We start from the raw sequence: 100,603 nt of genomic DNA on the forward strand, positions 1-100,603 counted from the left end.
CCGCGCTAGGCCGAATTGAGCGCCTCCTCCTCCGACCGTTCCGGTCGGCATCGTCGCCGCGCTAGGTTAACCGCATGCTGGCCGAGACCCAGATCACCAACCTCCTGTACCGCTATGCCGAATGCATCGACGCCGGTGACCTGGCGGGCGCGGCCACGCTGTTCGAACACGCCCGCATCAGGATCGGCGGCTCGGACGCCGAACCGGACACCGTCGACGCGGCCCGGCTGTTGGGGATCTGGAAATCGCTGATCGTGCTTCATCCGGACGGGACGCCGCGCACCAAGCACGTCACGACCAATCCGATCATCGAGATCGATGACGGGGCCGGCACCGCGAGTTGCCGCAGCTACTACACGGTGCTGCAGCAGACCGACGAGCTACCGCTGCAGACCATCGTCACCGGCCGCTACCACGACCGATTCGAACGCGTCGACGGCCGATGGCGGTTTTGTTACCGCGATCTCACGCTCATCGACATGGTCGGCGACGTCAGCCGGCACCTTGCCCACCCCATCGCGCCGGCCCAAGGGGCCTGAGCGCTGTTGTGAATAGCTATCTGCATTACGGTTATACACATCGAGTCGCGTTACCCAGACCGGGAGGCTGGGCCAAATTCTGGTTCTTACTGCGTCGCAGGAGGTGACGGTATGAGCAAATGGCACCACCGCTCCGTCTGGTGGTCATGGCTGGTCAGCGTGCTGGCCGTGGTGGGGCTGGGCCTGGCCATGGCCGCGGCGCCGGCGTCCGCGTCACCGACCCACGACCGGCCCCTCGCGCCGTTGGACCCGTCGGGCATCGTCGGCAGGGTCGGGCCCCAGGTCGTCGACATCAGCACCAAATTCGGCTACAACAACGCCGTCGGAGCCGGGACCGGCATCGTTATCGATCCGGGCGGCGTCATTCTCACCAACAACCACGTGATCTCGGGGGCCACCGACATCAACGCGTTCGCCGTCGGCAACGGCCAGACCTACGCCGTCGACGTCATCGGCTACGACCGGACCGCGGACGTCGCGGTCCTGCAGCTCCGTGGTGGCGGCGGCCTGCCCGCCGCCAACATCGGCGGCGGGGTCGCGATCGGCGAGCCCGTCGTCGCGCTGGGCAACGCGGGCGGTCAGGGCGGCACGCCGAGCGCGGTGGCCGGTAAGGTCGTCGGGCTCAACCAGAGCGTGTCCGCGACCGACACCCTCACCGGCGCGGAGGAGAACCTGGGCGGGTTGATCCAGGCCGACGCGGCGATCAGGCCGGGTGACTCGGGCGGCCCGATGGTCAACGAGGCCGGCCAGGTGATCGGGATGAACACCGCGGCCACCGACAGCTACAAGATGTCCGGCGGCCAGGGTTTCGCCATCCCGATCGGCACCGCGATGGCGGTCGCCGGACAGATCCGGTCCGGCGCCGCGTCGAACACGGTGCACATCGGGCCGACGGCCTTCCTGGGCCTGGGCGTGACGGACAACGGTGGCAACGGCGCCCGGGTCGAACGCGTCGTGGGCAGCGGTCCCGCGGCGGCGGCCGGAATCTCGGCCGGCGACGTCATCACTGGGTTCGACAACATCCCGATCACCGGTGCCACCTCGATGACGGATGTGCTCGTCCCGCATCATCCCGGCGACACCGTCACCCTGCACTGGCGCGCCAAGGGGGACGGCGATCGCAGCGGACCGGTGACGCTGGCGGACGGGCCGCCGGCCTGATACCGCGCGGATAATGACCGCCTCCCGCCGGATTCGCTTGCGGCACATCGGGATTGGTCGCCCGTTTGCGGTCGTGATTCCCGAGTTGCCGTGTCGGGTACACGTGGCATCGTGGAATTGATGAACGACGCAAGAGACGCAGTCGAGCACGATCCCGCGGGGGGCAGTCACGTCGAGGGCGGCGTGGTCGAGCATCCGAACGCCGAAGATTTCGACAATGCTGCCGCGCTGCCCGCCGATCCGACCTGGTTCAAGCACGCGGTCTTCTACGAGGTGCTGGTCCGGGCGTTCTTCGACGCCAACGCCGACGGGTCGGGTGACCTGCGGGGGCTGATGGAACGCCTGGACTACCTGCAGTGGCTCGGCATCGACTGCATCTGGCTGCCCCCTTTTTACGATTCCCCGCTGCGGGACGGCGGCTACGACATCCGGGACTTCTACAAGGTGCTGCCCGAGTTCGGGACGGTCGACGACTTCGTTGCGCTGCTGGATGCCGCCCACGAGCGAGGCATCCGGGTGATCACCGACCTGGTGATGAACCACACCTCGGAATCGCACCCGTGGTTTCAGGAGTCCCGGCACGACCCCGACGGACCATACGGCGATTACTACGTGTGGAGCGACACCAGCGAGAAGTACACCGACGCCCGCATCATCTTCGTCGACACCGAGGAATCGAACTGGACGTTCGACCCGGTCCGCCGCCAGTTCTACTGGCACCGGTTCTTCTCCCACCAGCCCGACCTGAACTACGAGAACCCGGCCGTGCAGGAGGCGATGATCGACGTCCTGCGCTTCTGGCTTGGCCTGGGCATCGACGGGTTTCGCCTGGACGCGGTGCCCTACCTGTTCGAACGCGAGGGCACCAACTGCGAGAACCTGCCCGAGACGCACGCCTTCCTCAAGCGGGTCCGCAAGGTGGTCGACGACGAGTTCCCGGGCCGGGTGCTGCTGGCCGAGGCCAACCAGTGGCCGGCCGACGTCGTCGAGTACTTCGGCGACGCCACCACCGGCGGGGACGAGTGCCACATGGCGTTCCACTTCCCGCTGATGCCGCGCATCTTCATGGCGGTCCGGCGCGAATCGCGGTTCCCGATCTCCGAGATCCTGGCGCAGACGCCGGAGATCCCGGACATGGCCCAATGGGGGATCTTCCTGCGCAATCACGACGAGCTGACGCTGGAGATGGTCACCGACGAAGAGCGCGACTACATGTACGCGGAGTACGCCAAGGACCCGCGGATGAAGGCCAACGTCGGGATCCGCCGGCGCCTCGCACCGCTGCTGGACAACGACCGCAACCAGATCGAGCTGTTCACCGCGCTGCTGATGTCGCTGCCCGGCTCGCCGGTCCTCTACTACGGTGACGAGATCGGCATGGGCGACGTGATCTGGTTGGGGGACCGCGACGGGGTGCGCACGCCGATGCAGTGGACACCGGACCGCAACGCCGGCTTCTCGAAGGCCAACCCGGGGCGGCTGTACCTCCCGCCCAGCCAGGACTCGGTGTACGGGTATCAGGCGGTCAACGTGGAGGCGCAACGCGACACCTCGACGTCGCTGCTCAACTTCACCCGGGTGATGCTCGCGGTGCGAGGGCGGCACAAGGCTTTTGCGATCGGAAGATTCGAGGAACTGGGCGGGTCGAACCCGTCGGTCCTGGCGTTCGTGCGCCACGCGGCGGACGACGGGGACACCGTGCTGTGCGTGAACAACCTGTCCCGGTTCCCCCAGCCGATCGAACTGAACCTCCAGCAATGGAGCGGCTGCACACCAGTGGAGCTGACGGGGCATGTGGAGTTTCCGCGCATCGGTCACCTGCCCTACCTGCTGACACTGCCGGGACACGGGTTCTACTGGTTCCAGCTGACCGGATGTGAGGAGAACGCATGACGACTCAGCCAGTCAAGCTGCCCTGGTCTGAGTGGCTTCCGCAGCAACGGTGGTACGCCGGACGCAACCGCGAGCTGTCGAGCGCCGAGCCCGGCGTCGTCGTGCCGCTGCGCGAGGACCTCGACCTGGTCCTCGTCGACGTCCGGTACACCGACGGCTCCTCGGAGCGTTACCAGGTGATCGTTCGTTGGGACTTCGCGCCGGTGTCCGAGTACAGCACCGTCGCCACCATCGGCGCCGCCGACGACCGCACCGGTTTCGACGCCCTGTACGACACCGACGCGCCGCGGTTTCTGCTCTCGCTCATCGACTCGGCCGCCGTGCGCGGCTCGTCCGATGGCCAGGTGGCGTTCACCAAAGAGCCCGACGTCGAGCTGCCGCTGGAGGCGCTGCCGCACGTCTCCGACGCCGAGCAGAGCAATACCAGCGTGATCTTCGATCGAGACGCCATGTTCAAGGTCTTTCGGCGGGTCAGCAGCGGCATCAATCCCGACATCGAGCTCAACCGGGTGCTCGCCCGCGCCGGCAACCCGCACGTGGCGCGATTGCTCGGCACCTACGAGATGGTCCCGCCGGACGGTGACCCGTGGCCCCTGGGCATGGTGACCGAATTCGCGTCGAACGCCGCCGAGGGCTGGGCCATGGCCACCGCCAGCGTGCGCGACCTGTTCGCGGAGGGCGACCTGTACGCCTACGAGGTCGGCGGCGACTTCGCCGCCGAATCCAACCGGCTGGGTGAAGCCGTGGCGTCCGTGCACGCCACCCTGGCGGAATGCCTCGGCACGGCCGACGCCACGTTCCCGGTCGACACCGTGCTGGCGCGGCTGTCGTCAACCGTCGCGAAGGTGCCCGAACTCGAGGAATACGCGGCGACGATCGAGGAGCGATTCCAAAAGCTCGCGGGCGAGACGATCACCATCCAGCGGGTGCACGGCGACCTGCACCTGGGGCAGGTGCTGCGCACACCGGAGAGCTGGCTGCTGATCGACTTCGAAGGCGAACCGGGACAGCCGCTCGACGAGCGGCGCGCGCCGGATTCGCCGTTGCGCGACGTGGCCGGGGTGTTGCGGTCGTTCGAGTACGCCGCCTACGGGCCGCTGATCGACCAGGGTGCGGACAAGCAACTGGCCGCGCGCGCCCGCGAATGGGTCGAGCGCAACTGCGCCGCGTTCTGCGACGGCTACGCGGCGGTGTCCGGCACCGACCCGCGCGATTCGGCGCAGCTGCTGGCCGCCTACGAGCTCGACAAGGCGGTGTACGAGGCAGGTTACGAGGCGCGACACCGCCCGGGCTGGCTGCCGATCCCGCTGCGATCCATCGCCCGGCTGACCGCGGCGTAGTGCAAACATAGGTATTACCTATGTGCCGCCTGCGATTTGGGTGTGCGTCTGACAGCATGTTTGTGTGGCGCGTGAAACTTTCAACAGCGAGGCGAGGTTGTCGTGGCTGCTGGCCGGGCTGGCCGGCGTGCTCGGAGCGACGGCATTCACCCATTCGGCGGGATATTTCGTCACCTTCATGACCGGCAATGCCCAGCGCGCCGCGCTGGGCTTTTTCCGCGGGGACGTGGTGCTCTCGGTGTCGGCGGCACTGCTGATCGTGTGCTTCGTGGCCGGCGTGGTGATCGCGTCGGTGTGTCGCCGGCATTTCTGGGTCGCGCATCCGCACGGCCCCACCGTCCTGACGACCTTCAGCCTGCTGGCCGCCACCGTGGTGGACGTGCTCGACGAGGGCTGGGAGGAAAACCTTCTCGATTTCGCGCCAATCATGTTGGTCGCCTTTGCTATTGGCGCGCTGAACACGTCGTTCGTTAAGGACGGCGAGGTGTCCGTGCCGCTGAGCTACGTGACCGGGACTCTGGTCAAGATGGGCCAGGGCATCGAACGCCACATCGCCGGCGGAACCGCGGCGGATTGGCTCGGTTACTTCCTGCTGTTCAGCAGCTTCGCCCTGGGCGCCGTGGTGGGCGGCTGCATCAGCCTCGTCGTCAACGGCACGTGGATGCTGGTGGTCGCCACCTCCGTGTGCGCGCTGACGACCGGATACACCTACTTCCACCAGGATCGTCAGGCGCTGTTGAATGACCGGTCAGAAAAACAGCATCGGCAGCAGCGCTGACCGGTGCGCTACTGCCGATGCCGGCTTTGGGGGTGTCAGGCGGCTGGTTGTGCTGGCTGTGCCGGTTGTGCCGGTTGCGCAGTCGTGTTGACCGCGTTGAGCACCTGGATGATGTCCGGCTTCATGGCAACCAACTGCTGGTTCCAGTAGGGCCACGAGTGCGTCCCGTTGGCCGGGAAGTTGAACACCCCGTTGCGTCCGCCCGCGGCCACGTAGTTGTTCTGGAAGGTTTCGTTGGTGCGCAGCGTGAGGCCTTCCAGAAACTTCGCCGGCATGTTGTCGCCGCCGAGGTCGCTGGGGGTGCCGTTACCGCAGTACACCCAGACCCGCGTGTTGTTGGCGACCAGCCGCGGAATCTGGACCATCGGGTCGTTGCGCTTCCACGCCGGGTCGCTGGACGGACCCCACATGCTGTTGGCGTTGTAGCCACCGGAGTCGTTCATCGCCAGACCGATCAGGGTGGGCCACCAGCCCTCGGACGGGTTGAGGAAGCCGGATAGCGAAGCGGCATAGGGGAATTGCTGCGGGTAGTAGGCGGCCATGATCAGGGCCGAACCGCCCGACATCGACAGACCCACCGCGGCGTTGCCGAACGGCGACACCTGCTTGTTGGCCTGCAGCCACCCGGGCATCTCCTGGGTCAGGAACGTCTCCCACTTGTAGGTGTAGTTCTGGCCGTTGCCGGACGACGGCTGGTACCAGTTGCTGTAGAAGCTGGACTGCCCGCCGACGGGCATGATCACCGACAACCCGGACTGGTAGAACTCCTCGAAGGCCGGGGTGTTGATGTCCCAGCCGTTGTAATCGTCCTGTGCCCGAAGGCCGTCGAGCAAGTACACCGCGTGCTGTCCACCCGGCTGGAACTGCACCTTGATGTTGCGGCCCATCGACGGCGATGGGATTTGCAGGTATTCCACCGGGAGCCCCGGCTTCGAGAACGCCCCCGCGGTAGCCGCGCCGCCGGCGGCGCCGACCAGACCCGACAACAGGGCAGCCCCCACGGCCGCGACGGCCAGCCGGCGCGGCATCCTCGCCGCTGCGCCACGCACCTTCCGCACCTCTTCGATGAACGACATAGCTCCCTACCCATCCCAACTTTCATCGTTTGTTCGATGCCGCACGACTACGGTCGAATCTGTTCGCCTGCGCAGTGAAACACAGGGGGAGGGCGTAATTCGTCTGTCGCGGCCGCGATGGGAGATCGCGGTTGGCTAACGATTGGGAGTCGGCCGGGAATCGTCACATTCGGGTCACGAATGGCTCACGAAACCGTGCCGGTGGCGCCCCTACGCGACGAGCCGGCGCAAAAGCGTTGAAGCCGTGGCGATTCCGATCAGCGCCGCCACCACCAGCACGATGAAGTCGGCCGGGTTGTACGCGGTGCCGATCAACAGCGCCCGCAGCGCGTCCACCTCGTAGCTGAGCGGGTTGACCTTGCTCAGCGCGTGCAACCAGGCGGGCATCACGTCGACGGGGTAGAGCGCGTTGGACGCGAAGAACAACGGCATCGTGATGGCCTGGCCGATTCCCATCAGGCGGTCGCGGGACAGGACCAGGCCGGCCAGCGTCATCGACAGGCAGGCGAAGAACGCCGCGCCGAGCATCACCACGGCCATCGCCGCCAGGATCCGCAACGGATTGATGGTCAGGCCGATGTTCATCAGGTAGGCCAGCGCCATCACCCCGACCACCTGGGCGACCGACCGCACTCCGGCCGCGAACGCCTTGCCGGTGATCAGCGCCGACGCGGGGGCCGGCGTCACCATCAGCTTGGCCAGCACGCCGGCGTCGCGGTCCCAAATGATCTGTATGCCATAGAAGATCGAGATGAACAGCGCCGACTGCGCGATGATCCCGGGCGCCAGGAATGCGAGGTAGGACACCGACCCGGTGTGGATGACGTGCAACTTGGAAAACGTCGTGCCGAAGATCAGCAGCCACAGCGCGGGCTGCACCATCCGGGTGACGAGCTCGGTCCGGTCGTGCTGCAGCTTCTGCAGTTCCACGATCGCGAACGCCCCGACCCGCGCCAGCGTTGCCTGGACCCGTTGCCACCCGCGCGGAGCGCGAACCAGGGTGGTCGCCGGGGCTTTGGGTGCGATGTCAACTGGCACGGCTGGCAACCTTTCTGCTGGAACGGATCTCCCGGAAGGAGCCGGACGATTCCGTCTGGCCGGACAGGTCCTCCGCCGCGTAATGGCGGAACACGTCCTCGAGCGTGGCGCCGGGCGACACGGTGGCCTTCAGCTTCGCGGGCGTGCCCACGGCTCGCAGCCGGCCGCGGTGCATCAGTGCGACCCGATCGCACAGCGCGTCGGCCTCCTCCATGTAGTGGGTGGTGAGCAGCACCGTCATGCCGAACTGGGCCTGCATGCTCCGCACCTGCTGCCAGACACCGTCGCGGGCGATCGGGTCCAGCCCTACCGTCGGCTCGTCGAGCACCAGCAGCGACGGGCGGTTGACCAGCGCCTGCGCCACCTCCAGGCGGCGCACCATGCCGCCGGAGTACGCCCCGGCCCGCCGGTCGGCCACGTCGAGCAGTTCCATGGCGGCCAGCGCCTGTTCCACCCGTTCGGCCCGGCAGGCGCGCGGCACCCCGTAGAGCCGCGCGAACCACTGCACGTTCTGCCGCCCGGTCAACGCGGGCTCGACCGAAAGCTGTTGGGGCACATAGCCGATGTTGCTGCGAATGTCGATGGTCTGGCGGCGGGCGTCCATGCCGAAGATGCGCAATTCGCCGCGCTGCACCGGCGTCAACGTGGTGAGCATGCGGGCCAGCGTCGTCTTTCCGGCGCCGTTGGGTCCCAGCAGGCCCATCGTCTCGCCCGGGCGCACCTGCAACGTCACGTCATCGACAGCGGTGAACTGGCCGTACCGGTAGGTCAGGTTGCGGCCGTCGATCGCCATCGGCAGTCGTTCGCTCATGATCGCCGCTCCTGCAGTAGTCGGGTCATGGTGTCAAGAACCTCCAATCCCTTTGTCAGGGACTCGATTTGATCGTCGTCTAGCTCGCCGAGCACCTCGGCGACCAGTGCCCGGCGCGCGGCCCGAGACGCGTCGACGAGCTGCTGGGTGGGTTCGGCGAGCCGCAGCTGGCCGACGCGGCGGTCCGATTCGCCGACGGTCCGGATCAGCAGTCCGTTGCCGGCCAGCTTGGAGACCAAGGTCGACGCGGTGTTGGGCACCAGGCCGAGCTCGGCCGCGGCGGCGCTGACCGAGATCCCCGGTCGCCGTCCGACCAGCCACAGCAGCTCCGCCTGGGACTCGGACAGCCGCGCGGAGTCGAACCCCCGGCCGGCCGACCGGCGAAGTTGCCGGCGAAACCTGCCGACGACGCCGAACAGCTCGGCGACCACATCGGACTTCACTGCCCCCATATACCTCTGTTTACGAGCTAAATATGAGTGCGAGCTGTGTGGGGGCTAGCTCCCAGCTACTTTTCGAGCGAATGCAGGACCACGTCGGTCAACGTCCCGTTGTCGACGCCGGCGGTCATGTAGCTGCAGAACGGTTGGCGGCGACGATCCGTGGGTGAACCCGGATTGAGCAGGCGCAGTCCGGTGTGCGTCGTGGTATCCCACGGGATGTGGCTATGGCCGAACACCAGCACGTCGCGGTCGGGGTAGAGCCGCGACATCCGCGCGTCCCTGCCGCTCGCGGCACCGGTCTCGTGGACCACGGTCAGGCGCAGCCCGTCCAGCGTGGCGTCGGCGCGCTCGGGCAGCCGGTCCCGCAACGCCGGCCCGTCGTTGTTGCCCCAGCACGCGACCAGCCGCGCGGCCCGGGCTTCCAGGGCGTCGAGCAAGTCGGTCGATACCCAGTCGCCGGCGTGTACCACCACATCGGCCGCGGCGACCTCGTCCCATACCCGCGCCGGCAGGTCGCGGGCGCGCCGCGGGACGTGGGTGTCGGCAATCAGCAGCAGCCTCACGCCGCCATCTTGCGCTACCGCTGGCCGTCCTGGCTGCGCGCCTCGGCGCCCGTCTCGCCCGCGTCGAAAGTGTCGTCGGAACCGGCCGCGCCCACGTACGACCCGTCGTCGCCTTCGGCGGCCCGTGATCGAGCCTCGTGCACTTCGGGCTCGACGTCTTCCTCGGCCCTGTGGCCCTTGTTTTCCGGCATAGGGCCCAGGTTTCCCGCGCAGCGGCGCGCGAAACGGCGATGATCGGCTCCGATAGGGTGCATGCGGGCATCGACAGCATCCCGAGGAGGACCAATGCGCACCTTCGAATCAGTAGCGGACCTCGCCGCGGCGGCGGGCGAGACGATCGGGCAGAGCGACTGGGTGACCATCACCCAGGAAGACGTCAACCTGTTCGCCGACGCGACCGGCGATCACCAGTGGATCCACGTCGACCCGGAACGGGCGGCGGCCGGTCCGTTCGGCAAGACCATCGCCCACGGTTTCATGACCCTTTCGCTGCTGCCGCGGCTGCAGCACGAGATGTACACCGTGAAAGGGATCAAGCTCGCAATCAACTACGGCCTCAACAAGGTTCGCTTCCCCGCCCCGGTGCCGGTCGGCTCGCGCGTTCGCGCGCAGAGCTCGCTGGTCAGCGTCGACGACCTGGGTGACGGCGCCGTGCAGGCGACGGTGTCGACGACCATCGAGATCGAGGGCGCGCCCAAGCCGGCGTGCGTGGCCGAAAGCATCGTCCGCTACATTTCCTGAAAGTGGCGAGCAGACGCAGAATCGCACCAAAACCAGTGGGCGAGTGCGATTCTGCGTCTGCTCGCGGTTAAAACTCGGCGATCGAGTGTTCCAGGCGCTCCGCCAGCCTGGCCTCGGCCTCGGCCCGCCGGGTCGGTATGTGCGCAGACGGGAAAGGCGTTGTCACGGGCTGGTATTCGCGCAACGTCCGACGGGCGACCGTCATCTTGTGCAGCTCGGTGGCGCCGTCGGCGATGCCCAGCGACTCGGCCGCAACCAGCATCTTGACGAACGGCATCTCGTCGGAGACGCCGAGCGCGCCGTGCAGGTGCATCGCCCGCTGCGCGACGTCGTGCAACACCTGCGGCATGGCGACCTTCACCGCCGCGATGTCGCGGCGCACCTTCTGGTAGTCGTGGTGCTTGTCGATCAACCACGCGGTGCGCAGCACCAGCAGCCGGAACTGCTCGATCTGGATCCAGCTGTCGGCGATCTTCTCCTGCGTCATCTGGAAGTCGGACAGGTGGCCGTGCCGGGTCTTGCGTGACACCGCCCGCTCGCACATCATGTCGAATGCCTTGCGGGCCAAGGCGATCGTGCGCATCGCGTGGTGGATGCGGCCACCGCCGAGTCGCGTTTGCGCGATCATGAACGCCTGGCCCTCGCCACCCAGCACGTGATCGGCCGGCACCCGCACGTCGTTGTAGCGGACGTAGCCGTGCGAGCCGTGTCTTCCCGACTCGCCGCCGACCCCGACGTTGCGGATGATCTCGATGCCGGGCGTCTCGCCCGGCACGATGAACAGCGACATCTTGTCGTACGTGCGGGCGTCGGGTTTGGTGACCGCCATCACGATGAAGAACGACGCGTGTTTGGCGTTGCTGGAGAACCACTTCTCCCCGTTGATGACCCAGTCGTCACCGTCCTGGGTTGCAGTCGTCACGAACATCCCCGGATCCGAACCGCCCTGCGGCTCGGTCATCGAGTAGCACGAGGTGATCTCGCCGTCGAGCAGCGGCTGCAGGTAGCGGGCCTTCTGTTCGTCGGTGCCGAACAGCGCGAGGATCTCGGCGTTGCCCGAGTCGGGCGCCTGGCAGCCGAAGACCGAAGGTGCCCACCGGGAGCGTCCGAGGATCTCGTTGAGCAGCGCCAGCTTGACCTGACCGAAGCCCTGACCGCCGAGCTCGGGCCGCAGATGCGCGGCCCACAGGCCCTGGTCCTTGACCTGCTGCTGCAGCGGCCTCAGGATCGCCATCATCTCGGCGTTCTTCTTGTCATACGGGTCGAGCGCGACCAGATCGAGCGGTTCCAGCTCGTCGACCATGAACTTTTCCACCCAGTCCAGCTTCGCCTGGTATTCCGGGTCAGTTTCGAAGTCCCACACCGTGGCCAACCGTTCCCCGGCGCAGCGCCGCACCGGACTCGTTGATGAAGCCACACCATCCTAGATGGCGGTGGCGGGGGATCAGTGGTCGCGGCGGGTCTCGATGACACGCTGCGCGATGTCGACGAGCTTCTCCTGGCTCTCCTGGGAAAGCGCCCGCAGCATCTCGAAGGCGCGCACGTCGTCCACGCCGTAGCGTTCCATGATGATGCCCTTGGCCTGACCGATGCGGTCTCGGCTCGACAGCGCCGATTCCATGTGCTCACCGTGGCGCCCGGCCATTATCGCCGCGGCCGCGTGCGCGGCGAACACCGATCCGATGGTCTCGGCTTCGGTGTCCCACACGCCGGCGCCGAAGCTGAACAAGTTCAGCGCGCCGGCCGTGCGGTCGGCGGTGTACAGCTTGAACGACAGGCTGCCGAGCACACCGTGCGCCACCGCCGCCGGCGCGTACCGGGGCCACCGCGGCTCGTTGCGCATATCGTCGGCCCGAACCACCGTTTGTTTGAGGGCGGCGTCGGCACACGGCCCCTCGCCGAAGTCGTGCTGCAGCTTGTCGAGCTGGGCGACCAGGCTGTCGGTGTCCGCGAGAGACGCGAAATCCCCGCCCTTTTGCACCAGTAAGACGCCGGCGATGTCCGCCGCCGGTATCAACTGCACCGCCGCCGCTGTCACATCGGCGAGTACGTGCTCGAGCGCTCGAGGCGCGGCCATCTCGCGGGACAGCTGCGCCATGCGCTCGGCCAGCTCGTGTTTGGCGCCCAGGTTCGAAACATTCATTGGTCGGGTCCTACCTTCGCCCGCAGGTCGCGGCCATGGTCGGTTACGAGATTTGCCTTCGCCAGCGTTTCGTCACATAGCCCAGGGGTACCCGGCGTCGACCAGGACTATCGCAAGTTCCCCAGGAGGCCCAATGTTCGTGCATAACAAAGATCTTCAATTCGAGGTGCGGGTCAGCGAGCCGGATCCCCGGTTTGCCACGCTTTTACAGGAGCAATTCGGCGGCGCCAATGGCGAGCTCAAAGCCGCAATGCAGTACTTCACCCAGGCCTTTGCCCTCCGGGGCAAAAACCCCAAGATGTACGACCTGTTCATGGACATCGCCACGGAGGAACTCAGCCACCTGGAGATGGTCGGCTCGATGATCACGATGCTGCTCGACGGGCTCAACGACAACTTGAAAATCGCCAACGAGAAATGCGATTGGATGCCCGCGGTGGCCAGCGGCGACGGCCGCGACCAGATCATCCACCAGGTGGCGGTCAACCCGCTGTATTTCGCGCTGAACGGTGGCACGCCCGACGTGAGCAACTCGCAGGGAGTGCCCTGGATGGGCTCCTACGTCAACGCCAACGGCGATCCGACGGTGGACCTGCGCAGTAACCTGGCCGCGGAGTCCCGGGCAAAGATCGTCTACGAGTACCTCAAGCAGTTCACCGACGATCCCGGCGTGCAAGACACCCTGACGTTCTTGATGACCCGCGAGGTCACCCACTATCAGCAGTTCACCGCGGCGCTCAACGAGCTACCGGTGAACTTCCCACCGGGACAACTGCCGGCAGATCCCCGCTTCCAGAACGTGGCATTCAACATGTCCAACGGTGGGGGCGAGTCGATCCGCGGGCCGTGGAACCAGGGGCAGGGACCGTGGCCCGAGGGCATGGAATGGGAGTACGTGGAAAAGCCCGAACAGCAATGGCTGGGGGGTACCGGCCGGCAAAACAAGGGCGCCGAGCAGAATCCGTCGGGGTCACCGGCCGTGAATGCCGAGAAGCCGTTCACCCACGAACAGCGCACTCCGACAAGCTAATTGAAACCAACGAAGGCCGGGCGCCGATCCATTCGACGCCCGGCCTTCGAATGCGTGGCCTAATGAACCTGCGGATCGGGCGGGTTGTCCTCGCCGCGACCGGTGACGACATCGCGCACGTGGTCGACGACCGCCGCGCCCATGCCGACCGTCTTCAACACGGCAGGGTTGGGCGGAGTGTCCGGATGCGGGCGGGTGGGCGCCATTTTCTTTGCGGCCTCTAGCTTTTCGCCGATCTTCTCCAACTCTTCCCGGCTGATCGCCACCTCGACCTGCGGCCAGACCTGCTCTTGCTCATAAGCGATGTGTTCACGGCCGGCTTTGACGAATTCCTGCAGCGCCTCGTGGTAGTCGGCGTCTCCCGGCTTGCCGTCCTCCAGTCGCTGCAGCAGTTTCTTTCCGGCCTGCTCCTGCTCGATTGCCTTGTCCGCGAGCGAGTCACCGATCGCGCGACGCACCGCCGGCCAGAAGAACTGTTCCTCGATCGCTTCGTGCTGCGACTCGGCGATGATGAGGTTGTTCACCATTGTCTCGAGGCCGCTGCTCTGGGCACCCGAGCCCGAGGGTGCGCCGTCCAGCGTTTCCAACAACCCGAGCACGCTCTGGTGGTCCTGACGGAGAAAAGTGATCGCGTCCATGCCTTGCCTGATACCCGGGCCAGGGGCGACCAAACGACTAGCAACGACTAGCGCAGTCTGGGCAAGACGTTGCCGCCGTAGAAGTTGATCGCCGCGACGGGGTCGTCCTGGGGGAAATGCAGAAAGGGAACCGCCCCGGCGTCGAGAACCCTTTGTACGGCGCCGATGTGGGCCGCAGCATCGGTGCCGACCGCCCAGTTCGCCAGCACCTTGTCGATGGGATTGGCCTCGGCGGCGCGTTGGATCTCGACGGGATTCGGTTGGTCGACGGCGCCGGCGGTGAAGCGCCACAGCGTCGCGGCGCGGGCGGCCACGTCGTTGTCGCCGACGACCGCGAAAAGTTCGCCGCGCTTACCCAAATTGGCGGCGTCCCGCCCGGAGGCCTGCGCACCCGCGCCGAATGCGGCAAGCAACGTCGGGTTCGTCACGTCGTGGGCCTGCGTGATCCAGCCGTCGCCGTACTGACCGGCCAGCTTCGCGCTCTTGGGCCCGCCGGCGGCGACGAAGATCGGTGGCGGCGTCGGTGGGGTGTCGTAGAGCTTCAAAGCGTTCGTCTGAAAGTAGCGGCCGGCAAAGGAGATTCGCGAACCGCTCCACAGCTGGCGGATCAGTCCGATCGCCTCGATGAGTCGGTCGTGACGCTCGGCGTAGTTGCCAAACGCATTTGTGGTGGCCTGTTCGTTGAGCCGTTCGCCGGTGCCCAATCCCAGGAACACCCGTCCCGGGTTGAGGATCGCCAGCGAGCCGAACGCCTGGGCCACGGTGGCGGGGTGATAGCGATAGGTCGGGCAGGTCACCCCGCTGCCGAACGAGATTCGGCTGGTGGCGCTGCCTACCAGGGCCAGGGTCAACCAGGGAAACATCGAGTGGCCCTCGTCGTCCTGCCACGGCTGGATGTGGTCGCTGGTCCACGCGTACTGAAAGCCGGCTTGCTCGGCCGCGCGGGCCTGCGCGACCAGTTGGTCGGTGCGGAACTGCTCGTGCGAGAGCACCACCCCCACGCCCTTGCCCGCCGCCGGCGGCGGCGCGGTCGGTTTGCCGCGGTCGGACTCCGGCTTCCCGCAGGCCTGGGCTAGTCCGACAGCGCCGAGCGCGCCCACGCCGGCGGCCATCCGCCCGAGCCTTCGCCGCGAGATGCCGGTCACCGGACCGGCATACCCCTCAAGCTGCTCGCCACACCCACTAACGTGGCGTGGGTGGCCCCGCAGGCGCGCCCGGCGCGCAAAGCCGACATCCGCGAACTGTCACGCACCCTGGCTCGTGCGTTCTACGACGACCCCGTCACCACCTGGATGCTGCCCGACGACGACGCGCGGCCCGCGCAGCTGATCCGGGTGTTCGGGACGTTGACGCGCCGCCATCATCTGGCTGGAGGCGGTGTGGAGGTGGCTAGCGACGGGCCGGGCGTCGGCGCGGCGTCCCTGTGGGATCCGCCGGGTCGGTGGCGGCAGTCGCGCTGGGAAGAGCTGACGATGCTGCCGAGCTTTATCCGGGTGTTCGGGTCGGATTCGGCGAGGGCGCGCACCGTGCAGGAAGTCATGAAGCGGGAACATCCCGAGGAACCGCACTGGTACCTCGCCGTGATCGGGAGCGACCCGGCCGTCCGCGGACGGGGTTTCGGCCAGGCCCTGATGCGGTCCCGGCTGGACCGCTGCGATGCCGAATACTGCCCGGCCTATCTCGAGTCGAGCAAGCCCGAAAATGTGCCGTACTACGAGCGTTTCGGGTTCACCGTCACCCGCGAGATCGAGTTGCCCGACGGCGGCCCGACGCTGTGGGCGATGTGGCGGAACCCGCGGTAGAACGGTGCCTAAGAAATCGGCTAGGAAATCGGCACGTTTGTCGGCCCACTGGCCATGTATTGGTACTGCGGGCAGTAGGCGGTGATGGCCGACGCGGTGAATGACGCGCTGTCGGCGTTGGACCAGTTGGTATAACCGGCCACGCCGGCTACGACGTCGTTCATCGGTTCGCCCGGGTTGGCGGCGAGCTGGTCGCACACGTAAGCCCTGGCCACGAACATCGCGTTGTCGACGCTGCCGTACTGGATGCCGTTGCCATCGAGGGCCTGGAGGAAGGAGTCGTCTGCGGCGTCGGCCAGGGCCGGCGCGGCAAGCCCGATTCCGCCGATCACCGCACCAGCCCCCAAAATGGCCGCTGCGACCGGAGTTGCACCAAAGAACATGTGCCGCGACTCTCTCGCTCAATGAAATTGCCCGGAAGATCGCAGCGTATGCGTCTGCGGGGTCGGTCACATCGGGAATTGCGAAAGTTTAATCGCCGGGGCCAGGGGCAACCGATCCGTATGGCTATCGACAACGGCGACTTTCCCGAGGAGGGCGGTCCCGGCGACACCCTCAACCCGAGCGAAGGCACCGACTCCGACGAGCTGCGCAACGACGACGGCGACATCGTCGTCGATCCGCCCGAGGGCTGGAGCGAAGCCGACCGGTTCGGGATGACGGCCCGTGAAGAGCGGGAGGGCGAATCCCTCGACCAGCGGCTGGCCGAAGAGGAGCCGGACGTATTAACCGGCGCGCCCGCGGCGGTCGACCCGACCGACGACGGTGGCCCCGGGCGGGCCCACCGGGCCCAAATCGACGGCACTCCCGAGGACGGCGAATCGCTGTACGAGGTCGTCGACGAACAGACCGATGTTTAGTGCTCGGTTGTTCACTCCGTTGACGAAGTGACCGTCGCTAAGGAGCGCTTCGCCAGCCGGCTATGCCGATGGTGATCATCCGCAACTGCTTGACGGCGAGCCGCCGGATGTCTTCCAGTGCCTCGGTGGTCTGAGCATCCTCGATCGCCTCGGCGATGACGATCATCGCGTTCACGAACAGGGTCGCGAGGACGTTGAGGTCCTCGGTGCTCCACTCGTTGAGCCTGTTGAAGCGGGCCAGGTCGGTGGCCAGTTCGGAGGTGATCAGCCGCAGCTCGGTGCGGATGGCGTAGCGCAGCACGGTGACCCCGCCCGAGCGTTCCCGGTAGATGAACCGCCAGTGCTCGCGGCGATCGGTGATGCTGGCGATGACGGTGTCGACCGAGGACTCGATCACCCGGTTCGGATCCAGCCGGCCGGTCCGCGCACCGCGCAGGGTGTCGCGCAGGGTGCGAAACGACTCGTCGATCAGCACCAGCCCAAGAGCCTCCATCGACTCGAAATGGCGGTAGAAGGCCGCGGGCACGATCCCGACCTCGCGGGTCACCTCGCGCAGGCTCAGGCTGGAAAAGCTGCGGTCCTGCAGCAGCTTGAGGGCCGCGGCGATGATGGCGCGGCGCGTGGCCTCCTTGCGCTCCTCGCGCGACGGGTTCTCGCGTGAGCGCTCGCGACCCGACCGATGCGGGCGTGAGCTAGGAGTACGGCTGTTCACTATGTGAACCCTACCACAAACGGGCACTAAACCCTTGACTACCTGCGGGAGCCGGACGCACGGTGTACATATGTTCACTCAGACTTCGACCCGGAACCTCGCGCAAACCCTGCGCAAGCGCGTCCTGGGCTCAGACCTGTTAGACCTCCTCACCGGTCCGCACGGTGTGGACCGCTACACCGAGCTGGTGGCGCCGACCTGGACGCTGGGCGAGGCCCGCGCGAAGGTCGTCGACGTGCGCCGCACCACGCCGCGCAGCGTCACCCTCACGCTCGCTCCCAACGAGGCCTTCGCATCGATCCACACCCTCAAGGCGGGCCAGTACGTCAACCTCGCCGTCGACATCGACGGCCGGCGCCACACCCGCTGCTACTCGCCGGCCAACGCCGAAGGCAGCGCCAACCTCGAGCTGACGATCGGTCACCACGACGGCGGGGTGGTGTCGAGCTATCTGTACGAACGGGCCCGCCGCGGCATGGTGGTCGGCCTGGCCGGCATCGGCGGTGACTTTGTCCTGCCCGAGGCGCGCCCGCACCGGATCCTGTTCGTCTCCGGCGGGAGCGGCATCACGCCGGTGATGGCGATGCTGCGCACGCTGATCGCCGAGCACCATCGGGGCGAGGTCGCGTTCGTGCACTACGCCCGCACCCCCGCGGAGGCGTGCTACCGCGAGGAACTCGCCGCCCACAACGATCGGCCCGGTGTGCGCGTTCTGCACGGCTACACCCGCTCGGGCGCCGGCGACCTCGCCGGGCGCTTCGGGCCGGAGCACCTGACCGCCGCGATGCCCAACCCCGATGTGGTGTTCGTCTGCGGGCCAACGGCTTTGGTCGAGGCGGTGCGGGGGCACTGTGACAACGTGTACACCGAGAGCTTCGTGCCGCCCGTCCTCGACGCACCGGCGAACCCGTCGGGCGGGCGAATCACGTTCGCGGACAGCGGGATCGACGTCGTCGACGACGGTCGCTCGCTTCTGGAGCAGGCCGAATCGGCCGGCCTGACGCCGCAGAACGGCTGCCGGATGGGCATCTGCCACACCTGCACGCGGCGCAAGACCGGCGGAACGGTGCGCAACCTGATCACCGGCGCGGTGTCGACCCAACCCGACGAGGACGTGCAGATCTGCGTGTCCGTGCCCGTCGGTGACGTCGACCTGTCTCTCTAGGTTCCGAGCCTTGAAAGGAAGAGCCATGACACAGAACACGATCACCCTGACACCCGAGCAGGCCGAGGCATTCGGCCGCGAACTCGACGCCATCAAGGAACGCGTGATGGCGGACCTGGGCGAAGCGGACGCCGACTACATCCGCCGCGTCATCAAGACCCAGCGCGCGCTGGAGGTCGGCGGACGCGCGCTGCTGTTCCTGCCGCCGGCGTGGCCGCTGGGCACCGCGATGCTGGGCGTGTCGAAAATCCTCGACAACATGGAAATCGGGCACAACATCATGCACGGCCAGTACGACTGGATGCGCGACCCCACGATCTCGGGCCGCACGTTCGAGTGGGACACGGCCTGCCCCGCCGATCAGTGGCGGCACTCGCACAACTACATGCACCACACCCACACCAACATCGTGGGGATGGACCGCGACATCGGCTACGGCATCCTGCGGATGAGCGAAGACCAGCGGTGGCACCCTTACTACCTGGGCAACCCGGTCTACGCGTTCCTGCTGATGGTGCTGTTCCAGTACGGCGTCGCGCTGCACGAGCTGGAAACCGAACGCATCCGCTCCGGTGAGATCCGGCTGCGCGACAAGCGTGAGGTGCTGCAGGAGATCTGGAAGAAGACCCGGCGCCAGACGCTCAAGGACTACGTCGCCTTCCCGCTGCTCGCCGGGCCGTTCGCACCGTTCGTCTTCGCGGGTAACCTGTCGGCCAACCTGATGCGCAACGTGTGGTCGTACATGATTATCTTCTGCGGCCACTTCCCGGACGGCACCCAGGAATTCACCGTCGAGGAGACCAAGGACGAATCCCGCGGCATGTGGTACTTCCGCCAGGTCCTGGGATCGGCAAACCTCACCGGAGGCAAGCTCTTTCACCTGCTGTCCGGCAACCTGTCGCACCAGATCGAGCACCACCTGTTCCCGGACATGCCGGCTCGCCGGTACGCCGAGATCGCACCCGAGGTGCAGGAGATCTGCCGGCGCTACGGCATCCCCTACAACCGCGGCCCGCTGGCGCGGCAGTTCGGCACCGTCGTCCGCAAGATCGTCAAGCTGACCTTCCCGGACTCTTGGGTGTGGAAACCCAGTGGCGACCACCCCGCCGATCGGCTTCCGGTCGCCGCATAACGTATGAGTCCCGTTCGGTCCCGAGGCATTGCCTCGGGACCGTTCGGGGGGACAATGAGGTCCGTGGAATGGACCGGCGCACGCTACGCGGATACCCCCACCGTGGAAGCCTCGACGTGGATCGACGCCGACCCGGAGCGGGTGTGGGATCTGGTCTCCGACATCGAGCTGATGCCGACGTTCAGCAGCGAGCTGAAGGCGGTGGAGTGGGCCGACGGCTCGGACCGGCCACGAATCGGCGCCCGCTTCGTCGGACACAACGAGCACGACGCGTTCGGCCAGTGGAGCACCACCTCGCAGATCGTCGCGTGCGATGCGCCACGCGTATTCGCCTGGGCCGTGGGCGAACCCGACAATCCCTCCGCGACCTGGCGATTCCGGTTGACGCCCCGCGACGGCGGCACCCTGCTGAGCTTTTGGATGCAGATGGGACCGGGGCGGTCCGGGCTGTCGGTGGCCATCGACTCGATGCCGGACAAAGAGGAAAAGATCGTCTTCGTGCGCATGCGGGAGTTCGAGGGGGCGATCGGCAAGACGCTCGCCGCGCTCAAGAGGCTCGCCGAGCACGGGGTGCGTTGATGCGCACCGCGACAACGGTCGAATTGTCCCGCGCCGCAGCCGAAGTCGTCGAGTTTGCCGTCGAGGCGGAAGGGCTGGGCCTCGACGTGTGCTGGGTGGCCGAGGCCTGGGGCGCCGACGCGCCCTCGGCGCTGGGCTACCTCGCGGCGCGGACCGAGAGGATGCTGCTCGGTTCGGGCGTCCTGCAGCTCGGCGTCCGGTCGCCCGTCATGGTCGCCCAGACCGCGATCACGCTGTCGAACCTGTCGAACGGGCGGTTCCTGCTCGGCCTGGGGGCGTCGGGCCCGCAGGTGATCGAGGGCCTGCACGGCGTGCCGTTCGACCGACCGCTGGCGCGGATGGCCGAAACCGTCGACATCGTGCGGCAGGTGTTCGCGGGGGACAAGATCTCGCACTCCGGCAAGGAGTTTCAGATTCCCCGGCCCGGCGGTGAGGGGGTGCCGATGCGACTGTCGACCCGGGCCGAGCACGCGATTCCGATCTATCTGGCGGCGCTGTCACCGGCGATGCTGAGGCTGACCGGGCGCATCGCCGACGGATGGCTGGGCACCAGCTTCGTTCCGGAGGGGTCCGGCGACGCGTATTTCTCCCACCTCGACGACGGGCTGGCCGCCGCGGGCCGAACGCGCGCCGATATCGACATCTGCCAGGGAGCCGAGGTCGCCTTCGCCGCCGACGAGGACGAGCTGCGCGGCATGATCGCGGGCCGCAAGAAGGACCTCGCCTTCAGCCTCGGCGGCATGGGCTCGTCGAGTACGAATTTCTACAACCAGGCCTACAGCCGGCAAGGCTGGGCCGAGATCGCGGCCGAGGTTCGGGAGCGGTGGCAGCGGGGCGACCGTGACGGCGCGGCCGGGTTGGTGACCGATGAGATGGTGCTGGCCACCACGCTGATCGGAACCGAGGAGATGGTCCGCGCGCGTCTCGCCGTCTGGCGCGACGCCGGCGTCGACACCGTGCGGCTGTATCCCGCCGGGGAAACGCTAGAGGCCAAGCTGGGCACTCTGGGCCGAGCCATCGAGCTGGTCCGCGAGGTCGGCTGATATCTCGACCGTGGGGGGTATGGACGAATTCGAGGCGGTTTTCGTACTTAGGCCACACACTCGGCGGCCGGCAACCTAGTACGGCTGCGTCGGTGCCTCGGCTGCCTTCACCAGTTTCACCTCGGGCCGCGCCGGCACGCCGTCGGCCAGGAACCACCGAAACGCGAGGTTGCCGCGCGGATAATCCAGCGTGGTCAGCGAATTCGGGTGGGTCGTCATGCCCCGGGACAACACGATCGTCACCGAGCCGTCGCCGTTGAGCACGGCGCTGCTGCCGTTGACCGAGCACCGGGCATCGGCCGCGCCATAGGTGGCCATGAACTGGTTCCACACCACCATGTTCCAGAACCGGCAGGCCGGCGGTCGGTGCGTGATGACCAGCGCCTCGTCGTCGTCGAGCACGAAACTGCCGTAGGAATAGCACGCGTCACGCGCCGACCAGCCGAAGTTGGCGTCCGGCACCTGGTAGGGATCGGCGAATTCGTTTGCCGCATGGGCGGTCTCGTGCCCGAGCGCGTGCTCCTTGTCCGCTCGAGTGCCGACGGCCAGCGGCACGATGGCGAACATCGTGCGCAGCCAAGTGGCCGCCGCCCGGAGGCTCGCCGCGGTCTCGGCGTCGCCGTGCCGGATCGGGTCCGGCTCGTCGAGCGCCTCGATGTTCCACACGACCGGGCGGCCGGTCAGCGGGTCGGCCTGGTAGTCGCGGGTCATCAGCACGGCCGCGTCCGGTGTCGGAGGGAATTCGAAGCTGAAGTTGCCGTCGGCGTCGACATCGAGGTCGCTGTCGCGGACGATCGCGACGACCCGGTCCGACCACGCACCGGGCGAGGGTTCGTTGTAGGCCGTCACCGAAAAGTACACGCTGTCACCGCGATTGCCGCTGATGCGGTAGCGCCGCTTCGGGTCGACCGGGCACAAAAAGTAGTAGGCGTCGGTGTTGTCGCCTCCCCACCGACGGTCGCGCCGAAACGGCGTGTTCACCGCGACGAACTGCGGGCGGCCGGGCTCGGGGAACAGGTAGGCGTCGAAGGCCACGCCCAGTGTGGCGGCAAGCATGCGGTAGCCGTCGGCGATGTGGCGATCGTCGGTGACGGCGCGGTCGCCCTCGAGGAAGGAGCGGTCGAGGGTGCCGAGCGTGGCGAGCAGCTCCTGCCACGCGGCCGTCGAGTCGTGCGTCATGTGCTGATTCCCTTCAGTAGCAGCGTGGTGGTGCGGTCGACCCACGCGTCGTCGAGTTCCTTGGCGCGGGTGAGCAGGGCAACCAGAATCAGGCCCGCGACGGCCTCGGCGAGTTCGGCGGCGCTGACGTCGGCCCGCACCTCGCCCCGCGCGGCCGCGGCCTGCAGCCACTCGGCCAGGCCACCGGCGATGACGTCGGCGAACCGCTCCAGCAGCGCCGAATGCAGGGTCGGGTCGGCGGCCATCTCGCCGACCAGCCCCGGCAGTGCCGCGCGGGCTGCCGGCGTCGTCAGGAAAGCCATTGCGCGGCGGACCATTTCGCGCAGGTCGTCGGGCAGCGATCCGGTGTCGGGAATCGCGGTCGCAGCACCGATCGGGAACACCGCCTCGTGCACCAGGTGCGCCTTGCTCGGCCAGCGCCGGTAGATCGCGGGCTTGCTGGTGCCGGCCCGTTCGGCGATCGCCGAGACCAACAGGCCCGAGTAACCGGTTTCCGCCAGAAGTTCGACGGTCGCGCGCAGCACGGCGGCGTCGATACGCGGGTCACGGGGTCGGCCAAAGTCTATCGTCATTACGAAACTCAGAGTAACATAAGTCGCCGTGACCGAAGCCGTTCGCTCAGTTCCCCTCGACGACCTGGCCCTGCCCCGATTCAGTGCCGAGGCCCAACAGATCCTCGACATGATGGCCACCATGGCCGCGGACTGTCCGCTCGATGCCGACGCCCTGCACTTGCACGCCAGTGCCGATACCGGCCTGAACGATTTCGGCGCGGACGACTACCGAGAACGACTCGACGTCTACCTCGCCGACCTGAGGTCCATCGACGGGCTGCATCCGGCCGGGGCGGTCAACTTCTTCGCGCAGTTGGTGCAGCTGCTGAAGAACCGGCTGCTGTTCACCGACCTGCTGCGCCGGCATCCCGAGATCGACGACATCGACCTGCAACCACCGATCGTGATCGCCGGGTTGCCCCGCACCGGCACCACCCACCTGCACAACCTGCTCGCCGCGGCGCCCACGTTTCGCACCATGCCGTACTGGGAAAGCGTCGAACCGTTTCCCTTGCCGGCTGAGGCGGGAATCGAGCCGGATCCACGGCGCACCCGGATGGACGTCGGGGTCTCGGTCATCAACACGGTAATGCCCCATTTCCCGCTGATGCACGAGATGACCACGGACCACGTGCACGAGGAAATCCAGCTGCTCGCCAACGACTTCTCGACGATGCTCTTCGAGACCCTCGCCGAGGCGCCGCGCTGGCGCGGCTACTACCAGGCGCACGATCAGACGCCGCACTACCGCTACCTGGCCAGGCAGCTCAAGGCCATGCAGTTCCTGCGCGGCGGGCGGCGCTGGCTGCTCAAGTCGCCGCAGCATCTCGAGCAGGTGCCGGTGCTGGACCGGGTTTTTCCGGGCAGCATCGTGGTGTTCACCCATCGCGATCCGGTCCCGGTGGCGCTGTCGATGATCGCGATGATCACCTACTCCGCGCGCATGCACCGCTCGCCCGTGCCGGTTGGGCAGATCGCGGAGCAGTGGGTCGACCGCCTGGATCGCATGCTGAGCGCGCTGGTCCGCGACCGCGACACGATCGGCCCCGAACGCTCGGTCGACGTCCGCTTCGATGACTTCATGGCCGATGAGCTCGGTGTGGCGGAGCGGGTCTACGGGCTGGCCGGCGAACCGTTCACCGACCCGGCGCGCACGGCGGTCGCCGGCTACCTGGCGGGGCATCAGCGCGGCCGGCTGGGCAACGTCGAGACGTCGTACGAGATGTTCGGGTTGACGGAGGACGCCCTGCGGGAGCGCTTCGCGCCATACGTCGACCGGTTCCTGAGCTGAGGCGGCGGTCGGCTACGTTTCAACGCATGGTCGCTATGCCCGCGTTGAACGGTGTCGAACACAGGTACGTGGAACTCGGCGACGGGGTGACGATCCACGTAGCCGACGCGGGCCCGGCAAACGGGCCGGCGGTGATGCTGGTGCACGGCTTCCCCCAAAACTGGTGGGAATGGCACGATTTGATTCCTCCGCTCGCCGCCGACGGCTACCGGGTGCTGTGTCCCGACCTGCGCGGCGCGGGCTGGAGCTCGGCGCCCCGGTCGGACTACCGCAAGAACGACATGGCGGACGACCTCGCCGCGGTGCTGGACCGGCTGGGGGTGGCCACGGTGACGCTCGCCGCCCACGACTGGGGTGGGCCGATCGCGTTCATCATGATGCTGCGCCACCCGGAAAAGGTCACCGGCTTTTTCGGCATGAACACCGCTGCGTCGTACCTGAAGCGCGACATTACGATGCTCCGCAACATCTGGCGGTTCTGGTACCAGGTCCCGATCATGCTGCCGGTGATCGGTCCGCGTTTGATCGGCGATCCCAAGGCGAGGTTCTACCGGCTGCTGGCGTCCTGGGTCGGCGGTGGTTACCTGGTGCCCGAGGACGACGTCCGCTTCTACATCGAGTGCATGCGCCAGCCGGGGCACGCGGTGGCCGGTTCGAAGTGGTATCGCACTTTTCAGACGAAGGAGCTGCTGGGCTGGATGCGCGGCGAATACGACGACGCCCGCGTTGACGTGCCGGTCCGCTGGCTGTGTGGAACGAAAGACCCGGTGCTCACACCGGACCTGGTGGACGGGTACGGCGACCGGATAAGCGATTTCAAGGTCGAGCTGGTCGACGGCGTCGGGCACTGGATCGTCGAGCAGCGACCGGAGCTGGTGCTCGACCGGCTGCGCGCCTTCCTTCGCGGCGAAACGTAAACCGCTGCAGCGCTATTCGACGCCGATAGTGACTTCGGTGGACTTGATGAACACCGTCGCGGGCTGACCGACGGCCAGTCCGAGGTCGACCGCCGCGTCCTTGGTGACCGAGGACGTGACGATCTGATCGCCGCCGTCGAGCTTCACCTTCACGATCGCCATCACGGCGCCGAGATCGACCTCGGTGATGGTTCCTTTGAGTTGGTTCCGGGTCGATAGCCGCATCGCGTCCTCCGTCTGTGGGTTCTGCGAAGAGCCTAGGCCGGCGACGATGCCCGCCGCGGAGTGGCGGCAGGAGGAGGCGGGCAATCGAGCCTAGGCACGCGGCCCGAGCAGGGCGATGGACGCGTCCACCGCGGGCTCGACGATTTCGCGCACCGGCCTGCCATCCTCGACCGCCAGCGCGGTCAGCTCGCGCAGGCCACCCAACAGGATCACCGCCAGCGGCGCGGTCAACGGCGGCAGCTCCGCGCGCCGGAATCCCGGGCTGGCGCTGAGGTCGATCAGCAGGTTGGACAGCAGCTGCAACCCGCGGCGCTGGACCGGGCGGGCGACCGCACCCAGCGACGGAAGCTCCCGAATCCAGCTGAGGGTGATGGCCGGGCGCGCCTCGATGTGCCCGACATAGGCCTCGACGGCCTGACGAATCTGCCGGTGCCAGTCCGCCTCCGGGTCCACGGCCGCGGCGATGCTCTCGCCCAGCCTCTCGATGTCGGCCCGCAGCAACTCCAGGAAACACTCCTCCTTGCTCGCGAACTGGTCGTAAAAGGTGCGCTTGGACGTGCGGGCGTGGCGAACGATGTCGGCGACCGTGCTGGTCCGGTAGCCGCGCTCCCCGATCGCGGTGGCGAGGCCGTCGAGCAGCCGGAGTCGAAAGGGATCCGACGAAGGGTCGGCCACGACCGCGTCGTCAACCGCTGATGTCACGGACGCCCCCTTCGGTGAATACGGCACCCTTGTCAGGCCTGGTACCACAGAGTACCGTATCGGGAAAGGTTTGGTACACCGCGGTACCGCCCGAATCCGGGCGATGGATATGGGGAGCAACAACGCAATGAGCGACGTCGTCATCGCCCCGTCGGGGCCCCCCGCCGTCCGAATGCCGCCGACGGCCCGAATCCCAAAGCCGCTGTCCGGCATCGGCTTCGCGATCTCGCGGCGCGGGATGATCAAGCGGTTGGCGAAGCGCTACGGCAACGTCTTCACCCTTACCATCCCGATTTTCGGTCGCGCCGTGATCGTGTGTGACCCGCAGCTGGCGAAGCAGGTGTTCACCACCAGTCCCGAGGAGCTCGGCAACATTCAGCCCAACCTGAGCCGGATGTTCGGCTCGGGCTCGGTGTTCGCGTTGGACCGCGACGAGCACCGGCAGCGGCGACGGCTGTTGGCACCGCCGTTCCACGGCAAGAGCATGAAGAACTACGAGGCCATCATCGAAGAGGAGACCCTGCGCGAGACGGCCAATTGGCCGGAGGGCCGGCCCTTCCCGACGCTCCCGTCGATGATGCGCATCACGCTCAACGCCATCCTGCGCGCGGTCTTCGGCGCCGACGGCGCCGAACTGGACGAGCTGCGCCGTCTCATCCCGCCGTGGGTCACCTTGGGCTCACGCTTAGCTGTATTGCCGAAACCCGAACGGACATATGGCCGGTTCACCCCGTGGGGCCGCCTGGACTGGTGGCGGCGCCAATACGACGTCATCATCGACAAGCTCATCGCCGACGAGCGGGCCGATCCGAACTTCGCCGAACGCACCGACGTGCTCGCGCTCATGCTGCGCAGCACCTACGACGACGGATCTGCGATGTCGCACAAGGACATTGGTGACGAACTGCTCGCGCTCCTGGCCGCCGGGCACGAAACGACGGCGGCCACGCTGGCGTGGGCGTTCGAGCGGGTGACCCGCCACCCCGACGTGCTGGCCGCCCTGGTGGAGGAAGCCGACAACGGCGGGAGCGAGCTTCGCCAGGCGACGATCCTGGAGGTCCAGCGGGCCCGGACGGTCATCCTCTTCTGCGCCCGCCGCGTATTTCCGCAAACCTTCCAGCTCGGCGAATGGGTCCTCCCCCAAGGTGATTCGATCATCGTGAGCATCTCGCAGATCCACGACGATCCCGACGTCTATCCGGACCCGGAGCGCTTCGACCCGCAGCGCTACATCGGGGGCAAGCCGTCGACGTTCGCGTGGATCCCGTTCGGTGGGGGCACCCGCCGCTGCGTGGGGGCCGCGTTCGCCAACATGGAGATGGACGTGGTGTTACGAACGGTGCTGCGCGACTTCACAATCGAGACCACGACGGCGCCGGGCGAGCGTTGGCACTCTCGCGGGGTCGCCTATACCCCCAAGAACGGCGGGCGCATCGTCGTCCACCGGCGGCAGGCCGCAGAGGGCTGAATCAACTGCCGGCGGCCGCTCGGCGCGGCAGCTTCCAGCCGGGACGCACGAAGTGGCAGGTGTACCCGTTGGGGTAGTGCTGCAGGTAGTCCTGATGCTCGGGCTCGGCTTCCCAGAAGTCGCCCGCGGGGCTGACCTCGGTCACGACCTTGCCTGGCCACAGGCCCGACGCCTCGACGTCGGCGATGGTGTCCAGCGCGACCCGCTTCTGCTCGTCGTCGACGTAGAAGATGGCCGAGCGGTAGCTGGTCCCAATGTCGTTGCCCTGGCGGTTCTTCGTGGTCGGATCGTGGACCTGGAAGAAGAACTCCAGCAGCGTGCGGTAATCGGTGACAGCAGGGTCGTAGACGATTTCGATGGCTTCGGCGTGCGTGCCGTGATTGCGGTAGGTCGCGTTGGGGACGTCGCCGCCCGTGTAGCCGACCCGGGTCGAGATGACGCCGGGTTGCTTGCGGATCAGGTCCTGCATGCCCCAGAAGCAGCCGCCGGCGAGAATCGCCTTTTGAGGATCGGTCATGATTGCCCCTCCTTGCCGTCTCGCTACCCGTAGTCGCGTGCAACCCGAAGCGATCCTCCGATTATTCCGCATCGCCGCCGTCGCTGGCGACGGCGGGCAATGCTCGACAAACGTCAATAGAACGTGTTCTAGTTTTGGCATGACTACCGCCACGTTTTCGCACAGCGAACTCGCCGCCGCCTTCGAGAAATTCGAGGAAACGGTCGCCCGGGCCGCCGAGACCCGGGACTGGGACGCCTGGGTCGAGCAGTACACGCCGGACGTCGAATACATCGAGCACGCGGCGGGCACCATGCACGGTCGCGACGAGGTGCGCGAGTGGATCAAGCAGACGATGACCACCTTCCCAGGCAGTCACATGGTCGCGTTCCCCACGCTGTGGTCGGTCATCGACGCGCCCACCGGCCGGGTCATCCTCGAACTGGACAACCCGATGCGCGACCCCGGCGACGGCAGCGTCATCAGCGCCACCAACATCACGATCATCACGTATGCCGGCGACGGTCTGTGGAGTCGTGAAGAAGACATCTACAACCCGCTGCGTTTCCTGCGCGCGGCGCTGAAGTGGTGCCGCAAGGCGCAGCAGCTGGGCACCCTCGACGATGACGCCGCGCGTTGGATGGAACAGAACGGTGGGCAACAGTGAGCGCGAAACCCAAGCTCGTCATCGGCGCCAACGGATTTCTGGGTTCGCATGTGACCCGCCAACTGGTCGCCGACGGCGCCGATGTGCGGGTCATGGTGCGCCCGAACGCCAACACCCGCAGCATCGACGACCTGCAGGTCACCCGCTTTCAGGGCGACGTCTTCGACACCGACACAGTGCGCGAGGCGATGGACGGCGTCGACGACGTCTACTACTGCGTCGTCGACGCGCGCGCCTGGCTGCGCGACCCGTCGCCGTTGTTCCGCACCAACGTGGACGGCCTGCGCAACGTCCTCGACGTCGCCGTCAAGGAACCCGGCCTGCGCCGGTTCGTCTTCACCAGCACCTACGCGACGGTGGGCCGCCGACACGGGCACGTGGCGACCGAACAGGACGTGATCGACCCACGCGGCCTGACTCCGTATGTCCAATCCCGGGTCCAGGCCGAAGATTTGGTGATGCGCTACGTCGCCGAGGCCGGCCTGCCCGCCGTCGCGATGTGCGTCTCGACGACGTACGGGAGCGGGGACTGGGGCGGCACCCCGCACGGCGCGTTCATCGCCGGCGCGGTCTTCGGCAAGCTGCCCTTCCTGATGAACGGCATCCAGCTGGAGGTCGTCGGCGTCGACGACGCCGCCCGGGCCATGATCCTGGCCGCCGAGCGCGGCCGCATCGGGGAGCGATACCTGATCTCCGAGCGGATGTTCGCGCTGAATGACGTCGTGCGAATCGCGGCCGACGAGGCGGGCGTGCCCCCGCCGCGACGCTCGATTTCCGTGCCGGTGCTCTACGCCCTGGCCGCGATGGGCACCCTGAGGGCGCGACTCACCGGCAAGGACTCCGAACTCAGCCTCAAATCGGTGCGGATGATGCGCGCCGAAGCGCCCGTCGACAGCAGCAAGGCGATGCGCGACTTGGGCTGGCAGCCGCGCCCGGTCGAGGAATCGATCCGCGAGGCGGCCCGGTTCTGGGCCGCCCTGAAGGGAGCGCAGTCCGCCCGATCCGCGACGAAGGACAGCACCGCCGCCCAGGCCGACTAGCCTGCGCCCGTCGTCGGTTCAGTTGGCGGGCCGCGGCGGCAAGGTCGTGACTACCGCGTCGCCGGCCGCGGTGGACGAGGAGAGATGCAGCGGATGCAGCGGCAGTTCGCTCGTCTGCGTCAACGCGGCCTGATGTTGCAGGATGATGCCCTCACGCAGCGCCCATGGGCTCACTTGCACGGTGGGAATCTCGAGGTAGCGCAGCGTCTCGAGGGCGACGATCGCCCCGGCCAGGATCTGTCCCGCCCGCGCCGTCGACACGCCAGGCAGCCGGGCGCGTTCGGCCGGGGTCAGCCGTTTCAGCCGTGGCAGGCAGCGAGCCAGGTCCGCGGTCGCCAGGGTGCGGCGAACGAACGGGCCCTTGCGCATCTTGGGGGCGCCGCACAACCGCGCCAATTGCCGGAACGTCTTCGACGTCACGACCACCTGGCCCGGTTTCCCCTCCCAGATGATCCGGTCGGCGACGTCACCGAGCTCGCTCTCGACACGTTTTCGCAGCGCCTTGAGTTGCTTGCCGGAGGGCACCGGCGCGGAGCCGAAAAACTCGCGGGTGGCGCGGCCGGCCCCCAGCGGAAACGAGAAGGCGAAGTCGGGCGCCTGGTCACGACCGAAGGCCAGTTCCATCGAGCCCCCGCCGATATCGATGATGAGCATCCGCCCCGCCTGCCATCCGTACCAGCGGCGGACGGCGCCATAGGTCAGGCGAGCCTCTTGCTCCCCGGAAAGCACCTGCAACCGGATCCCGCACTGATCTTCGATGTGGTCCAGCACCGCTTCCCGATTAGCGGCATCGCGAATCGCGGCCGTCGCGAACGGGTAGAGCCATTCGACATCGAAGTCGCGCGCCGCGGAAATCGCTTGCTCGACGGCGGAAGTCACATGGGAGATGCCCGATTTCGAGATCGAGCCGTCCTCGCCCAGCTCCTCACCGAGATGGGTGTGCTCCTTGACGGCGCGGACCGGAAGCGGCGGACTGCCCGCCACCGCATCGACCACCTGCAGCTGCGCCGAATTCGAGCCCACGTCGAGCACTCCGAGTCGCATAGCGAGCGCATACCCCCGGATGTTCGACCTATGCAAAGCCGCGGGGAAGTCTTGGACCCGGATCGGTGTTGCAGAACACATCCGCGTCTGAGGAGGAACCCATGACCCACCCGGAAATCAAAGAACCGAGCGCCGGGCATCCGATCACCATCGAGCCGACGAAAGGCCGGGTACAGGTGCGCGTCAACGGCGAACTCGTCGCCGACACCACCGCGGCGCTGGAACTGCGCGAGGCGAGTTTGCCTGCGGTGCAATACATTCCGATCGGCGACGTGGTCTCCGACCGGCTCACCCGCACGGACACCAGCACCCACTGCCCGTTCAAGGGTGACGCCAGCTACTACAGCGTGACCACCTCCGCGGGCGAGACCGTGGTCGACGCGATCTGGACGTACGAGCAGCCCTACCCCGCCGTCGCGGCGATCGCGGGGCACGTCGCCTTCTACCCGAACAAGGCCGAGATCTCAGTAGCCCCCACTGGGTGACTGGGGCAGCGCGCGCTCCTGCGCGCGCGTGTCGCTGTATTCGCGCATCGAAACGATCAGCCCGTCGCGTATCTCGAAGATGCACGCGAAGGGGCTGTCGTATTCGACCCCGTCGGTGTTGGTGCCGAACGCCTGGGCCTCCACCACCACCGTGTCGCCGTCGGCGAAGCAACTGCGCAGCTCGACGGTGAGATCCAAGGTTCGTTTGCGCCACTCGACCGATTGGCGCAATGTCGCCTTGTCGAACGCTATCCGGGTGTAAAGGCTCCAATAGGTGAAGTCGTCGCTCAGCAGCGAAAAGCCCTCGTCCAGGTCGGCGCCCTCGGTCAGGCTCTGCAAGAACATCCAGGCGAGCTCCGTGTGCGGGCCATCGAATGGCGTCATCACATCGCAATATTGTCGTGGGACACGATCACCGGTCAAACGGCATGGTCCTTGGAACTCGCTGTGACCCCAGATTGCAGAGTGAACGGGTGAAAAGCGCGCGGACGGTCACATTCCCCGGGGCGGCCAGCTTCGGGCACACCTTGGCGCCCCTGCGGCGCGGTCCGCGCGACCCGTGCTTCCGGCTACCCGGCGACGGCACCATCTGGCGGACCAGTCTGCTGTCCAGCGGGCCCGTCACCGCGCGGATCAGCCGCGCCGCCGCCAATGCGGCCCATTGCGAGGCCTGGGGCGGCGGTGCTCAGGAGTTCATCGAGATGCTGCCCGCGATGCTGGGCGCCGATGACGACGCGTCGGACTTCGAGCCGCGCGACCCCATCGTTGCCGCCGCCCACCAACGCGTCCCGCACCTGCGGCTGGGCCGCACCGGACGGGTGCTGGAGGCCCTGATCCCGGCCATCATCGAGCAGCGGGTGCCTGGCGCCGACGCGTTCCGCTCCTGGCGCGTCCTGGTGTCCAAGCACGGGACCCCCGCGCCCGGGCCGGCGCCGGCCGGGATGCGGGTGCCGCCGTCGGCCGAGGCGTGGCGGCACATCCCGTCGTGGGAGTTCCATCGCGCCAACGTCGACCCGAGGCGGGCGCAGACGGTGGTGGGTTGCGCGCGGCGGGCGGCCTCGCTGGAGCGCCTGGTGTCGCGGCCGGCGGAGGAGGCCCGCCGGGCTTTGACCTCCCTGCCGGGGGTGGGTGAGTGGACCGCGGCCGAAACCGCGCAGCGCGCATTCGGCGACGCCGACGCCGTCTCGGTGGGCGACTATCACATTCCCAAGATGATCGGCTGGACGCTGCTGGGCCGCCCTGTCGACGACGCCGTGATGCTCGAGCTGCTCGAGCCGATGCGCCCACACCGCCACCGAGTGGTCCGGTTGCTGGAGGCCAGCGGGCTGGCGTACGAGCCGCGTCGCGGCGCCAGGCTGCCGGTGCAGCAAATCCACACGCTCTGACCCACGGTGTTTTCCGGGTGGGCCATCGGGTACCCAGCAGGGCAGTACCGTGTGCGAACCGCAGGGAAGGAAGCTAGGGAAAAAGCAATGACTCAGTTCACTATTCCGGGATTGACCGACAAGCAGGCGGCGCGACTGACCGAACTGCTGCAAAAGCAACTGAGCACCTACAACGATCTGCATCTGACGTTGAAGCACATCCACTGGAACGTGGTGGGCCCGAACTTCATTGGCGTGCACGAGATGGTCGATCCCCAGGTGGACGCGGTGCGCAATTTCGCCGACGACGTCGCCGAACGCATTGCGGCGCTTGGGGCTTCACCGCAGGGCACGCCGGGCGCGATCATCAGGGATCGCTCGTGGGACGACTACTCCGTCGGCCGCGACACGGTCCAGGCGCATCTGGCCGCGCTTGACCTCGTCTACAACGGCGTCATCGAGGACATCCGCCAATCCATCGACGAGACGGACGAACTCGACCCGGTGACCCAGGATTTGCTGATCGGGCAGGCGGGACAACTGGAGAAGTTCCAATGGTTTGTCCGGGCGCATCTGGAAAGCTCGGGCGGCGCCCTGGCCCACGAGGGCGCGAGCACCGAAAAGGACGCGGCGAGCAGCGCGCGGCGCGAGTCCTAGCTATCGGTAGCTGATTCGCCTTCGGCGACCGTCGAGGGCTGGCGCACGCGCTCGGCCTCGGCGGTTTCCCGGTTCAGCCGCTGCGCCTCGTAGATGGTGACGTTGCTGCGCGACAGCACCAGGGCCGCTATCCCGACGGCGAGGATGGCGCCCGGCACCACCGAAAACGAGCCGGTCATCTCGGCGACCATGATCATGATCGCCAGCGGCGCGCGCGCGACGCTGCCGAAGCAGGCCATCATCCCAACCACGACGAAGATGCCCGGCTCGTGCGGCACCCCGGGCAGTCCGGACAGCTCGCCCAGCCGCCAGACCGCGGCCCCCACGAAGGCGCCGATCACGATCCCCGGTCCGAACAGGCCGCCGGATCCGCCGGTACCGATCGATAGCGACGTGGCCACGATCTTTGCGATCGGCAGGACGATGACGACCCACAGCGGGATCGCCAACAGCGACGCGCGGTCGGCCGCCAGCTGGGCCCAGCCGTAGCCACTGCTCAGGATCTGCGGGAGCAGCAGTCCCAGCAGCCCGACGAGCAGCCCGCCCAGCGCCGGCTTGAGCACTGCGCCGCCGGGCAGCCGCTTGGTCAGCCGCACGGTGGCATGGAAGGTGCGCGCGTACAGGTAACCGACCGCGGCCGCGACCAGACCGATCACCACGAACCACAGCAGCGGCCACGCCTTCTCGAAGCGGTACTCGGCATCGATGTAGCCGAACAGCGGATCGAAGCCCAGGAACGCCCCGAGCACCGCGTAGGCGGTGCCCGAGGTGATGAAGCCGGGCAGCAGGTAGCGGTAGTCGAAGTCGTCGCGGTAAGGGATCGACGCGGCCAGCACTGCCCCACCCAGGGGTGCGGCGAAGATTGCGCCGATGCCGGCGCCGATGCCCAGCGCCACCGCCGTCCGGCCGTCCTCGTCGGACAGGTTCAGCCGCCGGGCAAGCAGCGAGGAGAAGCCCGCCGAGATTTGCGCGGTCGGTCCCTCGCGGCCGGCCGAGCCGCCCGAGCCGATGGTCAGCGCGCTGGCCACCATCTTCACCAGCACGGCACGAAAGCGGATGGCGCGGGGATCGCCGTGGACGGCCTGGATGGCTTCGTCCGTGCCGTGGCCGGTGGCCTCCGGGGCCAGCTTCGCCACGATCAACGCTGACAGCAACGCGCCGCCCGTCGTCACCAGCGGGATGGCCCACGCCCGGCTGAAGCCCGTCGACCCGTGGCCGCCACCCTCCCCGACGGGCGTCGGGATGTGGTAACCGGCCAGGTAGCCGAGCAGAAATTCGCCGGTGTACTTCAGCGCGAAATAGAAGGCGACGGCGCCCAGGCCGGCGATGACGCCGATCGTGACGCCCAGCAGCAGCCACTTCTGCACGTAGCCCGACTTGCGGATCGAGGCCCCGAAGCGGCCACCTGCGGCGCGGGCCGGGGCCACTGGGGCCTCCGCGGGCTGGGGTTCCTCATCCGTCGGTTCTTCCCCGGGCACCACGTCATCTTAGGCAGACGGGAATAAACGGACTTCGGTCCGGTTATACGGACAGCTCTAATCGAGGAGGTAGACATGCCTGCTGTAACCGCAGACACGCTGACGCTGCCGCGCGCCGGCGCCCCAAGTCCCGCCGACACCGAACGGCCGGTCCGGTCGATCACCACCGGACCACGCGGCTACGAGGGCGAGGGTTTCCCGGTGGTCCGCGCGTTCGCCGGAGTCAGCACCGCCGACCTGGACCCCTTCGTGCACATGGACCAGATGGGCGCGGTGGAGTACCAGCCGGGTGAACCCAGGGGCACCGATTGGCATCCGCACCGCGGGTTCGAAACCGTCACGTACATGATCGACGGCAAGTTCGCGCACCAGGATTCGCACGGCGGTGGCGGGCTGATCACCGACGGCGCGACGCAGTGGATGACGGCGGGTTCGGGAATCCTGCACATCGAGACGCCGCCAGCCGAACTGGTCGAAAGCGGCGGGTTCTTTCACGGCGTCCAGCTGTGGGTGAATCTGCCGAAGAGGGACAAATTCGCGGCACCCCGGTATCAGGCCATCGAGGGCGGCGACGCCGGGTTGGTGGCGTCGGACGACGGCGGGGCCCTGGTCCGCATCGTCGCCGGTGAGATCGGCGGTCAGCGCGGTCCCGGGATCACCCACACGCCGATCACGCTGGCGCACGCGACGATCCAAAGGGGCGCCCGGCTCAACATTCCGTGGCGGCGCGATTTTAATGCGCTGGTTTACGTGCTGTCCGGCGACGGATACGTCGGTCCGGTGCGCCACCCGATCCGCTCGGGGCAACTGGCGGTGCTCGGGCCGGGTGACCGGATCACCGTGGGCGCCGACCGGCAGGCGATCGATGTGCTGCTGCTCGGCGGTCAGCCGATTCGTGAGCCGGTATTCCACTACGGGCCTTTCGTGATGAACACCCGCGCCGAATTGATCGAAGCGCTAGAGGACTACCACGCCGGAAAATTCGGCACTATTCCGCCAAATGCGCTAATGCCCCACCGTGGCGGTGGCACACTCTAGAAATGCCGCAAACGGCGAGTCGCCGGCCGGGACGTCCCCCCGCCGCAAAGGCGGATGAGACGCGACAGCGGATCATGCAGGCGGCTCGCCTGGTATTCGCCGAGCGCGGCTACGACGGCGCGACGTTCCAGGCGATCGCGGCCCGCGCCGACCTGACCCGACCGGCGATCAACCATTACTTTTCTACCAAGCGGCTCTTGTACCGGGAGGTGTTGAAGCAGACGAACGCCCTCGTCATCGGCGCGGGGATGCGGCAGGCGGAGGGCGAGAAAACGCTGACGGGCCGGCTCACGGCGTTCATCACCGCCGCGGTGCGGGCAAACTCCGACAATCCCGCCGTCTCGGCATTTCTGATTGCCGCGGTGCTCGAGTCGCAACGGCATCCGGAATTAAGCGGAGCTGAAATTGATTCGGTCAAAATTAGCCGCGAATTTCTGGCGTCGGCGGTCAACGAGGCAATCGAGCGCCGAGAGGTCGCGCCCGATATCGATGCGGCCGCATTGGTCGAGACACTAATAATCGTGCTCTGCGGCGTCGGGTTTTACGCCGGCTATATCCGCAGTTATGAAGAGATCCTCGCGATCAGCGACGTGCTGCGCCGGCTCCTGGAAGGCGCGCTCTGGCGGCCGGAGGCCTGACCCGGTCGGGTGCAGTGAAGTTGCGCACAAAGCGCATAGGCTAACTAACTTGTTCGGTAGCATGGTCGCGTCATGACTGATGTGGACGCCTCCTTACCGCCTTCCCTTCGGACCGCCGGTGACAGCTGGACCATCACCGAACTCGTCGGCGCCACCGCGCTCGGGGTGGCCGCTGCGCGCGCCGCGGAAACGGCCGGTCCGGACCCGCTGATCCGTGACGAGTTCGCTCGCCTGCTGGTGTCGTCGGCCGGTGATGCCTGGGCGCGGCTGGCCGACCCCGGGCTGGCCTGGTTGGACGGCGATCCCCAAGGCCAACGGGCGCACCGGCTCGGCATCGACTACCAGGCGGTGCGCACCCACTTCTTCGACGAGTACTTCGGCGAGGCCGTCAACGCCGGGATTCGGCAGGTCGTGATCCTGGCCGCCGGGCTGGACTCGCGGGCCTACCGGCTGAACTGGCCACCGGGCACCGCGGTGTACGAGATCGACCAGCCCAAGGTGCTCGAGTACAAGACCCGAACGCTGGAGGAGCACGGCGCGGTGCCGACCGCGACCCGGCGTCCCGTTCCGGTGGATCTGCGCGACGACTGGCCCGCGGCCCTGACCGCCTCCGGCTTTGACCGCACCCGGCCCACCGCGTGGCTGGCCGAGGGCTTGCTGCCATACCTGCCGAGCGACGCCCAGGACCGGCTGTTCGAGATGTTCACCGCGCTCAGCGCGCCGGGCAGCCAGGTCGCCATCGAGGTGTTCGGCATGAACTCGCGAAGCAATTCGCAGCGCTGGCTACGGATGCGGGAGCGGCTCGGCCTGGACGTCAACGTGCAGGCGCTGACCTTCCACGAGCCCGACCGCACGGATCCCATTGCCTGGCTGACCGACCACGGCTGGCAGGTGGACGCCGTGAACAACCGCGACGAGATGGCCCGATTGGGCCGCCCCGTTCCCGACGACCTGGACGACGAGGCCGTCCGCAGCACGCTGCTGCGCGCGCGTCTTGGCGGATCGAACAGCTGATGAAGGAGCAACCAACGCGATGAGCTCACTGCGCACCCACGACGACACCTGGGACATCAAGACCAGTGTCGGCAGCACCGCGGTCATGGTGGCCGCGGCCCGCGCCGTCGAAACCGAACGTCCCGACCCGCTGATCCGCGACCCGTACGCCCGGCTGCTGGTCGAGGGCGCCGGCGCCGGTGTCTTGTGGGAGGCGATGCTCGACCCGGAGATCGCGGCCAAGGTCGAGGCGCTCGACGAGGATTCCGCGGCCCACCTGCACCACATGCGGGGCTACCAAGCGGTGCGCACGCACTTCTTCGACACCTTCTTCGCCGACGCCGTCGCCGCCGGGATTCGCCAGATCGTCATCCTGGCGTCGGGGCTGGACTCGCGCGCCTACCGGCTGGACTGGCCGGCCGGCACCACGGTGTACGAGCTCGACCAGCCCGAGGTGCTGGCCTACAAATCCACCACCCTGGCCCAAAACGGCGTGACTCCCGCCGCGGATCGCCGCGAGGTGGCCATCGACCTGCGTCAGGACTGGCCGGCCGCGCTGCGTGCCGCCGGCTTCGACCCGACGCAGCGCACGGCGTGGCTGGCGGAGGGGCTGCTGATGTACCTGCCCGCCGAGGCCCAGGACCGGCTCTTCACCCTGATCGGCGAGCTGAGCCCGGCCGGCAGCCGGGTTTCGGCCGAAACCGCACCGAATCACGCCGACGAGCGGCGGCAGCAGATGCGCGAACGCTTCAGGAAGGTGGCCGACGAGATCGGCCTGGAGGAGACGGTCGACGTCGGGGAGCTGATGTACCGCGACGACCACCGCGCGGACGTCGCGGAGTGGCTCAACGAACACGGCTGGCGCGCGACGGCCGAGCATTCGATCGACGCCATGCGCCGGCTGGGCCGCCTGATCGAGAACGTCCCGATGACCGACGACAAGGACGCGTTCTCCGACTTCGTGACCGCCGAAAGGCTGTAAATGCCGCGCACCGCGGACGACTCCTGGGACATCGCCACCAGCGTCGGGGCGACCGCGGTGATGGTCGCGCTGGCCCGCGCCGCCGAGACCGCAAGCGCCGAGCCGTTGATCTCCGACCCGTTCGCCGAGGTGTTGGTGTCTACTCCCGAACTCGAGGGGGTTCGGGAGCAGGTCGCCGCCTGGTGGACGCCGGATCCCGACGACGAGGCCGCGGATTTCGCGGTCGACTCCCGGCACATGATCAATTACCAGGCGGTGCGGACTCATTTCTTCGACGAGTACTTCGCCGAAGCGGTGACCGCCGGGATCCGCCAAGTGGTGATCCTCGCGGCCGGTCTGGACTCGCGGGCCTACCGGCTCGACTGGCCGGACGGCACCGTCGTCTACGAGATCGACCTGCCCAAGGTGCTCGAGTACAAGGCCGAGACGCTCGCCGCGCACGGAGCCGCCCCGGTCGTCGACAGGCGACCCGTGTCCGTCGACCTGCGCCACGACTGGCCCCGGGCGCTGCGCGACGCCGGGTTCGATGCGACCCGTCCGACGGCATGGCTCGCCGAGGGGTTGCTGCCGTTTTTGCCGGCGGCCGCGCAAGAATCCATGTTCGCCTCCATCGACGAGCTGAGCGGATCGGGCAGCCGGGTGGCGGTCGAAATCTTCGGCGTCGACGGGGACAAGCGGCGCGAGGCCGAGCAAAGGTGGCAGGAGCTGCGGGACAGGCGCGCGGCGCGTGGCCAGGACACCTCGTTCAACCCCTTCGACCTCTGGTTCGACGACGAGGGACGCCCCGAGCCCGCCGACTGGTTCGCGGCACACGGCTGGACGACCCACGCGGTGAGCGCGCGCGACGAGGGGCTGCGGCTGGGCCGCGCGCCGCAGTCGGAGGAACGGCCGTTCACGAACAGCTTCGTGACGGCAAGCAAACCTTGAGCTAGGGCGGATCCTTCCTAACTGCTCCCCCAACCGGATGGTTAGGATCGCGGTTATCACCGATGAGCGGCCACCCGCACTGCAGCGGGCGACTCTGCTCGGGAAGGACAATGATGACCACCGAATCGGTTGCACAGAAAGCGTCGGAATCGAGGGAATCCACGAACGGCGCGCCCGCTCAGACGGTCGACATCCCCGCCACGGTGGCCCGGCTTCGCAGGACATATGCCTCCGGGCGAACCCGCGACATCGAGTGGCGCAGGCAGCAGCTGCTGCAACTGCAAAAGCTGATGGAGGAGAACGAGGAGGCGATCGGCGCCGCCCTCGCCGCGGATCTGGACCGCAACAAATTCGAGTCGTACATCGCCGACATCGCGACGACCGCCGGTGAAGCGAAGTACGCGGCCAAGCACCTGCGGAAGTGGACGCGCCGCCGCTACCAACGGCTGGAGCTGCCGCAGCGGCCCGGGCGCGGCTGGATCGAGTACGAGCCCTACGGCACCGTGCTGATCATCGGCGCCTGGAACTACCCCTTCTACCTGACGCTGGGTCCGGCCGTCGGGGCGATCGCCGCCGGGAACGCCGTCATCCTGAAGCCGTCGGAAATCGCCGCCGCATCGTCGCGATTGATGGCCGAGCTGGTGCCGCGCTACCTGGACAACGACGCGATCACGGTCGTGGAGGGCGACGGTGCGGTGAGTCAGGAACTCATCGCGCAGGGGCTCGACCGCGTGATGTTCACCGGCGGCACCGAGATCGGCCGCAAGGTGTACGAGGGCGCGGCGCCCCACCTGACCCCGTGCACGCTCGAACTCGGCGGCAAGAGCCCGGTGATCGTGGCCGCCGACGCCGACGTGGACGTCGCGGCCAAGCGGATCGCGTGGATCAAGCTGCTCAACGGCGGGCAGACGTGCGTCGCGCCCGACTATGTGTTGGCCGACGCGAAGATCCGCGACGAACTCGTCGACAAGATCGGCGCGGCCATCACGAAGATGCGCTCCAAGGAGCAGCAGGGAATTCGTATCGTCAACCAGCGCCAATTCGACCGGATCAGCGGTTACCTCTCGGAGGGGGACGGCAAGGTCACCGTCGGGGGCGCCTGCGACGCGTCGACGCTGCGGATCCAGCCGACGGTCGTCGTCGATCCCGACCCGGACGGCCCGCTGATGCAGAACGAGATCTTCGGGCCGATCCTGCCGGTGATCACGGTCCAATCCCTGGACGAGGCAATACGTTTCGTCAACTCGCGGCCAAAGCCGTTGTCCGCGTACCTGTTCACCAAGGCGAAAGACGTCCGCGAGCGGGTGATCAAGGAGGTGCCCGCCGGCGGCATGCTGGTCAACCACCTGGCGTTCCAGGTGTCGACGGCCAAGCTGCCGTTCGGCGGCGTCGGCGCCTCGGGCATGGGCGCCTACCACGGCAGGTACGGCTTCGAGGAGTTCAGCCACCGCAAGTCGGTGCTGACCAAGCCGACCCGGCCCGACCTGTCCAGCTTCATCTACCCGCCGTACACCGAGCGGGCCTTCAAGATGGCCCGCAGGATGTTCTGAGGCGCCGCCACGCCAAATCGCTTGCTAGGTCCAGTGTTTCACACCAGAGAGGAACCTTATGCCCGGAGTGCAGGATCGCGTCATCGTCGTCACCGGAGCCGGTGGCGGATTGGGGCGTGAATACGCCCTGACCCTCGCCAAGGAGGGCGCCAGCGTCATCGTCAATGACCTCGGCGGGGCACGTGACGGCACCGGCGCCGGCCACAACATGGCCGACGAGGTGGTCAAGGAGATCAAGGACGCGGGGGGCCGGGCGGCGGCCAACTACGACAGCGTCGCCGAGCCCGAGGGCGCCGAGAACATCATCAAGACCGCGCTCGACGAATTCGGCGCCATCCACGGTGTGGTGAGCAACGCCGGGATCCTGCGCGACGGCACGTTCCACAAGATGACATTCGAAAACTGGGACGCCGTGCTCAAGGTGCATCTGTACGGCGGCTACAACGTCATTCGCGCCGCCTGGCCGCACTTCCGCGAGCAGAGCTACGGCCGCGTCGTCGTCGCCACCTCCACCAGCGGGCTGTTCGGCAACTTCGGCCAGACCAACTATGGGGCGGCCAAGCTCGGCCTGGTCGGCATGATCAACACGCTGGCCCAGGAAGGGGCCAAGTACAACATTCACGCCAACGCGCTCGCCCCGATCGCGGCCACCAGGATGACTCAGGACATCCTGCCGCCCGAGGTGTTCGAAAAGCTCACGCCGGATTTCGTTGCGCCGGTGATGGCTTACCTGTGCACCGAGGAATGCGCCGACAACGGGTCGGTTTTCATCGTCGGTGGCGGCAAGGTGCAGCGCACCGCGCTGTTCCAGAACGAGGGCGTCACCTTCGACCAGCCGCCGTCGGTGCAGGACGTCGCCGCGCACTGGGCCGAGATCACGGACCTCTCCGCAGCGCAAAAGGCCGGATTCAAGCTCTAAGGCCATGAAAGCCTGTGTGGTGCAAGAGCTGTCCGGTCCGGACGGCATGGTCTTCACCGATATCGATGACGTCAGCGCCGACGGGAACCACGTCGTCATTGACGTTCGCGCCGCAGGGGTGTGCTTTCCGGACCTGCTGCTGACCAAGGGCGAGTACCAGCTGAAGTTGCCCCCGCCGTTCGTCCCCGGCATGGAAGCCGCCGGCGTGGTGCGTTCCGCGCCGGAAGGCTCCGGCTTCCGGGTGGGCGAGCGGGTCTCGGCCTTCGGGATCCTGGGTTCCTACGCGGAACAGGTGGCTGTCCCGGTGCCCAACGTGATGCGCAGCCCCGCGGAACTCGATGACGCCGAAGCGGTTTCGCTGCTGGTGAACTACAACACCATGTACTTCGCGCTGTCCCGCCGCGCCGCCATGCGGCCGGGCGACACCGTCCTGGTGTTGGGTGCCGCCGGCGGGGTGGGCACGGCGGCCATCCAGGTGGCGCGGGCAATGGGCGCGAAAAAGGTGCTGGCCGTGGTGCACCGGGAGGCCGCGATCGACTATGTCGGCGCGCTGGGCGCCGATCTGGTGGTGCCGCTGGCTGACGGCTGGGCCGACCGGGTGCGCGACTACACCCAGGGCCGCGGGGTGGACATCGTCGTCGACCCCATCGGCGGCCCGGCCTTCGACGACGCGATTCGGGTCCTGGCGATCGACGGCAAGCTGCTGGTGATCGGCTTTGCCGCGGGCGGCATTCCGACCGTGAAGGTCAACCGGTTGCTGCTGCGCAACGTCAGCGTGGTCGGCGTCGCGTGGGGCGAGTACCTCAACCGGGTCCCCGGTTCGGCCGCCCTGTTTGCGTGGGGGCTGAGCCAGTTGGTCTTTCTCGGCCTGAAACCCCCTCCGCCGCAGCGTTTCCCGCTGTCGGAGGGGCAGGCGGCGCTACAGTGCCTGGCCGACGGGGGGGTGCTGGGCAAGGTGGTGCTCGAGCCCTAGCGGTCAGCCGAGCGCCACTTCGTCACTGGGGACCCGGGTTCGGTACCCCGGTGAAGATCGTCTGGGCCGCGTTCACGAAGTTGATGAGTTCGAAACCGCCTGCCAGCGTGACCAATCCGACGTCGGCGGCGATCGGACGGCCGAACGCATCCATGAGTCCCTGAATTGGATTGACAGTGATGGCTTCGTTGATCCCGTCGAGGAACAGGTTGAGGTCGTACGACGGGAGGGTGACGACGACGGCGGTGGCGATGTCCGCGGTCGGGAGCAGCGTCGCGTAGGCGGTCGAGACATCGCCGGTCAGCGTGCCGACGATGTTGGTGTTCGCCGACTCGATGGCCTGGATGATGCCCGTTGGCGTGGTCGGCAGCGACGCCGACGGTGGCGTCGAAAGCTGGGCGAGGCCCGTTGATGCCGCGCCGGGAAGGGAGCTCGCCAGGTGCGACAGGTCGTTGCTGAAGGCGCTGACGCCCTGTGCGGTGGCGCCGGGGAAAAGCGACACCAATTCGGTCGTTGCGCTGAGCGGCGGGAGGAACCCGAACGGAGTCTGGACATCGGCCGGGCTGGTCGACCAGCCGAAGTTCGGGTCGCCGTAGCCCCAGTTGACGAGCAGCTTGAGGTCCGGCTGGATCAGGTCCGCGAGCGGGTTGCCGATGACCGGGAGCAGACGTAGCGGGGTGAGCAGCGGCAGGTTCTCGGTCGGGATCATGTTGTAGGTGGTCATGGAGGGCGCCCCGGACTGCCCCAGCGTCACAGCCGTATTGAGCGTCGCCTGCGTCAGGTGCGGATAGCTTCCGTGGATGAACACGATGCCGGCGAGGGCGTTGAGGTCCGAGAAGATATCGATCGGATAGCGCGGGAAGTCGGCGAAGCCGTCGTACTCAAGCGACCAAATGGTGGTCTGGAAGTCGTTGCTCGGCGTGGAGGTGCCGAAGGTGACGCCCAGGCTCGGGAAGCTCAGGCCCGGGAAGCGGGCGATCAGGCCGCCGTTGGGATTGGCCGGGTCACCGAGCAGGGTGAAAAATACCTGGTTCAGCGCGTTGTTGTTTGACCCTACGAAGCCCTCGGCGAGGAGTTTCGGCATCTCCAGCGAGGAGATGATCGCACTCTGCGAGTAGCCCAGCACGGCAACGCTATTGGTCGGGCCGCCCAGGCCGGGCGTGATCTGCTGGTTGATGATGTTGTCCAGGGCGGTGACGCCGCGGGCCAAGGAGATGTCCAGCGTCAGGTCTTTGACACCGCTGAACGGGTACAAACCCTCGGCCGTGGTCACGGGAAGAGTAAGGGACGAAGGGAATCCGCCCAGGTAGAGGGCTTTCACGGCGTCGACGTAGCTCTGCGGCGGGTTGGCGGTGCCGGTGCCGGTCATGACCAGGATGGCCTTGACGGTCGGGTCGGCCGCCTGCGTGACCGCCGTGAACGGCACGCCGCCCGCCGCGCCGGTCAGCCCGAGCGTGCCGGCGATCTGGGCTTCGGCTTGCGCGTAAGCGTTTCCGGCGCCGGCCAACGCCGCGACGAACTGTCCGTGGAACGCGGAAGCCTGCTGCAGCAGCGCCTGGTACTCCTGACCGAACGAGGCGAAGAACTGCGCGGTGATGGCCGATACTTCGTCCTGGGCCGCCGCGGCCAGGCTCGTCGTAGGGCCGGCGGCGGCCGCCTTGGCCTCATCGATCGCCGAACCAATCGCCGAAGCGTCCGCTGCGGCTGTCGCCAAGATCTGGGGCTGCGTGATCAAGCTCGTCATCGCCTCTTCCCTTCCGCACTGAGGGGCAAGCGTGTTGGTCCCGAGGACGCCGTCAACCTCGGCTCGGGAACCGGCACCCAGCTAGCTTAGGAGCGCCAGCGTCTTCTTGTTGGCGTTTTGCACCGGCGTTTTTGGTTCTAAAGCATTCGTTCCCGAAGTGGGGCAGGACCCATTGTGCGCGTTAAGGAATGAGGCTCTGGATGTCCTTGACGTTGCTAGCGAGCGCCGAAACGATGGTCAGCAATTCGACCCCTCCCGCCACCGTCCCCAACCCGACGTCGGCCGCGATCGGATAACCGATCGCGTTGACGAGGTTGCCCTGCCCGAGCTGACTCAGGAAAAGCTCGGTGTCGTAGAAGGGCACCTCGGTGGCCAGCGAGTAGCCGATATCGGCCGTCGGAAGCGCGACGGCGTAGTCGGTCGTCACGATCTTGTTGACGGTGTCGAAGACCTGTTGCGGTGACGGGAAGTTCGCCGGCGTCGTCGTCGGGTTCGGCGGCGAAGTCGGCAGGGTGAACTGCGGCGCGACGGTGGGCGGCTGCGACGCGATCTGCTGCAGGTCGAGCGAGAAGTCGTGGATTCCCTGCTGGGTCCCCGTCGCCAGCGCGTTGAACACGGTGGCGGGGTTGGCATCCGGGAACAAGCCGAACGGCGTGGGCAGATCCGCGGGGCTCGTCGAGTACCCGAGGGTGGGATCGGGACCGTAGCCCAAATTAACCAACACCTTCATGTCGGGTTGGATCAAATCGACCAGCGGCTTGCCGATCACCGGTATGGCATCCAGCGGCTTCAGTAGTGGCAGATCCGCCGTGCGAATCATGTAGTAGGTGGTGTTTCCGGTGTAGCCCGGAGACGTCGGCAATTGAATCGCGTTATTGACTTGGGTCGGCGTGAGATCCAGATAAGTGGTGTGCACGAACACGATTCCCGCGACCGCGTTCAGGTCGGAAACGATATTGATCGGATACCGCGGGAAGTCCGCGAACCCGTCGTATTCCAGCGTGTAGTTGGCCACCTGGTAGGGCGTGTTGGCGTTCATCGCGGGATAGAAGTCGAGACCCAGGGCGGGCAGGGAAAGATTCGGGAACCGCGACAGCAGGCCGCCGTTGGGGTTGACCTCGTTGCCGGTCAGCACGAAGTTGAGCATGTTGACGGGCGGAGGGTTGGCCCCGAACAAAGAGGTGCCGTTGGCGAGGTTCTGCATCTCCAGCGAGGAGATGATGGCGCTCTGCGAAATGCCGAAAACGGTTACCGATTGCCCCTGGTTATGGATGGTGTTGTACAGCGTGTTGTCGAGAATCTCCACGCCCTCGCCCACCGACTGATTGAGCGGCAGGCTCTTCACACCGGTCAGCGGGTACAGCTGCTCGGGCGTGAACAGCGCCTCCAAGGTGTTAAGCGAACGGACGTAGAGGTTGTTGGCCCGCGTGACGAACGACGGTGACGGAATGGGGGTTCCGGTGCCGCCGATGAATATCGACACCAGGTTCGCCGAGAACGGGGGAATCGTGGCGGCGGGCACCGGCGCGCCCGCGGCTCCAAGGCCGAGGGTCGCGGCAACGGAGGCCTCCGTCTCGGCATAGGCGAATCCAGCGGAGGCCAGCGTCTGCTGGAACTGGTTGTGAAACGCCTCGAACCGCGCGACGAGGGCCTGATAGTCCTGGCCGAATGTGCCGAACACATCGGCGATGGCCGCCGACACCTCGTCACCCGCCGCGGCCGCCACACCCGACGTCGGCGCCGCCGCGGCGGCGGTGGCGGCGCTGAAGGCCGACCCGATTCCCTCGATTTCCGCCGCGACCGACGCCATCATCTGCGGCTCGGCAATCACATACGTCATCGGCCCGAATCCTTTCCGCGACAAAGGCGCGACTCGACCGCTGCAGCGGACCCCGTCAGCCTAGGGCGATCTCGCGATCCTGTCCGGGATTTGCGCCGCCGGCGCCGGGATCAGGCGAGCAGCGCGCCGCGCAGTCGATCCAGATCGGAATCGGTGATGCCCGCGTCGCTCAGATAGCCGCCGAGCGAACCGAATTCGGCGTCGATGGTTTGGCGGGCGGCGGCCAGGTATTCCGGACGCACCCCGAGGACGCCGTCGGACAGCCGGGCCTCGGTGAAGGTCACCACCTCCGGGGTCAGTTCGGTATCCCCGCGCTGCTGGATCATCTCGAAGATCCGCGACCGAAGTTCGGGCACGGCGTCGTTGCTACGCAGGAAGTCGGTGACGATGGCGTCGCGATCGACGCCGATTGCTTCGAGCACGGTCGCGATCACAAAGCCGGTCCGGTCCTTGCCCGCGAAGCAGTGGGTCAGCACCGGGCGACCGGCGGCCAGCAGCGTGACGACGCGGCGCAGCGCCCGCTGCGCCCCATTGCGTGTTGGGAATTGCCGGTACTCGTCGGTCATGAATCGGACCGCGGTGTCGTTCACCGACTCTTCCGAGCCGTCGGCTTCGCCCCTCAACAGCCGCTGGAACGCCTCCTCGTGCGGCGCCGCCGCTTCGGCCTCCGAGTCGGCCAGGTCGGGGAACGGCAGCAGGTGGACCTCGACGGCGTCGGGAACCAGCCCCGGCCCGCGCCGGGCGACCTCGCGCGCGGCGCGCAGGTCGGCGACGTCGGTGATGCCCAGCCGGCGCAGTGTCGCCCGGCCGTCGTCGTCGAGGCGGCTCAGCTCGCCGGACCGGAACACCCGCCCGGGCCGTAGGCCGTCGACACCGTCAGCGACGTCACGAAAGTTCCACGCGCCGGACAGTTCTCGCACGGCTTCAGCCATGCCGGGTGACCGCCGCGGCGAGCGCGGATTGCTCCCCGCCGAGCTCCGTGCGCGCGATGGTCCGCATGTGCACCTCATCGGGTCCGTCGAAGATCCGCATCGCGCGATGCCAGGCGTACATCCGGGCCAGCACGGTGTCGTCGCTGACGCCGGCGGCCCCGTGCACCTGGATGGCGCGGTCGATCACGTTGCAGGCCACCTGCGGGGCCACCGCCTTGATCTGCGAGACCAGCAGGTGGGCGGCCTTGTTGCCGTGCTGATCGATGGTCCAGGCCGCCTTCTCGCACAGCAGTCGGGCCTGGTCGATCTCGTTGCGGGACTTGGCAATTGCCTCCCGCACCACGCCCTGCTCGGCCAGCGGGCGGCCGAACGCCACCCGGTTGCGCGCCCGGTCGGCCATCAGCGCCAGTGCGCGTTCGGCGCCGCCCAGCGCGCGCATGCAGTGGTGGATGCGGCCCGGCCCCAGCCGCGCCTGGGCTATCGCGAAGCCGGCCCCTTCCTCGCCGAGCAGGTTGGTCACCGGAACCCGGACGTTGTCGTAGCTGATCTCGCAGTGCCCGGGCTGGTCCTGGTAGCCGAAGACCGTCGTGGAGCGGACGACGGTCACGCCGGGCGTATCGATGGGCACCAGCACCATCGACTGCTGCTGGTGGCTGGCCGCGTCCGGGTTGGTCCGGCCCATCACGATGAGGATCTTGCAGCGCGGGTCGGCCGCCCCGGACGTCCACCACTTGCGGCCGTTGATGACGTAGTCGCCGCCGTCGCGCTCGATGGACGTTTCGATGTTGCGGGCGTCGCTGCTGGCGACCGCGGGCTCGGTCATCGAGAAGGCGCTGCGGATCTCGCCGGCCAGCAAGGGCTCCAGCCACTGCTTGCGCTGCTCCTCGGTGGCGAACAGGTGCAGGGTCTCCATGTTGCCGGTGTCGGGCGCCGCGCAGTTGAGCGACTCGGGTGCGAGCTCGAGGCTCCAGCCGGTCAGCTCGGCCAGCGGAGCGTACTCCAGGTTGGTCAACCCCGACTCGGCCGGCAGGAACAGGTTCCACAGGCCCTGTTGTTTGGCCTTGAGCTTCAGTTCCTCGATGACCGGCGGAACCGTGTGGTCATTCGGGCCGGCCTCGTGACGGTATTTGTCGTATTCGGCCTCGGCCGGGAAGACGTACTCGATCATGAAGTCGGACAGTCGCTTGTGGTAATCGCTGGCTTTGGCCGACATCGCGAAGTCCATGACCGTCACGATAGGACACGTGTCGGGGCACTAAATTTCAGGGCGTCACACCGCCGAGCCTGTAATTCTGCACGGAAAGTATGAGTAGGCGTCTGCAGATTTACAGGCTCGGCGCACGATGGACGCCATGACCGAATCACGCCCCCCGTTCCCGCCATTCACCCTCGAGACGGCACTGCAGAAGGTTCAGGCGGCCGAGGACGCCTGGAACACCCGCGACCCTGAGAAGGTGAGCCTGGCGTACACGCCCGACTCGCAGTGGCGAAACCGCGACGAGCACGTCGTCGGCCGGGCCGAGATCGTGGCGTTTTTGACCCGCAAGTGGCAGCGCGAACTCGACTACTCGCTGCGCAAGAGCCTGTGGGACTTCCACGACAACCGCATCGCCGTGCGGTTCCAGTACGAGTGCCATGACCACACCGGCCAGTGGTACCGCAGCTACGGCAACGAGCTGTGGGAGTTCAGCCCGTCGGGACTGATGGCCCGTCGCGAGGCCAGCATCAACGACGTGCCGATCCAGGAATCCGAGCGCCGGTACTTCGGGCCCCGCCCGGCGTCGCAGCACGGGCAAGATATTCCGCTCTGGTGACTGCGGATAGGGTGTGCTGCGGCAAGCCGAAGACATAAGGGAAGTAGATGTACGCGCCATGACAGATGCGCAGACGACGGTGGGGGTGGTCGCCGAGTCGGGGACCGAGGAGCGGCGCGTCGCGCTGGTACCGAAGGCGGTCGCGTCGCTGGTCAGTAGCGGTTTGGCGGTGGTGGTCGAGTCCGGTGCGGGCGAACGCGCGCTGCTGCCCGACGCGCTCTACACCGAGGCGGGGGCCAGCATCGGGGACGCCTGGGCGGCCGACGTCGTCGTCAAGGTCGCACCGCCGACGGCCGAGGAGGTTGCCCGGCTGCACAGCGGCCAGACCCTGATCGGCTTCCTGGCGCCGCGCAACGCCGACAACGCGATCGGGGCGCTCAAGCAGGCCGGGGTGCAGGCGTTCGCGCTGGAGGCGATCCCGCGCATCTCGCGCGCCCAGGTGATGGACGCCTTGTCGTCGCAGGCCAACGTGGCCGGGTACAAGGCCGTCCTGTTGGCGGCCTCGGAATCGACCCGGTTCTTCCCGATGCTGACCACCGCGGCGGGAACCGTGAAGCCGGCCACCGTGCTGGTGCTCGGCGTCGGGGTGGCCGGCCTGCAGGCGCTGGCGACGGCCAAGCGGCTGGGCGCGCGGACGACCGGCTACGACGTGCGTCCGGAGGTGGCCGACCAGGTGCGTTCGGTGGGCGCGCAGTGGCTGGACGTCGGGATAGACGCGGCCGGTGAGGGCGGCTACGCCCGCGAGCTGACCGACGAGGAGCGCGCCCAGCAGCAGAAGGCGCTGGAAGATGCGATCGCCGGATTCGACGTGGTGATCACCACCGCGCTGGTGCCGGGGCGCCCGGCGCCGCGGCTGGTCACCGCGGCCGCGGTGGAGGCGATGAAACCCGGCAGCGTGATCGTCGACCTCGCCGGTGAGACCGGCGGCAACTGCGAGCTGACCGAGCCGGGCCGCACCGTGGTCAAGCACGACGTCACCATCGCCTCGCCGCTGAACCTGCCCGCGACCATGCCGGAGCACGCGAGCGAGCTGTACAGCAAGAACATCACGGCGCTGCTGGACCTGCTGATCAAGGACGGCAAGCTGGCGCCGGACTTCGACGACGAGGTCATCGCGGACTCGTGTGTGACGCGCCAGCCCGGCGGGGAGGATTAGATGTACGACGAGCTTTTGGCCAACCTGGCGATCCTGGTGCTGTCCGGATTCGTCGGGTTCGCGGTGATCTCCAAGGTGCCCAACACGCTGCACACGCCGCTGATGTCGGGCACCAACGCCATCCACGGCATCGTGGTGCTCGGCGCGCTGGTGGTGTTCGGGGAGGTGGAGCACCCGTCGCTCGCGGTGCAGATCATCCTGTTCGTCGCGGTGGTGTTCGGAACGCTCAACGTCATCGGCGGCTTCATCGTCACCGACCGGATGCTGGGCATGTTCAAGGGCAAGAAGAAGCCGTCGGCCCAGAAGGCCGACGACGGGGAAGTGGTCGCCAAATGAACTACCTGGTGACTGTCCTCTACATCATCTCGTTCTCGCTGTTCATCTACGGGCTGATGGGCCTGACCGGGCCCAAGACCGCGGTGCGCGGCAACCTGATCGCCGCGGTGGGCATGGCCCTGGCCGTGACGGCGACGCTCATCAAGATCCGGCATACCGACCAATGGGTGCTGATCATCCTCGGGCTGGTGGTGGGCGTCGCGCTCGGCGTCCCGCCGGCCCGCTACACCAAGATGACCGCCATGCCGCAGCTGGTGGCCTTCTTCAACGGCGTGGGTGGCGGCACCGTCGCGCTCATCGCGCTCGCGGAATTCATTGAGACCAAAGGCTTTTCGGCCTTCCAGCACGGCGAGTCGCCGACCGTGCACATCGTGGTCGCGTCGCTGTTCGCCGCGATCATCGGGTCGATTTCGTTCTGGGGCTCGATCATCGCGTTCGGCAAGCTGCAGGAGATCATCTCCGGATCGCCGATCGGCTTCGGGAAGGCCCAGCAGCCGATCAACCTGCTGCTGCTGGCCGCCGCGGTCGCCGCGGCCGTGGTGATCGGCCTGCACGCCCATCCCGGCACCGGCGGCGCGCCGCTCTGGTGGATGATCGGCCTGCTCGCCGCGGCCGGGGTGCTGGGCCTGATGGTCGTGCTGCCCATCGGCGGCGCCGACATGCCGGTGGTCATCTCCCTGCTCAACGCGATGACCGGGCTGTCGGCCGCCGCGGCCGGTTTGGCGCTGAACAACACCGCGATGATCGTCGCCGGCATGATCGTCGGCGCATCCGGCTCGATCCTGACCAACCTGATGGCCAAGGCCATGAACCGCTCCATTCCCGCCATCGTCGCGGGCGGTTTCGGCGGGGGCGGGGTGGCGCCCAGTGGCGACGGCGGCGGCGACAAGCACGTCAAGGCGACGTCGGCCGCCGATGCGGCGATCCAGATGGCCTACGCCAACCAGGTGATCGTGGTGCCTGGCTACGGCCTGGCCGTGGCGCAGGCCCAGCACGCCGTCAAGGACATGGCCTCGCTGCTGGAGGACAAGGGTGTCGCGGTGAAGTACGCGATCCACCCGGTCGCCGGCCGCATGCCCGGGCACATGAACGTGCTGCTGGCCGAGGCCGAGGTGGACTACGACGCCATGAAGGACATGGACGACATCAACGACGAGTTCGCGCGCACCGACGTCGCGATCGTCATCGGCGCCAACGACGTCACCAACCCGGCGGCCCGCAACGAGGCGTCCAGCCCGATCTATGGCATGCCGATCCTCAACGTGGACAAGGCGAAGTCGGTGATCGTGTTGAAGCGGTCGATGAACTCGGGATTCGCGGGCATCGACAACCCGCTGTTCTACGCCGACGGCACGACGATGTTGTTCGGGGACGCGAAGAAGTCGGTGACCGAGGTCGCCGAAGAATTAAAGGCGCTCTAGACGGGCGGGTAGGCCGGCGGCGGGTATCCGTTGCCGTCGACGACGCCGCGCAGACCCCACGGCACGTACTTGAAGAAGAACTCGATCTCGTCGCTCATGTCATAGTCCGGACTCGGATCCATGTCCCCACCTCTCGACTCGCGACCAGTTCGACACACCATCGTAGTCGCAGAGCCGCCGGTGCGACAGGCGGCGCTGCCCTTAAACTGTCCAACCAGTTGATTGATAGCAGTGAACGATAGAGAGCACTCAGAGACAGATGCCATCCGAGAACGGGCTGACCCGCCGCGAAGAGTTGTTGGCCGTTGCCACCAAGCTGTTCGCCGCGCGCGGCTATCACGGCACCCGGATGGACGACGTCGCCGACGTGATCGGGCTGAACAAGGCGACCGTCTACCACTACTACGCCAGCAAGTCGCTGATTCTGTTCGACATTTACCGCCAGGCCGCCGAGGGCACGTTGGCCGCCGTGCACGACGACCCGTCCTGGACGGCCCGCGAGGCGCTCTACCAGTACACCGTGCGCCTGCTGACCGGGATCGCGGCCAATCCGGAGCGGGCCGCGGTGTACTTCCAGGAGCAGCCGTACATCACCGAGTGGTTCACCTCCGAGCAGGTCGCCGAGGTCCGCGAGAAGGAGGCCCAGGTCTACGAGCACGTGCACGGGCTCATCGACCGCGGGATCGCCAGCGGCGAGTTCTACGAATGCGACTCGCACGTGGTGGCGCTGGGCTACATCGGGATGACGCTGGGCAGCTACCGCTGGCTGCGGCCGAGTGGGCGGCGCACCGCCAAGGAGATCGCCGCGGAGTTCAGCACCGCGCTGCTGCGGGGTTTGATTCGCGACGAGTCGATCCGGCAGCATTCGCCGCTGGGCCCGTAGCCGGCAGGTCAGCCGAAGTTGGGCGGCGGAATCAGCTGCAGCACGCTGCCGGTCGCCCCGCTCAGCAGGGACAGCAGCGTCGTGCTGGACTGGCCGAACGAGACGTTCAGGCCCGGATTGATGGACGGCACCCACGGGTAGGTGTCCGGGAAGTACGACGGCGACAGCAGCCCGGCCTCCACCCCGATCTCGACCGCGGCGCCATAGGGACCCTGCACCGCGCCCAGGGCGAGGTCGGGGATGACCGTGAACGGGTTCGGTAGGTCGAACAGTCCGGCCGGGGTCGGAATGTTCGCGTAGTTGGCGCCGGGTCCGTAGTCGCCGTAGCCCAGGTCGACGAGCACCCGCAGATCGGGCTGGAAGATGTCGGCGATCGGGGGGCCGGCATAGGGGATGGCACGGATCGGCTCCAGCAGCGGCAGGTTCTGGGTCATCAGCATGTAGTACTGGGTGCTGCCGGTGTAGTCGGGCGACGTGGGTAATGGCACGGCGGTGCCGACCTGGGTGGCCGTCAAGAGGGGATATTGGCCGTGGACGAAGAAGTAGCCCATGAGCGCATTGAGGTCGGACACGAGGTTGAGCGGGTATTGCGGGGCGTCGGCGATGCCGTCGTATTGGTACGTGTAAATCGAGGTCGGGTACGGGGAATTCGGCGGCGTCGCACCGTTGAAAGCCACGTCCAGGAACGGGATGTAGAAGCCGGGGAAGCGCTCCAGGATGCCGCCGACGGGGTTGTTGGGGTCGCCGATCAGCACAAAGTTCAAGTGGCCCTGATAGGGGGAGCCCGCGGCCATCAGGTTCCTTATTTCGTTCGTGGCGATCGTGGCGCTTTGCGAGTAGCCGAAAACGACTGCGCTGTTGTTCGGGTTGCTGAGCGTCGAGTTGATCGCGTTGTTCAGCAACGTGACGCCCTTGGCGACGGACTGGCCGAACGTCATGTTGCCGAGGTTCGGCGTCACCGGCCAGAACTGCTCGGGCGTGAACAGGCCCTGTGGGATGGCCGCGGAAAACAGGGGATTTGGCTTTATGTACGCGTTGAACACGCTTGTCACATATTTGGGGTCCGGTATTGGGTTGTTGGTGCCGCCCATGATCAACGCGAACATCGGGTCGCCGGGGGAGGCCAGCTGCACCACTGACAGCGGGGTGCCGGTCGGCGAGCCCCCGGAGACGACGGCCGCGTTGGTCGCCTCGGCTTGCGCGTAGGCGGCGGCCGCGGCCGCCAATGCCTGGGTGAATTGGCTGTGGAAACCCGCCGCCTGCGCAAGGAGCGCCTGGTATTCCGCGCCGTACGCACTGAATAGGTTCGCGATCGCCGCCGATACCTCGTCCTCGGCCGCCGCCAGCAAACCGGTTGTCCGTGCGGCGGCATTGGTGCCGGCCGCGTTGATCGCCGAACCGATGTTGTGTACATCGGCGGCCGTGGAAGCCAAGGTCTCAGGGACAGTAATTAAATCCGACATCTCCCCGTCCTTTCCCCACGGACGCCATCCCGGCCCAAAGGGAGTTATCCGCGACCATGGGTATTAGGTATTGACCGAGGGTAGATCTGTCCCGCCGGTAAGTTTGGCGTTTTGCGCAAGTTCTAAGCGTTCACACGTTTGAGGTGCCTGTCGAGAAAGGCGAGCTGATCCGCGACGACGCGCTCGAAGGCGTCGCCGACATAGATCTCGAAATGCCCCTCGGGATACATCCGGACCTCCCCGCGCGGTGCCTTCGCCGCGTAGCGCAGCGTCGGCACCGGGGGAGCCACCGAGTCGGCCTCGCAGACGCAGAACAGGATGGGGCACGCGACCTTCGCGGCCAGCCGGCCGGGTCGGTAGGCGGCGACCTTCAACGCGAACCGGGCGGCGACCTCGTTGGGCACGGTCTGGCCCTCGGGGACCAGCCTCATGTAGCCGGGGTAGACGTCGGGCGCGTTCATCAGGGCGACTTCGCCCGGCCTGCCGGCCGCGGGAACCATCACCGGCGACCTGCCGAGCCCGGCCGCGATGAGGTCCCGTGTGGCCAGTAGGCCGACGCGGCCGAAAATCACCGGGCTCAGCGTGCGCGCGGATGCGATGCCGTCAGTAAACGGGCACTGGGCCACGGCGGCCTTGATGCCCGGCACCCTGGCCGCCGTCGCGATCACGTGTCCGCCGCCAAAAGAGGTGCCCCACACGCCGATTCGATCGTGATCGACGCCGTCAAGGGTGTGGGCGTGGCCGACCGCGGCCGCCCAGTCCGCGAGCTGCATCCCGATGTCGAGCAGTTGTCGCGGCCGGCCTTCGCTGTCGCCGAAGTTGCGGTAGTCGAACACCAGGCAGGCGTAGCCGGCTGCGCTGAAGCGTTCGGCATAGGCGTCCAGCCGCATGGTCCGCACCGCACCCAGGCCGTGCGCCATCACCAGCAGCGGCGCGGCGCCACCGCCGTCCGGCCGGTAGAGCCACGCGCTGATCCGGTCGGCACCGGACCGGAATTGGACGTCCTCGCGTTGCGCCATGAGCGTTTCCATTCTGCCCCGGCGCCGTAGGCGTCGCAGAAGTTGTGGACTACTGTCTAGAAACGTTTCGAGCGTTCGAGGGACGGAGACTCTCATGGCCATCCGCGTCGCACACGTCGGTACCGGAAACGTCGGAGGGTTGGCCCTGGCCGAGCTGATCACCAATCCCGCGTTCGAGCTGACGGGCGTGTGCGTGTCCACGCCGGAGAAGGTGGGCAAGGACGCCGGGCAACTGTGCGGCGTAGGGCTGGACGTCGAGACCGTGACGGGCGTCGCCGCCGTTTCGGACCTCGACGCCATCCTGGCCGCCAAGCCCGAGTGCGTCGTCTACTGCGCCATGGGCGATACCCGGCTGCCCGACGCGATGGCGGACGTCATGCGCATCCTGGCCGCCGGCATCAACGTCGTCGGATCGTCCCCGGGCTTGCTGCAGTACCCGTGGGGGGTCATGCCCGACAAATACATCGCCCGGGTGGAAGATGCTGCCCAACAAGGGAATTCGAGCATCTTCATCAGCGGCGTGGATCCGGGATTCGCCAACGACCTGATCCCGTTCGCGCTCGCCGGTACCTGTCAGCGCATCGAACAGGTGCGCTGCATGGAGATTCACGATTATGCGTCGTACAACGGCGTCGAGGTGATGAGCTACATGGGCTTCGCCCAGCCCCTGGACGACATCCCGATGCTGTTGCAGCCGGGTGTTCTGAGCATCGCGTGGGGGACCGCGATCCGACAGTTGGCGGCCGGCCTCGGCATCGAGATCGACGAGATCACCGAGTCCTACCAACGTGAGCCGGCACCCGAGGACTTCGACATCGCTGTGGGACACGTTGCCAAGGGCACGCTGGCGGTGCTGCAGTTCGAGATCCGCGGCATGGTCAAGGGTCACCCCGCGATAGTCATCGAGCACGTCACCCGGCTGCGGCCCGACCTGCGCCCCGACCTGCCCCAGCCTGCCTCCGGCGACGGCTCGTATCGCGTCGAGATCACCGGCGAACCTTCCTACGCCGTGGACATCATTCCCAGTAGCCGCAAGGGCGACCACAATCACGCCGCGATCGCCGGGGCCGCCGGCCGCATCGTCAACGCGATCCCCGCGGTGATCGCCGCGCCGCCGGGGATCCGGACGACGCTGGATCTGCCGCTGGTGACTGGTAAGGGCCTTTATGCGCCAAAAGACTTGGTAGTTCAGTAAATTCGAAAGGACTGTTAAATGGGACGGGTTGACGGCAAGGTAGCGCTGATCAGTGGCGCTGCCGGCGGCATGGGCGCCGAAGATGCGCGGCTGCTGGTCGAGGAAGGCGCCAAGGTGGTTATCGGCGACATCCTGGACGACCAGGGCAAGGCGCTGGCTGACGAGCTCGGCGACTCCGCGCGCTACGTCCACCTCGACGTCACCCAGCCCGACCAGTGGGACGCCGCGGTCGCGACCGCCGTCGGTGAATTCGGCAAGCTGAACGTGCTGGTCAACAACGCGGGCACGGTCGCGCTGGGTCCGTTGAAGGACTTCAAGCTGGACAAGTGGCAGAAGGTGATCGACGTCAACCTGACCGGCACCTTTCTGGGCATGCGGGCGGCGGTCGAGCCGATGACCGCGGCCGGGGGCGGCTCCATCATCAACGTGTCGTCGATTGAGGGGCTGCGCGGCGCGCCGATGGTGCACCCGTACGTCGCGTCCAAGTGGGGCGTGCGCGGGCTGGCCAAGTCGGCGGCTTTGGAGTTGGCGCCGTTGAACATCCGGGTGAATTCGATCCACCCCGGTTTCATCCGCACCCCGATGACCGCGCACCTGCCCGAAGACATGGTCACCATCCCGCTCGGCCGTCCGGGTGAAGTCCGCGAGGTCGCAACGTTCGTGCTGTTCCTGGCCAGCGACGAGTCCTCTTACTCGACGGGGAGCGAATTCGTCATGGACGGTGGGCTGATAACCGACGTGAACCACAAAGAGTTCTGACGCGCCACCCCCCGGCCGTCGAAAGATAAGCGAGCGGTGACGCACGGTTACTTGCCGGGCTGCCCCGACCCGAGCGCGGCTTTGGCGGCGAGTTGCTTGGCCAAGGATACGGCGAAGGGGTTCGCGTCGCTGTAGGCACACCCCATGACATCGATCGCTACGTTGTTGGCGATCGTGAGAGCGCGTTGGCAGCGCCAGCCGATGTTTCTCTCGCTCTGTCTGGTCGCTGTCAACATTCCGCCGGAGTCATTGACCGGCCCGACGTCCCACGTGCCGCTCTTCCCCGGGTCCGGGGGGTGCGCCGTATAACTCCGATTCGAGCAGCCCCGCCAGAGCCCGGCCGCCCGCCGGTAGAAGGCCGTTGCCTGATCCGCGGTGGGAAACGCCACGACGTCCTGGTCAACGTAGTGGGCAGGTTGGTCTCCTGGCTCGAACAGGACTTGGCCCTGATAGGCGGTCCACCCGCTGCCCGCATAGGCGGGCCCGGTCGCCGGTATGGCCAACGCCACGCATTCGGGCGGTGTGCCCTCGCCTGTTGACATCTGCGTGTAGTTCCGCCCGTCCTCGACGGTCATGCCGCTTGCGTCCATCGTGGTGTTGACCTGCTCTGTGTCGAGCAACAATCCCGGCAACGCGGAAGCCGAGATCGGCGGCGGCGGCGAAAGCGGCGCGGATGAAGCCTCCTTCGGGGCCGGACCCCCAGTGCACCCGGCCACCAGGGTGCAGGTGGCCAGAGCGGTGGCCCACCTCGACTTGTTCATCGCAGTCCGCTGACTTTCTTTTACGTCGGGCAGCCGGGTGGCGGGACGTTAGCGCACCCCGTCAGTGCGCTTGCCGGGTGACGGTGGCGGCCATCTTGTCTGCGATTTGGCCGGCTTGGTCACCGAGCTGATATGCGCAGGCATTGACGTCGAGGACCACGTTCAAGACGGCGCGCAGCACGTGTCGGCAGCTGTAACCGTTGCCGCCCTCCAGCGTGTGTGGCTGTGTGATCGCCGGGGCATCCCCGCCCAGGTTTCCGACGGACCACAGGTAGTCCCGCCCCAAATGATGGGCGGTCACGGTCTGCCCGGCGCAGGCGCGCCACTTGCCCGCCGAAGCCCTCACGAAGGCCACTGCCAATTCGGCAGACGGGAAGCTGACCGCCGCCTGACCGACACGGTGGTGCGGGTCGTCTCCCACTTCGTGCAGACCCTGGGCGCTGACCGCGGTGTATCCGCTGCCCTGATACACGGCTGCTTCGGCGACGAAGAATGCGGCGCGGCAGTCCGGGTTGGACAGCGTTCTGTCGACCGTCCATGTCGCGTGCTCGATCGGCGAGGTGGGCTGCATGTCCGAGGCGCCCATCGCGGCATTGACGTCCGCGACGGTGAGCAGAATGGAGTCCAGTCGCTCGGATGCCGTCACCGGCGCCGGTGAGGTCGTTTGCGCGGTGGGCGTGGCACGCCCGCAGCCGGTCATCATGACTGCCGCGACCATCAACGCGGCCGCCGCGGAGGCGCCGACGCGCCGGGGTGTGCGGGATCGGCGGGGGCACACCGGCATGCGCAGATGCTACCAACGCGGCACTCATTCCGAGCGAGGCCGGGCGCGGTCGTCGCGGTCGTCGTAGAAACTTGAAGCGGCGGTTGGCTGCTCGATTCCCGCCATGTGATAGATGTCGGGCGTTCGGCCAAGAAGTCCGAGAGAAGGGGACCTTCATGGAGAAGGGTAGCCGGAACAACTCGGTAAGCATCATCAGAGCCGTGGTTAGGGCGAAATGGTGACATCGAATCGGGAGATCGACGCCGAATTTCTGAGCCTTCCTCGCCGCCAGCTAGCCGACGCCGCGATGTCGGCGGCCACCGCCGCCGGGGCCACCCACGCCGACTTGCGGGTGCACCGCATCACTACCGAAGCGATCCAGCTGCGCAACGGGAGGCTGGAGACGGCGGCGTTGAACCGCGAGCTCGGCTTGGCGGTCCGGGTGATTGTCGACGGCACTTGGGGATTCGCCTCACACGCCGAGCTGGCCCCGGATGTCGCGGCGGATACCGCGCGACGGGCCGTGCGGGCGGCCACCACGCTGGCGGCGCTGAACACCGAGCCCGTTGAGCTGGCGCCCGAACTCGTGTACGCCGATGCCACCTGGGTGTCGAGCTACCAGATCGACCCGTTCACCGTTCCCACCGCCGACAAGATCGCCGTACTGCAGGAGTATTCGGGTCGGTTGCTGGCCGGCGACGGGGTGGACCACGTCTCGGCGAACGTGACCGTCGTCAAAGAGCAAACCTTCTATGCCGACATGTTCGGTTCGTCGATCACCCAGCAGCGGGTGCGCTTGACACCGGCCTTCGAGGCCGTGGCCGTTGACGCCGCGGCGGGGTGCTTCGACACGATGCGCACGCTCGCACCCCCGATGGGACGCGGTTGGGAGGCGTTGGCCGGCGACGAAATCTGGAACTGGACCGACGAACTCGCGCAAATCCCGTCGCTGCTGGCCGAGAAGGCCAAGGCCCCCGGCGTTACCGCGGGGCCGACGGATTTGGTGATCGATCCGTCCAACCTGTGGCTGACCATTCACGAATCAATAGGCCACGCAACCGAATACGACCGCGCCATCGGACACGAGACGGCCTACGCCGGCACGTCATTCGCCACCCCGGACATGCTGGGGACCCTGCGCTACGGTTCGCCGGTGATGAACGTGACCGCCGATCGCACCGTCGAATTCGGCCTCGCCAGCGTCGGTTACGACGACGAGGGGGTGGCCGCCCAGAACTGGGATCTGGTCCGCGAGGGGATATTGGTTGGCTATCAGCTCGACCGGATGTCCGCGTCACGGCTCGGGCGGCCACGCTCGAACGGCTGTTCATACGCCGACTCGCCCTATCACGTCCCGATCCAGCGGATGGCCAACGTCTCGCTACAGCCCAGCCCCGGCGACACCGGCACCGCCGACCTGATAGCGCGAGTCGACGACGGCATCTACGTCGTGGGCGATAAGTCGTGCTCAATCGATATGCAGCGCTACAACTTTCAGTCCACCGGGCAGCGGTTCTTCCGCATTCGCGACGGTCGCCTCTGCGGTCAGCTGCGCGACGTCGCCTATCAGGCGACCACCATCGACTTCTGGAATTCGATGGAGGCCCTGGGGGGTGAGTCGACCTGGCGGCTCGGCGGCGCCTTCACGTGCGGCAAGGCCCAGCCTGGACAGTTGGCCGCCGTCAGCCACGGCTGCCCGTCAGCGCTGTTCCGCGACATCAACGTGCTCAACACCCGCGCCGGGGCCAGTCGATGATCCCCGCACAGCAGGTCGTCGAGCTCGTTTTGGATGAGGCGGCACGGTCGGGTCGGGCCAATGAGACCCTGGTCCTGGTCACCGACCGCACCGAGGCCTCGCTGCGCTGGGCGAACAACTCGATGACCACCAACGGAATCTCGGTCAGTCGCGGCACCACCGTGATTTCCGTTGTGCGCCTCGGTGACAGCGCGCACGTCGGCTCGCTGCGCTCCGCCGAGGTCGACCCGGCGGCGATTCCCGGGCTGGTGGCGGCGTCCCAGGAGGCGGCGCGTTCGGCTCCGGCGGCGCGCGATGCCGCACCCCTGCTCGCCGGCGGCGGCCCACCGGACGATTGGGACACGCCGGCTCGCGGCACCGGCGTCGAGGCGTTCGCCGATGTCGTTGGTCCGTTGAGCCGGGGGTTTCGTGGCGGTGACCAGTTGTACGGCTTCGCGCGCCATGTGGTGGAGACGACGTTTTTGGCCTCGTCGACCGGACTGCGGCGGCGCTACACCCAACCCACCGGTTCGGTGGAGATCACTGCCAAACGCGCTGCGGCCAGTGCGTGGGCCGGTGTCGGAACGCCGGATTTCCCGGCTGTGCCAACAGATCTGCTGCTCGAGCGGCTGTCGACTCGCCTCGGTTGGGCGCGGCGCACCGTCGAGCTGCGGCCGGGCCGATACGAGACAATCATGCCGCCGTCGACGGTGGCGGACATGATGATCTGCTTGCGGCTGAGGATGTCCGGCCGAGCCGCGCAGGAGGGCCGGACCGCGTTTGCGTCGGCCGGCGGCGGGACCCGGTTGGGTGATCGTCTCACCGATATGCCGCTGTCCCTGTACTCGGACCCGTCGGCCCCCGGCTTGGCGTGCTCGCCATTCATCGCGACACCGCGCTCATCGGAGATGGTGTCGGTCTTCGACAACGGGATGGATTTCGGGCGAGTGGACTGGATCCGCGACGGGGTGATCAACGCGCTGGCCTATCCACGGGCCGCGGCCGCCGAGTTCCGGGCGCCCGTCGCGGTGGCCGCCGATAACCTGCTGATGACCGGTGGCAGCGCGGACCTCGCCGAGATGCTCGCCGGCACCGAGCGCGGGCTGCTGCTGACCACCCTGTGGTATATCCGTGAGGTCGACCCGACGACGCTCCTGCTGACCGGTGTGACCCGCGACGGTGTCTATCTGGTCGAGGACGGCGAAGTGACGGGGGCGGTCAACAACTTTCGGTTCAGCGAGAGCCCGTTGGATCTGTTGCGGCGGGCGACCCAGGCCGGCGTCAGCGAGGCGACCCTGCCGCGTCAATGGGGCGATTGGGCCCCTCGGGCGGCAATGCCATCGCTGCGGATCCCCGACTTTCACATGTCGTCGATAAGCCAGGCGCAGTAAGTGATTCCCGTCGGGGCGTGCCGTTTCCAGGTCCGGGATGCCGCGCGACTCCATCGCGACGCGCCTGGCAATATGCGACAGTACGGAAATGCTCCTTGCGCTGGTGCGACGGTACGTCCGGCCGTATCGTCGGCTGGTTGCGGCGGTCGCGCTTTTGCAGTTGATAAGTGCGCTGGCCTTGCTCTACCTGCCTACGGTCAACGCGGCCATCATCGACGACGGCGTGGCTAAAGGCGACACCGAGACCATCGTCAAGCTGGGCGCGTTGATGCTCGCGGTCACCGGTGTGCAGGTGCTGTGCAGCGCCGGGGCCGTCTACTTGGGGTCCCGGACCGGTATGGGGTTCGGTCGCGACCTGCGTCGAGCGATCTTTCACCACGTCACCTACTTCTCTGCGCACGAGACGGCCCGGTTCGGCGCACCGTCGCTGCTGACCCGGACCACGAACGACGTCCAGCAGCTGCAGATGCTGGTGCAATTGAGCTGCACCGGGCTGATCACCGCCCCGATCATGTGCGTCGGCGGCATCGCGGTGGCCGTGCATCAAGACGCTGAGCTGTCCTGGCTGTTGGTGATCAGCATTTCGGTGCTGGCTGCATGCGACTACTGGATCGTGTCGCGCATGCTGCCGCTGTTCCGCCGCATGCAGGAGCTGGTCGACGACATCAACCGGGTTATGCGGGAACAGCTCTCCGGTATCCGGGTCATTCGGGCGTTCGCCCGGGAACCTTTTGAACGGGAGCGCTTCGGGCGGGCCAACCTCGCGCTGACAGAACGGGCGCTGCGGGCCGGCAAGTGGCAGGGGTTGATGCTGCCGCTGACCAACCTGACCATCAACGTGTCCTGCGTCGCGGTCATCTGGTTCGGCGGTCTGCGCATCGACGCCGGCCGAATGCAGGTTGGTTCGCTGATCGCGTTCCTGGTCTATTTCATGCAGATCCTGATGTCGGTGCTGGTGGCGACCTGGATCCTGATGGAGGTGCCTCGGTCATGGGTGTGCGCGAAGCGGATCGGCGAGGTGCTCTGCACCCGGCCCGCGATCACGAGCCCAGCGAACCCGAAACGTCCGCAGGCTGTGCGCGGCGTCGTGCGGATGGACCGGGTGTCGTTCTGCTACCCGGGTGCCGATCGCCCCGTTGTACACGATTTCTCGCTGACCGCGCTGCCGGGAACCACCACCGCCATCGTCGGTTCGACCGGTTCGGGCAAGTCGACGCTGATTTCGCTGGCCTGCCGGCTCTACGACGTCACCTCGGGCTCGGTATGCCTGGACGAGGTCGATGTCCGTGACTACGACACCGAGGTGCTGTGGTCGACGTTGGGGCTCGTGCCCCAGCGCAGCTACCTGTTCTCCGGAACCGTGGCCGACAACCTGCGATACGGCAAGGCGGACGCCACCGAGAAAGAGATGTGGCACGCATTGAGGGTGGCCTGCGCGGAGGATTTCGTCCGCGCACACCCGGAGGGGCTGCAGATGCCGGTGACCCAGGGCGGCAACAATTTCTCCGGCGGCCAGCGACAGCGCCTCGCGATCGCCCGCGCGGTGATCCGCCGGCCGGCGGTGTACCTGTTCGACGATGCCTTCTCCGCACTGGACGTCCACACCGACGCCCGCGTCCGTGCCCGTCTTCGTGATGTCGCCGGCAATGCCACCGTAATCATTGTCGCGCAGCGGATTTCGACCGTCATCGAAGCCGACAGGGTGATCGTCATCGACGGCGGGAAGGTCGTCGGTGACGGCACCCACGAGTCGCTCCTCACGGATTGCGCCGCCTATGCCGAGTTCGCCGACTCGCAGGCTATGACCGCCGGAACCGGGGGGTTGGCACAGTGAGGGCCGCGGTCCGCACTCCCGTCCGCAGCGTGGTGGAGGGACCCACGGAACGATCCCGCGATTTTCGCGGCTCGGCGATCCGGCTGGTGAGACTGCTCACCCCGCAACGCGGACTCGCGGCCGTGGTCATCTCGTTGGCGCTCGGCGGCATCGCGATCGGGGTGACCGGACCGCGGATACTGGGCCACGCCACCGACTTGCTGTTCAACGGCTTCGTCGGCCGACGGCTACCCGCCGGCATCACCAAGGAACAGGCCATCGCGGCCGCCCGCGCACGGGGCGAGAACACCTTCGCCGACCTGTTGTCCGGGATGGACATCACACCCGGCGTCGGCGTGGACTTCGGCGCCGTCGGACGTACCCTCGGGCTGGCGTTGGGGTTGTACCTGCTTGCGCCGCTACTGGTTTGGCTGCAGGTGCGGATTCTCAACGTGATCGTGCAGCGCGCCGTGCGGGCGTTGCGCGCCGAGGTCGAGGACAAGGTGCACCGGCTGCCGCTGTCCTTTTTCGACGGACGCCCACGCGGGGAGCTGCTCAGCCGGCTCACCAACGACATCGACAACCTGCAGACGTCGCTGTCGTTGACGATCAGCCAGTTATTGATAGCGGTGCTGACCGTCTTGGCGGTGTTGGCGATGATGTTGACGATCTCGCCGCTGTTGGCCGGCATCGCGTTGCTGACCATGCCGTTGTCACTGCTGGCGACGCGGCTGATCACCAAGCGTTCGCAGCGAATGTTCGTGGCACAGTGGGCCAACACTGGGCGGCTCAACGCCCACGTCGAGGAGACCTACAGCGGTTTCACGTTGGTCAAGACCTTCGGTCACCGGGCCCGCGCGCTGGAGCGGTTCGACGAATTCAACGAAGACGTCTACCGCCCCAGCTTTCGTGCTCAGTTTCTGTCGGGCCTGCTGTCGCCGGCCACCATGTTCCTCGGTGACCTCACTTACGTCGCGGTCGCGGTAGTCGGCGGTCTGCAGGTGGCGACCGGCCAGATCACACTCGGCGGCATCCAGGCTTTCATCCAGTACGTCCGCCAGTTCAACGGCCCCTTGACCCAGGTGAGCAGCATGTACCAAACCTTGCAGTCCGGGGTGGCCAGTGCCGAGCGGGTGTTCGACCTGCTCGATGCCGCAGAGCAGACGCCCGACAGCGCTGAAGCCGTCCGGGTGCCGTACCCGAGCCCGGCGGGCGATCTCGCAACCGGCCGGGTGGAGTTCGAGCATGTCACATTCGGTTACCAGCCCGGCGTCCCCGTCATCCGGGACTTGTCGCTGGTGGCCGAACCCGGCAGCACGGTGGCGATCGTCGGACCGACCGGAGCGGGCAAGACCACGCTGGTGAACCTGCTGATGCGCTTCTACGACGTCGACTCCGGCCGGATCCTGATCGACGGGGTCGACGTCGCGACGCTCAACCGGCGCTCGCTGCGCTCCCGGATCGGGATGGTGCTGCAAGACACCTGGCTGTTCGGCGGGACGATCGCCGAGAACATCGGCTATGGGCGGCCCGACGCCGGGCGGGACGAGATCATCGAGGCGGCCAAGGCCGCATACGTGGACCGGATCGTGCGGACGCTGCCCAACGGTTACGACACCTGGGTCAGCGACGACGCCGCCAACATCAGTACCGGTGAAAAGCAACTGATCACCATTGCCCGGGCTTTTCTGGCGCGCCCCCAGTTGCTCATCCTGGACGAGGCGACCAGCTCCGTCGACACCCGCACCGAGCTGCTCATCGCGCACGCCACTCGCGAGCTGCGCCGCGAACGCACGAGTTTCATTATTGCCCATCGCCTTTCGACGATCCGCGATGCCGACTTGATTCTGGTGCTCGAGGCCGGGCGGATCGTCGAGCGGGGCACGCATGCCGAGTTGATGGCCCGCCGCGGCGCGTACTACGCGATGACCCGCGTTTAGCGCGACGTGCCCCGCCCTACCGAAAATGTCATGCGCCGGTATCAGCGGTGAAAAGCGCGCTCTCTTCCAAGACCTCGGCGATCGCCCAGCGCTCCTCCTCGGTCAGGTGTCCCGGTAGCTCCTGCACCTCGAATCGGGATGTGTTGACGCAGAAGGCGATCGCCTCGCGCGCGAGGCGGGAAACGGCCAGTTCTTCAACCCAACCGCGGGGGGTCTCGACGCCGAGAGCGACCAAGTCGCCGGTTTCTCGATAGTCGAGCGTCAGATTCTCGTGGGAACGAGTAAGGGTCCGCGTTCTCGGCCGACCGGCACTGCTCACGTCGGTTCTGCCCAGGCCGTGGATAAATCGTCGGGTGGACAAGGAACTTTGCCGGACGCAACGCTCGAGTAGGTCCCCGACCGGAACGGCCTCGACTTGGGCGAGGAACTCGGCGATCGCCCGGATCTTGAGCTGGCGACGTCGAGTCGCAATGACCTCGTCGTAGGGATCGTCATGACCAGTCCGCCGGCGGGCGGCGAAGTTATCCAGGAGTGGCAGACATTGCTCTTGGTCCGTCAATTGCTCGCCATCGCGCGGACTGCTGACATGAAGCGACAGCGACCAGCGGTCCGTCGGGTTGCGTGGATCGTGGATGCACGGCTCGTAGATGAAGCCGACTTGTCCAGCGGGAGCGTCGAAGCGATTCTTCGGCACGAGGGTCTGACGGCGGTAAGACTCCTCGCGGTCGTAGGTCTCGACTATCAGCTCGTTGTGGCAGACGCCGGTGATCGTCCAGGCCGTGTGCTCGTGCGCCCCAGCATTGCGACCGGGCGGCCAGTAGCCGAACGCAAAGCGAATTCCAAAGCCGGGCACGGTGAAGAACGGAACCAGTCCCGGACGAAGGCCCCGCCGTTGTTCGAGCCGGGTCAGCTCGTATGCCAGGCAATCGACGAGGAACTCTTCGTCACGAACGGCGGTGGTTACCGCCGCCCGGGCGGCAAGGACCGCATCCTTTTCCGGATGCTCCCGCGCATTCGCGTCGGGGAATGCGCGCCGGTCAAACAGCTCACACAGGTCGTCGAGCTTCACGGAGCACCTCCTGGACTTTATCCGTCGTTCACGCGGCGCGAAGCGGCGCGGCGGCTGTCAACCCACACGGAGAACCTTGGTGTCAACCAGCGCCGCGACCAGCGCGATCTTCTCCTCATCGGTCAGATCGCCCGGCAGTTCACGGACATAGAAGGCACCCGTGCCGGCGATGAATCGCACCGCTTCCCGGGCGATGTCGTTCACACTCAGAAAAACTCGACCGCTGCGGTCGATGAGGTTGGCCATCCCGTCGACCGAGTCCAACGCCAGTTGCCCGCAGTGGCGGTTGACGATGCGCCGGTGCGGCGTTACCCAGCTGGAGTCGTCCCAGACCCGCGGCAGCTCCACACCGAAGATGTCCAGGTACCGGTCGCAGAACTCTTCGATCGTCGCCTCGGGAGCGGCGCCGAGGGAGCCGCCCGGCGCATTGCTCGGGAAATGGTGGCGGTAACTACCGAAATACTTGGTGCAGAAGCAGCTGTATTCCACGGTAAAAAGTACAAACTGGTGCCATACCTCATCCACGTACGTGGAATGCATTTTCCAGGTTTTCGTCCGATCGACATGGGTTAGCACCAAATACCGCTTCACCTCTGTGAAAAGCGCGCAAGCCTCCTCATCGGTTTCGACAAAGCGATCTTTGACCAGCTTCTCGATAAGGAATGGCGCCTGGTACTCGATTGCCCCGAGTGCATCGGGCGGGACATCCGCCACTAAGCCGGCCCCGGTCACTCGAGGACTACCGGGGTCGCCGCTAACCAGGGTAGGCACTACCCGAGGCGTGTTTAGCTACGTTTGCGCCGTGGCCCAACCCGACTGAGCGGGTTGCTCTACGACTCGTTCGTCTTCGCAGCGGCAACTACACGTTCCGGTGCAAAGTGCGCCGGAACCCGGGCCCGGATGCAGCACGATCCGGAGACGGCCGGCATGGGTTTCCTTGATCTGAGTACTGTCGGTGCTTGAAATCACGCTCATAAGTGCTAAATGTATCATGCACGCTGGTAAAATGTCCTGTTTCCGATGCACTCAGATGCCGCCGAACATGCTGCCGTCGGATACGGATCCCGACGTGTGCGAGCGACTGCCACACGGGGCTGGTTGCTTGCGTCCGCGGGTCACGGACGAGACCTCGTTCGTCCTTTTTTGCCTGCTCTTGTCTGATTCTTGCGAGGAGCGCGAAGCGGAATAGCCCGACCGGAAGGATTCTCGGGGCGTGATTTGCGGGTTTGCCGGGAGGCTTCGGGTCGTTACGCCGTTGCCGTGGCATAGAGCTTCCGGGCGCCGGTTAAACCAACCTGACAAAGGCGTGGGTAAATGCAATTCGGCGGCACCGCCGGCGCTTCCGCTGATGCTGCAGGTGTCGTAGGATCTGGTCCAAATCCGGCGCGCAATTCCACCGTTGGCGCCGGCCGAATGGACGGGCCTCACAAAGGACCACCGCGATGGCCATGCCAGCGACAACCCCGATTGCTGTCACGAAATTGGGCACGCACATCGGTGCCCGCATCGATGGCGTGCTGCTGGACGGCGACCTCGACGCGACCGCGGTCGATCAGATCCACCAGGCGCTATTGCGTCACAAGGTGATCTTTTTCAGGGGTCAGCACCACCTCGACGACGAGCGGCAGTACGCCTTTTCCAAGTTGCTCGGCGCGCCGCTCGACCAGCTGGCTTTCGACTCTGGCTACCGCAAGGCAACCATCTGGCACACCGACCAGACGTTCGCCGTGAATTACCCCAAGGCGGCAATACTTCGCGCCATCGCCCTGCCGAGCTACGGCGGATCAACCCTCTGGGCCTCGACTGCGGCGGCCTACGCGGCCCTGCCCGAGCCGCTCAGGCACCTGACCGAAAACCTGTGGGCGCTGCACAGCAACCGCTACGACCAGGTCGGACACTTTCAAGGCCTGGGCCACGTGCTCATCCCGGGTGGCCCCCCTGTCCGCCATCCCACCGCGGGCAAGATTGACGTTCCGGGCGACCAGCAACCGCTGCGGCCGGCCCCGGCGACGCCGGACTTTCGCACCGAGCATCCGGTCGTGCGAGTGCATCCCGAAACCGGCGAACGAGCATTGCTTCTCGGGCAATGGGTGCGGGGATTGCTGGATCTCGAGAACCACGAATCGCAGGTACTTCTGGAACTGCTGCATAGGCGTATCACGTTGCCGGAGAATACGATCCAATGGCACTGGGAACCTGGCGACGTCGCGATTTGGGATAACTACGCAACTCAACACCGTGCGGTTGACGACTACGACAACGAGCGCCGTCTGATGCATCGGGTCACCTTGATCGGCGAGGTGCCCGTAGATATTCACGGGAGAGAGAGTAGGTCCGTCAGCGGCGGGAAGCTCGAACCGGTTGCAGGCTGATGCGCCAGTGGTAGCAGCCGGCGGGTTGCCTTGTCAGCCGGCGTTGCGAGCCGGTGCAATCGACACGTGATTGCGGTGCTATAACCGCGAGCATGCCAGGCAGCCTCGCTGATCTGAAAAGGATTGTCGGACCCAAGCATGTCGTCACCGACGCCGACGTGCTGGCCGGCCGCAGCGTCGATCACACCGGGCGCTACCGCGGGCGGGCCAGCGCGCTGGTGCGGCCGGGTACGGCTGAGGAGGTCGCCGAGGCGCTGCGGGTGTGCCGCGACGCGGGGGCGCACGTGACGGTGCAGGGCGGACGGACCTCGCTGGTGGCCGGGACCGTCCCCGAGCACGACGACGTGTTGCTGTCGACCGAACGGCTGCGCGCGCTCGGCGACGTGGACACCGTCGAGCGCCGACTCTCGGCCGGCGCCGGAGCCACCCTGGCCGTCGTCCAAAACGCCGCTGCCGCAGCGGGTTTGGTGTTCGGCGTGGATCTGGCCGCCCGCGACACCGCAACCGTCGGCGGCATGGCATCGACGAACGCCGGCGGCCTGCGCACCGTCCGCTACGGCAACATGGGCGAGCAGGTACTTGGCCTGCAGGTGGCGCTGCCCGACGGCTCGCTGATGCGCCGCCACAGTGAGGTGCGCAGCGACAACACGGGGTACGACCTGCCGGCGCTGTTCGTCGGCGCCGAGGGCACCCTCGGCGTGATCACCGCGCTGGAGCTGCGGTTGCACCCGACGCCGTCGCATCGGGTGACGGCGGTCTGCGGGTTCGCCGAACTGGAGGCGCTGGTCGACGCCGGCCGCACGTTTCGCGACGTGGACGGGATCGCGGCTTTGGAGCTGATCGACGGCCGGGCCGCCGCGCTGACCGCCGAGCACCTCGGGGTCGGCGCGCCGGTGCAGGGCGACTGGCTGCTGCTGGTGGAGCTGGCCGCTGACCACGACCAGACGGATCGGCTCGCCGACCTGCTCGAGGGGGTGCGCCTGGCCGGTGAGCCGGCCGTCGGCGTGGATGTCGCTGCGCAGCAACGGTTGTGGCGGGTGCGGGAATCGCTCGCCGAGGTGCTGGGCGTGTATGGGCCGCCGCTGAAGTTCGACGTGTCCTTACCGCTGTCGACCGTTGCTGAATTCGCCAGGGCGGCGGTCGATTTGGTCGGGGTACATGCGCCCGACGCGCTGCCCGTGTTGTTCGGCCACATCGGAGAGGGCAACCTGCACCTCAACGTGTTGCGTTGCCCGCCGGAACGTGAGCAGGCGTTGTATGCGCCGATGATGGATCTCATCGCGCGATGCGGCGGTAACGTCAGCTCCGAGCATGGCGTAGGCAGTCGGAAGCGTCCCTACCTCGGGATGTCGCGGGAGCCCGCCGACATCGCCGCGATGCGCGCGGTCAAGGCCGCCCTCGACCCGACCGGTTACCTCAACGCAGCCGTGCTGTTCGAGTAATCCATATCACGTCGTCTGACATACGCTGGCATCCATGGCATCCGGAATCTTCGACACGCCCATCTCCGGAATCATCAACAACGTATTTGATGGCTTGATCGACGCCCCCGTTGTGGGGCCACTGGTACGGCGCGGGTTGATCAAGATTCGCTATGTCGGCAGGCGTTCGGGTAAGACGATCCAGACCCCGGTCGGGTACCGCCGCTCCAGCGACGGCATCGTCATCAATGTCATGTCGCCCGATAGCAAGACATGGTGGCGAAACTTCCTCGGCGAGGGCGGCCCGATCACACTGCTCAACTTCGACGGCGCCGACCGCGCCGGACACGCGCTCGCCAGCCGCGATGAGAAGGGCCGCGTCAAGGTCGTGGTACGACTCGACTGATCCTGTTGGCCGCGAGGGTCCGCAAAATGACAGTCGTCACGGCGTGTCGCCGTACAGACACGCGCCCTCGCGGGGAATGTGACTAGGTCGTTCCCTTGATTCCGACGGCGTGGCGCAGTTGCTCGAGGAACTGGTCGGCGTCATCGCTTCGCACGATGTAGTGCGAGATCGCGATCCGGATAACGGTCGCGGCGCGCACCGCGGCGTTGGGCCCGGAGAGGTGCCGTTGCAGGCCGTCGCGCATCTGCGGGATGACGCGGCCGAACTGGGCGATGGTGTGCTCGGGTTCGACGTCGACCATGCGCACGCCGGAGTACGAATGCTGATACTCGACGATGAAGCGCAGCACGGCGTCGAGCTTGTCGGCTCCCTTCAGCCCCGCGGTGGCCTGGACCAGGCCGCTCTCGAAGCTCTGCCGCTCGTATTGCGAAAACGCCGACAGCAGTTCCTCTTTGGAGGCGAACCAGCGGTACAGCGTGGGGCGCGAGACGCCCGCCTGGGCGGCCACCTCGGACAGGCTGAGCTTCGTCTTGCCATTGCGGCCGAGGACCTCGGCGGTGGCGTCGAGGATGCGCTGACGTGTCGAGGTGTCGATGTCCGCGGCTGGGGCCGGGTGGCTCATAGGAGAAACTTTACGAAGTATCGCGAGCGTGTCACTGTTTTTTCGCTTCCCGGCCAGGGCGCCCTCGCACCAGCACGCATTGTTGAATGGCGCCGACCGCGCCCCCCTCGTCAAAAAGTGTGCCGATCGTGGTCCCGATGCCGTCCGGCCCGTAGCTTGTCTCCGCGCGAATGCCGATCCACTCGCCGTCGGGGATCCGGAACACGTGCACCGCGAGGTCGGTGTTGAGGAACGTCCACTTGGTGATGTCCAGCTTGCTGCCGATGCCGTTGGCGCAGTCGGCCACCGCGAACAGTCGCTCCAGCGGGGTCATGGCCTCGCCCTTGACGAGGTCGACGGTCGGCTTGATCCAGGATTCGCCCGGACCCTCGCTCAGCGGCTCGGTCAGCCACAGCCAGTCCAGGCTGTGCACGTAGTTGCGATCCCAGTCCCGCGCCTTGAGGTTGCGGTCGCGGGCCTCGGCCCGCGGTCGGGGCAGGGGAGTCGCGGCGTGAGCCAGCGTCTGGGTGTCCAGGTGCTGCAACCGCCACCCGCTGGCGCGCGCCACCGCCCGGGGTTCGCCATCGGGCCCCGGCGCCAGCATCTCGGCGGTAACGAGTTCGATTTGTTTCCCGCCCCGCTGCACTCGCGAGCTGACCCACAGGTCGCCCTCCGCCGGCACCCCGCCCAGCAGGTCGATGACGACCCGGCCGAGGCGGGTGTCGTCGCGCTGGTCGCAGCGTTCCAGCGCCCGGACCAACAGCGCCGACACCGGCCCGCCGTGCTGAATGGCGGCCGACCAGGTGCCGCGCGCCAGATCGGTCGCCGCGAACTTTTCGCCCCGCGGGTCGGCGTCGTCGATCAGCTCGTAATAGGAGTCGGTCATCGTCTGCCTTCCGGGTGTCAGGGTAGGCCCGCGCCGGGGGTGTCGACCGTCACCGCGTCCACCTGAGAGAGCCGGGTGCCGATCAATCGCTGGGGATAAGCGTCGGTGCTCGACAGCAGAAACAGCGTGCGGCGCGCGGGGCCGCCGAACGCGCACGCGATCGCCACCCGTTCGTCCATGTCGATGCGGTCGGTCACGGCGCCGCCCTCGGTGATCCGCTCGAACTGGTGCGCCAGCGTCATGGCGGCCCACACTCCGCCCTCGGCGTCCAGCGCGATGCCGTCGGGCGGCCCGTCCAGGCCGTCGGCGAAAACCCGGCGGCCGCTCAGCCCGCCGTCGTCGCCGATGGTGAACGCGCTCAGCCGCCGGCCCGTCGACTCGGCGACGATCAGCGTCTTTCGGTCCGGCGTGATCACCATGCCGTTGGGGAAGTCGAGGTCTTCCGCCGCAACGGTGGCTGTGTCGTCGGGGTCGAGGCGGATGATCGCGCCGCCGGAGAACGCCTGGCAGCCGATGTAGGCGCGCCCGGCATCGTCGACGACCATGTCGCCCAGGTTGACCGGCGTCAGGGCGGCGAGGTCGGCGACGGCCTCGACGGTTTCGCCGTCGTAGCGCAGCACCTGCCGGTCCTCGGTCGAGGCGATCAGCAGGGACCCGTCGGGGCGAAATCCGAGGCCCGACGGGGACCGCCCGGGCAGCGCCACCGTGGTCACCGAGCCCCGCATGTCCACGGTGTGCACGGCTTCACCGAGCATGTCGGAGAACCACAGCAGTCCTTCGAACCAGCGCGGGCCCTCGCCGAAGCAGAACCCCTTGGCCAACGGCTCTGGGATCATCCGCTCACGCCTTTACAAAACACCGGAAAAGTGTCACGTACCACGTGCGTCGGTGTCAATCTCGCCCAGCTCGCGCGCGACGGCCGCGTGGTAGGCGTCGATCCGCGCCGGGTTGGCCTGCTGGAAGAGCGCGTCGGGTAGCGGCGCGTGCTTGTACGCCTCGATCGTCATGGTTCGGGAGAACAGCGTGACGTCCTGGCCGGGTCTGGTGAATCGGTACGTGACCGTGATCCGGCCTTCCATCCCGCCCTCGCCCCGGCGGTCGTGACCCAGGCGACCCACCGAATTGAACACGAACAGCGTGGGCCGGTCGGCGATGGCCAGCTGCCAGCTGAAGATGCGCTCGCCGTCGGGGCCGGTCTCCTCCCAGGTGTCGCCGACCTTCAGCGGAAGTTCCGACAATTTGCCGATGTGCGCGCTGCCGGGATAGGTCTTCGTCCAGTTGGCCGGGTTGGTGACGAAGTCGTACACCGCCTCGGCGGAATGGGTGAAGGCGGTCTCCGAATTGCTCGTCACGATGCCCAATTGCGTGCCTCCCTGCGTCTGTTAGCCAAGCTTTACAAATCCTACTCAAAGTGTCACGCTGAGCCCTGAGCTGCGAGCGCGGAGGTGGAGCGGATTTGACGAAGGCTTCTGAGGAATCCGAGCAGATCGAGTGGACGGTGCAGGGTCTGCTGGACCTGTTCGACGTGCGCCCCGACGGCCAGGATCGCTTCACCGGTGACACCGGGATCGCCGTCGGCGACGAACGGCAGGTCGTGGAGGGCACCCAGGTGTTGGCGCAGGCGATCGTCGCGGTGGCCAAACGATTCCCGGACAAGTCCGTGCGTTCGGCGCACGCGGTGTTCTCCCGCGCCGTGACGGTCGGTCCGCCGATCGAACTCGTCCTCGACATCGTGGCCGAGGGCCGGTCGACAGCGACCGCCGTGGTCGCCGTGCATCAGAACGGACGGCGCTGCCTGAGCATCACCGTGCTGGCCGACGTCCCGACCGGCGACGTCATCCGTCACCACCTGCCGCGTCCCGACGTGGCGGCCCCGGCCGACGCCAACCATTCGCCGATGCCGATGATCGGGCGCGAGCTGCGTCTCGTCGACGTCGTCGACGTCAACAGCCCCGACGAGGTCGGACCGCCGGAGCTGTACGCGTGGTTGCACTACGATCCGATTCCGACCCGCGACGACCTCGCCAAGGCGCTGCTCGCCTACTTCACCGGGCACCTGGGGATCTCCACGACCATGCGGGCGCACCCGGGCATCGGCACCAGCCAGGCGCACCTGACCGTGTCCACGGCACCGATGAGCATCTCGGTCGCGTTCCACGAGCCCGTGCGCTGGGCGGGGTGGCTGCTCTACACCCACGAGAGCACCCAGGTCGGCGCCGGCATGTCGTACGTGCGCGGCACGGTGCACAGCGAGGAGGGTGAGCTGCTGGCCTCCTTCGCCCAGGAGGCGCTGATCCGTCCGCTGCGCACCAGCGACACGGCGATCGATTCGCGCGCGCGGTTCTGACCGCCATGCGCTTCACCATCACCCACCCGATGCACAGCCATCCGTACAACCCGGAGCTGGTCAGCGGTGAAGGCATCGGCAAGGTGGCCGCGGCCACCGAAGCGGCGGGCATCCATGGTTTCGGCTTCACCGACCACCCGGCGCCGTCGCAGCGCTGGCTGGAGGCCGGCGGGCACGATGCGTTAGATCCTTTTGTCGCTTTGGGTTTCGCGGCGGCGAGAACCACGACGCTGCGCCTGATTCCCAACATCGTGGTGCTGCCGTATCGAAACCCGTTCGTGGTGGCCAAGTCCGGCGCCACGCTGGACCTGCTCTCGGGCGGCCGCTTCACGCTCGCGGTCGGGGTGGGCTACCTGAAACGCGAATTCGCGGCGCTGGGCGTGACGTATGACGAGCGCGCCGAGCTGTTCGAGGAAGCGCTGCAGGTGATCCGGGCCATCTGGACCGAAGACGATATTTCGTTCGAAGGCAGGCATTTCAGCGCCAAGGGCATCACTGCGCACCCCAGGCCGGTGAGCCCCCCGCCGATCTGGATAGGCGGCAACACCACGACCGCCCGCCAGCGCGTCGCCCAGTACGGCGATGGCTGGTGCCCGTTTCCGGCTCCGCCGCAGCTGGCCCAGACCGCGGGCACCGCGGTGATCGACTCCGTCGAGAGCCTCACCGAGGGCATCGACGACCTGCGGCGCCGCTGTGACGCAGTGGGCAGGGACTGGTCGGCCATCGACATCACCTTCAGCAACTTCGAGGGCGGCAGCCCCGCGACCGACGACTTCAACGCCGACGCCTACCTCGGCGGCCTGGAAAAGCTTGCGGCCGTGGGAGTCACGTGGGTCGGCGTCCACCTGCCGGGCGACAGCGTCGCGCACGCGCTCGAGACCCTCGACCGGTTCCGCACGCTCGTGATCGACGCGATGTAGATGGACTTCTCAGCCGTCGAGCTCAGTGCCGAGGACCAGGAATTCCTTGAGGAAACCCGGGCCTTCATCGCGAAGCACGTCACCGACGAAGTGCTGCGCCGCCAGCGCGAGTTCGGGGAAAACTTCGACGAGCAGGTGCATCTGGCGCTGGGCGAAGCCGGCTACCTGGCATCGGATTGGCGGCCGGAATCCGAGGGCGGATTCAGCGCCGTCCGCCGGCGCATCTTTCACCTCGAGATCGCCCGCGCCCACACGCCCTGGTACCACTGGGGAACCACGTCCGTGGTCGCGCGGCTGGTGCAGCAGTTCGGTGCTCCCGAGCTCGCCGACAGGGTCCTGCCGGGCGTGCTGTCCGGCGAGATCCGGCTGTGCCTGGGATACACCGAGCCCGAGGGCGGATCCGACGTCGCCACCTGCAAGACCCGCGCGGTGCGGGACGGGTCTGCGTGGATCATCAACGGCTCCAAGATGTTCACCTCCAACGCGCAGAACGCCCGGTACGTCTTCCTGCTCACCAACACCGACCCGCAGGGCCCGAAACACAAGAACCTGACCATGTTTCTGGTGCCGCTGGATTCACCGGGCATCGAGATTCAACCCATCCGCACCCTGGACGGCGACCGCACCAACATCGTGTTCTACAGCGATGTGCGCGTCGACGACCTTTACCGAATCGGCGAGGTCAACGGCGGCTGGACGGTGATGCGGGCGGCCCTGGACTCCGAGCACGGCATGGTCGACCCGGAAGACCATGGCCTGCAATACGTTGCGGCGATGTCGGCGCACGGCGACATCATGGCCGAGGTGGTCGACACGGTCGCGGCACTCGTCGCGCAGGTGGACGACGCGTCGGTGAAATACCGGCTCGGCCGGGCCGCCGCGCGGATGGAAGCGGCGCTGTCCACGCCCGGGATGTTCGGGCGCGTCGCGATCGCGCAGACCATGCGCGAAATCTCCCCGGATTTGATGGACATCCTGGGGCCGGCCGCCGCGCTGCCCGCCGAGACCCAGGGCCCCGCGAGTGACGGTGCGGCAGAACACCTTTACCGGCTGGCGCTGCCGCTCGGCATCTACGGCGGCACCCTCGAGGTGTTCCGCAACATGATCGCCCAGCACACGTTGAAGCTGGGGCGTCCTAGCTACGGCGGCGGCTGAGCGGCAGCTCGGCCTCAATCTGGACGCGGGCGTCGTCGAAACTGAAAAAGCCCTTGATGGGCAGGCTTTCGGGTAGCGGGTCCTCATAACTCCACGCGACGTCATCGACGTCAGCCGTGGACCAGTACGTCGCGTAACCCTTGTAGTTGCAGTAGCTCGACGTCTCCGATCGCCGCAGCAACTCGGTCCGCACGTGGGCTGGGGCGACATAGAGGCGGGGCTCGAGCGCGGTCTCGAACAGGATCACCGTGTCGTCCGTGTCCACCAGCGTGGTCCCGCCCACCGAGACGCGCAGGCGGCGTCTCGTCGGGCGGCAGTCGACGCGGTGGTAGGGGTTCGGCGGATAGTGGACGAGCCTGCGGCCCTCCTCCAGCCAGGTGTCGACCGCGTCCCACGGCACCTGGACGAAACCCGGCGCCTCGGGTTCCGGCTCGGCCGGTAGGTCGCCGACCTCGTCGGCCGGAAACGCGTAGCTGAGCGGGCCACCCGGCCGGTGCACCATCAGGGCCTTTTCGGTATCGATCACCGGGCGGCCGTTGACGAAGGCCTGCACGCGCCGGGGGTGTGGCTCGACGTAGACGACGCCGGGCGGTATCGGCGGCGAGAACCGCCCGGCCGGATCGCGACTGAGCGGACCGCGTCCGGCAACCAGACTCATGGTGCGAGGCTAGACCGTGCCGCGGCGTTGCGTCGTATCCGAATGTCCGCCGACCGCTTCCCGGGGGGCCCGGCATCGGTGGTGACGCGCACCCGGACGGCTCGGCCGGTGTCGGCGTCGACGAACGACAGAGGCGCCGGGCCGTCCTGCAGATAGGCGTCGCCCCACTGCACGAGAGACATGAAAACGGGCAGCAAGTCCTCGCCGGCTTCGGTCAACCGGTACTCGTCGCGGGCGCGACTTCCCGGCTCCCGATAGGGGACGCGAGACACGATCCCCGCCGCCTCGAGCTGTTTGAGCGCCCGCGACACCGCCGGTGCCGACGTTCCGATCCGCTCCCCGAAATCCTCGAAGCGCGTTGTGCCGAAGAACAATTCGCGAACGACCTGGAACGCTGTCTTGGTGCTGAGCAACTCAAGAACCTTCGACATCGAACAGGCTTCGCCGATCGACCACCGCTGCCGGTCTTGCAGTCGCTTCTCGAACTCCATCGGAAACCCCTTGACTAACGCTTGCGTTATTCAGCTACGCATGCTTACATCTTACTAACGCTATCGTTACTCAGCAAGGAGGCAGAAGATGCCATCGGATCCGCTGTTCCTCGTCACCGCCGCCACCGGCAACACCGGGGCGCCCACCGTGAAAATCCTGCTCGACGCGGGCCATCGGGTCCGCGCCTTCGTGCACCGCGTTGACCACCGCTCCGACGCGCTGGCCGCACTCGGCGCCGAGATCGTCGCGGGCGACCTGCTGGATTTCCGCTCCGTCAGCTCGGCCATGGCCGGTGTCGACGCCGCGTACTTCTGCTACCCGATCGCCCCGGGCACCCTGCTTCCGGCCACCGCGATCTTTGCCCAGGCCGCGAGCGAGGCCGGCGTCGACGCCGTCGTCAACATGTCGCAGATATCCGCCCGCAGGGACGCCAAAAGCAATGCGGCCCAGCAGCACTGGCTGGCCGAGCGGCTGCTCGATCGCGCCGCCTTCAAAACCACTCACCTGCGACCGACCTTCTTTGCCGAATGGCTGAAATGGCTATGGCAGCGCAACGACGACGGGGGTGTCCTGCGGCTGCCGTTCGGCACCGGACGACACGCCCCCATCTCCGGTTTCGACCAAGCCCGGGTGATCGCGGCGATCTTGCAAAATCCCGCGCCGCACGACCGCCAGGTCTACCCGCTCGTCGGCGACCACGAACTCGACCACTACGGCATCGCCGATGAAATCGCCGACACGCTCGGCATCCCGGTGCGCTACGAGCCGGTCGAGATCCCGGCCTTTGCGGCCGGCCTGACCGCCCAGGGCGCGACGGACTTCTTCGTCCAACACATCAGCAGCGTCGCCCAGGACTATCAGGACGGGATTTTCGCCGGCGAGAACAACCTCGTCGAGGTCATCAGCGGCCACAAGCCGATGACCGTCGCCGATTACGTCAACGCGAACCGCGCCGAGTTTGACCCCGATGGCCCGTTCGCGGCGCGCGACCAACGGCTGGCGAGCTGACTCGAACAGCATCGCAAGGTGATGATCGGGCGAATTTTGGCAGCGCGGACACCGGGTGGTAGGACCGGCGACCGGATCGGGCCCACTCCGCGGCGCGGATGATTAGGGTGCAAGCCATGGCCGGACCGGTGGAAGGCATCAGAGTCGTCGAGCTCGGGGTCTGGGTCGCGGGACCCGCGGCCGCCGGCATCCTGGCCGACTGGGGCGCCGACGTGGTCAAGATCGAGCCGCCCGCCGGTGACCCGGGGCGCATGTTCGGCCGGATGCTGGGCTGCGATCTCGGGGTCAACCCGCCGTTCGAAATGGACAACCGGTCCAAGCGCAGCATCGTCCTAGACCTCACCACCGACGCGGGGCGCGACACCGCGCTCGAATTGCTTTCCGACGCAGACGTTTTCATCACCAACGTCCGTCCGGGGGCGTTGCAGCGCCTGGGCCTGGACTACGCGACGCTGTCCGCCCGCAACCCCCGCCTGGTCTACGGCCTGATCACCGGGTACGGCGAGACCGGGCCGGATGCCGACCGCGCCGCCTACGACATCGCGGCGTTCTGGGCCCGCGCCGGCCTGGCCCACCTGCTCACCCGGCCCGGCGACACCCCGCCGTTCCAGCGGGGCGGCATGGGCGACCACGCGGCCGGCATGACTCTGGCCGCCGCCGTGTGCGCGGCGCTGGTCGCCCGCGATCGCACCGGCGCGGGCCAACTGGTGACCACCTCGCTGTACCGCCAGGGCGCCTACACCGTCAGCTTCGACCTGAACACCTACTTGCTGACCGGCCAACCGATCGCCGTTGGACAACGCGAGCAGATGGGCAACCCGGCCATGAACAACTACGCGGCGGGCGACGGCCGGCGGTTCTGGATCGTCGGGCTCGACGTCGACCGGCACTGGCCGCCGCTGTGTCGCGCCGTCGGCCGCCCCGAGTGGCTGGGCGATCCCCGATTCGCCGACGCCCGGGCCCGCGCCGCCAACGCCGCAGTGCTCGTCGCCGAGCTGGACCGGATCTTCGCGACCAAGTCGCTCGATGAGTGGGCGGAGGTCTTCGCGGGCGAACCCGACTTCTTCTGGTCGCCCGTCAACGCGCTCGAGGACGTGGTCGCCGACGAGCAGTTTCACGCCGCGGGCGGCTTGGTCGACGTGCCGGACGGCGCCCAACCAGGAGCCGCCGTCACCATGGTGGCCACGCCGGCGGACTTCCACGGCACGCCGTGGGCGCCGCGCTCCGTGGCGCCGGAACTTGGTCAGCACACCGACGAGGTGCTTGCCGAGCTCAAGGCGCGACGGGAGTCCTGAACCCGGCCGGGCGCCTTTACAAATTTCGCTCGAAGTGTCACGCTGTCCGGTGACAACAGCCCACCACGAGCGCCGCAGGAAACGCCAACGATGGTCACTCCAACGTTCGACATCAGCCACCACCGCCGGGTCGGTGCCGCACGAACGATCCGCGCGGACGGCGAACCCCTGCGGTATCGGCTGGACGTCGTCGCGGCCAGCGCCGCCGACGTCGTGCAATCGGCCGGGGGGTGGCTCTACGACCGGGTGATGGCCGGTTGGGAGGTGACCGCGCTGCTGCCGAACGGCGGCGATACCCGCTCGTTGCGGATCCTCGGCGTTCAGGCATTCGACGGCGAGGCGCGCCCGGACCTGGCCGCGTCGACAAGCCAGAGCCTGGCGGTCAGCGCCGAGGCGTTCGCCGCCGACGCGCGGGTGCGGGAAAAGGTGCTCAAGTCGCTGGGCGACTGGTGGACCGAGGTCGCGCTGTGGGGTGACGGCTGGCCCCTGGGCGTCGACCGCGCGATGACCCGGACGCAGCACGTGCTCAGCGCGGCGGCCCGCCGATTCAAGGGCTGTGCCCTTGCAGCGGCCGGATTGGCTTGCGATTCAGTCGATCCCACCGAGCCGCTGCTGTGCGACATGGCGGCGCTCTCGCGGCTCTCTTAGCCCATGAAGAAGTACTACGGCCACACCCTGCTCTACCTGCACGAGACCATCTCACTCGGATCAGGTCGAAGCGACGCCTTCACCGAAACCTTCAGCGGCACCTACCAGCCGATGATGGACGAGCTGGGCGCCCGGCTGTTCGCCATCTGGGAGACCACCCCGTACAACGGCCACTGGCCGCAGGTGACGATCATCTGGGAGATCGACGGATTCGCCGACTACGCCCGGATCGGCGCCGCCCAGGCGCGCGGTGGCAGCCACGAGGTCGCGGCCGGCAAGTGGTCGGAGTTCCTGGCCGGCATCGGCGCCTCGGGTGAGGGGCGAATCATGTACCCGGGTCCCAGCAACAAAACGCTGGCCCAGCTGCGCGAGGCGAATTTCGCTGCGCCGCTGGTGATTCAGGAGATCATGCAGACCAAGCCGGGCCGTCAGGACGATTACATCCGCGAGCTGGAGCGGCTCTACGTGCCATGGTCGGAGCGCACCGGCAAGCAGTGGCTGGGTTCGTTCACCACGACCTTCCGCTACAACGAGGTCATCCACTACTGGGCGCTGGACGGCGGCTGGGAGTGCTTCGCCAACCACTACCCGTCGTTCAAGGAGAACCCACCCGCCGAGCTCGTCACCTGGATGAGCGTGGCTCCGGCCCTGCGCGACGGCTGGGAGGACTCGATCCTGGCGGCCCTACCCCCGTCGCCACTGCAGTGAGCTTTTCGTACGACCCGTTCGACGCGGAAGTAATGGCAAATCCGTTGCCGTACTACCGGATTCTGCGCGACGAGCACCCGGTCTACTACATGCCGCAGTGGGACACTTACGCGCTGTCCCGCTTCGAGGACATCTGGCAGGTGCTCGAGGTCAACGACGGAACGTTCGTCGCGACGGAAGGCACGTTGCCGCCGGCGTCGGTGCTCGCTCTGCACAACGACGGGCCGCTCGACGATCCGCCGCTGCATCCGCTGCCGTTTCACGCCGTCTTCGACACCGACCTGTACGCCGAGATCCGGCGCGCGCACTCGGCGCCGTTGCGCCCGAGGTCGGTCGCCGGGCTGGAGGCCCGGATCCGCACGCTGGCCAACCAGCGCCTCGACGAGCTGCTGCCGCGCGGCTCCTTCGACCTGACCCAGGAGTACGGCGGCATCGTCGCGGCATCGATGGTATGCGGATTGCTGGGCCTGCCAGACGATCTCGCACCCCAAGTGCTGGCCGCGGTCAACGCCGGCAGTTTGGCCGAGCCCGGCGAGGGCGTCGACACCGCGCAAGCCCGGCCCAACTACCTCGAATACCTCACCCCGGTGGTCGAGGGCCGCCGCGCCGACTCCTCCGGCGATGCGCTACCGGTGGTCGACGGTCTGCTGGGCTATCGGTTGCCCGACGGCAGCGCCCTGTCCGACGTCGAAGTCGCCACCCAGATGCTCTGCATCTTCATCGGTGGGACCGAGACGGTGCCCAAGATCGTCGCCCACGGGCTGTGGGAGCTCAGCCGGCGGCCCGAGCAGATGGCCGCGGTGTGCGCCGACCCCGCCACCAACGTGCCGATCGCCCGCGAAGAGATGATCCGTTACTGTGCGCCGGCGCAATGGTTCGCCCGAACGGCGCGCAAGCCGTACACAATTCACGGCCAGACGATCGAGCCCGGCCAGCGCGTCATCACGCTGCTCGCGTCGGCCAGCCGCGACGAGCGCGAGTACGAGAACCCCGACGAATTCGTCTGGAACCGGCCCATCCGGCGCTCGCTGGCGTTTGGCCGCGGCCAGCACTTCTGCATCGGCTACCATCTGGCCCGGCTGGAAATCGATGTGCTGCTGACCGAGTGGCTACGCCGGGTGCCCGACTTCGCGATCCGGGGCGACGCCGCCACCCGGCTGCCGTCCAGCTTCCAGTGGGGATGGAACAAGATCCCGGTGGAGGTCTGACGTGTGGTCCTACCGGATCGTTGCTCCCTACCAGTTCGAGCGGACGACGATTCCCGACAAGACGCCGGAGCAGCTGGCCGACGGCCAAGTGCTGCTGCGGTTTTCGGCCGCCGGCGTCTGCGGCAGCGACCTGCCGGCCTTCCGCGGCAACAGGGGCCGGCTTCCGGGTGACGACGGGCGCAGCGCCGCCGAAAAGGACGGGTTCCCGATCCACGAGGTCGCCGGCGAGGTGATCGCCAGCCGTCACCCGGATCACCGTCCGGGCGACCGGGTGGTGGGCTGGGCATCCGGGTTCGACGGCCTGATGGAACGCGTGATCAGCGACGGCAACATGCTGGCGCCGTACGACCCGGCGCTCAGCCCGGCGGAGGCGATCGGCCTGCAACCGCTGGCCTGCGTCCTGTATGCGTGTGAACAGCTGCCGGACCTGGCCGGCCGGCACGTGGCGATCATCGGCCAGGGCTCGATCGGCCTGCTGTTCTCCTACGTCGTCAAGGCGGCGGGCGCCCGCCGGGTCACCGGGGTCGACCCCGTCGATCGCACCGGCCACGCAACGGCATTCGGCGTCGACGACGCGGTGCGCGCCACCAGCGACCGCTGGGTGAGCCAGCTTGCCCCCGCCGACCGAGCCGACGTCGTCATCGAAGCCGTCGGGCACCAGGTGGCCACCCTGGGGCACGCCATCGAAGCCGCCGCTCCCGGCGGCACCGTCTTCTATTTCGGCGTGGCCGACGACGAGGCCTACCCGATCAACATGCGCCTGATGCTGCGCAACAACCTGACGCTGAAATCCGGTGTGACCCTCGACCGGCGGCGGGTCTTGGACATCGCCGCCAAGTTCGCCGACGAGCATCCCGAGCTGCTCGGCACCTACCTCACCCACACCTTCGGCGTCCAAGACGTCCACGACGTGCAGGGCGCCTTCGACCTGGCCTGCCGGCCCGCGCCCGAGCGCATCAAGATCGCGATCGCCCAATGAGCGTCTTCGACGGCGACCGATCCCCCATCTGGGGTGGCTGGATCACCGGACCCACGCTGCTCGGCCCGGAGGAATTCGCCAGGGCCGGTTACGATTACGTCTGTTTCGACGCCCAGCACGGCTACATCGACGACGCGGACATCGCTAGCATGCTGCGGCGCCTCGAGCATGTGCCGATCGGCACGGCGGTGCGGCTGCCCAACGCCGACGCGGCGCCGATCGGGCGGGTGGCCGACGCGGGCGCCGACGCCGTCGTCATCGCGATGATCGAATCGGCGGACGAGGCCGCCGCCGCGGTGGCCGCCACCCGCTACCCGCCGGCGGGCGTCCGCAGCTTCGGCCCGCTGCGCGCCAGCCTGGGCCACGACCCGGCCACGCTGGAGTCCCGGGTCAGCGTGTTCGCGATGATCGAGACCGCGGCGGCGCTATCGGGCCTCGACGAGATCTGCGCCGTCAAAGGGCTGGCCGGGCTGTACATCGGGCCCGCCGACCTGGCCCTGTCGATGGGCGTGGACGTCGTTGGCGCGACCAAACATCCGGCGCTGCTCGACGCGATCGGCCGGATCCATCGCGCCGCCACCGAGGCGGGCCTGATCACCGGCACCCACGCGGGCGACGGCAAGACGGGCCGCGCCATGGCAGCGCTGGGCATCCGGATGATCACGCTGGCCGCCGAGTCGCAGGCCCTGCGGCGTGGCGCGGCCGAACACCTGCGCGAGGCCCGCGAACAGTGACCGAGACCGCAATACGCGAACTCATTGCCGCCTACGCGCTGGCGCTGGACGCCGGCAATGGCGATGAATGCGTGCAACTCTTCACCGCGAACGCCCAATTCCTGGTCTACGGAAAGTCTTTCGAAGGGCATGACGCGATCCGCAAAATGTTTCAGGACGCGCCACGCGGGCTGCACCTGACCGGGGTCTCGCGAATCGACGTGAATGGCGACACTGCCACTGCCCGATCGCAGGTGCTGTTCGTCCGCGCGGGTGACCTGCACCTGCGGCCCGCCCTCTACGACGACGAGCTGGTCCGGGTGGACGGCCGCTGGCGCTTTTCGCGCCGGCGCTGCCAATTCGTCACCAGCCGCGGCCTGTCCGACAGTCCCGAGGTGCCGTCATCGTGAGTCAACGCGTCGCACTGGTGACCGGCGCCGCCGGCGGGCAGGGCTGGGCCATGGCCAAGCGGCTGCGTTCGGCCGGCCATTCGGTGGCCGCCTGCGATCGTCGCGCCGACGAACTGGCCGCCGCGGTGGACGAATTGGGCGACGACGAGGTGATCGGGATCCCGCTCGACGTCACCTCCCCGGCGCAGTGGGAGGCGGCCGTCCGCACGGTCGTCGAGCGCTTCGGGTCGCTGAGCGCGCTGGTCAACAACGCTGGCGTGCTGCACCGGGCCTCGTTGGCCGACGAGACGCCCGAGGGATTCGAAAACGCATGGCGCGTCAACTGTTTCGGCGCCTTTCTCGGCATCCAGGCGACGCTGCCGCAGCTGCGTGCGGCCACGAACGCCGCCATCGTCAACATCTGCAGCACCGGGGCGATCCGCACCTTCCCGCGGCACAGCGCCTACGGCTCGTCCAAGTGGGCGCTGCGCGGCCTGACCCAAAACGCCGCGGCCGAGCTGGCCCCGTTCGGCATCCGGGTCAACGCGGTGTTCCCCGGCCCCATCGCGACCCCGATGCTCGACGACGCCACCCAGCTGCGGCTGGCCGCGTCGTCGGCGTTCGGACGCATCGGCCAACCGGCCGAGATCGCCGACGCGGTGGCGTTTCTGGTGTCCGAGGAGGCGTCGTTCATCACCGGCGCCGAACTGGTCGTCGACGGTGGGCAATGCCTGCAGATCCGGTGAGCGGCAACCTGTCGGTCGGCATCATCGGTGCCGGGCCCGGCGGCATGGCCCTGGGAATCCTGTTGGCCCAAGCCGGCTTCGGTGACTTCACCATCTTCGACCGCGAGGACGACGTCGGGGGCACCTGGCTGATCAACACGTATCCGGGGCTGGCGTGCGACGTCAAGTCGCACCTGTACTCCTACTCGTTCGATTTGAACTCGGACTGGTCGCGGCTGTGGCCCGCGCAGCCCGAGATCCTGGAGTATTTCCAGCGGTGCGCCGACAAGTACGGCCTGCGCCCGCACCTGAGGCTGCGCACCGAAATCGTCTCGGCGCGTTGGGAGGAAGACCACCAGCGGTGGTGCCTGACCACGGCGACCGGCGAACGGCACCACTTCAACGTCGTGGTGTCCGCCGTGGGGCTGTTCACCCGCCCCCTGTTCCCGGAGCTGGCCGAGGAGGAGCCGTTCACCGGCACGTTGATGCACTCCTCCCGATGGGATCATTCGGTCTCGCTCGAGGGCGCGCGGGTCGCCGTGCTGGGCACCGGATCGACGGCCTCGCAATTGCTGCCGGAATTGGCGAAGGTGGCCGACCGGGTTTACTCGGTGCAGCGGTCCCCGACCTGGATCCTGCCCAAGCCGGACCGGCCTTACACCGAACGCGAGCGCTGGCTTTTCGCCCACATACCGTTCGCCAAGAAGCTGTACCGCACCCGGCTGTGGCTGCGCAGCGAATCCAACATATCGGTGATAGAGCACGGCAGCGAAAAGACCGAGGAGTTCAAGGCGATCGCGCTGGGCATGCTCGAAAAGACCGTCGCCGACGAGGAATTGCGCCGCAAGCTGACCCCCGACCATCCGATGGGCTGCAAGCGGCTGGTGTTCTCCTCGGACTACCTGCCCACGCTGACCCGCCCCAACGTCGAGGTGCTGAGCAGCCCCGCGCGCTGCCTGCGCGCGCGCAGCCTGGTCACCGAGGACGGCACCGAACGCGACGTCGACGTCGTGGTGTGCGCGACCGGCTACGCCGCGGCCGATTACCTGGGCGAGCTGGACGTGTCCGGCGAGGGCGGGACGACGCTGCGCGAGGTGTGGCGCGACGGGGCCCACGCGTACTTCGGCATGGCCGTTCCCGGGTTCCCGAACTTCTTCATGCTGTACGGGCCGAATACCAATGTCGGTTCGAACAGCGTGATCTTCATGCTCGAAGCCCAGGCGCGCTACATCGTTCGGGCGCTGAAACACATGCGGCGCCGGGGCAAGACGTACGTCGCGGTGCGCCCCGCCGCGCTGGCGGCGTTCGTCGCCAAGGTCGACCGGTGGATGGTCGGCACGGTGTGGACCACCCAGTGCAGCAACTACTTCCGCGCCCCCAACGGCCGTGTGGTGACGCAGTGGCCGCGCAGTGCGCGTAGCTTCTGGGGAATGACGCGCAGATTCAGGCCCGCCGACTTCACTTTCCAGGCCCCGGCCGAATGACCGAACCCTACGGTCTGGACGGCTTCGAACGGCTGGATCGGGCCTTGCAGGCCGTCGCGACGACGCGAACCGACTTCTCTGCGGAGTCGATCGGGCTCCTTCGCGGGCCGTTCGACCAGCGCCGTCGGGAGGTCGCCGAACGCACCGACGCCCAGGGCGTCCGGATCACCGACGACGTCGTGGCGACCGAATCCGGCGGCGTGCCGGTGCGCATCTACCGTGGCGGCGAGGCGAACCCGGCGCCGGTTCCGGCACTCGTCTACTGCCACGCCGGCGGCTTCGCGCTGGGCAACCTGGACACCGATCACCGGCAGTGCGTCGAGCTGGCACGGCGCGGAGGTTGCACGGTGGTGTCCGTCGACTACCGGCTGGCGCCGGAGCACCCCTACCCGGCCGCGCTCGACGACGCGGTCGCGGTGCTGCGCTGGGTCGCGGCCACCGCGACGGAACTCGGCGTGGACCCGGCGCGCCTGGCGGTCGGGGGCAGCAGCGCCGGGGCCGCCCTGGCGGCGTGCCTGGCGCACGGCGCCGCCGACGGGTCGCTGCCCGCGGTCGTGTTCCAGCTGCTGCACCAGCCGGTGCTGGACGATCGCGAAACCGCGTCCAAGGCCGAGTTCTGCACCAGCCCCGCCTTCGACAGCGAGGCCGCGGAGCTGATGTGGCGTCACTACCTCGGTCCGGCGGCCGGACCGTCGGCCGCGGTGCCCGCCCGCCGAGGCCAATTCCGCGGTCTGCCACCGGCTTTGATCACCTGCGCGGAGATCGATCCCTTCCGCGACGAAGCCGTCGACTACGCGCTGCAGCTGTTGCGTGCCGGGGTCTCCGCCGAGCTGCACGTGTTTCCGCGGACCTGCCACGGCTTTGATTCGCTGTTGCCGGACTGGTCGGACTCCGAGCGGTTGTTCGCCCTGCAGGGCCAGGCGCTGCGGCGCGGGTGGCCCAGCTGATCGGCCTAGGATGGCACGGATGCCGTACTGCGATTACCCGATTGCTGCCGAGGACTGCGACGGCGCCTTCACCGTCGACGCGTCACGGGTGACCTTCGGACGCGGATGCCTCGCGGAGGTGGGCGATAGGGCGCGCGCCCTCGGGCTGCGGCGCGTGGCGTTGTTCACCGACGCCGGCGTCGCCGGGCTGCCCGTCTTCGCCACGACGCACGACTCGCTCGTCGCGGCCGGGCTGGACGTCGTCACCTATGCCGACGTCCACGTCGAACCGACCGACGCGTCCTTTTCCGACGCGGCCCGCTTCGCGCGGGAGTGCAACCCCGACGGCTACGTGTCGCTGGGCGGCGGCTCGGTGATCGACACCTGCAAGGCCGCCAACCTTTACGCAACCCATCCCGCCGACTTCCTCACCTATGTCAATGCGCCGATCGGCGAGAGCAAGCCCATACCCGGCCCGCTCAAGCCGCACCTCGCCTGCCCCACCACGGCCGGCACCGGCAGCGAGGTGACCGGCATCGCGATCTTCGACCTGGTGTCGCTGAAGGCCAAGACCGGAATCGCCTCGCACGCGCTGCGCCCCACCGAGGCCCTCGTCGATCCCGACTGCACCGCGAGCCTGCCCCCCGAGGTCGTCGCGTCGGCCGGGCTCGACGTGCTGTCGCACGCCCTGGAGTCCTACACCGCGCGGCCCTACGTGTTGCGGCGCGCCCCCGACCGGCCCAGCCTGCGGCCGATGAGCCAGGGCGCCAACCCGTGGAGCGACCTGGGTTGCCGCGAGGCGCTGCGCCTGCTGGGACGGTATCTGGAGCGCGCGACGCACGACGCCTCCGACAGCGAGGCCCGTGAGCAAATGATGTGGGCCGCAACGCTTGCCGGCATCGCGTTCGGCAATGCCGGCGTCCACGCGCCGCACGGCATGGCCTACGCGGTGGCGGGGCTGGTGCGTGACTTCCGCCCCACGGGTTACCCGCCCGACGAGCCGCTGGTGCCGCACGGCATGGCCGTCATCCTCAACGCGCCGTCGTCGTTCCGCTTCACCGCGCAGGCGAACCCGGGGCGGCACCTGGAGGGGGCGTGGCTGCTCGGCGCCGAGACGCGGGGCGCCGGCGCCGAGGACGCCGGCGAGGTGCTCGCCGACGAACTCATCCGGATCATGCGCGCGGTCGGAATGCCGAACGGGCTGAGCGGCGTCGGCTATACCGAAGACGACGCGACCGCCTTGACCGAGGGTGCCTACCCCCAGCAGCGCCTGCTGCAGAACGCCCCGCGGGAGATGACGAAACCGGTTCTGGGAGAGCTGTTTCGACAGGCCATGCGGTACTGGTAGACCATGGCCTCGACTCCGTCGGAGAACCTCACCAGCGCCGACTTCCCCGTGCTGTGGCCGGTGGGAACCCGGTGGGCCGACAACGACATGTTCGGCCACCTCAACAACGCGGTGTACTACCAACTGTTCGACACCGCGATCAACGCGTGGATCAACACCAGCGTCGGGATCGACCCGCTCGCCGCGCCCGCGCTGGGCATCGTCGCCGAGTCGGGCTGCCGCTACTTCTCCGAGCTGCATTTCCCGGAGGGCCTCACGGTGGGCCTCGCGGTGACGCGCCTCGGCCGCAGCAGCGTCACCTACCGGCTCGGCGTGTTCCGCGGCGACGACGGCGAACCGCAACCGATCACCGCGCTGGGGCACTGGGTGCACGTCTACGTCGATCGGACCAGCCGAAAGCCGGTGCCGATCCCCGACGCCATCCGCTCGCTGCTGGCGACAGCCAGCGTGGATCAATAGCGCGTCCGGTCGCCCGATAGGCTTGCGCGATGCCAGTTTTGAGCAAGACCGTCGAGGTCAGTGCCAACGCCGCGGCGATCATGGGCATCGTCGCCGATTTCGAGCGCTACCCGGAGTGGAACGAGGAGATCAAGGGCCTGTGGGTGCTCGCCCGCTACGACGACGGGCGGCCCAGCCAGGTGCGGCTCGACGCCGATTACCAAGGCATGCAGGCCACGTTCATCCAGGCGATCTATTACCCGGGGGAAAACCAGATCCAGACCGTCCTGCAGCAGGGCGACCTGTTCTCCAAGCAGGAGCAGCTGTTCAGCGTCGTGGAAACCGGGGCGGCGAGCCTGCTGACGGTGGACATGGACGTGGAGACGACGCTGCCGGTCCCCGCGCCGATGGTGAAATCGCTGGCCGGCAACGTGCTCGACCATCTCGCCGAGAACCTCAAGCAGCGCGCCGAGCAGCTGGGCTGAGCTCAGTCGAAGCTTCCGGCCCGGTTCAGCATCACGGTCAGCCGGGCCGCCGCGTCGGTGAACTGCCAGACGGTGTGCTCGATGACGGCGTCCGCGTCGCGTCGGCGCAGCGCCGCGATCAACTCCCGGTGGTGGGCGACCGTGGCCGCGCCCCATTCCGGGTCCGCCGCGTACACCTCCGCCGGCATGTAGCGCGCGGCGTTGAGCAGGAACCAGGACAGCTTGATCCGGCCGCTGGCCTGGTTGAAGACGCGATGGAATGCGAACTCGATGCCCGCGATGGTGGTGGGCTCGCTGGAGCCGACGGCCGCTTCCAGTGCTTTGTTGATGCGGTCCAGCTCGTCGATCTCGGCGTCGGTGATGTGGTCGGTGGCCGCGGCGGCCAACTGCTGGGCGATCGTCGATTGCAGCCAGAAGATGTCCTCGATGTCCTGCCGGCTCAGCGGCAGCACGACGTGGCCGCGGTGCGGTTCCAACTGCACCATGCCCTCGCCGCGCAACTTCAGCAGGGCCTCGCGCACCGGCGTGACGCTGACCCCGAGCTCGGCCGCGGTCTCGTCGAGGCGGATGAAGGTGCCGGGGCGCAACGTCCCGGACATGATCGCCGCGCGCAGGTGGGCCGCAACCTCGTCGGAAAGCTGCGCCCGGCGCAGTGGCCGCCGGGTCCTCGGCTTGGTCGACATCGGTGCGTTCACGCGGGCTGCCAGGGCTTTCGCGGGATGGGCGGGTCTTGGGCTGGTCTTGTCTGGTCTTGTCAGAGCGGCACTAAAGCCATAATGTGACCCACGTAACACCAAGTTTTATCAAATATCAAGCTGGCGCAAGCGGTGCCTGAGGTAAAGGGGAGACAGCAGTTGACCGCGCAATTGGCCAATCTGGCCCAGGCCACCGAGCAGCCATACCTGGCCCGGCGGCAGAACTGGGTCAACCAATTGGAGCGGCACGCGCTGATGCAACCGACCGCGACGGCGCTGCGGTTCCTCGGCAACACGATCACCTGGCAGGGCCTGCACCACCGGGTCACGGCGCTGGCCGATGCGCTGAGTCGCCGGGGCGTCGGCTTCGGCGACCGGGTCATGATCCTCATGCTCAACCGCCCCGAATTCGTCGAGTCGGTCCTGGCCATCAACTCGCTGGGCGCCATCGCGGTCCCGCTCAACTTCCGGCTCACCTCGGCCGAGATCGTCTTCCTGGTCGAGGACTGCGAGGCCCGGGTGCTGATCACCGAATCGGTGCTCGCCCCGGTGGCCACCGGGGTGCGCGACATCCAGCCGATGCTCGACACCATCGTGGTCGCCGGCGCGGCAACCGACAACGGCGTCTTCGGCTACGAAGACCTCATCGACGAGCCCGGCGAGACGCACGGGCCGGTCGACATCCCGACCGATTCGCCCGCGCTGATCATGTACACCTCGGGCACCACCGGCCGGCCCAAGGGCGCGGTGCTGACCCACGCCAACCTGACCGGCCAGACGATGACCGGCCTGTACACCATGGGCGCCGATATAAATAGCGACGTCGGTTTCGTCGGTGTCCCGTTCTTCCACATCGCGGGCGTCGGCAACATGCTGACGTCGATGTTGCTCGGTGTGCCGACCGTGATCTACCCGCTGGGGGCGTTCGACCCGGGCCAGCTGCTCGACGTGCTGGCGGCGGAGAAGGTCACCGGACTGTTCCTGGTTCCGGCGCAGTGGCAGGCGGTGTGCGCGGAGCAGCGGGCGCGGCCCCGCGATCTGAGGTTGCGGGTCATGTCGTGGGGGGCCGCCCCGGCGACGGACGCGCTGCTGCGGGAGATGTCGGCGACGTTCCCCGGGACCCAGATACTGGCCGCCTTCGGCCAGACCGAGATGTCGCCCGTCACCTGCATGCTGCTCGGCGAAGACGCGATCCGGAAGCGCGGCTCGGTGGGCAAGGTGATCCCCACGGTCAGCGCGCGGGTGGTCGACGAGAACATGAACGACGTCCCCGTCGGCGAGGTCGGCGAAATCGTCTACCGCGCACCGACGTTGATGAGCGGCTACTGGAACAACCCCCAGGCCACCGCGGAGGCCTTCGCCGGTGGTTGGTTCCATTCGGGGGATCTGGTCCGGATGGACGAGGACGGCTACGTCTGGGTGGTGGACCGCAAGAAGGACATGATCATCTCCGGCGGCGAGAACATCTACTGCGCCGAGGTCGAGAACGTTCTCGCCGGCCATCCCCAGATCGTCGAAGTCGCCGTCATCGGCCGGGCCCACGAGAAGTGGGGCGAGGTGCCGATCGCGGTTGCTGCGGTCACCGGCGAGCAGCTGCGGCTGGAGGACTTGGGTGAGTTCCTGGCCGAGCGGCTCGCGCGGTACAAGCATCCGAAGGCGCTCGAGATCGTCGATGCACTGCCGCGCAATCCGGCCGGAAAGGTGCTCAAGACTGAGCTACGGGTTCGCTACGGGGCCGTCAATATTAGCGAAAGCGGTTCCGCGGCAAGGGATTTGACCATGCGAGGGGAAGGCTGATGGACACTGTAACGTTTGCCCGCTGTTGACGAAGGGTTAATTGTGCGGATGCAGTTCACACGCTCAAGGCCATCGGGTACATTCCTGTGGTCTCCGTTACTACTTGCGGGTAGGGAGCCGATGGTCACAGACACATGGTCGGGGCGAGCTGGGGGTGCCCCCGACCGCGGGACGGAGAGGGGGCGGCGCGTGCGACTCGTTTCGCTGCGAACCCCCGGGGCACACGAGGTCGAGGTGAGGGGGAGCCGGTGACTTCGACGACGGATCGTCCGCACCTGGTCGGCTACCTGCGCGACCAGCTGGAGACGCCGCTGACGCTCATCGGTGGATTCTTCCGGATGTGCGTTCTCACCGGTAAGGCGCTGTTCCGCTGGCCCTTCCAATGGCGCGAATTCGTCCTGCAGTGCTGGTTCATCATGCGGGTGGCTTTCCTGCCGACCATCTTCGTCTCGATCCCGCTGACCGTGTTGCTGATCTTCACCCTCAACGTGTTGCTGGCCCAATTCGGCGCCGCGGACCTGTCCGGTGCCGGCGCCGCCATCGGCGCGGTGACCCAGCTCGGGCCGCTGACCACGGTGCTGGTGGTCGCCGGCGCCGGATCCACCGCGATTTGCGCGGACCTGGGTGCCCGCACCATCCGCGAGGAGATCGACGCGATGGAGGTGCTCGGCATCGACCCCATCCACCGCCTGGTGGTGCCCCGGGTGATCGCCGCGACCCTGGTCGCCACGCTGCTCAACGGCCTGGTGATCACCGTCGGGCTGGTGGGCGGCTACCTGTTCGGGGTGTACCTGCAGAACGTGTCGGGCGGGGCCTACCTCGCGACCCTGACCACCATCACGGGCCTGCCGGAGGTGGTCATCGCGACGGTCAAGGCCGCCATGTTCGGGCTCATCGCCGGCCTGGTCGGCTGTTTCCGCGGCCTGACCGTGCGTGGCGGCTCCAAGGGCCTGGGCACCGCCGTCAACGAAACCGTGGTGCTGTGCGTGGTCGCGCTGTACGCGGTCAACGTGGTGCTGACCACCATCGGCGTGCGATTCGGAACGGGGCGCTGACATGTCGATCGGCACCGTGACGCGGGGCGTCCATCCCCGCTTAGTCGAGAATCTCAGCCGCTACGGGGGTGCCTTCGGCCGGGGGCTGGACGACATCGGGCAGATGGCCTGGTTCGGCGTGGTGGCCCTCGGGCACATCCCGCACGCGCTGCGCAACTACCGCAAGGAGACCCTGCGGCTCATCGCCCAGATCGGCATGGGCACCGGCGCGATGGCCGTCGTCGGCGGCACCGTCGCGATCGTCGGCTTCGTGACCCTGTCCGGCAGCTCCCTGGTCGCCATCCAGGGGTTCGCCTCGCTGGGCAACATCGGCGTCGAGGCGTTCACCGGCTTCTTCGCCGCGCTGATCAACGTGCGCATCGCCGCGCCCGTCGTCACCGGCATCTCGATGGCCGCCACGGTCGGCGCCGGCGCCACCGCGGAGTTGGGGGCCATGCGGATCAGCGAGGAGATCGACGCGCTGGAAGTGATGGGCATCAAGTCGATTTCGTTCCTGGCGACCACCCGCATCATGGCCGGGCTGGTGGTGATCATTCCGCTCTACTCGCTCGCGATGATCATGTCGTTCCTGTCCCCGCAGATCACCACGACGGTGCTCTACGGCCAGTCCCACGGCACCTACGAGCACTACTTCCGGACGTTCCTGCGCCCCGACGACGTGTTCTGGTCGTTCGTGGAGGCCATCCTCATCACGGCCGTCGTGATGATCACCCACTGCTTCTACGGCTACAACGCCGGCGGCGGGCCCGTCGGCGTGGGCGAGGCCGTCGGCCGGTCGATGCGCTTCTCGCTGGTGTCGGTGCAGGTTGTCGTTTTGGCCGCCGCGTTGGCGCTCTACGGCGTCAACCCCAACTTCGCATTGACGGTGTAGCCATGACCAACCCAGGCGCCCCCGGCAAGGTCAACCCACCCCGCAACCCGCCGTACAAGTTGGCCGGGGTCGCACTGATCGTCGCCGCCGCCGTCGCACTCGTCCTGGTGTACGGGCAGTTCCGGGGCGACTTCACCAAGAAAGAACACCTGACGATGGTGGCCGCCCGGGCCGGCCTGGTGATGGACCCCGGCTCGAAGGTCACCTACAACGGGGTGGAGATCGGCCGGGTGGCCAAGATCTCGGAGATCTTCAAGGACGGCAAGCCGGCGGCCAAGTTCAACCTGGACGTCTACCCGCGCTACCTCAAGCTGATCCCGGCCAACGTGAACGCCGACATCAAGGCCACCACGGTGTTCGGCGGCAAGTACGTGTCGCTGACGACGCCGAAAAACCCGTCGCCGCAACGGATCACGCCGCAGACCGTGATCGACGCCCGCTCGGTGACGACCGAGATCAACACGCTGTTCCAGACCATCACCGAGATCGCGCAGCAGGTGGATCCGGTGAAGCTGAACCTGACGCTGAGCGCCGCCGCGCAATCGCTGGCCGGGCTGGGCGACCGGGTCGGGCAGTCGATCGTGAACGCCAACGCGATCCTCGACGACGTCAACCCGCAGCAGCCCCAGGTCCGTCATGACATCCAGGCGCTGGCGGCTCTGGGCGACACCTACGCCAACGCGGCGCCGGACCTGATCGACTTCCTGGACAAGTCGGTGGTCACCGCGCGCTCGATCAACGCGCAGCAGAAGGACCTGGATCAGGCGCTGTTGTCGGCCGCCGGGTTCGGTAACACCGGGGCGGACATCTTCGAGCGCGGCGGGCCGTACCTGGCGCGCGGGGCCAAGGACCTGGTGCCGACCGCCGAGCTGCTGGACACCTACAGCCCCGAGCTGTTCTGCACGGTCCGCAACTACCACGACATCGAACCCATCGCCCGGTCGTTCCTCGGCGGCAACGGCTATTCCCTCAACGCCGACACGAAGCTGCTCTCCGGGCTGGGCCTGCTGCTCAACCCGGTGTCGGCGATCACCCTCGTCGGCCTGATCGGGATCTTCGCGCTGCCCACCCAGGGACTGGCGGGCCTGGGCAACATCGCCACGCTGATCGGCGGTGCGCCCAACCCGTACATCTGGCCGGAGAACCTGCCCCGGGTGAATGCGCGCGGCGGACCGGGGGGCGCGCCGGGTTGCTGGCAGCACATCACCCATGACCTCTGGCCCGCACCCGAGTTGGTGATGGACTCCGGCAACAGCATCGCGCCGTACAACCACCTCGACACCGGTTCGCCGTATGCGATCGAGTACGTCTGGGGCCGCCAGGTAGGGGATAACACGATCAACCCATGAAAATCACCGGTACCATCGTCCGACTCAGCATCTTCTCGCTGGTGCTGCTGGTCTTCACTGTGATGATCGTCGTGGTCTTCGGCCAGATGCGGTTCGACCGCACCAACAAGTACTCGGCCGAGTTCACCAACGTCAGCGGGCTGCGGCAGGGCCAGTTCGTCCGCGCGTCCGGGGTGGAGATCGGCAAGGTCGACTCGGTGAAGCTGGTGGACGGCGGCAGGCGGGCGCGGGTGGACTTCAACGTCGACCGCTCAATCCCGCTCTATCAGTCGACGACGGCGCAGATCCGCTACCTCGACCTGATCGGAAACCGGTATCTGGAGCTCAAACGCGGCGAGGGCGAGGGCTCCGAGAAGGTGCTACCGCCGGGCGGATTCATCCCCGCGTCGCGGACGTCGCCGGCGCTTGACCTCGACGCGCTGATCGGTGGGTTCAAGCCGCTGTTTCGGGCGCTGGACCCGCAGAAGGTCAACACCATCGCGACGGCGCTCGTCACGGTGTTCCAGGGTCAGGGCGGGACCATCAACGACATCCTCGACCAGACCGCGCAGCTGACCAACCAGCTCGGCGAGCGCGACCAGGCGATCGGCGAGGTGGTCAAAAACCTGAACATCGTGCTGGACACCACGGTTCGGCATCGCCAGCAATTCGATCAGACCGTCAACAACCTGGAGGTCCTGATCACCGGGCTGAAGGGCCACAGCGAGCAATTGGCGGGCGGGACCGCGCACATCAGCAACGCCGCGGGCACGGTGGCCGACCTGCTGGCCGAGGACCGGGGGTTGCTGCACAGCACGCTGAACTACCTGGACGCCGTTCAGCAGCCGCTCATCGATCAGCGCGAGCAGCTGAACGATTTCATCCACAGGGTGCCGACGGCGCTGAACATGATCGGGCGCACCATCGGCTCCTACGGTGACTTCGTCAACTTCTACGCCTGCGACATCACGCTCAAGATCAACGGGTTGCAGGCGGGTGGCCCGATTCGGACGGTCAAGCTCTTCAACCAGCCGACGGGCAGGTGCACGCCGCAATGAGAACGCTGGAACCCCCCAACCGGATGCGCATCGGCGTGATGGGCATCCTCGTGACGCTGCTGGTCGTCGGTGTCGGCCAGAGCTTCACGAGCGTGCCCATGCTGATGGCCAAGCCGCACTACTACGGGCAGTTCACCGACTCCGGCGGCCTGACCAAGGGCGACAAGGTGCGCATCGCCGGCTTCGACGTCGGCAAGGTGGAGAGCCTCGACATCGACGGCGACCACGTCCTGATCAAGTTCAATATCGGCACCGAAAGCATCGGCACCGAAAGCCGGCTGGCGATCAAGACGGACACCATCCTGGGCAAGAAGGTCCTCGAGATCGAGAACCGGGGCACCAAGCAGCTGCGACCCGGCGACTCGCTGCCGATCGGTCAGAGCACCACGCCCTATCAGATCTACGACGCGTTCTTCGACGTGACGAAGGCCGCCAGCGGGTGGGACATCGACACGGTCAAGCAGTCGTTGCACGTGCTTTCGGAGACCATCGACCAGACCTATCCGCACCTGAGCGCCGCGCTCGACGGGGTGGCCAAGTTCTCCGACACGATCGGCAAGCGCGACGAGCAGATCAAGCACCTGCTCGCCCAGTCCAACCAGGTGGCCAGCATCCTGGGTGACCGCGCCGACCAGGTCGACCGGTTACTGGTGAACACGAAGATCTTGCTGGCCGCTTTCAACGAGCGCGGCCAGGCCATCAACGCGCTGCTGAGCAACATCGCCGCCTTCTCCGAACAGATCAAAGGGTTCATCAACGACAACCCCAACCTGAACCACGTGCTGGAACAGCTGCGCACGGTCAGCGACATCCTGGTCCAGCGCAAGGACGACCTCGCCGAAGGTTTCACCGAGGTCGGCAAGTTCCTCCCGTCGCTCAATGAGGCCATCGCGTCGGGGCCGTTCTTCAAGGTGGTGCTGCACAACCTGTTCCCCGGTCAGATCGTGCAGCCGTTCGTCGACGCGGCGTTCAAGAAGCGCGGCATCGATCCGGAGAACTTCTGGCGCAGCGCGGGTCTGCCGGAATTCCGGTGGCCCGACCCGAACGGCACCCGCCAGCCCAACGGCGCGCCACCGCCGGCGCCGCCGGTGCTGGAGGGCACGCCGGATCACCCGGGTCCGGCCGTCCCGCCCGGGTCGCCGTGCTCGTACACGCCGGCCAACCCCGGCGGCAACGTCACCGTCGGCGACGAGGGTCTGCCGCGGCCGTGGAACCCGTTGCCGTGCGCGGGCGCGGGCATCGGACCGTTCGGTGGGGTCGGCTTCCCGGCGCCGGTCGACGTCCAGACGTCGCCGCCCAATCCCGACGGCCTGCCGCCCACCCCGGGCATCAACATCGCGGGGCGCCCGGGTGACCCGCCGCCCAACGTTCCGGGCACTCCGGTGCCGCTGCCGGCGCAGGCGCCGCCGGGCGCACGCACCGAGAACCTGGGACCGGCCGGCCCGACGCCGCCGCCGTCGACGTTCGCGCCGGCCCTGCCGCCCGGACCGCCGGCACCGCCCGGGCCGGGGATCCAGCTGCCGGCGCCGTTCATCAACCCCGGCGGCACGGGAGGTAGCGGCATCACGGGAGGTAGCCAGAATTGAGCACCATCTTTGATGTTCGCAACATCCGGCTGCCGAGGCTGACGAGGACGTCGGTGATCATCGGCTCGCTGGCGATCGTGTTGGCCCTGGTTCTCGGCTACGCCGGCTGGCGGCTGTATCAGAAGCTGACGAATAACACCGTGGTGGCCTACTTCCCGGCCGCCAACGCGCTGTACGCCGGCGACAAGGTGCAGATCATGGGGCTGCGGGTGGGCGCGATCGACAAGATCGAGCCGGCCGGCGACAAGATGAAGGTCACCTTCCACTACCAGAACAAGTACAAGGTGCCGGCCAGCGCGTTGGCGGTGATCCTCAACCCCACCCTGGTCGCCTCGCGCGCGATCCAGCTGGAGCCGGTCTACAAGGGCGGCCCGGTGCTTGCCGACAACGCGGTGATCCCCGAAGACCGCACCCAGGTGCCGGTGGAGTGGGACGAACTGCGCAACAGCGTCACCAACATCATCTCCAAGCTGGGCCCCACACCCGAGCAGCCCAAGGGTCCGTTCGGTGAGGTCATCGAGTCGTACGCGAACGGGCTGGCCGGCAAGGGCAAGCAGTTCAACACGACGCTGAACAGCCTGTCGCAGGCGCTGACGGCGCTCAATGAAGGTCGCGGCGACTTCTTCGCGGTGGTGCGCAGCCTGGCCCTGTTCGTCAACGCGCTGCACCAGGATGACCGGCAGTTCGTCGCGCTGAACGAGAACCTGGCGGATTTCACCGGGCGGCTCGCGAGCTCGGACGGCGCCCTGGCCGACGCGATCCAACAGTTCGACGGCCTGCTCAAGACGGTGCGTCCTTGGCTGGACCAGAACCGCGAGGTGCTGACCCACGACATCAACAACCTGGCGACGGCGACGAACGCGCTGCTGCAACCGGATCCGCTGAACGGGCTGGAGACCGCGCTGCACGTGCTGCCGACGGCCGCGGCGAACATCAACCAGATCTATCACCCGACGCACGGTTCAGTGGTGGCCGTTCCGGCGATCACCAACTTCGCCAACCCGATGCAGTTCATCTGCAGCTCGATCCAGGCCGGCAGCCGGCTCGGTTACCAGGAGTCCGCCGAGCTGTGCGCGCAATATCTGGCGCCGATCCTCGACGCGATCAAGTTCAACTACCTGCCGTTCGGCCTGAACGTTGCCAGCACGGCCGAGACGCTGCCCAAGGACGTCGCCTACTCCGAGCCGCGCCTGCATCCGCCGGACGGATATAAGGACACGACGGTCCCCGGCATCTGGTCGCCGGACACGCCGACGTCGCACCGCAACACCCAACACGGGTGGATCGTGGCCCCCGGCATGCAGGGACAGCAGGTCGGACCGATCACCGCGGGCCTGATGACGCCCGAGTCGCTGGCCGAACTCATGGGTGGGCCCAACATTCCGCCCGTGCAGTCGACGCTGCAGACTCCGCCCGGGCCGCCGAACGCCTACGACGAGGGCCCCTCGCCGGTGATCGGTCAGAACCCGCCGCAGGTGCCGATCCCGCCGCCG

Annotated in this window: 105 protein-coding genes; 67 read left to right on the forward strand and 38 right to left on the reverse strand. The window is 67.4% G+C overall.

The window, feature by feature from the left end; genetic code table 11:
* The first annotated feature begins 74 nt into the window (after positions 1-74).
* The 5 genes from N415_RS01945 (at position 75) to N415_RS01965 (ending at position 5,711) form a co-directional block, all read left to right on the forward strand.
* On the forward strand, positions 75-539 hold the full coding sequence (locus N415_RS01945; protein ID WP_068176670.1) for a nuclear transport factor 2 family protein: 465 nt from the start codon (positions 75-77) through the stop codon (positions 537-539).
* A 111-nt stretch (positions 540-650) separates the two neighbouring features.
* Positions 651-1,700, forward strand: coding sequence for a S1C family serine protease (locus N415_RS01950; RefSeq protein WP_068176672.1), 1,050 nt, complete (start codon positions 651-653; stop codon positions 1,698-1,700).
* A gap of 120 nt (positions 1,701-1,820) precedes the next feature.
* Positions 1,821-3,593: a maltose alpha-D-glucosyltransferase gene (gene treS, locus N415_RS01955; protein WP_068176845.1), complete on the forward strand. Its 1,773-nt coding sequence runs from the start codon at positions 1,821-1,823 to the stop codon at positions 3,591-3,593.
* The gene (locus N415_RS01960; protein ID WP_068176673.1) at positions 3,590-4,933 is read left to right on the forward strand and encodes a phosphotransferase; all 1,344 of its coding nucleotides are present in this window, start codon (positions 3,590-3,592) and stop codon (positions 4,931-4,933) included. Before treS ends, N415_RS01960 begins: the two co-directional genes overlap by 4 nt.
* 64 nt (positions 4,934-4,997) lie before the next feature.
* Positions 4,998-5,711 (forward strand): YoaK family protein, encoded by a 714-nt coding sequence (locus N415_RS01965; RefSeq protein ID WP_068176675.1) that lies wholly within the window; start codon positions 4,998-5,000, stop codon positions 5,709-5,711.
* A gap of 35 nt (positions 5,712-5,746) precedes the next feature.
* On the opposite strand, the gene ag85C is transcribed toward N415_RS01965, so the two are convergent.
* The 6 genes from ag85C to N415_RS32155 all read right to left on the reverse strand — a co-directional run bounded on the left by ag85C (position 5,747) and on the right by N415_RS32155 (position 9,833).
* Entirely contained in the window at positions 5,747-6,787 is a 1,041-nt protein-coding gene (gene ag85C, locus N415_RS01970) for a diacylglycerol acyltransferase/mycolyltransferase Ag85C (protein ID WP_068176677.1), read from the reverse strand.
* A 210-nt stretch (positions 6,788-6,997) separates the two neighbouring features.
* A complete protein-coding gene (locus N415_RS01975) occupies positions 6,998-7,813 on the reverse strand; it encodes an ABC transporter permease (protein WP_068176847.1) in 816 nt (271 codons plus the stop codon).
* A gap of 1 nt (position 7,814) precedes the next feature.
* Complete coding sequence (locus tag N415_RS01980) at positions 7,815-8,636, reverse strand: ATP-binding cassette domain-containing protein (protein ID WP_068176679.1); 822 nt, start codon at positions 8,634-8,636, stop codon at positions 7,815-7,817.
* Positions 8,633-9,088, reverse strand: coding sequence for a MarR family transcriptional regulator (locus N415_RS01985; RefSeq protein ID WP_068176680.1), 456 nt, complete (start codon positions 9,086-9,088; stop codon positions 8,633-8,635). Before N415_RS01985 ends, N415_RS01980 begins: the two co-directional genes overlap by 4 nt.
* Before the next feature lie 56 nt (positions 9,089-9,144).
* Positions 9,145-9,642 (reverse strand): metallophosphoesterase, encoded by a 498-nt coding sequence (locus N415_RS01990; protein ID WP_068176682.1) that lies wholly within the window; start codon positions 9,640-9,642, stop codon positions 9,145-9,147.
* A 14-nt stretch (positions 9,643-9,656) separates the two neighbouring features.
* A complete protein-coding gene (locus tag N415_RS32155; protein WP_193376382.1) occupies positions 9,657-9,833 on the reverse strand; it encodes a hypothetical protein in 177 nt (58 codons plus the stop codon).
* Positions 9,834-9,927: 94 nt separating this feature from the next.
* On the opposite strand from N415_RS32155, the gene N415_RS01995 reads away from it, so the two are divergent.
* The gene (locus tag N415_RS01995) at positions 9,928-10,383 is read left to right on the forward strand and encodes a MaoC family dehydratase (protein WP_068127921.1); all 456 of its coding nucleotides are present in this window, start codon (positions 9,928-9,930) and stop codon (positions 10,381-10,383) included.
* Between the two features lie 67 nt (positions 10,384-10,450).
* Here N415_RS01995 and N415_RS02000 read toward each other — a convergent pair whose 3' ends face one another.
* Positions 10,451-11,746, reverse strand: a complete 1,296-nt coding sequence (locus N415_RS02000; protein ID WP_068176849.1) for an acyl-CoA dehydrogenase family protein — start codon at positions 11,744-11,746, stop codon at positions 10,451-10,453.
* A gap of 81 nt (positions 11,747-11,827) precedes the next feature.
* On the reverse strand, positions 11,828-12,526 hold the full coding sequence (locus tag N415_RS02005; RefSeq protein ID WP_068176684.1) for a GAF and ANTAR domain-containing protein: 699 nt from the start codon (positions 12,524-12,526) through the stop codon (positions 11,828-11,830).
* 133 nt (positions 12,527-12,659) lie between these two features.
* Here N415_RS02005 and N415_RS02010 point away from each other — a divergent pair, with 133 nt between their 5' ends.
* Positions 12,660-13,556 (forward strand): manganese catalase family protein, encoded by an 897-nt coding sequence (locus tag N415_RS02010; RefSeq protein WP_068113126.1) that lies wholly within the window; start codon positions 12,660-12,662, stop codon positions 13,554-13,556.
* 59 nt (positions 13,557-13,615) lie between these two features.
* Here the strand turns inward: N415_RS02010 and N415_RS02015 are convergent, their stop codons facing one another.
* Together N415_RS02015 and N415_RS02020 are read right to left on the reverse strand one after the other, a co-directional pair.
* The gene (locus N415_RS02015; RefSeq protein ID WP_068176685.1) at positions 13,616-14,194 is read right to left on the reverse strand and encodes a hemerythrin domain-containing protein; all 579 of its coding nucleotides are present in this window, start codon (positions 14,192-14,194) and stop codon (positions 13,616-13,618) included.
* A 47-nt stretch (positions 14,195-14,241) separates the two neighbouring features.
* Entirely contained in the window at positions 14,242-15,339 is a 1,098-nt protein-coding gene (locus tag N415_RS02020) for a F420-dependent hydroxymycolic acid dehydrogenase (protein WP_068176687.1), read from the reverse strand.
* 51 nt (positions 15,340-15,390) lie between these two features.
* On the opposite strand from N415_RS02020, the gene N415_RS02025 reads away from it, so the two are divergent.
* A complete protein-coding gene (locus N415_RS02025; protein ID WP_068176853.1) occupies positions 15,391-15,996 on the forward strand; it encodes a GNAT family N-acetyltransferase in 606 nt (201 codons plus the stop codon).
* A gap of 20 nt (positions 15,997-16,016) precedes the next feature.
* Here N415_RS02025 and N415_RS02030 read toward each other — a convergent pair whose 3' ends face one another.
* Positions 16,017-16,379 carry a DUF732 domain-containing protein gene (locus N415_RS02030; RefSeq protein WP_068176689.1) on the reverse strand — a complete coding sequence of 121 codons (363 nt, stop codon included), beginning with the start codon at positions 16,377-16,379 and terminating at the stop codon, positions 16,017-16,019.
* A 120-nt stretch (positions 16,380-16,499) separates the two neighbouring features.
* On the opposite strand from N415_RS02030, the gene N415_RS02035 reads away from it, so the two are divergent.
* Positions 16,500-16,856: a hypothetical protein gene (locus N415_RS02035; RefSeq protein ID WP_068176691.1), complete on the forward strand. Its 357-nt coding sequence runs from the start codon at positions 16,500-16,502 to the stop codon at positions 16,854-16,856.
* 37 nt (positions 16,857-16,893) lie between these two features.
* Here N415_RS02035 and N415_RS02040 read toward each other — a convergent pair whose 3' ends face one another.
* On the reverse strand, positions 16,894-17,568 hold the full coding sequence (locus N415_RS02040) for a TetR family transcriptional regulator (protein WP_068113139.1): 675 nt from the start codon (positions 17,566-17,568) through the stop codon (positions 16,894-16,896).
* A gap of 70 nt (positions 17,569-17,638) precedes the next feature.
* Between N415_RS02040 and N415_RS02045 the strand changes: the two genes are divergently transcribed.
* From N415_RS02045 to N415_RS02060, 4 genes are read left to right on the forward strand one after another with little or no spacing between them, the layout of a single operon-like run.
* The gene (locus N415_RS02045) at positions 17,639-18,733 is read left to right on the forward strand and encodes a ferredoxin reductase (protein WP_068176693.1); all 1,095 of its coding nucleotides are present in this window, start codon (positions 17,639-17,641) and stop codon (positions 18,731-18,733) included.
* Between the two features lie 25 nt (positions 18,734-18,758).
* Positions 18,759-19,865 carry an acyl-CoA desaturase gene (locus N415_RS02050; RefSeq protein ID WP_068176695.1) on the forward strand — a complete coding sequence of 369 codons (1,107 nt, stop codon included), beginning with the start codon at positions 18,759-18,761 and terminating at the stop codon, positions 19,863-19,865.
* 54 nt (positions 19,866-19,919) lie between these two features.
* Positions 19,920-20,444, forward strand: a complete 525-nt coding sequence (locus N415_RS02055) for an SRPBCC family protein (protein WP_193376383.1) — start codon at positions 19,920-19,922, stop codon at positions 20,442-20,444.
* Positions 20,444-21,487 carry an LLM class flavin-dependent oxidoreductase gene (locus N415_RS02060; protein WP_068176702.1) on the forward strand — a complete coding sequence of 348 codons (1,044 nt, stop codon included), beginning with the start codon at positions 20,444-20,446 and terminating at the stop codon, positions 21,485-21,487. The genes N415_RS02055 and N415_RS02060 overlap by 1 nt, the downstream gene beginning before the upstream one ends.
* Before the next feature lie 75 nt (positions 21,488-21,562).
* Here N415_RS02060 and N415_RS02065 read toward each other — a convergent pair whose 3' ends face one another.
* Together N415_RS02065 and N415_RS02070 are read right to left on the reverse strand one after the other, a co-directional pair.
* Positions 21,563-22,666 carry a DUF1214 domain-containing protein gene (locus tag N415_RS02065; protein ID WP_068176703.1) on the reverse strand — a complete coding sequence of 368 codons (1,104 nt, stop codon included), beginning with the start codon at positions 22,664-22,666 and terminating at the stop codon, positions 21,563-21,565.
* Positions 22,663-23,238, reverse strand: a complete 576-nt coding sequence (locus tag N415_RS02070; RefSeq protein WP_068176705.1) for a TetR/AcrR family transcriptional regulator — start codon at positions 23,236-23,238, stop codon at positions 22,663-22,665. Before N415_RS02070 ends, N415_RS02065 begins: the two co-directional genes overlap by 4 nt.
* Before the next feature lie 28 nt (positions 23,239-23,266).
* Between N415_RS02070 and N415_RS02075 the strand changes: the two genes are divergently transcribed.
* Entirely contained in the window at positions 23,267-24,511 is a 1,245-nt protein-coding gene (locus N415_RS02075; protein ID WP_068176707.1) for a sulfotransferase, read from the forward strand.
* Between the two features lie 26 nt (positions 24,512-24,537).
* Complete coding sequence (locus N415_RS02080; protein WP_068176708.1) at positions 24,538-25,428, forward strand: alpha/beta hydrolase; 891 nt, start codon at positions 24,538-24,540, stop codon at positions 25,426-25,428.
* A gap of 12 nt (positions 25,429-25,440) precedes the next feature.
* Here N415_RS02080 and N415_RS02085 read toward each other — a convergent pair whose 3' ends face one another.
* Entirely contained in the window at positions 25,441-25,653 is a 213-nt protein-coding gene (locus N415_RS02085; protein ID WP_067157920.1) for a TOBE domain-containing protein, read from the reverse strand.
* A gap of 90 nt (positions 25,654-25,743) precedes the next feature.
* Positions 25,744-26,355 carry a TetR/AcrR family transcriptional regulator gene (locus N415_RS02090; RefSeq protein ID WP_068176711.1) on the reverse strand — a complete coding sequence of 204 codons (612 nt, stop codon included), beginning with the start codon at positions 26,353-26,355 and terminating at the stop codon, positions 25,744-25,746.
* 127 nt (positions 26,356-26,482) lie between these two features.
* On the opposite strand from N415_RS02090, the gene N415_RS02095 reads away from it, so the two are divergent.
* On the forward strand, positions 26,483-27,823 hold the full coding sequence (locus N415_RS02095) for a cytochrome P450 (protein WP_068176855.1): 1,341 nt from the start codon (positions 26,483-26,485) through the stop codon (positions 27,821-27,823).
* Position 27,824: 1 nt separating this feature from the next.
* On the opposite strand, the gene msrA is transcribed toward N415_RS02095, so the two are convergent.
* Positions 27,825-28,340, reverse strand: a complete 516-nt coding sequence (gene msrA, locus N415_RS02100; RefSeq protein WP_068176713.1) for a peptide-methionine (S)-S-oxide reductase MsrA — start codon at positions 28,338-28,340, stop codon at positions 27,825-27,827.
* Between the two features lie 139 nt (positions 28,341-28,479).
* Here msrA and N415_RS02105 point away from each other — a divergent pair, with 139 nt between their 5' ends.
* Positions 28,480-28,986 (forward strand): nuclear transport factor 2 family protein, encoded by a 507-nt coding sequence (locus tag N415_RS02105; RefSeq protein WP_068113176.1) that lies wholly within the window; start codon positions 28,480-28,482, stop codon positions 28,984-28,986.
* Positions 28,983-30,026 (forward strand): NAD-dependent epimerase/dehydratase family protein, encoded by a 1,044-nt coding sequence (locus tag N415_RS02110; protein WP_068176714.1) that lies wholly within the window; start codon positions 28,983-28,985, stop codon positions 30,024-30,026. Before N415_RS02105 ends, N415_RS02110 begins: the two co-directional genes overlap by 4 nt.
* An 18-nt stretch (positions 30,027-30,044) precedes the next feature.
* Here N415_RS02110 and N415_RS02115 read toward each other — a convergent pair whose 3' ends face one another.
* Entirely contained in the window at positions 30,045-31,070 is a 1,026-nt protein-coding gene (locus N415_RS02115) for a hypothetical protein (RefSeq protein ID WP_081665027.1), read from the reverse strand.
* Between the two features lie 101 nt (positions 31,071-31,171).
* Here N415_RS02115 and N415_RS02120 point away from each other — a divergent pair, with 101 nt between their 5' ends.
* Positions 31,172-31,555 carry a DUF427 domain-containing protein gene (locus tag N415_RS02120; protein WP_068176716.1) on the forward strand — a complete coding sequence of 128 codons (384 nt, stop codon included), beginning with the start codon at positions 31,172-31,174 and terminating at the stop codon, positions 31,553-31,555.
* Here the strand turns inward: N415_RS02120 and N415_RS02125 are convergent.
* Positions 31,535-31,942 carry a nuclear transport factor 2 family protein gene (locus N415_RS02125; RefSeq protein WP_068176718.1) on the reverse strand — a complete coding sequence of 136 codons (408 nt, stop codon included), beginning with the start codon at positions 31,940-31,942 and terminating at the stop codon, positions 31,535-31,537. The genes N415_RS02120 and N415_RS02125 overlap by 21 nt on opposite strands.
* Before the next feature lie 86 nt (positions 31,943-32,028).
* Between N415_RS02125 and N415_RS02130 the strand changes: the two genes are divergently transcribed.
* Together N415_RS02130 and N415_RS02135 are read left to right on the forward strand one after the other, a co-directional pair.
* Positions 32,029-32,940, forward strand: coding sequence for a DNA-3-methyladenine glycosylase (locus N415_RS02130; protein ID WP_068176720.1), 912 nt, complete (start codon positions 32,029-32,031; stop codon positions 32,938-32,940).
* An 87-nt stretch (positions 32,941-33,027) separates the two neighbouring features.
* Positions 33,028-33,576: a DNA starvation/stationary phase protection protein gene (locus tag N415_RS02135; protein WP_068135007.1), complete on the forward strand. Its 549-nt coding sequence runs from the start codon at positions 33,028-33,030 to the stop codon at positions 33,574-33,576.
* On the opposite strand, the gene N415_RS02140 is transcribed toward N415_RS02135, so the two are convergent.
* A complete protein-coding gene (locus N415_RS02140) occupies positions 33,573-35,003 on the reverse strand; it encodes a chloride channel protein (RefSeq protein ID WP_068176721.1) in 1,431 nt (476 codons plus the stop codon). The genes N415_RS02135 and N415_RS02140 overlap by 4 nt on opposite strands.
* Positions 35,004-35,129: 126 nt before the next feature.
* Here N415_RS02140 and N415_RS02145 point away from each other — a divergent pair, with 126 nt between their 5' ends.
* The 8 genes from N415_RS02145 to N415_RS02180 all read left to right on the forward strand — a co-directional run bounded on the left by N415_RS02145 (position 35,130) and on the right by N415_RS02180 (position 43,074).
* Positions 35,130-36,092, forward strand: a complete 963-nt coding sequence (locus N415_RS02145; RefSeq protein WP_068176724.1) for a pirin family protein — start codon at positions 35,130-35,132, stop codon at positions 36,090-36,092.
* A gap of 2 nt (positions 36,093-36,094) precedes the next feature.
* The gene (locus tag N415_RS02150; protein WP_068113198.1) at positions 36,095-36,730 is read left to right on the forward strand and encodes a TetR/AcrR family transcriptional regulator; all 636 of its coding nucleotides are present in this window, start codon (positions 36,095-36,097) and stop codon (positions 36,728-36,730) included.
* 72 nt (positions 36,731-36,802) lie between these two features.
* Positions 36,803-37,744, forward strand: coding sequence for a class I SAM-dependent methyltransferase (locus N415_RS02155; protein WP_068176727.1), 942 nt, complete (start codon positions 36,803-36,805; stop codon positions 37,742-37,744).
* 19 nt (positions 37,745-37,763) lie between these two features.
* Positions 37,764-38,705, forward strand: coding sequence for a class I SAM-dependent methyltransferase (locus N415_RS02160; protein ID WP_068176729.1), 942 nt, complete (start codon positions 37,764-37,766; stop codon positions 38,703-38,705).
* Positions 38,706-39,632 (forward strand): class I SAM-dependent methyltransferase, encoded by a 927-nt coding sequence (locus N415_RS02165; protein WP_068176731.1) that lies wholly within the window; start codon positions 38,706-38,708, stop codon positions 39,630-39,632.
* A 110-nt stretch (positions 39,633-39,742) separates the two neighbouring features.
* The gene (locus N415_RS02170; protein WP_068176732.1) at positions 39,743-41,182 is read left to right on the forward strand and encodes an aldehyde dehydrogenase family protein; all 1,440 of its coding nucleotides are present in this window, start codon (positions 39,743-39,745) and stop codon (positions 41,180-41,182) included.
* Between the two features lie 58 nt (positions 41,183-41,240).
* On the forward strand, positions 41,241-42,101 hold the full coding sequence (locus N415_RS02175; RefSeq protein ID WP_068176734.1) for an SDR family oxidoreductase: 861 nt from the start codon (positions 41,241-41,243) through the stop codon (positions 42,099-42,101).
* A gap of 4 nt (positions 42,102-42,105) precedes the next feature.
* Positions 42,106-43,074 (forward strand): NADPH:quinone oxidoreductase family protein, encoded by a 969-nt coding sequence (locus N415_RS02180; protein WP_068176736.1) that lies wholly within the window; start codon positions 42,106-42,108, stop codon positions 43,072-43,074.
* A gap of 22 nt (positions 43,075-43,096) precedes the next feature.
* Here the strand turns inward: N415_RS02180 and N415_RS02185 are convergent, their stop codons facing one another.
* The 4 genes from N415_RS02185 to N415_RS02200 all read right to left on the reverse strand — a co-directional run bounded on the left by N415_RS02185 (position 43,097) and on the right by N415_RS02200 (position 48,803).
* On the reverse strand, positions 43,097-44,818 hold the full coding sequence (locus tag N415_RS02185) for a PE-PPE domain-containing protein (RefSeq protein ID WP_068176738.1): 1,722 nt from the start codon (positions 44,816-44,818) through the stop codon (positions 43,097-43,099).
* 181 nt (positions 44,819-44,999) lie between these two features.
* Positions 45,000-46,658, reverse strand: coding sequence for a PE-PPE domain-containing protein (locus tag N415_RS02190; protein ID WP_068176739.1), 1,659 nt, complete (start codon positions 46,656-46,658; stop codon positions 45,000-45,002).
* A gap of 110 nt (positions 46,659-46,768) precedes the next feature.
* Positions 46,769-47,590: a tyrosine-protein phosphatase gene (locus tag N415_RS02195; RefSeq protein ID WP_068176742.1), complete on the reverse strand. Its 822-nt coding sequence runs from the start codon at positions 47,588-47,590 to the stop codon at positions 46,769-46,771.
* A complete protein-coding gene (locus tag N415_RS02200) occupies positions 47,583-48,803 on the reverse strand; it encodes an acyl-CoA dehydrogenase family protein (RefSeq protein ID WP_068176859.1) in 1,221 nt (406 codons plus the stop codon). The genes N415_RS02195 and N415_RS02200 overlap by 8 nt, the downstream gene beginning before the upstream one ends.
* Positions 48,804-48,942: 139 nt before the next feature.
* Between N415_RS02200 and N415_RS02205 the strand changes: the two genes are divergently transcribed.
* The 4 genes from N415_RS02205 to N415_RS02220 are packed head-to-tail and all read left to right on the forward strand — an operon-like array spanning position 48,943 to position 52,317.
* The gene (locus N415_RS02205; RefSeq protein ID WP_068176862.1) at positions 48,943-49,404 is read left to right on the forward strand and encodes a nuclear transport factor 2 family protein; all 462 of its coding nucleotides are present in this window, start codon (positions 48,943-48,945) and stop codon (positions 49,402-49,404) included.
* A gap of 58 nt (positions 49,405-49,462) precedes the next feature.
* The gene (locus tag N415_RS02210; RefSeq protein ID WP_068176744.1) at positions 49,463-50,560 is read left to right on the forward strand and encodes a Re/Si-specific NAD(P)(+) transhydrogenase subunit alpha; all 1,098 of its coding nucleotides are present in this window, start codon (positions 49,463-49,465) and stop codon (positions 50,558-50,560) included.
* Positions 50,561-50,896 (forward strand): NAD(P) transhydrogenase subunit alpha, encoded by a 336-nt coding sequence (locus N415_RS02215; protein WP_068176746.1) that lies wholly within the window; start codon positions 50,561-50,563, stop codon positions 50,894-50,896.
* Positions 50,893-52,317: an NAD(P)(+) transhydrogenase (Re/Si-specific) subunit beta gene (locus N415_RS02220; protein ID WP_068176748.1), complete on the forward strand. Its 1,425-nt coding sequence runs from the start codon at positions 50,893-50,895 to the stop codon at positions 52,315-52,317. The genes N415_RS02215 and N415_RS02220 overlap by 4 nt, the downstream gene beginning before the upstream one ends.
* Here the strand turns inward: N415_RS02220 and N415_RS31285 are convergent.
* A complete protein-coding gene (locus tag N415_RS31285; protein ID WP_108637325.1) occupies positions 52,314-52,439 on the reverse strand; it encodes a hypothetical protein in 126 nt (41 codons plus the stop codon). The two genes, N415_RS02220 and N415_RS31285, sit on opposite strands and share 4 nt — an antisense overlap.
* A gap of 137 nt (positions 52,440-52,576) precedes the next feature.
* On the opposite strand from N415_RS31285, the gene N415_RS02225 reads away from it, so the two are divergent.
* Positions 52,577-53,200 carry a TetR/AcrR family transcriptional regulator gene (locus N415_RS02225; RefSeq protein WP_068127543.1) on the forward strand — a complete coding sequence of 208 codons (624 nt, stop codon included), beginning with the start codon at positions 52,577-52,579 and terminating at the stop codon, positions 53,198-53,200.
* Between the two features lie 8 nt (positions 53,201-53,208).
* Here the strand turns inward: N415_RS02225 and N415_RS02230 are convergent, their stop codons facing one another.
* Both N415_RS02230 and N415_RS02235 read right to left on the reverse strand, forming a co-directional pair.
* Complete coding sequence (locus N415_RS02230) at positions 53,209-54,663, reverse strand: PE-PPE domain-containing protein (protein WP_068176750.1); 1,455 nt, start codon at positions 54,661-54,663, stop codon at positions 53,209-53,211.
* A 122-nt stretch (positions 54,664-54,785) separates the two neighbouring features.
* Positions 54,786-55,682, reverse strand: coding sequence for an alpha/beta fold hydrolase (locus N415_RS02235; protein ID WP_068176865.1), 897 nt, complete (start codon positions 55,680-55,682; stop codon positions 54,786-54,788).
* Positions 55,683-55,776: 94 nt separating this feature from the next.
* On the opposite strand from N415_RS02235, the gene N415_RS02240 reads away from it, so the two are divergent.
* Both N415_RS02240 and N415_RS02245 read left to right on the forward strand, forming a co-directional pair.
* Positions 55,777-56,877 carry a diacylglycerol kinase gene (locus N415_RS02240; RefSeq protein ID WP_068176752.1) on the forward strand — a complete coding sequence of 367 codons (1,101 nt, stop codon included), beginning with the start codon at positions 55,777-55,779 and terminating at the stop codon, positions 56,875-56,877.
* An 18-nt stretch (positions 56,878-56,895) separates the two neighbouring features.
* Positions 56,896-57,636 (forward strand): glucose 1-dehydrogenase, encoded by a 741-nt coding sequence (locus N415_RS02245; RefSeq protein ID WP_068127548.1) that lies wholly within the window; start codon positions 56,896-56,898, stop codon positions 57,634-57,636.
* 47 nt (positions 57,637-57,683) lie between these two features.
* On the opposite strand, the gene N415_RS02250 is transcribed toward N415_RS02245, so the two are convergent.
* Positions 57,684-58,397 carry a sensor domain-containing protein gene (locus tag N415_RS02250; RefSeq protein ID WP_081665028.1) on the reverse strand — a complete coding sequence of 238 codons (714 nt, stop codon included), beginning with the start codon at positions 58,395-58,397 and terminating at the stop codon, positions 57,684-57,686.
* A 61-nt stretch (positions 58,398-58,458) separates the two neighbouring features.
* Positions 58,459-59,181 (reverse strand): sensor domain-containing protein, encoded by a 723-nt coding sequence (locus N415_RS02255; protein ID WP_081665029.1) that lies wholly within the window; start codon positions 59,179-59,181, stop codon positions 58,459-58,461.
* Positions 59,182-59,398: 217 nt separating this feature from the next.
* Here N415_RS02255 and N415_RS02260 point away from each other — a divergent pair, with 217 nt between their 5' ends.
* The 4 genes from N415_RS02260 (at position 59,399) to N415_RS02275 (ending at position 66,039) form a co-directional block, all read left to right on the forward strand.
* On the forward strand, positions 59,399-60,916 hold the full coding sequence (locus N415_RS02260) for a TldD/PmbA family protein (RefSeq protein WP_068176867.1): 1,518 nt from the start codon (positions 59,399-59,401) through the stop codon (positions 60,914-60,916).
* A complete protein-coding gene (locus N415_RS02265) occupies positions 60,913-62,286 on the forward strand; it encodes a metallopeptidase TldD-related protein (protein WP_068176762.1) in 1,374 nt (457 codons plus the stop codon). Before N415_RS02260 ends, N415_RS02265 begins: the two co-directional genes overlap by 4 nt.
* Before the next feature lie 88 nt (positions 62,287-62,374).
* A complete protein-coding gene (locus tag N415_RS02270) occupies positions 62,375-64,120 on the forward strand; it encodes an ABC transporter ATP-binding protein (RefSeq protein WP_068176764.1) in 1,746 nt (581 codons plus the stop codon).
* Entirely contained in the window at positions 64,117-66,039 is a 1,923-nt protein-coding gene (locus N415_RS02275) for an ABC transporter ATP-binding protein (RefSeq protein WP_068176765.1), read from the forward strand. Before N415_RS02270 ends, N415_RS02275 begins: the two co-directional genes overlap by 4 nt.
* A 28-nt stretch (positions 66,040-66,067) precedes the next feature.
* Here N415_RS02275 and N415_RS02280 read toward each other — a convergent pair whose 3' ends face one another.
* Together N415_RS02280 and N415_RS02285 are read right to left on the reverse strand one after the other, a co-directional pair.
* Positions 66,068-67,108: a hypothetical protein gene (locus N415_RS02280; RefSeq protein WP_068176767.1), complete on the reverse strand. Its 1,041-nt coding sequence runs from the start codon at positions 67,106-67,108 to the stop codon at positions 66,068-66,070.
* 57 nt (positions 67,109-67,165) lie between these two features.
* The gene (locus N415_RS02285; protein ID WP_152531211.1) at positions 67,166-67,840 is read right to left on the reverse strand and encodes a hypothetical protein; all 675 of its coding nucleotides are present in this window, start codon (positions 67,838-67,840) and stop codon (positions 67,166-67,168) included.
* A 716-nt stretch (positions 67,841-68,556) separates the two neighbouring features.
* On the opposite strand from N415_RS02285, the gene N415_RS02290 reads away from it, so the two are divergent.
* The 3 genes from N415_RS02290 to N415_RS02300 all read left to right on the forward strand — a co-directional run bounded on the left by N415_RS02290 (position 68,557) and on the right by N415_RS02300 (position 71,307).
* Positions 68,557-69,480, forward strand: a complete 924-nt coding sequence (locus N415_RS02290) for a TauD/TfdA family dioxygenase (protein WP_068176869.1) — start codon at positions 68,557-68,559, stop codon at positions 69,478-69,480.
* Positions 69,481-69,572: 92 nt separating this feature from the next.
* Positions 69,573-70,922: an FAD-binding oxidoreductase gene (locus tag N415_RS02295; protein WP_068176772.1), complete on the forward strand. Its 1,350-nt coding sequence runs from the start codon at positions 69,573-69,575 to the stop codon at positions 70,920-70,922.
* Positions 70,923-70,956: 34 nt separating this feature from the next.
* Positions 70,957-71,307: a hypothetical protein gene (locus N415_RS02300; protein WP_068176774.1), complete on the forward strand. Its 351-nt coding sequence runs from the start codon at positions 70,957-70,959 to the stop codon at positions 71,305-71,307.
* A gap of 82 nt (positions 71,308-71,389) precedes the next feature.
* Here N415_RS02300 and N415_RS02305 read toward each other — a convergent pair whose 3' ends face one another.
* From N415_RS02305 to N415_RS02320, 4 genes are read right to left on the reverse strand one after another with little or no spacing between them, the layout of a single operon-like run.
* Positions 71,390-71,929 carry a TetR/AcrR family transcriptional regulator gene (locus tag N415_RS02305; protein WP_068176776.1) on the reverse strand — a complete coding sequence of 180 codons (540 nt, stop codon included), beginning with the start codon at positions 71,927-71,929 and terminating at the stop codon, positions 71,390-71,392.
* Between the two features lie 31 nt (positions 71,930-71,960).
* The gene (locus N415_RS02310) at positions 71,961-72,794 is read right to left on the reverse strand and encodes a thioesterase family protein (protein ID WP_068176779.1); all 834 of its coding nucleotides are present in this window, start codon (positions 72,792-72,794) and stop codon (positions 71,961-71,963) included.
* A 17-nt stretch (positions 72,795-72,811) separates the two neighbouring features.
* Positions 72,812-73,630: an SMP-30/gluconolactonase/LRE family protein gene (locus tag N415_RS02315; RefSeq protein WP_068176780.1), complete on the reverse strand. Its 819-nt coding sequence runs from the start codon at positions 73,628-73,630 to the stop codon at positions 72,812-72,814.
* 33 nt (positions 73,631-73,663) lie between these two features.
* A complete protein-coding gene (locus N415_RS02320) occupies positions 73,664-74,155 on the reverse strand; it encodes an SRPBCC family protein (protein ID WP_068176783.1) in 492 nt (163 codons plus the stop codon).
* 95 nt (positions 74,156-74,250) lie between these two features.
* Here N415_RS02320 and N415_RS02325 point away from each other — a divergent pair, with 95 nt between their 5' ends.
* The 3 genes from N415_RS02325 to N415_RS02335 are packed head-to-tail and all read left to right on the forward strand — an operon-like array spanning position 74,251 to position 77,216.
* Positions 74,251-75,141 (forward strand): acyl-CoA thioesterase domain-containing protein, encoded by an 891-nt coding sequence (locus N415_RS02325; protein ID WP_068176789.1) that lies wholly within the window; start codon positions 74,251-74,253, stop codon positions 75,139-75,141.
* Between the two features lie 5 nt (positions 75,142-75,146).
* Positions 75,147-76,061 carry an LLM class F420-dependent oxidoreductase gene (locus tag N415_RS02330; protein ID WP_068176792.1) on the forward strand — a complete coding sequence of 305 codons (915 nt, stop codon included), beginning with the start codon at positions 75,147-75,149 and terminating at the stop codon, positions 76,059-76,061.
* On the forward strand, positions 76,062-77,216 hold the full coding sequence (locus N415_RS02335) for an acyl-CoA dehydrogenase family protein (RefSeq protein WP_068176796.1): 1,155 nt from the start codon (positions 76,062-76,064) through the stop codon (positions 77,214-77,216). It begins immediately after the preceding gene.
* On the opposite strand, the gene N415_RS02340 is transcribed toward N415_RS02335, so the two are convergent.
* Both N415_RS02340 and N415_RS02345 read right to left on the reverse strand, forming a co-directional pair.
* Positions 77,197-77,874 carry a DUF427 domain-containing protein gene (locus N415_RS02340; RefSeq protein ID WP_068176798.1) on the reverse strand — a complete coding sequence of 226 codons (678 nt, stop codon included), beginning with the start codon at positions 77,872-77,874 and terminating at the stop codon, positions 77,197-77,199. The two genes, N415_RS02335 and N415_RS02340, sit on opposite strands and share 20 nt — an antisense overlap.
* Positions 77,871-78,365, reverse strand: a complete 495-nt coding sequence (locus tag N415_RS02345; RefSeq protein WP_068176800.1) for a helix-turn-helix domain-containing protein — start codon at positions 78,363-78,365, stop codon at positions 77,871-77,873. Before N415_RS02345 ends, N415_RS02340 begins: the two co-directional genes overlap by 4 nt.
* Positions 78,366-78,453: 88 nt before the next feature.
* Here N415_RS02345 and N415_RS02350 point away from each other — a divergent pair, with 88 nt between their 5' ends.
* From N415_RS02350 to N415_RS02415, 14 genes are all read left to right on the forward strand, one after another.
* Entirely contained in the window at positions 78,454-79,374 is a 921-nt protein-coding gene (locus N415_RS02350) for an NAD(P)H-binding protein (protein ID WP_068176802.1), read from the forward strand.
* A 116-nt stretch (positions 79,375-79,490) separates the two neighbouring features.
* On the forward strand, positions 79,491-80,669 hold the full coding sequence (locus N415_RS02355) for a CoA transferase (RefSeq protein WP_068176871.1): 1,179 nt from the start codon (positions 79,491-79,493) through the stop codon (positions 80,667-80,669).
* 90 nt (positions 80,670-80,759) lie between these two features.
* Entirely contained in the window at positions 80,760-81,317 is a 558-nt protein-coding gene (locus N415_RS02360; RefSeq protein WP_068176804.1) for a hypothetical protein, read from the forward strand.
* A gap of 3 nt (positions 81,318-81,320) precedes the next feature.
* Positions 81,321-82,025: an NIPSNAP family protein gene (locus N415_RS02365; RefSeq protein ID WP_068176806.1), complete on the forward strand. Its 705-nt coding sequence runs from the start codon at positions 81,321-81,323 to the stop codon at positions 82,023-82,025.
* Positions 82,022-83,233: a cytochrome P450 gene (locus tag N415_RS02370; protein ID WP_068176808.1), complete on the forward strand. Its 1,212-nt coding sequence runs from the start codon at positions 82,022-82,024 to the stop codon at positions 83,231-83,233. Before N415_RS02365 ends, N415_RS02370 begins: the two co-directional genes overlap by 4 nt.
* A 1-nt stretch (position 83,234) precedes the next feature.
* Positions 83,235-84,212, forward strand: coding sequence for a zinc-binding dehydrogenase (locus N415_RS02375; RefSeq protein ID WP_068176810.1), 978 nt, complete (start codon positions 83,235-83,237; stop codon positions 84,210-84,212).
* Positions 84,209-84,946 carry an aldolase/citrate lyase family protein gene (locus tag N415_RS02380; RefSeq protein WP_068176812.1) on the forward strand — a complete coding sequence of 246 codons (738 nt, stop codon included), beginning with the start codon at positions 84,209-84,211 and terminating at the stop codon, positions 84,944-84,946. Before N415_RS02375 ends, N415_RS02380 begins: the two co-directional genes overlap by 4 nt.
* Positions 84,943-85,335, forward strand: coding sequence for a nuclear transport factor 2 family protein (locus N415_RS02385; protein ID WP_068176814.1), 393 nt, complete (start codon positions 84,943-84,945; stop codon positions 85,333-85,335). Before N415_RS02380 ends, N415_RS02385 begins: the two co-directional genes overlap by 4 nt.
* Positions 85,332-86,060: an SDR family oxidoreductase gene (locus N415_RS02390; protein ID WP_081665031.1), complete on the forward strand. Its 729-nt coding sequence runs from the start codon at positions 85,332-85,334 to the stop codon at positions 86,058-86,060. The genes N415_RS02385 and N415_RS02390 overlap by 4 nt, the downstream gene beginning before the upstream one ends.
* Positions 86,042-87,523, forward strand: a complete 1,482-nt coding sequence (locus N415_RS02395; protein WP_068176820.1) for an NAD(P)/FAD-dependent oxidoreductase — start codon at positions 86,042-86,044, stop codon at positions 87,521-87,523. The genes N415_RS02390 and N415_RS02395 overlap by 19 nt, the downstream gene beginning before the upstream one ends.
* Entirely contained in the window at positions 87,520-88,470 is a 951-nt protein-coding gene (locus N415_RS02400) for an alpha/beta hydrolase (RefSeq protein WP_068176822.1), read from the forward strand. Before N415_RS02395 ends, N415_RS02400 begins: the two co-directional genes overlap by 4 nt.
* Before the next feature lie 19 nt (positions 88,471-88,489).
* A complete protein-coding gene (locus tag N415_RS02405; protein WP_068176824.1) occupies positions 88,490-89,797 on the forward strand; it encodes a hydroxyacid-oxoacid transhydrogenase in 1,308 nt (435 codons plus the stop codon).
* A gap of 3 nt (positions 89,798-89,800) precedes the next feature.
* Positions 89,801-90,256 (forward strand): thioesterase family protein, encoded by a 456-nt coding sequence (locus N415_RS02410; RefSeq protein ID WP_068176826.1) that lies wholly within the window; start codon positions 89,801-89,803, stop codon positions 90,254-90,256.
* Between the two features lie 29 nt (positions 90,257-90,285).
* Positions 90,286-90,720, forward strand: coding sequence for an SRPBCC family protein (locus N415_RS02415; RefSeq protein WP_068176827.1), 435 nt, complete (start codon positions 90,286-90,288; stop codon positions 90,718-90,720).
* Positions 90,721-90,722: 2 nt separating this feature from the next.
* Here the strand turns inward: N415_RS02415 and N415_RS02420 are convergent, their stop codons facing one another.
* Positions 90,723-91,403, reverse strand: coding sequence for a GntR family transcriptional regulator (locus tag N415_RS02420; protein WP_193376385.1), 681 nt, complete (start codon positions 91,401-91,403; stop codon positions 90,723-90,725).
* A 171-nt stretch (positions 91,404-91,574) separates the two neighbouring features.
* Between N415_RS02420 and fadD5 the strand changes: the two genes are divergently transcribed.
* The 7 genes from fadD5 to N415_RS02455 form a co-directional block, all read left to right on the forward strand.
* Positions 91,575-93,212 (forward strand): fatty-acid--CoA ligase FadD5, encoded by a 1,638-nt coding sequence (gene fadD5 / locus N415_RS02425; RefSeq protein WP_068176835.1) that lies wholly within the window; start codon positions 91,575-91,577, stop codon positions 93,210-93,212.
* Between the two features lie 248 nt (positions 93,213-93,460).
* Complete coding sequence (locus tag N415_RS02430; RefSeq protein WP_067157750.1) at positions 93,461-94,267, forward strand: ABC transporter permease; 807 nt, start codon at positions 93,461-93,463, stop codon at positions 94,265-94,267.
* Position 94,268: 1 nt separating this feature from the next.
* Complete coding sequence (locus tag N415_RS02435) at positions 94,269-95,138, forward strand: ABC transporter permease (RefSeq protein ID WP_068176836.1); 870 nt, start codon at positions 94,269-94,271, stop codon at positions 95,136-95,138.
* Between the two features lie 2 nt (positions 95,139-95,140).
* The gene (locus tag N415_RS02440; RefSeq protein ID WP_068176838.1) at positions 95,141-96,487 is read left to right on the forward strand and encodes an MCE family protein; all 1,347 of its coding nucleotides are present in this window, start codon (positions 95,141-95,143) and stop codon (positions 96,485-96,487) included.
* On the forward strand, positions 96,484-97,524 hold the full coding sequence (locus N415_RS02445) for a virulence factor Mce family protein (protein WP_068176840.1): 1,041 nt from the start codon (positions 96,484-96,486) through the stop codon (positions 97,522-97,524). The genes N415_RS02440 and N415_RS02445 overlap by 4 nt, the downstream gene beginning before the upstream one ends.
* Positions 97,521-99,110, forward strand: a complete 1,590-nt coding sequence (locus tag N415_RS02450) for a virulence factor Mce family protein (RefSeq protein ID WP_068176873.1) — start codon at positions 97,521-97,523, stop codon at positions 99,108-99,110. Before N415_RS02445 ends, N415_RS02450 begins: the two co-directional genes overlap by 4 nt.
* The coding region (locus N415_RS02455; RefSeq protein WP_068176842.1) for a virulence factor Mce family protein at positions 99,107-100,603 on the forward strand (1,497 nt) is incomplete at its 3' end. The genes N415_RS02450 and N415_RS02455, both read left to right, overlap by 4 nt.

Origin of the sequence: Mycobacterium sp. UM_CSW, assembly GCF_000455205.1 — a bacterium.
In the GTDB taxonomy this organism is placed as follows: Bacteria; Actinomycetota; Actinomycetes; order Mycobacteriales; family Mycobacteriaceae; genus Mycobacterium.

What these genes read in the sequence shown, in the direction of transcription:
- N415_RS02335 (WP_068176796.1), top strand. Translation starts at nt 76,062, where the DNA reads ATGGACTTCTCAGCCGTCGAGCTCAGTGCCGAGGACCAGGAATTCCTT.
- N415_RS32155 (WP_193376382.1), bottom strand. Translation starts at nt 9,833, where the DNA reads ATGCCGGAAAACAAGGGCCACAGGGCCGAGGAAGACGTCGAGCCCGAA.
- N415_RS02305 (WP_068176776.1), bottom strand. Translation starts at nt 71,929, where the DNA reads ATGAGCCACCCGGCCCCAGCCGCGGACATCGACACCTCGACACGTCAG.
- N415_RS02450 (WP_068176873.1), top strand. Translation starts at nt 97,521, where the DNA reads ATGAGAACGCTGGAACCCCCCAACCGGATGCGCATCGGCGTGATGGGC.
- N415_RS02290 (WP_068176869.1), top strand. Translation starts at nt 68,557, where the DNA reads ATGCCAGCGACAACCCCGATTGCTGTCACGAAATTGGGCACGCACATC.
- N415_RS01945 (WP_068176670.1), top strand. Translation starts at nt 75, where the DNA reads ATGCTGGCCGAGACCCAGATCACCAACCTCCTGTACCGCTATGCCGAA.
- N415_RS02310 (WP_068176779.1), bottom strand. Translation starts at nt 72,794, where the DNA reads ATGACCGACTCCTATTACGAGCTGATCGACGACGCCGACCCGCGGGGC.
- N415_RS02235 (WP_068176865.1), bottom strand. Translation starts at nt 55,682, where the DNA reads ATGGCGCAACGCGAGGACGTCCAATTCCGGTCCGGTGCCGACCGGATC.
- N415_RS02210 (WP_068176744.1), top strand. Translation starts at nt 49,463, where the DNA reads ATGACAGATGCGCAGACGACGGTGGGGGTGGTCGCCGAGTCGGGGACC.
- N415_RS02120 (WP_068176716.1), top strand. Translation starts at nt 31,172, where the DNA reads ATGACCCACCCGGAAATCAAAGAACCGAGCGCCGGGCATCCGATCACC.
- N415_RS02315 (WP_068176780.1), bottom strand. Translation starts at nt 73,630, where the DNA reads ATGATCCCAGAGCCGTTGGCCAAGGGGTTCTGCTTCGGCGAGGGCCCG.
- N415_RS02035 (WP_068176691.1), top strand. Translation starts at nt 16,500, where the DNA reads ATGGCTATCGACAACGGCGACTTTCCCGAGGAGGGCGGTCCCGGCGAC.
- N415_RS02265 (WP_068176762.1), top strand. Translation starts at nt 60,913, where the DNA reads ATGATCCCCGCACAGCAGGTCGTCGAGCTCGTTTTGGATGAGGCGGCA.
- N415_RS02445 (WP_068176840.1), top strand. Translation starts at nt 96,484, where the DNA reads ATGAAAATCACCGGTACCATCGTCCGACTCAGCATCTTCTCGCTGGTG.
- N415_RS02070 (WP_068176705.1), bottom strand. Translation starts at nt 23,238, where the DNA reads ATGACGATAGACTTTGGCCGACCCCGTGACCCGCGTATCGACGCCGCC.
- N415_RS02055 (WP_193376383.1), top strand. Translation starts at nt 19,920, where the DNA reads ATGAGGTCCGTGGAATGGACCGGCGCACGCTACGCGGATACCCCCACC.
- N415_RS02415 (WP_068176827.1), top strand. Translation starts at nt 90,286, where the DNA reads ATGCCAGTTTTGAGCAAGACCGTCGAGGTCAGTGCCAACGCCGCGGCG.
- N415_RS02215 (WP_068176746.1), top strand. Translation starts at nt 50,561, where the DNA reads ATGTACGACGAGCTTTTGGCCAACCTGGCGATCCTGGTGCTGTCCGGA.
- N415_RS02220 (WP_068176748.1), top strand. Translation starts at nt 50,893, where the DNA reads ATGAACTACCTGGTGACTGTCCTCTACATCATCTCGTTCTCGCTGTTC.
- N415_RS02395 (WP_068176820.1), top strand. Translation starts at nt 86,042, where the DNA reads ATGCCTGCAGATCCGGTGAGCGGCAACCTGTCGGTCGGCATCATCGGT.
- N415_RS02300 (WP_068176774.1), top strand. Translation starts at nt 70,957, where the DNA reads ATGGCATCCGGAATCTTCGACACGCCCATCTCCGGAATCATCAACAAC.
- N415_RS02250 (WP_081665028.1), bottom strand. Translation starts at nt 58,397, where the DNA reads ATGAACAAGTCGAGGTGGGCCACCGCTCTGGCCACCTGCACCCTGGTG.
- N415_RS01980 (WP_068176679.1), bottom strand. Translation starts at nt 8,636, where the DNA reads ATGAGCGAACGACTGCCGATGGCGATCGACGGCCGCAACCTGACCTAC.
- N415_RS02005 (WP_068176684.1), bottom strand. Translation starts at nt 12,526, where the DNA reads ATGAATGTTTCGAACCTGGGCGCCAAACACGAGCTGGCCGAGCGCATG.
- N415_RS02180 (WP_068176736.1), top strand. Translation starts at nt 42,106, where the DNA reads ATGAAAGCCTGTGTGGTGCAAGAGCTGTCCGGTCCGGACGGCATGGTC.
- N415_RS02255 (WP_081665029.1), bottom strand. Translation starts at nt 59,181, where the DNA reads ATGCCGGTGTGCCCCCGCCGATCCCGCACACCCCGGCGCGTCGGCGCC.
- N415_RS02155 (WP_068176727.1), top strand. Translation starts at nt 36,803, where the DNA reads ATGACTGATGTGGACGCCTCCTTACCGCCTTCCCTTCGGACCGCCGGT.
- N415_RS02340 (WP_068176798.1), bottom strand. Translation starts at nt 77,874, where the DNA reads ATGAGTCTGGTTGCCGGACGCGGTCCGCTCAGTCGCGATCCGGCCGGG.
- N415_RS02195 (WP_068176742.1), bottom strand. Translation starts at nt 47,590, where the DNA reads ATGGCTGAAGCCGTGCGAGAACTGTCCGGCGCGTGGAACTTTCGTGAC.
- N415_RS02135 (WP_068135007.1), top strand. Translation starts at nt 33,028, where the DNA reads ATGACTCAGTTCACTATTCCGGGATTGACCGACAAGCAGGCGGCGCGA.
- N415_RS02165 (WP_068176731.1), top strand. Translation starts at nt 38,706, where the DNA reads ATGCCGCGCACCGCGGACGACTCCTGGGACATCGCCACCAGCGTCGGG.
- N415_RS02160 (WP_068176729.1), top strand. Translation starts at nt 37,764, where the DNA reads ATGAGCTCACTGCGCACCCACGACGACACCTGGGACATCAAGACCAGT.
- N415_RS02360 (WP_068176804.1), top strand. Translation starts at nt 80,760, where the DNA reads ATGGTCACTCCAACGTTCGACATCAGCCACCACCGCCGGGTCGGTGCC.
- ag85C (WP_068176677.1), bottom strand. Translation starts at nt 6,787, where the DNA reads ATGTCGTTCATCGAAGAGGTGCGGAAGGTGCGTGGCGCAGCGGCGAGG.
- N415_RS02420 (WP_193376385.1), bottom strand. Translation starts at nt 91,403, where the DNA reads ATGTCGACCAAGCCGAGGACCCGGCGGCCACTGCGCCGGGCGCAGCTT.
- N415_RS02240 (WP_068176752.1), top strand. Translation starts at nt 55,777, where the DNA reads ATGGCCATCCGCGTCGCACACGTCGGTACCGGAAACGTCGGAGGGTTG.
- N415_RS02225 (WP_068127543.1), top strand. Translation starts at nt 52,577, where the DNA reads ATGCCATCCGAGAACGGGCTGACCCGCCGCGAAGAGTTGTTGGCCGTT.
- N415_RS02030 (WP_068176689.1), bottom strand. Translation starts at nt 16,379, where the DNA reads ATGTTCTTTGGTGCAACTCCGGTCGCAGCGGCCATTTTGGGGGCTGGT.
- N415_RS02435 (WP_068176836.1), top strand. Translation starts at nt 94,269, where the DNA reads ATGTCGATCGGCACCGTGACGCGGGGCGTCCATCCCCGCTTAGTCGAG.
- N415_RS02065 (WP_068176703.1), bottom strand. Translation starts at nt 22,666, where the DNA reads ATGACGCACGACTCGACGGCCGCGTGGCAGGAGCTGCTCGCCACGCTC.
- N415_RS02330 (WP_068176792.1), top strand. Translation starts at nt 75,147, where the DNA reads ATGCGCTTCACCATCACCCACCCGATGCACAGCCATCCGTACAACCCG.
- N415_RS02440 (WP_068176838.1), top strand. Translation starts at nt 95,141, where the DNA reads ATGACCAACCCAGGCGCCCCCGGCAAGGTCAACCCACCCCGCAACCCG.
- N415_RS02270 (WP_068176764.1), top strand. Translation starts at nt 62,375, where the DNA reads ATGCTCCTTGCGCTGGTGCGACGGTACGTCCGGCCGTATCGTCGGCTG.
- N415_RS02095 (WP_068176855.1), top strand. Translation starts at nt 26,483, where the DNA reads ATGAGCGACGTCGTCATCGCCCCGTCGGGGCCCCCCGCCGTCCGAATG.
- N415_RS02105 (WP_068113176.1), top strand. Translation starts at nt 28,480, where the DNA reads ATGACTACCGCCACGTTTTCGCACAGCGAACTCGCCGCCGCCTTCGAG.
- N415_RS02150 (WP_068113198.1), top strand. Translation starts at nt 36,095, where the DNA reads ATGCCGCAAACGGCGAGTCGCCGGCCGGGACGTCCCCCCGCCGCAAAG.
- msrA (WP_068176713.1), bottom strand. Translation starts at nt 28,340, where the DNA reads ATGACCGATCCTCAAAAGGCGATTCTCGCCGGCGGCTGCTTCTGGGGC.
- N415_RS02080 (WP_068176708.1), top strand. Translation starts at nt 24,538, where the DNA reads ATGGTCGCTATGCCCGCGTTGAACGGTGTCGAACACAGGTACGTGGAA.
- N415_RS02015 (WP_068176685.1), bottom strand. Translation starts at nt 14,194, where the DNA reads ATGGACGCGATCACTTTTCTCCGTCAGGACCACCAGAGCGTGCTCGGG.
- N415_RS02345 (WP_068176800.1), bottom strand. Translation starts at nt 78,365, where the DNA reads ATGGAGTTCGAGAAGCGACTGCAAGACCGGCAGCGGTGGTCGATCGGC.
- N415_RS02115 (WP_081665027.1), bottom strand. Translation starts at nt 31,070, where the DNA reads ATGCGACTCGGAGTGCTCGACGTGGGCTCGAATTCGGCGCAGCTGCAG.
- N415_RS01985 (WP_068176680.1), bottom strand. Translation starts at nt 9,088, where the DNA reads ATGGGGGCAGTGAAGTCCGATGTGGTCGCCGAGCTGTTCGGCGTCGTC.
- N415_RS02350 (WP_068176802.1), top strand. Translation starts at nt 78,454, where the DNA reads ATGCCATCGGATCCGCTGTTCCTCGTCACCGCCGCCACCGGCAACACC.
- N415_RS01950 (WP_068176672.1), top strand. Translation starts at nt 651, where the DNA reads ATGAGCAAATGGCACCACCGCTCCGTCTGGTGGTCATGGCTGGTCAGC.
- N415_RS02050 (WP_068176695.1), top strand. Translation starts at nt 18,759, where the DNA reads ATGACACAGAACACGATCACCCTGACACCCGAGCAGGCCGAGGCATTC.
- N415_RS02245 (WP_068127548.1), top strand. Translation starts at nt 56,896, where the DNA reads ATGGGACGGGTTGACGGCAAGGTAGCGCTGATCAGTGGCGCTGCCGGC.
- N415_RS02380 (WP_068176812.1), top strand. Translation starts at nt 84,209, where the DNA reads ATGAGCGTCTTCGACGGCGACCGATCCCCCATCTGGGGTGGCTGGATC.
- N415_RS01960 (WP_068176673.1), top strand. Translation starts at nt 3,590, where the DNA reads ATGACGACTCAGCCAGTCAAGCTGCCCTGGTCTGAGTGGCTTCCGCAG.
- N415_RS02175 (WP_068176734.1), top strand. Translation starts at nt 41,241, where the DNA reads ATGCCCGGAGTGCAGGATCGCGTCATCGTCGTCACCGGAGCCGGTGGC.
- N415_RS02230 (WP_068176750.1), bottom strand. Translation starts at nt 54,663, where the DNA reads ATGTCGGATTTAATTACTGTCCCTGAGACCTTGGCTTCCACGGCCGCC.
- N415_RS02185 (WP_068176738.1), bottom strand. Translation starts at nt 44,818, where the DNA reads ATGACGAGCTTGATCACGCAGCCCCAGATCTTGGCGACAGCCGCAGCG.
- N415_RS02045 (WP_068176693.1), top strand. Translation starts at nt 17,639, where the DNA reads ATGTTCACTCAGACTTCGACCCGGAACCTCGCGCAAACCCTGCGCAAG.
- N415_RS01995 (WP_068127921.1), top strand. Translation starts at nt 9,928, where the DNA reads ATGCGCACCTTCGAATCAGTAGCGGACCTCGCCGCGGCGGCGGGCGAG.
- N415_RS02170 (WP_068176732.1), top strand. Translation starts at nt 39,743, where the DNA reads ATGATGACCACCGAATCGGTTGCACAGAAAGCGTCGGAATCGAGGGAA.
- N415_RS02060 (WP_068176702.1), top strand. Translation starts at nt 20,444, where the DNA reads ATGCGCACCGCGACAACGGTCGAATTGTCCCGCGCCGCAGCCGAAGTC.
- N415_RS02205 (WP_068176862.1), top strand. Translation starts at nt 48,943, where the DNA reads ATGACCGAATCACGCCCCCCGTTCCCGCCATTCACCCTCGAGACGGCA.
- N415_RS02400 (WP_068176822.1), top strand. Translation starts at nt 87,520, where the DNA reads ATGACCGAACCCTACGGTCTGGACGGCTTCGAACGGCTGGATCGGGCC.
- N415_RS02365 (WP_068176806.1), top strand. Translation starts at nt 81,321, where the DNA reads ATGAAGAAGTACTACGGCCACACCCTGCTCTACCTGCACGAGACCATC.
- N415_RS02200 (WP_068176859.1), bottom strand. Translation starts at nt 48,803, where the DNA reads ATGTCGGCCAAAGCCAGCGATTACCACAAGCGACTGTCCGACTTCATG.
- N415_RS02410 (WP_068176826.1), top strand. Translation starts at nt 89,801, where the DNA reads ATGGCCTCGACTCCGTCGGAGAACCTCACCAGCGCCGACTTCCCCGTG.
- N415_RS02295 (WP_068176772.1), top strand. Translation starts at nt 69,573, where the DNA reads ATGCCAGGCAGCCTCGCTGATCTGAAAAGGATTGTCGGACCCAAGCAT.
- N415_RS31285 (WP_108637325.1), bottom strand. Translation starts at nt 52,439, where the DNA reads ATGGATCCGAGTCCGGACTATGACATGAGCGACGAGATCGAGTTCTTC.
- treS (WP_068176845.1), top strand. Translation starts at nt 1,821, where the DNA reads ATGAACGACGCAAGAGACGCAGTCGAGCACGATCCCGCGGGGGGCAGT.
- N415_RS02355 (WP_068176871.1), top strand. Translation starts at nt 79,491, where the DNA reads ATGGCCGGACCGGTGGAAGGCATCAGAGTCGTCGAGCTCGGGGTCTGG.
- N415_RS02145 (WP_068176724.1), top strand. Translation starts at nt 35,130, where the DNA reads ATGCCTGCTGTAACCGCAGACACGCTGACGCTGCCGCGCGCCGGCGCC.
- N415_RS02085 (WP_067157920.1), bottom strand. Translation starts at nt 25,653, where the DNA reads ATGCGGCTATCGACCCGGAACCAACTCAAAGGAACCATCACCGAGGTC.
- N415_RS02405 (WP_068176824.1), top strand. Translation starts at nt 88,490, where the DNA reads ATGCCGTACTGCGATTACCCGATTGCTGCCGAGGACTGCGACGGCGCC.
- N415_RS02010 (WP_068113126.1), top strand. Translation starts at nt 12,660, where the DNA reads ATGTTCGTGCATAACAAAGATCTTCAATTCGAGGTGCGGGTCAGCGAG.
- N415_RS02190 (WP_068176739.1), bottom strand. Translation starts at nt 46,658, where the DNA reads ATGACGTATGTGATTGCCGAGCCGCAGATGATGGCGTCGGTCGCGGCG.